We start from the raw sequence: 115,343 nt of genomic DNA, 5'->3' as shown, positions 1-115,343 counted from the left end.
TTCCACGCCGGTACCGTCTCCCCCGACGAGGTGATGCGCACCATCGCGCCGGGCCAGGAACTGGACTACAACTTCACCCTGCGTCGCGCCGGGATCTGGCTCTACCATTGCTCCACCATGCCGATGTCGGCCCACATCGCGGCCGGCATGTTCGGTGCCGTCATCGTCCCCCCGCATGACCTGCCGCGCGCCGATCGCGAGTACTACTTGGTGCAGTCGGAGACCTACCTCAGCGAGCACAACGGGGCCGAGGTCAACATGGCCAAGATCGCCAACGAGACCCCGGACCTGACGATATTCAACGGTCACGCCAACCAGTACGTCTTCGAGCCGCTGAAGGCCAAGGTCGGTGAGCGGGTACGCATCTGGGTGCTGGCAGCCGGCCCGAGTCGCGGCTGCTCCTTCCACGTCGTCGGCACCCAGTTCGACACCGTGTTCAAGGAGGGCGCCTACACCCTCAAGCGTGGCAATCCGGAGGGCGGCGGCTGTCAGGCCCTCGACCTGTCCAGCGCCCAGGGTGGTTTCGTCGAGATGGTCTTCGAGGAACCGGGCCATTACACCTTCGTCAACCACTCCTTCGTGGAAATGGAGCGCGGAGCCCGGGGCATCATTCAGGTGACGGCATGAGAAAACGTGACGGGATGAGTGACACCAGCCTGGTAGACCCGGGATCCGAGAAGCGGATCGACGAGGTCGCCGATGCCCTGCAGAAGCGTGGCGGTTCTGCCACCAGCGCCGACGTGGCAGCTGACCTGGGGATTCACCCCTCGACGGCGCGATTCCACCTCGATCGTCTCGTCGAGCAGGGACGAGTGGAGACCACCCGCCAACACCGGACCACTCGGGGCCGACCCCACACCGTCTTCACCCTCGTCAACGACGAGGGACCGCGTGCCTACCGACTGCTGGCCCAGATGCTCGTCGAGGAGATTGCCACCAGCGACGATCCGGCAGGGACCGCCACGCGTATCGGTCAGCGCTGGGGACGTCATCACCCCGGGAACCTCGTCGCCGTCCTCGACGAGATGGGCTTCTCCCCCGCCCCCGAGGATGAGGGAATCGTGCTTCGACACTGCCCCTTCCTCGACCTGGCCCTCGGTCACCCGCAGGTGGTCTGTGCCCTGCACTGCGGGGTCGTCGAGGGCGTGACGGGGAAGGCGACGACCATTGACGCCAACCCAGGGGGAAAGTGCGTGATCCACACCGCAGCCTGAAGGACGGCAGACAGACGAATGCCCCTGGCCGAGGCCAAGGGCATCACAACTCAATCGCCGAGGCCCGTTCCGACCTCGCGAGCTGCCTCGACCCACGGATGGTTGGAGGGCACGTACTTGACCTTGCCAGCGACCTCCTTGAGCGGAACGGTCATCGTGTCCCCACCCTTGGCAGCCACCATGACGCCGAACTCACCGTCGTCAACGAGCTTGGCGCCCATGGTTCCCAGGCGAGTGGCGAGCAGCCGGTCATGGGCGCACGGGATGCCGCCACGCTGCACGTAGCCGAGGATGGAGACTCGCGATTCCAGCCCGGTGGCCTCCTCGAGCTGGGTCGCCAGCTTGAGGGTGTTGTCGCGCATCGAGTGTTCGAGGTCCTTCTTGGCCTTCTTGGCAGCAGCCTTCGTCTCTGGGGTCTTCGAGGCATCGACGAGGGCCTGGGCCCCAGCCATCGCAGCGGAGTCGGCCTCGTCGCGGGCTCCCTCGGCCACCGCGATCACGGAGAAGTTGAGGCCCTGCTTCCGGCGCCTCTCCACCGCCTCGACGATGGAGTCAACCTTGTAGGGCACCTCGGGCAGCAGGATGACGTCGGCGCCGCCGGCGATGCCAGACCCCAGGGCGAGCCAGCCAGCACGGTGGCCCATGATCTCGGCCAGGATGATGCGGTGGTGGGAGTGGGCGGTGGAGTGCAGCCGATCGATGGCCTCCGTGGCGATCTCGAGTGCCGTCGAGAATCCGAAGGAGTCATCGGTCCCGACGATGTCGTTGTCAATGGTCTTGGGCAGATGTAGGACGTTGAGTCCGGCCTTGGCGAGCTTGTAGGCATTCTTGGCAGTGCCACCGCCCCCCAGGGTGACCAGGGCATCCAGTCCCAGCTTCTCGTAGTTGTCGACGATGGTGGGGACCATATCCTTTTCCTCACCAGCAATGATCATGCGATTGACCTTGTCACGGCTGGTTCCAAGAATGGTTCCGCCGACAGTCAGGATGCCGGACAGAGCGCCCGGACCCAGGGTGACGGTGCGGTTCTCCGCCAGTCCGAGGAAGCCGTCCTGAACACCAATCAGCTCCATGTCGTGCTGTCGGATGGCTGCCTTGCCAAATCCACGGATTGCGGCATTGAGTCCAGGGCAGTCACCACCAGCGGTGAGGATGCCGACCTTCTTCTTCTTGGACATGACGACTCCTGATCTGTGTCGGGTGCGCTCCATCCTCCCACGGATGACGTCACCAACAGACTCGCCGGATGTAAGGGTCCACCTCGTCCCATGATCAATCACTTCAGCTTTTTTCCTTAACGCTGTTATGATTAAGGCAATGACCTCAAGTGCGAATGAGGGGATGTGATCATGCTCGCCTGGGTGATCCTGGCCGATCAGCTCGAAAGCCGCAGTCATGACGACGAGGTCCCCACTCTCCTGGATTCCCTCACCTCCCCGGGACTCCTCGTCAGCCCGACGGATTACCGCGTCGGCACGCCACACTGGACCCTTCCACCAGAACGCACCTCCGGGGACGAGGTCCAGGCCCTCTCGACCGACCCTGCCACCCTCATCCATGCGCTGTGGACAACCGGTTGCGGGCCGTGGCGAATTGGCCTCGCCCATGACGAGGTCGTCACTCCCCTGCCAGATTCCACGAGAGCTGCGCGCGGACCGGCATACGTCAAAGCCCGTCAGGCCATCGAGGAGTGCAGACGCCGTCGCGCTGGTGTCCAGGTGGCCGCTGACGGGACCGACGCCATGCGACGGTTCTCCCAGGTGGCCAGTGTCGTCGTCGACCTGGCACGCGGATTGCGCCCAGCCTCTCGCGACATCGTCGCGTCCTACGATCTGTCCATGACCAACGAGGAGACCGCACGAGCCTTGGGTATCAGCACCTCAGCCGTCAGCCAACGTCTCACCCGTGCCCACTGGGAGTACCTGGTGCAGACTCGCCAACTCGCCGTCGACCTGGCCCGGGATGTGCAATGACCATCGCCATGAGGATCGCGGCCGTCCTCGTCGTCATCGCCGCGGTGTGGGCCGGGAAGTACGTCGTCTCCCTGGTCTTCCACGCTGCCGGGGTCCACACTGACGGTGACAAGGGCCTGCTGCGTGGCGGGCTGTGGATCGGCTATCTGGAGAGACTCGGCATCGTCACCGCCATTCTCACCGGATATCCAGCCGGCATCGCCGTCATCCTCGGCGTCAAGACCCTCGCCCGCTATGCCGAACTGAAATCCCAACCCACTCCGGGTACCGGGGCTCAGGAGGCCAACGAGGAATCCAGCGCGGCCATCGAGCAGTTCATCATCGGGACGATGGCATCGGCCTTGTGGGCCGTCCTGCTGGCCCTGGCCACCAAGGCCCTGTGGCGCTGATCCCTTCTCACCGGCGTATCAAGGATCCCGAGGCACGAGTCTCGACACACGAGGAGATGGAGAAGCCGGGCCACCCGTAGGCAGCCCGGCTACCGCCGTCGTCAGTCAGCCGACGCTCGCTCAGTCGATCGGAGCCGGATCCAGCTTCCACACCTGCTCGGCGTAGTCGCGGATGGTGCGGTCCGAGGAGAACCGGCCGGACTGGGTGATGTTCACCCACGCCTTGCGGGCCCAGCCGCGGGCATCGGCATGGTCGGCAGCCATGGCGTCCTTGACGGTGCGGTAGGACTCGAAGTCACCGAGCACGTAGTAGACGTCGGGGCCTTTCCAGCCGGGCTCCATGAGGCTCTGACGCAGGTCGTGGAACCAGCCGGACCCGTTGTCGTCGAGGGTGCCGTCGGTCAGTGCGTCGACGACTCGCTTGAGACCGGGCACGTTCTCGTACTGCCAGCGCGGGTCGTATCCGCGCTTGAGGGAGGGCAGCTGCTTCTCGGTGGCACCGAAGATGTAGGCGTTCTCGTCACCAACGGCGTCGAGGATCTCGACGTTGGCCCCGTCCAGGGTGCCCAGGGTGAGCGCGCCGTTCATCATGAACTTCATGTTCGAGGTGCCCGAGGCCTCCTTGCCGGCCATCGAGATCTGCTCGGAGACGTCGGCGGCCGGGATGATGTGCTCGGCCGGGGAGACGTTGTAGTTGTGGACGAAGACGACCTTGATGCGGCCGTTGATGTCCTCGTCGTCGTTGACCAGGCGAGCCACCTCGTTGATGAACTTGATGATCGCCTTGGCGAGGATGTAACCGGGAGCGGCCTTGGCTCCGAAGACGAAGACCCGCTTGGGGACGTCGAGGGTCGGGTCGTCCTTGAGACGGAAGTACAGATCCAGCACGTAGAAGGCGTTGAGCAGCTGGCGCTTGTACTCGTGCAGACGCTTGATCTGAACGTCGAAGATGGCATCCGGATCGATCTCGACGCCTTCGCGCTCGGCCACCCAGGCCGCGAAGTCGACCTTGTTGGCGTGCTTGATCTCATTGATGCGGTCGTAGACCGAGTCGTCCACGGAATCGGTGTAGTTGGCGAGCACCGAGAGGTCCTTGACCCAGGCGTCGGACCCGGTGACCTCGGTCAGCAGGGCTGCCAGACGCGGGTTGCACTGGTTGAGCCAGCGACGCGGCGTGACGCCGTTGGTCTTGTTGTTGAACCGCTCCGGCCAGATCGCGTGCCACTCCTTGAGGGTCTCGCGCTTGATGATCTCGGTGTGCAGGGCGGCGACACCGTTGATCGAGTAGGAGGCGTAACAGGCGATCCACGCCATCCGCACCTGGTTGCCCGAGACAGGAGCCATGTACTCGATGGTCTGGCCGTCGAGGCCGCGCTTGCCCATGTCCTCACGGAAGCGACGATCGATCTCGCGGACGATCTCGGAGATGCGCGGGAAGATGCGATCGAAGATCTGCATCTCCCACCTCTCCAGGGCTTCAGCCAGCACGGTGTGGTTGGTGTAAGCGAAGGTGTGGGTGACGATCTCCCAGGCCTCGTCCCAGCCCATGCCGTGCTCATCGAGCAGGATGCGCATGAGCTCGGGGATGGACAGCACAGGATGGGTGTCGTTGAGCTGGATCGAGTTGTACTTGGCGAAGTCGGTGAGGTTCTCGCCGTGGTGCTTGACGTAATTGTCAACGATCTCCTGCAGGGAGGCCGAGCAGAAGAAGTACTGCTGACGGACCCGCAGCACCTTGCCCTCGAAGGTGGTGTCGTTGGGGTACAGCACACGGGAGATGTCGGAGGTGCGCTCCCGCTCGACGATGGCGTCGGTGAAGCGCTGGGAGCTGAAGGCCTGGTAGTCGAACTGCTCCATCGGCTCGGCCTTCCACAACCGCAGGGTTCCGACGTTGCGAGTTCCGTAACCGGTGATCGGCATGTCGTGGGGGATGGCACGCACCCACATGTCGGCGTAGCGGACGATGCGCTGCTGCTCCTCGCGGCGGATGACGAAGGGGTAGCCCTCCTCCATCCACGGGTCCGGGTGCTCGGTCTGGAAACCGTTGTCGAAGAGCTGCTTGAACAGGCCGTAACGGTAGAGGATGCCGTAGCCGGTGACGGGTAGTTCCAGGGTGGCACAGGAGTCGAGGAAGCAGGCGGCCAGACGACCGAGGCCACCGTTGCCGAGGGCTGCGTCCGGCTCCTGCTCGAGCACCTGGGACAGGTCGATGCCGAAGCTGGCCAGGGCCTCCCGGGTCTCGTCGACCAGGCCGAGGTTCGACAGGTTGTTGAGCAGGGCTCGTCCCATGAGGAACTCGGCGGAGAAGTAGTGCTCCTGACGTCCTGCCTTGTAGACGGCGTCAGTGGTCTCCCAGTCGCCGGCAATGCGGCCCACGACGGAGGCTGACAGCCCCTGCCACACCTCCATGGGGGTCGACGCGGTGACGGAACGTCCCGAGGTCGATCGCACCTGGAATGCGATTGCTGAAGCCAGATCCTGAGTCATGTGCCCTTCCTTGGTTGGGAGGATCGCCGCGCGGCGGCTGGTACATCCAGGTCAGACTATCGCGAACCTGATGTATTCCCCGGAGCGCGACCGATCCCTCCGTGGAACCCCGGCCCTCGTTTGCCGATGAGGACGAAACCAGCCCACCCGAGCAGCACCGCGACGACAACGACCGGAACACCCAGTGCCCCGGCACGGGTCAGCTCCAGGGCGAAGGCGGCCGCGAACAGGGGGGCACGCTGGGTCATGGACAGCACACAACCGGCTCCCACAATGGCCATCATCGTGACCTGGGAGGGGGAATCAATTCCCGCCGCTGCCGCGATGAGAGTGCCGATGAGAGCACCGGATGCCAGGGACGGGGTGAGCAGACCGCCGGCAGCGCCGGACCTCAGAGCCACCGTGGTGGCGAGGATCTTCCCGACGAGCAGAATCGCCAACGTGGCCGGGGCGACGGGGTGGGCCAGTACCAGATTGACGATGACCTGACCGTTTCCGACCACCTGGGGAGCCATGAGGGCGATGGCCGTCACTCCGATCGATCCGAGCGGCACCGTCCACCACAGTCGGGAGGTCACCGGGACGCGACGTTTCATCTCCCCGAAGAGCACGCCCATCCCTGCTCCGATGGGGGTGGCTACTGCGACGAGGAGGACGATCCATCCCAGACCGAAAGGGGTGACCTCGGCCACCGGAGAGCGGTAGATGGGCCGATCATGGTTGAAGATCCAGGCCGTCACCGTCGAGAGCACCGAGATGACGACGGCAATCCCAACCTGTCCCCAACCGCGCCGGGTGCGCAGGTCGGGACGCACCGTCAGTTCCAAGGCATAGAGGGCACCGGCGACCGGCACGTTGTAGACCGACGCCAGACCAGCCCCGGCGGCACTGGCCAACAGCACTCGTCTCGTCGAGCCGTCAACGCGGAATCCGTCGGACAGCCCCTGGGCGGCCAGGGCAGCCATCTGACGAGGCGCGGCCTCTCGGCCCAGGGAGCTTCCCGACCCGACGACGACGAGCTGGGCCAGGGCGTCAACGATGGTTTCGATCGGCCGCAAACGTTTCGGGGAGTCGATGTCAACAGCCTGGCGTACCGAGATGATCGAACCTGACGGACGCGGACGCAACCACCACCACGTCAGGCCCGCGATGACAGCGCCCGCGATCGGGGCGACCAACCGTCGCCACATGACGACCCCGCCGACGCCGGTCGTCGAGGAGGAGAAGGGAGCACCGAAGGCACAGGCCTCGATGAGGTGGGACAGCTCGCCGATGAGGCCACCGATGAGTCCGGACACCAGCCCCGTCAGGAGGACGGCGGTGATGAGTCGGAGACGTGAGGTGCCCACCCGGCAGACGCTACCGTCCCACCCTCGAGATCACGTCCTTTGAGTCACGCCGGAAGAGCGACGTAGATCGTCTCCAGGAATTCCTCAATGCCCTGGTAGGAACCTTCTCGGCCCAGACCGGACTCCTTGACACCACCAAATGGGGCAGCCGCGTTGGAGAAGACACCGAGATTGGCACCGATCATGCCGGTCTCCAGCTTCTGACCCATCCGCAGGATCCGCGCGGTGTTGCCGGTGAAGACGTAACCGGCCAGTCCGACGGGGACGGAGTTGGCGATGGCCAAGGCCTCTTCCTCGGTGCTGAAGGTGGTGATCGGGGCGATCGGTCCGAAGATCTCGGTCTGCATGATCTCGGCATCGGCGGACACACCGGAGAGCACCGTCGGCGGGTAGAACCAGCCCTTGCCCGCAGGGATCTCGCCGCCGCAGCGAACAGTCGCACCGGCCTCTACCGCGGAACGAACCAGGTCGTCGACCTTCTCACGATCCTTCTCGGTGATCATGGGGCCGACCTCGGACTTCTCGTCCAGACCATCCCCGACGGTGAGGCCGGACATCATCTCGACCATCCGGTTGGTGAACTCCTCGGCCACCGACTCGTGGACGATGAACCGGTTGGCAGCGATGCAGGCCTCTCCCATGTTGCGCATCTTGGCGCCCTTGGCACCGGCAATGGCCTGGTCGAGGTCGGCGTCGTCGAAGACGATGAAGGGAGCGTTGCCGCCCAACTCCATCGAGGTGCGCAGCACGTGCTTGGCTGCCTTCTCCAACAGGTTGACGCCAACCCCGGTGGATCCGGTGAAGGAGAGCTTGCGCAGCCGCGGATCCTCCAGGACGGCGTCCGTGACGGCGTGGTCACGACCGGTGATGACGTTGACGACCCCGGCGGGAAGACCGGCGTCGACGAGGGTCTTGGCGAAGAGCAGGGTGGTCAGCGGGGTGGCCGAGGCCGGGCGGATGACCACCGTGCAGCCAGCGGCAAGGGCCGGGGCGATCTTACGGGTGGCCATGGCCAGCGGGAAGTTCCACGGGGTGATGAACAGGCACGGGCCGACGGGTCGCTTGGTGACGAGCTGGCGGATCTTGCCCTCCGGGAGCAGGCCGTAGTCACCGCGAATGCGCACTGCCTCCTCGGAGAACCAACGCAGGAACTCCCCGCCGTAGGCGACCTCTCCGTAGGACTCGGCCAGCGGCTTGCCCATCTCGAGGGTCATGAGCTTGGCGAAGTCGTCCTTGCGCTCGGTGACGAGCTCGAAGGCCTTGCGCAGGATCTCACCGCGCTCACGCGGGGAGGTGTCGGCCCAGGACTCCTGGGCACGGACGGCGGCGTCGAGGGCGTCAGTGCCCTGGTTGACGGAAGCATCGGCGATGGCGACGAGTGACTTCTCGGTGGAGGGGTCGAGGACGTCGAAGGTGCGGGACGCCTCGGCGTCCACCCATTCTCCGTCAATGAGCAGCTGAGAGGGCAGATCTGATGGGAGCGAGCGGTCGTTGGTCGTCATGGACACACCATACGACGGGACCTCGACGATCCGAGGGGTTCGAGGACTGTGCGGTCGGGACCGGTGCCGATGGGGATCTGCCGACGCGGCGGGCCATGGCGAGGCCGATCAAGATTTTTGCCTTTAATCTCTTCTAGTCTCTTCATTGCTCCCGGAGGTGTACCTTTTTAATCCAAAGGGACCTTATATATGCCAGGAAGTATATCTGTCGGCTCGCCGATCCATCCGATTCCATTATTTATTACTTGTATTTCACTAGGTTCGCGAATATCTATGGCGAGCATCATCACCATATGATGAATCGCGTTGTTTGCGGGGTCAATATGATCAAGTACTCTTACGATGGAATCTGGATCCATCGTCTCTAGTTTTGGTGGATTCGGGATCTTGTCTCCCCAGTCCTCTACTGGCTCGTAGCAAGCCCTACCGCGCAGGAGGTTACTTTCCTCGATTCTGTACACTACTTGCACTATATCTAATGGGTCACTGACCCAGAATCCCAGTACCATGTTGCGTAGTTCGGATGAGATCTTGAGGTAGTACTTAAAATAATAAATGTAAGCATCGCGTGGAGACATCAATTCCATTGCTACAGCCTATCGCAGGGCGCCGTACAACAACTAGAGGATAGGGATCTATTCAACTCTGGTCACGGCACCAATCTGAGACAGCGAACAACCCTGCGCGCTGATCTTCTTCCTCGACGCTCCCATGATCATCGGAGCCGAGCCCGTGACACCACCGTTCTCCCACTACAGGAGGACCCTCCAATTCGTCCGCCAGCACGATGTGCGACGAGGGGCCCGGGCAGCACGGTGGATGACATGTTGACGCCAACCCGACCCAACCCTCACGCCGTCGCCGAACCTGTCCCCGGCGCTCACCTCCGCACCCTGGGACTGACGAAGACCTACGGGACGACTCGTGCCCTCGACCACGTCGACATCGCCATCCCGGCCGGCCAGTCGGTCGCCGTCATGGGGCCGTCCGGATCGGGAAAGACCACCCTGTTGCACTGCCTGTCCGGGATCCTCTCGGCCGACTCCGGCAGCATCGAGCTGGGTCTGCCCGACCGCGTCGTCAACGTCGAGAGTCTCTCCAGCGAGGGACGGGCCCAACTGCGTCGCCAGTCCCTCGGGTTCGTCTTCCAGCAAGGAATGCTCGTCCCCGAGCTCACCGCCGTCGAGAACACCGCCCTGCCTCTCATGCTCAATGGCGCCTCTCGGTCCCAGGCCGTCGGGTACGCCGTCCAGTGGCTGAGCTCGATGGGACTGGGAGGCATGGAGGAACGACGCATCGGTCAACTCTCCGGCGGCCAAGCGCAGCGAGTGGCCATCGCCCGATCCCAGGTCATCGACCCGGCGATCGTCTTCGCCGACGAGCCCACCGGAGCCCTCGACTCGGCCACTGCCGTCGAGGTGATGTCCATCCTGCTCTCGGCGACGACCGGGAGGGGACGCACCCTCATCGTCGTCACCCATGACGAGGGCGTCGCCCGCCGCTGTCAGCGCATCCTGCGCCTGCAGGACGGCCGGATCGTCTCCGACGAGATGCGCCATTCCGACGGGAGGTGGTGACCATGACCACGAAGTCCACCATTGAACCGGGAACCGCGGATCAGCAGATCCCGTCGATCTCCGTCCCCGAACCACTCGCGACCAAAGCGGGACGCCCGGCGACCTCGTCGATCCTCAGCATGACCCTGCGCACCTCGGCCGCTGATCACTCGACCTGGCGGCTGCCGGTGGTCGCCTTCGCGGTCATCACGACGATCATCCTCGACGTCACCGGCGGTGCCGTCATGATGTGGCACCTGTCCGGTGAGAATGCCTCCTTCTACAAGCTGACCTCGTCAATCGCCGTCATCCTGCTGGTGTTGCCACTGATGACCCTGGCCTCCTCGGCCGCGCGGTTGTCCGCCCGACGTCGCGACGATCGGCTGTCCTCCTTGCGTCTCATCGGGGCGTCATCCCATCTGTTGCGGGTGGTCACACTGGTCGAGGCAGGCCTGCAAGCTCTCGTCGGGTCCCTGCTCGGCATCGTCGGCTACCTCATCTGCGTGCCCCTACTGGGACGACTGTCCTTCAACGGCAGCCAGATCGGTGCGAGCTCGGTCCTGCTCGGACCCGCTCCGGTGGCCGGGGTCATCCTGGCCCTGGTACTCCTCGCCCTCATCAGTTCCGCCATTGGTCTGAGACGGGTCGACGTCTCTCCCCTCGGAGTGCGAATGCGCAGTCAGCCTCGCTCGGTGTCATGGGTTCGGCTGGCCATCGGAGGAGCCATCGTCCTCGTCCTCGTCTCCTCGAAGGCTGTACTCAGCGTCCTCGGACGTCAGACCGGCGTCGTCGGTGTGTACGTCTTCCTCGCCATCCTGCTGGCAGCCGTCGTCGAGCTCGCCAACATCATCGGCCCCAAGCTGTTGTCGATGTACTTCAAGCACCGCCTCAACAAGGCCAGGAATGCCACCGATCTGGTCGCTGCCCGTCAGGTGCTGGAGAACCCGCGGGCTGCCTGGACCCAGGTCGCCTCCCTGGGAGCGGTGTGCGTGGTGGGAATGCTCGCAGGAACCGGGGCCGCCATGATGCAGGCGGCGGGCAACGGCACCAGCGCCGACCCTGCTGCCCAGATCATCGGGCAGGACCTGCAGACCGGCACCATCCTGCTCATTGTCTTCGCCTTCGCCACGGTGGCCTGCTCGGTGGGCGTCAACCAGGCCTCTGCGATTCTCGACCGCCGCTCGGTCGAGGTGGGTCTGGACATCGTCGGGATGGATCTGGCCACCCAGGACAAGGTGCGACGGATCACCGTCATCTCACCAATGAGGTTCGCCATGGTGACAGGCCTGGTCGCCACGGGACTGCTGATCGTCCCGATGGTGGGGGTGGCCCTCGTCCTGAGGCCGGTGACGATCCTCGTGACGGTCGGCACCATTCTCATCGGTGCAGGCATGGTGCGGCTGGGTCTGTGGGCGACCCGTCCGACCCTGAACCGAGTGCTTGCCGACGGGCTGGCTCGGACCGAGTGAGAGAAGACCCGACAAGACCGGACCTGGCGAGGGACGAGGTGGTCTCGACGATCAGCTCCGCTGCTCGTCGTCGGGGCCTTCCTCAATCCCCTCCATGCCGAATCGCCACACCTCGTCGATCCAACCCCTCCGCACCGAGCGGATCCGGCTGGCCACTGCAACGACACTGGCCAGAACGGCAAGACTCGCGAGGAGGGGTTTGTTCATGGTGCCACTCTAGATCGCTGCCGCACGCTCAGGCTGCGCTGGCGGCCAGCAGTTCCCTGGCACTGGTCTGACGCCGTCGCGCCACTGCGAGCAGACTGGCGATGAGGGCCGCCACCGCCCATATGACAACGGCCAGCAGGGATCCGAAGCTGGGATTGTTCCCGGCCACCACAGCCTGCTCCGCCTGCAAAGCAGGTCGCAGCGGGGAGATAGCGTCGACCCAGTGCACCAGGGCGGGGACGGTGCTCGCCAGCCCGGCAGCAACACTCGCCGTCACCAGGACGACGCTGATGAGCCGCCCCAGGCCATGCAACCAAGCGGCCAGGGCGTGGTTGATCAGGCCGAACATCGCCCCGATGAGGAGCAGCAATCCTCCCAATCCGATCGACCGTGGTACCGAGAGACCCAACACCACCCCGCCGATGACCGCCAGGCCAATACTCACCGCGACGGTCACGATGGCGCCGACCGACATCGTCCGGGCCAGCAGGCCCAGGGTCGAGCGCGCGGAGCTCAGCGCCCGCGAGGGAACTGTGCGAGCCACCAGCCAGGTCGCCAGAGCAGCGATCCAGGCACCAAGGATGAGCAGAACCGCCACCGCGGCCACCGAGGTCGCAATGGCAGGCCCATCCCCATTGACGGGAGCGGACACGACGTCAGCCAGCTTGGTGCGGTCATTCTGAGAGTAGGTCGGCACCTTCTTGGCCCCGGCCGCAAGCTCACCGGAGAACTTGCCAGTGCCGTCGGTGAGTCTCTGGGCCCCACCGTTGAGTTTCGTCATCCCGGACGCAAAGGTGCCGACCCCCGCGGAAGCCTTCCTCACCCCGTCAGAGAGGTGATTCACACCGCCGACGTACTGATTGACCCCCTGCTCGAGCTCCGAGGTCGAGGCGGCCGCCTTGGAGGCCCCGCCGGTGTAGGCGTCAACACCATTGGCGAAGGTCACAGCCCCCGCGGAGAGCTTGGCCCCGCTTTCCTTGAGTTGCTGGGACTTGGCGGCCAAGGTCTGGGCGCCAGTGGCGGTCTGATGGATGCCATCTCGCAGCTGGGCAACCTGGCCGACCACCTTGGGCAGTCCGGTACGTATCTCGACCGTGAACTTGTCGACACCCTGGGACAGCTGCGAGGAGCCGTCAGCCAGCTGGTCGATGCCGTCGTCGATGCTCATGCCGGAGTTGGGGTCCTTGACGGACATCGCCTTGACGGCCACCGCCGATCCAGCCCTCACCCCGAGAGCGTACCCGTCGGTCATGGCGTCGCGGACGAGGGGCCGCAGATTCTGGCAATCCTGTGCGGTGTGCCTCTGGGTGCAGCGTGCCATGAAATCCGCCTCACCCTTGGACAAGGACTCCTTCTTGAGTTCGGCGGTCTTCTCCCCGGAGGCGTACTGACGAATCTCGGTGCGATATCCGACCAGGCCATCGGTGAATTGGTCGATGCCGTCCGCTAATTGGCTTGCCCCGTCGGTGAGCTGGTTGAGCTGGGAGGTGTCGATCTTGCCGGTGGCCGCGCTGACCTTCTGGTCCATCGTCGTCAGGCCGGCGGACAGCTGACCGATTCCGTCGACGACCTTGCCGGTGCCATCGGTGTAGGTCGCCACCCCGCTGGCCAGACCGTTCGCACCGTAACTGAGTTGTTTTCCCTTGTCGGACAGGATGTTGAGGCCACCCGAGAGCTGGGAGACGCCGTCGGTGAGCTTGCCGCCACTGGTCTTCAGCTGCTGGGTTCCCCCGCTGAGCTTCGTCATGCCAGCGGCCAGGGTTCCCGCCCCGGCGGCTGACTTCTTCGTGCCGTCGGCAAGTTTCGTCGCCCCGTCATCGAGCTTGGCCGCGGCGTCGGCCATCTTGCCCATCTGCTGGGCGAAGCGGTTGAAGCCGATGTAGACGTTCTCGAGGTACCCCGAGGTCAGGGTGGTGTTGAGGGAATGCCGCGCCACCTGGGCGGTGAGGGCCGCGATGGTGGTGTCGGAGACCGGGGAGGTTTGGGAGGTGGTGACGTCGATGAGGGCTGGCTTGGCCTTGGCCGCGTCATTGGCGGAGTAGGAGGTGGCGTCGGACGAGAAGGACTCCGGGATCGTCACGACCGCCGAGTAGGTGCCGTCTCGCAGCCCCTTGGCGGCCCCGTCGGCGTCGGTCAAGGTCCAGTCGACGGTGTGGCCGTCAGTGGTGTGAGAGCCAGAATCGACCAGTTCCGCGGTGAGCTGGCGTCCGATGGGAACCAGTCGTCCACCGACCTCGACGGCCTTGTCCTCGTTGACAACCGCCGCCTTCACCTGGCCCAGCCGGTCAGTGGTCCGCCAGGTGGTGCCGACCAGGCCGGCCACCACCACCAACGGTACGAGGATCAGGGCGACCACCGCCGGCCACCGCAACCTGATCGTGGAGTGGGAACGTTCGGTCATCATCGGGTACCTCCGAGGGATGGCTCGGGTTGGTGTTCGGTCAGGTCATGAACGGCCTGTGGCTCCAGCCAGTCAATGCGGCCGGCACGCTGGGCTCCCAGGATCACGGCGGCCTCACCGGCCTGATTCACCTCGACAATGAGGGATTCCAGCTGGTCGCGGTGGGACTGCTCGACGATCTGATCAGCGTGGTCAATGAGGAACAGACGCGGTGGGCGTCGCGGCGGATGGGTGAGGGCTGCTGCGGCTGCCTGCAGTTCCTCGGTGAGGTTCTTGTCGGCGGCATCGATGAGCCATGCCACCCGACGCACCACGGAGGCCCGCTCGGGGAGGAGACGGCCGCCCGACCTCATCCGACCGTGGTCGATGGCAAGTCGTCCCCCGGCCGCCAGCAGCACGGCCGTGACCGAGCCCGGTGACCCCACGACGGCCTGCACCTCATGTGGCTCGACGTGCAGGTCGAGGTCAGCGAAGAGACCATCGACCCCGATCCCCTCGGCGTGCAGGGCCTCGGTGTGGTCAGGGGTGGGCCATTCGGCGAGTCTCTCCTCGTGGGCAATCCCCTCCCCCTCGATGTCGAAGCGGGGCAAGCGGCGATCCAGCCATCCGGGCAGCCACCAGGCCTTGTCACCGAGCAGGGCCATGCCGGCCGGGACGAGGGTCATTCGCACCAGGAAGGCGTCGGCGAGAATGCCGATGGCCAGGGCCAGGGCGATCTCCTTGATGGCGTTCATGCCTTCTGGGACGAAGAAGGCGAAGACCGAGAACATGATGACGGCTGCTGCCGTGACGACCTTGCCCGAACCGATGAAGCCCCTGATGACGGAACCACTGGCGTTGCCGGTGTGGACGTACTCCTCGCGCATTCGCGACACCAGGAAGACCTCGTAATCCATGGCCAGACCGAAGAGGATGCCCATGACGACGATCGGCATGAAGGAGATGATCGGGACTGGACGGTCGAGGTTGACCACCGACAGGCCGATGCCTCGGTTGAAGACCAACTGCGCAGCTCCGAAGGCAGCCAGCACTGAGAGCAGATAGCCGACAGTCGCTTTGATGGGGACCGCGATCGATCGGAACACCACCGTCAACAGCACCAGACACAGCCCGACGACGAAGACTCCGAAGGGCAGCAGGGCGGCTCCCAGACGGTCGGAGACGTCGAGTTTGATGGCCGTCAGTCCGGTGACGGCGGTGTCGACCCCGTACTCGTCATGCCATTCGGCCTTGTGGTCGCGCAATTCGCGGACCAGGTTGTTGGTCGCCTCGTCGGTGGGACCCGTGGTCGGCAGCACCTGGACCATGGCGGTGTCGGCGTTCTGGTTCGGTACTGCCAGAGCGACGGTGTCGACGCCGGGGAGCTTCTCGATGTCGGCCTTGAGCCCGTTGACGATCTTCATCGGGTCGGTGGAGGTGACGATGTCGGCGGTGACGATGACCGGGCCATTGAATCCCGGCCCGAACTTCTTCTCCAGGGCGTCGTAGGTCTGCCGGGCCGTGTTGTCTGCGGGCAGTTCTGCGGCGGTGGGCAGGCCGAGGTGGAGGTCCTTCATCGGAACGGCCAGCGCTCCCAGACCCACCACGACGACGAGGATGGTCGCCAGCGGGAAGCGGGTGACGGTGCGTACCCACCACCCGAAGATGCCGCCGGAACGTTCCCCCTTACCAACCGCTTTGGTGCCGGTTGACGGTGTCTCCGTACCGGCTGTGGCATCGTCGTTCCTGCTCGCTCTGGCTGTCACCTGGGCTGGTTTCGACCCCCGTCCGCGACGAGATTTCCGCGGACGCAGTCTCTCCCCCATCAGGCCCATGAAGGCCGGCAACATCGTCAGGGCGATGACGACGGCGAGAGCGACGCCGACGGCGGCGAAGACGCCCATGACGGTGAGGAAGGGGATCTTGGCGATGGCCAACCCGATGAGAGCGATGACGACCGTCGTCCCGGCGAAGACAACGGCCGACCCCGACGTCGCGACGGCTCGAGCAGCCGATTCCTGCACCTCGAAGCCGTCACGCAACTGATCGCGGTGGCGGGAGAGGATGAACAGGGCGTAGTCGATCCCGACGGCCAGCCCCAGCATGACGGCGAGCATCGGGGTGACGGAGTTGACCGTCGTGAACCGGGTGAGGATCGCCATGATCGCGTAGGTGATGCCCACCCCGAGGACGGCTGTGATGATCGGCATCCCGGCTGCCACCAAGGATCCCAGGGTGACGGCGAGGACGACGAGGGCCACCCCGACCCCGATGACCTCGGTGATCGACAGGGAGGGCAGCATCGCCTCGAAGGCCGGGCCACCGACATAGACATGTGATCCCGACGGCAGGTCGGCCTGGATCTCGTGCCCCAGCCGTTGCAGATCATCACGTCCGGAGTCGGGAAAGGTCACCGAGCTGACCTGCCCCAGTTCAACCTGAATGACGGCCGCGGTGTGATCCTTGTTGATCATCCCGGTGACGTGCTTGCTCCAGGGCGAGGTCGCCCCCGTTACGTCCTTGAGGTCCCTGAGCTCCTCGACACCTCTCTCGATCCGGGAACGAATGGGTTTCGACGAGATGTCGGTGCCATCGGGCACGGTGATGACGACGTTGGCGCTCAACGCGGAGGCCTGCGGGAAGGTCACCTGGAGGTTGTCGTAGGCCACCTGGGAGGGGGCGCCCGGGATGGTGAAGGAGTCGTCGTAGTCGCTCTGCAGGGCGACCATCCCCACCCCGAGCAGGACCAACAGGCCCAGCCACAGGGCGACAACGGTCTTGGCCCTGCGGAAGCAACACTCCCCGACATCGTGAAGGAAGGAGGACATCATCACCCCGCAATGAACTCGCCCGAGCACCACTCGATACAATTTTGTATTCGATGCAGTATCGTATCCGATACACTGTCGTATTCAACCCGCGAGGCCTCCAGGAGCGTCATGTCCACCACCACAGTCTCTGCTCGTCGCGCAGTCACCCAGGCGCGACTGGCCGACGCCGCTGTCGCCGTCTTCGCCCGCAAGGGGGTACCGGGGTCGACCGTCGAGGAGATCTGCGAGAAGGCCGGGTTCACCCGCGGAGCGTTCTACTCGAACTTCGATTCCAAGGACGAGCTGTGCATGGCGGTGTTGAGCCGCTACGCCGAGAAGAATCTGGCTGTCCTCAGCTCCTCCTTGGACTTCCCCAATGACGGCCAGGACGTCCTGCGGGATCGAATCCACGACATCATCGCCCTCTTCTCGTCGGCGGTCGGCTCGGACCCGACGACGGTTGTGGCGATCCTGGAGATCACCCTCGAGGCAACACGAAATCCACAACTGCGGGAGGCATACCAACACGTCGAGGCAGCCATTTCTCCCGCCCTGCGCGAGATGGTGGAACAAGCCCTGCGCGACCACGACGTCACGACGACGATCAGCGTCAACGACCTCATCGAGGTCACCCGCGGGGTCTTCGACTCCCGGGTGCTGGCGACCATGGCGTCAGGGCGAAAGGCCGACATCGACCGGATGACCAACCAGCTGACGACGATGGTGCTGGCCTTCATCCGTCCACTCTGACACCGTCACATCGCCCCCCGGAATCACGCAGCCCGGGAAAACACCACCGGCCCCGCACGAGTGCGAGGCCGGTGACGGGTCGAGGGTTCGGGAGATCAGTAGCCCAAGATCTTCTTGCGCTCGGGCAGCCACGCGATGGCGTCACGAATGCCATCGGCCGGGGTCAGCTCCGCACTCCACCCGAGCAGGTCCTTGGCTCGGCTGGAGACCGTGTAGGCGCCGGCGACATCGCCGGGGCGCGGCGGACCGTAGACGACGTCGAGGGGTTTGCCAGTGCCCTCCTCGAAGGCCTTGACGAGCTCCTTGACGGTGACGCCATTCCCGGTGCCGATGTTGAACACCTGATATGGGTCCTCGGTGGTGACCTCGTCGAGGTGTTCCAGGGCGGCGACGTGGGCACGGGCCAGGTCCCAGACGTGGATGAAGTCCCGGATGCCCGAACCGTCACGGGTGGGCCACTCAACACCGGTGACGGTGAAGGTGGAGTCCTCCATCCAAGCGTCGATCATCTTGCCGAGCACGTGGGTCGGGTGCTCGATCTGCTGGCCGGTGCGCAGCTTCGGGTCCGAACCGATCGGGTTGAAGTAGCGCAGACTGAGAGCCTTGAGGTCGGAGGCGTGGGCGGCGTCACGCAGGATGAACTCCACCATGAACTTGGTGGTCGCGTAGGGGGAACCGGGGTCCAGGGCGGACTGCTCGGTCACCTTGAATTCTTCGTCGGTGGCATAGATCGAGGCGGAGGAGGAGAACAGGATGCGGTGCACACCGTTGCGCTCCATGCCCTTGAGCAGGGCGACGGTCTTGCCGACGTTGTTGTCGTAGTAGGTCAGCGGCTCATCAACCGACTCCGGGACGATGATCTTAGCCGCGCAGTGCACGACGGCGTCGATCTGGTTCTCGGTGAAGACGCGGTCGAGCAGGTCCTGGTCGGCGATGTCGCCCTGGTAGAAGGTGCGGTCGCGGACAAACTCGCGGCGTCCCGCGGACAGGTCGTCCAGGACGACGACCTCGTGGCCTGCCTCCTCGCATGCCGAACCGACCGTCGATCCGATGTAACCGGCCCCGCCGGTGATGAGAATCTTCATGGGAACCTTCCGTGTCGCCGTGATCGTCAGTCCCAAGTCTAGGGGGCGGCTCACCGACCAGCCGGCGGGCGAGCTGTGTGTGGCGAAGTGGTCACCGACCGTGCGCGTTGCCATTCCACACACCGTCACCCGACATCAGAAACCAATCCACCATGGTTGGACGGTCTTCCTAGACTGGCGGTCATGGAGGAGACCGGATCGCAGACCTCGACCGCGGACAACCGTTCCAACGGATCCCTCGGATCCGGTGTGCGTGCCCGCCTCAACCGGTTCAACCCGACCCGCAACAACGTCCCGCAGATCTCCATCCCCGGCATGGAGGAGGTGCTGGACCCCAAGCTCGACGACGGTCGTCCGGCAGACACCGAACGGGCCTGGTGGGGAGACGTCACCCTCACCCTCGTGATGGCCGTGGTGACGATCGTCCCCTATCTCGTCAGCCTGATCGAACGACCCCATCCCGAGTACGCCGCGGCCCTCGTCTCCTCCATGATCATGGTGGCCTCGCTGCCGATGCGCCGTGAACATCCCCTGCTCATGATGACCCTGGTGGCCCTCGGCGGGGCCATCCAATTCATCTTCGTGCCCTTCCCGGTGCTGAGCATCTTCATCGTCCCCATCGCCTCCTACTCGGTGGCCAGATGGGTGGACGGCCACGAGTCTCGCTGGGTGTTGTGGGTCGGAGCGCTGGGTTCAGTCATCGGCCCGATGAGATGGCAGCTCACCATCGCCGCTGGATATGACCCCACCTCGGGGACGCCGTGGGTACTGCTGATCCTTGCGATGGCGGTCTGTGCCGGCTTGGTCCTGACCCCCTACGCGGTGGGACGACGACTGCGCGAGTCCGCCCTCATCGACTCCCAACAGCGCATCGCCAAAGCTCAACGCTACCGAGCCATCCTCGCTGAACGTGAGCAGCAGGCCAGGGTCGCCGAGGAACGCACCCGCAACGAGATTGCCCGCGAGCTCCACGACATCGTCGCCCACTCACTGTCGGTCATGATCGTGCAGGCGGAGGGCGGCAAGGCCTTGGCGACGAAGAAGCCGGAGAAGGCCCCCGAGGTCCTCGACACCATCGCCGAGACCGGTCGCGAGGCCCTCGTCGAGATGCGTCGCATCGTCGGGGTGCTGCGACAGGACACCGACGCCGACTACTCCCCCTCCCCCGGGCTGGCGGAGATTCCCGAACTCGTCGAGAAGTCCGGGGTGAAGGTCACCTTCACCGTCACGGGACAGGAGCCGGTCGTCTCCCAGGCCCTCGGTCTGGTTGCCTACCGAGTCGTCCAGGAGGCCCTCACCAACGTCCTCAAACATGCTGGCCCAGGCGCTCACGCCTCAGTGACCTTGGCCTATTCGCCTACCGCAATCCATGTGGAGATTGTCGACGACGGGTATGGGGACGCCGTCCAGGGAGACGGGCGCGGCCACGGGCTGCAGGGCATGCGTGAGAGGGTGACGTCGATGGGCGGACGACTGTCCGCGGGGCCTCGCAAGGAGGGCGGGTTTTGCGTCATAGCGAAGCTGCCGGTCCAGGCTGATTCCCGCCAGAGATGAGCTCGGTTCCGTAACCACTCACCTCAACAGTTCAGCAAGGAACTCGAACCGCTCTGGGTCTCGCGGTACCCAGGCGAGCAGGTCTTCGGGTGTGAGCGGATCCGTGGTCCCGTGCGCTCGCGACGTGACGATGGCTCCCACCAGGGCTGCAACATCGAGCTTTCGGGCCAACGAGACCTGCCATTCCCAGCTCCAGGCCAGGCCAGCCACGGTGGCGTCTCCGGCGCCTGTGGTGTTGACCGGATCAATGGCCACTGCCGGAACATGGACCTCCTCACCAGTGCGGGAATCCACACCGACGATCCCGTCGCCGCCACATGTGACAATGACGACCGGCACGTGCTCGGCGAGGGCTCGCGCCGCACGCACCGGGTCGTCGGTACCGGTCAGTCGCATCGCCTCAGCTGCGTTAGGCGTGTAGCAGGTACATCCTGACACCGCCTCGAGCACCCCGGATTCCTGCCCCTCCTCAAATCCATGGTCTGCAATCACCGGGATTCCGGCATCGGCGGCTTCGTACAGCCAGGCGTCAGCGGGAATTGAGACATGGGTGATTACTGCGTCGACTCCGTCAAGACTAGGAGCGGGGAAAGGGACTGGTAGCGCCGTTTCCACGGTCGTCATAGCCCGCTCGGTGCCACACGCCTGGCTCATCGTCACCGGGAGCGCCCAGCCCGGGTTGATCGGGCTCGGGGCCAGATCGATGCCCCAGTCGATCAATTCACGACGACACACCTGCGAGTTGAGGTCGTCACCTAGACCCGTGAGCAACTGCACCCGTGCTCCCAGGCTTGCTGCAATCCGAGCCGTGTTGGCAATCCCACCCCACGTGGCGACGAAGTCCGTGCCGTAGCGTTCCTCCCCCAACGCAGGCAGCTGCCCGATTCCAGAGATGACGAGGTCGCGGTACGTAATACCTGCGGCGAGCAGCCGAGGATGGCGGTTGACGGGCATGGGCGTAGCTCCTGTGCGCGATTGGTCGTCCCCCAGCATAAGTAACTCCAATCCCAGATAAGCTGTGGAGCACCCCATTGGCAGGCGATGCCACGAGGAGTAGAGATGCCCGTCCCCTCCAACGACACCCTGATTCGGGGCTTGTGTCCCCAGCCCCGCCACGTGCAGTTCACCGAGGGACGATTCCCCCTGCCAACCGTCCTCTCCTGGGCTGGCCCCGACGAGGTCACCGATGCTGTCACCACCCTCGCCGAGCGACTGGCCCCGGCGCTGGACGTCGTGCGCGTCACGTCACACACCGACACCGCTTCTCTCATCGTCACAGTGAATCCCGCCTTGGAGGCAGAGGGATACCGCATCGAGATCGACACCCAGATCCGCATCACCGCCGGCGACCCAAATGGCGCACGATGGGCGGTGCAGACCTTGCTGCAGCTACTCCCCCCGTGGGTCCACGGGCCCGGCCCGCTGGCCCGAGAGCACCTGCGCCTTCCGAAGGGTGTCATCGCTGACGCGCCACATTACAGTTGGCGAGGTGCGCATCTGGATGTCTCGAGGCACTTCATGCCTGCCTCGTTCATCACGCGCTTCCTGGACGCGCTGGCCATGCACAAGCTCAACCGGCTGCACCTCCACCTCACCGACGACCAGGGATGGCGCCTGCCGGTACCGGGGTGGCCACGTCTGACCACGGTAGGGGCCTGGCGTCCGGGAACGGTACGAGGGCACCAACCACCACCCGACGACAACGATTGTGACGACGTCGCCGAGCATGATCACGTACCTCACGGAGGCGCCTACACCGTCGAGCAGCTGAGCGCCATCACCAAACGGGCCGGACTGCTGGGTATCACGGTCGTGCCAGAAATTGACCTGCCGGGCCACACCGAATCGGTAGTGGCCGCCTACCCCGCGCTGGGCTGCGGAATACCACTGGATCACCCACGTACTGCTTTCGGGGTGTCGGAGCATCACATCAACCTGACCGACGATTCCTTGGGTTTCTGCCGCGATGCCTTAGACGCCGTGATGGAGATCTTCCCGGACTCACCAATCCACATCGGTGGTGACGAATGTCCCGGAAAGGAATGGTTCAACCACCAGCAAACCCGAGCCCGGCTTGCCGAACTGGGGATCACGACACCACACCAGGCCCAGGCTTGGTTCGAGCGGCAGATCTGTGATCACGTGGTCGCCGCAGGCCGTCAGATCATTGCCTGGGACGAGGTGTTAGAGGCCGGCGCCCCCGAGGAAGTTACGGTGATGGTGTGGCGAGACGCCGACGACATCTCCCGCGCCGTCGCCGCAGGCCACGACGTCATCGGCGCACCCGCCCGGCACACGTACCTGGATCACGGCATTGAAGCGGGTCCGGAGGCACCGGTGACGATAGCTGCCCCGATGACCATGGACGACGTCGCCGGGCTGCATGATGTACTTGCCGCAGTGGACTCACCACACCTGCTGGGTGGGCAATTCCAACTGTGGACTGAATACCTGCGCACCCCTGCCCAGGTCGAAGACGCCGCCTTCCCGCGCGGCACATCGATCGCTGAACAGTTGTGGACCGGCGATCCGGCTCGGCCGCAATCAGAGTTGGAGGCCCAGTCCCGCCGGCTCACCGCAATGGGGATCAATTGGCACCGGTGATGGCGTCGATACCGGCCACCTTCATCATGAGCAGGCAAGCCATCGAGTTCGACCAACTGAACCACCCGCGCGTGTACCGGGTGGGGTCATGTGGATCGAAACTCTCGTGTGTCCAGCCAGTGCCACCATCGGTGGCGAGGATCGTCCTGAGGCAATCACGCGCCTCGACGTCGTCCCCCGTGAGCCCCTGCACCGCCAAACCGATATGCCAGATGTAGCCCTCGGGGCTGTGCGGGCTGCCAATGCCCCGTGCTGCCGGGCCGCTGAACAGGTAGGGGTTGGCCTCGCTGAGCACCCAGTTCCGGGTGGTCTGGTAGAGCGGATCGTCACGGGCAAGGTCGCTGGTTAGGGGCAGCGACAGCAGCGACGGCATGTTCGCGTCGTCCATCTCCACTACTGATCCGAGCCCGTCAACCTCGTACGCAAGGTGATCTGTCACGACGCCGAATTGCCTCACCCCGGCGTCGATGTCAGCGGCCAACCTCGCGGCGCGTTCAGCAAGGCTCTCGTCGCCCCAGACACGGCAGAATTCGCCAATCTGCCGCAACGCACGTATTGCCATGAACTGTGCCGGGATGTTGTATCCGTAGCGGCAGGCGTCGTCGGAAGGCCGGAACCCGCTCCACGTCATCCCGGTGGGCGCTACCGGCCCTCCCGAGCCGTCAGCGCCAAGGGTGTCGACGGGTTCGCTGGGGCGCACATGACGATAGGTGGAGCGGGTGGCATGGTCCTGCTCCAGGCTCCAGACGTCGACGATGCGTTGACACCCCTCGTGCACCGCACGGTTGAGGTGGTCTGGACGTCCCGTGGCCTGCCACAACCGCCATGCGAGATCGACGGGGAAGGCCAGCGAATCAACCTCGTACTTGCGCTCCCACAACTCATCGAGCAGATCAACATCGTCGGGGTCGAAATGTGCTCCGGTCGGACCAGAGTTAAAGGCGTTGGCGTAGGGGTCGACTCCGATGCAGTGCCATTGCCGAGCGACGACGTCCCCGATCTGACGGGACACCGCAGGCAGGTCGCACAGTGCCAGGAAGGGCCACAGCTGAGCGGAGGAGTCGCGCAACCACATGGCCGGAATGTCGCCAGTGACGACGAAGACCCCGTGGTCGTCGCGGGTCATGGTGCGAGTCCACGTGTCCGTCATCCAGGCCACGAATCGGCCTGCAGCCTGTCGGCCCGATGCCTCATCAATGTGTTCACTGACACTCGAACCGATCTGAGCACCGACCTCGTCCAGGCGCCGCTGCAGGGCGGGCGTCAACTCGCACGCCGTCATCGGTAGGGCTCCCATGAGGTCACGCGCTCATCATCCAGCCCCGGGACCCACATGTCCCCCTGGCCCTTGAGTCGATCGCCGAGCGCGAGAACCCACGCCCCGGCGGCCCGTCCAGCACGCAACCCGAAGACAGAGTCTTCGATGACGACACATCTGGCCGGGTCGACTCCCATCCGCCTCGCTGCTGCGAGGTAGGGGTCGGGGGCTGGTTTGCCGGCAGCGACGTCGTCGAACCCAAGGACGGTGTCGAAGAGGTCCAGCCAGCCTTGCGAGGCCAGTCCGTCACGCACGAGGCGGGTGGGGGAGTTAGAGGCCACCGCGATGGGCACGTTCCCGGCCAGCTTCCTCACCAGACGGTCCGCCCCGGGCATCGGCTCCGTGTTGTCAGCCAGGCAGGCGTCCAGAAGGTCGACGAGACGCTCACTGGTGGCCTGCGGATCTGCCTGTGGGTGGTCCCGCAGATACAGCTCGACGACATCGTCAACGGTGCCCCCGTCAACGTCGGCGCTGACAGCGTCAGCCAGACAGCCGCCCCACAACCGTTCGGAGGCTGCACGCCATGCAGACAGGGTGTCGAGCAGGGTGCCGTCCATGTCGAAGAGAACGCCGTCAACCCTCTCAGGCAAGTGCGTCGTCACCATTCAAAATCCATCTCTCTACTCGGGCCGACTGGCTTCACATCGCGCAAGACGCCGACATCGCTGGCGTCCATGTGACCAGGGTGCACTCCGACTGCCCTGAGCAACAGCGGCGTCAGTTCGTGGCTGCGAATGGGATCGGTACGAAGCAATGGATCGGGCAACGCCCCACCGATGTGGTGAGCTGCCAGGAAGCTACGACGCACCTCGACCTCATCCTCGCCGTGGCCTCCCTCGGGTTTGTGCCCGTGGTCGGTGGTGACGGCGACGAGCCATTGCTCGCCGAGCTGCTCGTGACGCTCTGCGACGGCCTTGACGAGGTGACGGGTGAGCTCATCGGCGTGACGCACGGCTTGGCGATACTGCTCGGAGTCCGCTCCGTAACTGTGCCCAGCGTTGTCGACCCCTTCGAAGTAGACGACGGCAGCGTCCGGGCCCTCGTGCAACAGGTGCCAGGCGGCCCACGACGACACCTGCTCGTCGGCCCTGTCAATACCCTCCGCCAAGTCGGGACTGAACAGCTGGTGCTGGCCGGTGCGTTGCTGGTCCACCCGCTGATGAATGATCGGTCCGGGCCCGTAAGGGCTGACGAAGGCGTCCCAGGTGGCTGCTGCGATGGTGCGCGCCAATGGGTTGGCGAAGAAGATTTGGGACAGGATGTCGGGGTGACGGGCCATGTCATGGCCGACGAACTCGTTCCACCACACGTTGCACTGTTCATGGGTGGCGCCGGTGAGGATCGTCGTCCAGCCGGGAGCGGAATCGGTCGGCGGAGTCATCCACATGGGGATGATCGTGCCCTGGGAACGGTCGTCACCTCGCACCAGGCGAGCGAGGGTGGGGGCCAGCCCGACGGGGGCCTGGTCAACGGGCAGGGTGTGGTCCAGGGCTGGGGCGGGGTGTGCGGGAACCGGCTCCCCCTCACCCACCCCGCGCACGAATCGCGGGTCAGCGGGATGATCGGGGTGGATGAATCCAGGATTGTGCTGCAGTGCCTCGGGTAGTGCCATGTCAAGGCGCATCCCATCGATACACACCAGAAGCAGTTTCATCGTTGACTCACTCTCAACGTCAAGATCTGGAAAGGACGCAGGGCGAGGTCCACCTCGCTCACGGCGACCGTCGGAAGCTGTTGGGTCGGATCACCGATTCGTTCCTCGAGCAGGTCCACCTCGCTGAGGTAGCCGCCCCGGTCTAGCAGCAGGCGCACTCGGCTGCGGGCGCCATCTGCCTCGTGCATACGGATGACAAGATCACCAGAGCCATCGAAGGCCTGCTTGACGGAGTCGATGACGGCGAAGCCTCGTACCGGTTCGATCCGGGCCAGACTGTCCAGGTGCAGCGCACCATCTCGCATCTGGAGCGGCTGGTTGAGCCGTGCCGCCTCGACGTGGGCAGACGCAACCCCGGCATCAGCGAGCAAGCTGTAGACAAGGTGGTGATGACCTCGGTCGGGGTGCGGGTCTGGGCTCTGCGGAGCACGCAGCAGGGTAAGCCGGGCCATCACCCCCTGGGTGGATGTGTGCTCGTCCCCTCCCGCTGGACTCACATCATGACCGTAGGTGGACTGGTTGGCCAATGCGACGGCGTAGCCGGGTTCGCCCAGCAACATCCACTGCTGCCCACAGCTTTCAAAGTGGGCGTCATCCCATGACGTGTTGGCACCGATTGGTCGCTTGATGTGACCGAACTGGATCTCGTCGACACTGGTGTCAGCGGCCACATCGAGGGGGAAGTCGACCTTGAGGACTCGGGCCTGCTCGGTCCAGTCAACGTCAAGGCTAAACTCGACCGCTCGGCTGTCGGCGTCAAGGGTGATGGCCTGAATGAAGCCGGACTCCCCGCGTTCAACTCGCACCGTGCTCCGTAGCGGGCCCTCGAGGACGTCCACCCCGGTGAGGTCATCCACCACAACAGCACTGTGACGGTACTGGTGCTGCAATTCCCATGCGTCGAAACAGTCGGGATAGTCGGGGTGTAGGACGAGTCGGTTGGCGCGCTGCCCAGGAAGCAGGAGCTCGCGGTCGGCCACCAGGTCAACAACCGAGCTCACCAGTCCGTCGTGCGTGTCGATGCACACCTCGACCAGTCCGTTGGACATTCGGATCGAGTCGAGCTCCCGCTCCACCCGTACCGGGTGCTCAGGGTCAACCACCGCATCGGCGAGCGGCTGCGCCGCCATGGCTGGCACCTGTACGAGTGTGGGCCGACCGTCAACGGTGACTACCTCGCGACGGTCACTGTGGGATGGATTGATTAGACTCGCCCCGGTGATCTCGCCTTCAGACGCCTGTGACAGTGCCTGCCAGGCCTCATCCATGAGCTGACCCAACTCAGCACGAATAGCGGTGAACTCGGCGATGGCCTCCCGATTCACCCACGCGATCGACGAGCCGGGCAGGATGTCGTGAAACTGCAGCAACAGCGTACGTCGCCACAGCTGTTCCAACTGCTCATGGGGGTAGGGATGGCCGAGGCGAGCTGCCGCGGCGGCTAACCACTCGGCGGCGGTGAGAGCCTCCTCGGCGCGCCGGTTGCCGTCTTTGAGGGCATGGACAGAGGTGTAGACGCCCCGGTGGAACTCCAAGTACATCTCGCCGCGCCACACCGGCGCCTGGGGGTAGTCGTCGCGAGCCTGGGCGAAGTAGTCGTCAGGTGAGCCCAACCGAACCTGAGGCGCGTCCTCCACATCGGCGAATCGGTGGACGCGTTCCACCTGCTCAGCTGTGGGCCCTCCACCGCCATCGCCATACCCGAATGGCAGGATCGAGCGTCGCGCCACACCTTTCTCTTTGAAGTTCGCCTCAGCCTTCTTGACCTCGTCGGCACTGACGATGGAGTCGTAACAATCCACCGGCGGGAAGTGCGTCCAGATACGAGTCCCATCGATGCCCTCCCACCAGAACGTGTGGTGGGGCAAGGTGTTGGCCGTGTTCCAGCTGAGTTTTTGGGTGAAGAACCAGTTCATGCCAGCCAGTCGGGCGATCTGGGGCAACGCACCGGTGTAGCCGAAGGAATCCGGTAGCCACAGGCAGTCCGGGCGTACCCCAAGCTGTTCACGCATCCAACGCAGACCACTGGTGAATTGACGCACCAACGATTCCCCCGAGGGCAGGTTGGTGTCGGATTCCACCCACATGCCACCCACCGGGTGCCACTGGCCACGTTCAATGGCGTCCCTGACGCGCTCGAAGAGTTCTGGCGAGGAGTCCTGGAGCCAGGCGTAGTGCTGGGCGCTGGTGCAAGCGAAGTGGAAGTCGGGATATTCCTCGGCCAGTGACACGACGTTGGAGAAGGTACGCACTACCTTGCGGCGGGTCTCACGCAACGGCCATAGCCATGCCGAGTCGATGTGCGCGTGTCCGATCGCCGTCATCTGTTGAGCCGATGAGTTCGCCCCCGAGCCAAGGTGCCCGGCAAGGATTTCTCGGGCCTGTCCGGCACCGGCGAGGATGCCATGGAGATCGACCTCGTCGGCAGCCTGCTCCAAACCGTGAAGCAATCGGGCGCGGTGGGTGGAGTCGGACGGCAGCTGGCGCATGAGCCCGTCGAGGACATCAATGTCGAGCCACAGGTCCCACACCTCCTTGCGACGCACCGAGAGTTCCGCTCCCCTGAACTGCCACAGCGGTTCATCGCCTGCAGTGCGACGATCCCCCAGCTCAGTGGGTCCGCCCAGATGCAAGGTCATGTCGGGGTTACCAGCGGCTTCCACCCACAGCTCGATGCCCCCGTCGGTCCCGATGAGCGGCTCACCCTCGTCAGCGAATCGTTGGGTCAGCGTCCCGTGGTTGAGTGCGACCCTATGGTTGCGTGGGTTGAGGGCTTTGAGGGGGCGTCCCGAAGAGGTGTACACCATGGCTTCGGACTGGTTTCCGGCCCAGTCGCCGACGAATCCGAGGTCCATCGAGAGGTCGATCTCGTCGCCGGCGTGGCCTTCGGGCAGAGTGCCGGTGACGTGGAGCCACCAGGTACTCCATGGAGCACCCCACCAGGTTCCGGGCGGGAATGGACGGTAATCGGCGACGACGGCTTCCTCGAAGCTCACCGGTTCTCCGGGAGCTTGCCAGGCCGTCACGTCCAGTGGACAGATCTTCTTGGTGATTTCTCGCTCGAGACGCTCTTTGAGGTGACCAATGCGGTCTTGGGTGAGCTCGGTGTGATCATGCATGGTCATCCACAAGGTAGTCCAGGCCGTCGAAGGCATCGGCGAAGTCATTGAGAAGTTGCTCGGCAACGTACACGGAGTCAACTAATGGGTGGTGGCTCAGGGCTAGCAACGCGGCGGTGCGGCTGTGGTTGACAGCGGCATCGATAGTGCGTTGCTCGACGTATTTGGCGTTGACGACAAGCCCGCGAGCGTGGTCGGGTAGCTCCGGTGCAGGAAGTCGGTGAATCCCGGAACCGTCCACTCGACACGGGATTTCCACGACGGCATCATCAGGTAGGTCGGGGAGAGCCCCGCGATTGGCAACATTGAGGATGAGTTCAGCGGGCACGTCGTTGGCGATGGCGTGCATGATCGCGAGGGCGACCTTGTCGTATCCGCCAGTTTCCAGATCGGCCTCGTCGCGCTCGAACTCCCCCGAGACCTCGCGATTGGTGGCCATGTACGTTTCTTCGCGCTCCAGGCGAGTGGCCTCCCACAGCCCGGCAACGTCGTCAGTGTCCTGGGCCTTGGTGTAGAAGCGACGCTGCTGGGCCTCAAGGAAAGCCCCACGCGGAGCCTCGGCATCCTGGTCGACGGCGAGGTCGTCGCGAGAATAGTAGTAATAGTGCAGGTACTCGTTGGGTACGGCGCCCAAGGCTTGCACCAGATCAGGACCGAAGAGTCGACCTTCCTCAAAACTCCCGATGAGGTCGGGGCGCTCCATCAGACGCGGCAAGACGTCGGTGCCGTCGACCTCCAAACTGGTCAGCCAGCCCAGGTGATTGAGCCCGCTGTAGCCGATGTGGACCCGTCCGTCAGCGTCGAACAGGGAACCCAGATCGGCCGGTGCCAGCCCGGCATCCTGCAGGGTAGACAGAACGCGACGAGCCAAGCCGACCGGGGAGTCACAGATACCGACCACTTGGTCTCCGAGGCGGTGCTGCATGACCTCGGTCATCACCCCGGCAGGATTAGTGAAGTTGATGACCTTGGCATGGGGGGCGTATCGCGTTATCTGCTCGACGAGGTCGAGCACCACCGGGATACCCCGCAAGGCATATGAGATACCGCCAGCCCCGACAGTCTCCTGGCCGATGACACCGCGCGCCAGACACATCGACTCGTCCAAGGCGCGTCCACGCGTTCCGGCGACGCGAATGGCCGAAAAGATGAAGTCGGTTCCCGCTAAGGCAGTGGGCAGGTCAGTGGTCGCCACGACGGACGGCGCGTTAGGCAGGCCGGGAGCCAGCTGGGACAACACTGTTTCGATGACACCTAGTCGGAGGGAGTCGGTGTCGTAAAGCCGCAGCTCGGTGACTCGTTGGGGTGAGACGTCGCGAGCGAGGGCCTTGAATACCAGTGGAACGCGGAATCCCCCGCCACCGAGAATGGTGAGTTTCATACCGTGACGACCTCCATGTCTGTTGATTCGCAGTGTGCGTCGAAGTCCGGCGGCAGTGGCCCAGTCGTAATGACCCCACTGACGTCCTCGACGGTGAACGGGGAGTGCGCCCCGACACCGGGGAATTTCTCGGAGTCGACGAGCAGGTAGCTTCGACTCGCTGCAGCGACAATCGCCTGCTTGATCTCAGCCTGGGAGCGACTCGTGTCACGCACCCGCCCGTTGGCACTCACCCCGGAGCAGCCCAGGAAAGCCAGGTCGGCTTGATGGTGAGTCAGCGCATCGGCGACGAACTGACCGTCAAAGCACTGGTATCGCTCCGACCACACTCCCCCAAGGACGACCACGGTGACGTCCGGGGCGCTCCGGAGAGCCTCGAAGACGGGCAGGGACGCAGTAAGGACGGTGACGGAGCGCTCGGCAAGCAGGCCGGACAGATGGTGGACGGTGGTGCCGATGTCCATGATGATGGTGTCGCCGTCGTGGACAAGCTCGGCGGCCCTGCGGGCGATCGCAGCCTTGGCGCGAGTGTGGTGGTTCATCACGTCACCGAAGTGATCGTCCACGCTCGTGACGAGCTGGATGCCTCCCCAAGAACGCTCGATGATGCCTTTCTCCTCCAGAGCGATGCAGTCACGCCGAGCCGTGGCCACGCTCACGTCGAGATTCTGAGCGATGTCGACGGTTCGCATGGCAGTTCGGCCCCGGAGTAGTTCGACGATCGCGTCATGACGAGCGGCCTTGAGCATATGCCCATGATAGCGATCCAGAGTCACCGATCAGAATATTTCGTCATTTCGATCACTTTGCATCATCCCCTCACTCACCGGACGCTACAGTGATCTCACGAGCTGTCTCCCGGTCAGCTCAGGCATACTCGAATCAAGCATTGACAAGGTTGTTTTCTGGATATCACCTACAGTTAACCTCAGGTACACACAGTCGTGACACCCTGAACCACTGGCGGGTAGAAGAGCCCAAACTCCCCTTGCATGACGTTCACATCATCGAGAGTCAGTTCGGAACCCACCTCCATAATGAACATTATTGAGCGATTTTGTCAGTGACGATTTCCGTTCAACCCCAGGAGGGATCTCATGAATTTGTCGCGTCGTCGTCTGCTCACCGGCAGCTTTGCCGGACTGAGCATGTTGGGAATGTCGGCATTAACCGGATGCTCGACCTCCGCCGATCCCACGTCCGGCAAGGGTGCCGGTGACGCCAAGAAGCTCGTCCTATGGATCTGGCCGGAAGGATTCGACAAGCAGACGCTGGCTGCCGTCTCCAAGGCGCACTCGTCCTACAGCGTGCGTCAGGACATCATCGGCGGCGATTTCAAGCAAAAGCTCACCACGACGTTCACTGCTGGCTCCGGCCTGCCTGACATCACCGGCGTCAAGGGTGAGGACATCGCCTTCTTCCGCGACCACGCCAAGTACTTCGTCGACCTCAACACTCTGGGTGCCAAGGACCTCAAGCCCACCTTCCTGGATTGGAAGTGGGACCAGGCCTCCACCACCGACGGCAAGCAGCTCGGCATTCCTTCCGACATTGGCCCGACGGCCCTGTTCTATCGGGCCGACATCTTCGAGCAGGCCAAACTGCCCGCCGACCCCGACAAGCTCGCCGCCCAGATCACCAGCTGGGACGCCTACATCGAGCTCGGCACCAAGCTCCGGGCGGCCAAGGACAAGACCTACCTCGTGCGTAACTCGGCAGGCTTGTTCGACACGATCTGGCCGCAATCGGGCAAGGGATTCATTGACGAGAAGAAGACCTTCATCGGCGATCAGGACCACGTCCGCAAGGCCTGGGACACCACCGTCAAGGCGTTCAAGGCCGGCATCATCGCCGGAATCCAGTCCGACACGTCCGATTCCACCGCCGCCGTCAACGAGGGACGCCTACCCGCCGACTTCGGTGCCTCCTGGCACCTGGCCGACCTCATGGTTGACGCTCCCGAGACAAAGGGCAAGTGGCGAGTCTGTGCTCACCCCGGACCAGCCATCAACCAGGGCGGCTCGTTCCTGTCCATCCCTGCTGGGGCATCCGATCCCAAGGCCTCGTTCGAAGCGATCCGCGAACTGCTCAGCGTGGAATCCCAGGTGCGCGAGTACGTCCACAACGGCAACTTCCCCGTCTCTCCGAAAGCCTACGATGATCCGAAGGTGTCCGGGCCAGTGGAGTTTCTCGGTGGGCAGCATGCCGCGAAGGTCTTCGGAAAGGCTGCTGAGTCGGTACGTCCGATCTACGAAGACTCGCACTCCGATGCCGTGTCCGCTCCGTTCCGGGCCCAGTTGGAGCAGGTCGAGTCCTCGCACAAGAACCCGGAGACCGCCTGGAACGACGCCGTCTCCGAGGCCAAACGGATCGCCAAACAGCTCCATCTCACCGTCAAGTGAGGCAGCTTTCCGAATGAGTTCTGTGACGAGATGAATTCTGCGAACACCACGATTGAAGCCGTGCCCACAGACGAGCTGCGCCGCTCGTCCGTGGGCCGGCGGATGCGCAAAGCCCTACCGATCTACGCCGCGCTGAGTCCGTATTTCTTCTTCTTCCTCATCTTCGCGGCTGTACCGATGATCTTCACCCTGCTGCTCGCGTTCACCGACTGGTCAGGGTTGGGCAGCGCGAACTTCGTCGGTCTGGAGAATTTCAAGTATCTGGTCAGCGACCACCTGTTCTACAAGTCACTGGGCAACACGCTCATTCTGTGGGCGATGGGCACGATCCCGACGCTCATCATCGCCACGATCGTCGCCCTCATGCTGAACAAGACAATGCGCTTCTCCACGACGTACCGGGTCATCTACCTCGTGCCGAACATTACGTCGATGGTGGCCATGGGCATTCTGTTCAGCTCGATCTTCGCCAGCCAGTTCGGGCTCGCAAACGCTATCCGCAACATGCTCGGCCAGTCGAACATCGCCTGGTTGCAAAGCGAATGGGGCATCAAGATCGCGATCTCGTCGCTGACGATCTGGTCATTCGTCGGGTATAACGCTCTGCTCATCCTCGCCGGACTGCAAGCTATCGACAAGAGTCAGTACGAGGCAGCCGCCATCGACGGGGCGAACGGGTGGCGCACATTCTTCCACGTCACTTTGCCGCAGCTTCGAGCCATCGTCCTGTTCATCACCCTCATGTCGACGATCGGTTCGTTGCAGAGCTTCACCGAAGCCCAGGTGATCACCAGCTCCGGATCCACCGGGGCAGCCTCTGCGGGTGGGGTGAACAACTCTGGTCTCACGATGGTGCTCTATTTCTACTCGGTGGCTTTCCAGGAGAACCGGTACGGCTACGGCGCGACAATCGCCTGGGGAGTGTTTGTCGTCGTGCTGTTCTTCTCGATCATCAACTGGCTCGTCACCCGCGAGCATGATCGCGAGGTGGCGCGATGAGACGGCATGTGGGTACGGCCCTGAGGCACATCTTCCTCGCCTTGGGCGGGCTGGTTTCGCTGTTCCCGTTCTATTGGATGTTCGTGCTGGCCAGCCAGCCTTCCTCGGTGATCTACAAGTACCCGCCAGTGCTCACCCCTGGCGACCGTCTGGGCGAAAACGTCCACACCATCACTGACAAGATCAACATCTGGGCGGCCATGACCAACACAGCCCTGGTGGCGATAACGGTTTCGGTACTCGTGCTGCTCATCTCCTCACTGGCAGCCTTCGCCTTCGCCAAGTTCAATTTTCCCGGTAGGAAAGTGCTCTTCGCTGTAGTCCTGGCGACCTTCCTGTTGCCCATCCAGCTAGCGACGATCCCGCAGTTCGTCCTCATGAGCAAGATCGGGTGGGTCGGCGATCTCAAGGCCGTCATCGTGCCCTCCCTGGCAAGTTCGTTCGGAGTGTTTTGGCTGCGCCAGTACGCCACCAACGCCATCCCGAAGGAACTCATGGAAGCAGCGACCCTCGATGGCTGCGGGTTCTGGCGCCAGTACGCGCACGTGTGCGTGCCCATCATCCGTCCTGCAATGGCGTTCCTGGGGATCTTCACCTTCATCGGCTCGTGGAATGACTTCATGTGGCCCCTCATCGTCCTCAACGATCCCAGCAAGCTGACTCTGCAGGTGGCACTGAGCCAGCTCAAGACAGCACACGGCACCGACTACGGCATGCTCATGGCCTCCTCGCTCATCGCCGTCGTCCCGCTGTTGCTCGTGTTTGCCGTCGGCGCCAAGCAACTCATCGCCGGTATTTCGGAGGGAGCAGTCAAGAGCTGAACCGCATCGAAACACGACCGACTGCGGCCGCAGCTCTGTTGATCGAACCGCGCGATGGCCATAGTGGGGCTCCTCCTTCTTCGCTCGACCGATGAGCGTCTGGAGCGATTCGCCGAGACCTGGTGTGGCGACGATGACAACCCAGCGAATCCGGAGATCGACAAATTCCTGCACGGCACGCAATCGGTAAACTCCGACTGACGAACAACTGGAGGTGCCATGCCTGATCCGATCCGCGTCATCCTTGTCGACGACCAGTCCCTCGTCCGCTCGGGATTCCGCATGCTCATCGAGGCCGAGGACGACATGGAGGTTGTCGCGGAGGCGTCCAGCGGCGTCGAAGCCCTCGACGTGCTGCGGCGAATGCCGGTCGACGTTGCCCTCATGGACATCCGGATGCCACAGATGGACGGTGTCGAGGCCACCCGGCGTATCACTGAATCGCCACTGGACACCAAGGTGCTGATTCTCACCACCTTCGACCTCGACGAGTACGTCTACGCCGCCCTCAAGGCTGGCGCATCCGGATTCCTCCTCAAGGATGCCCGCCCCACTGAGCTGTTGAGCGCGATCCGCAACGTCGCTGCTGGTGACGCGGTCGTCGCCCCATCTGCCACTCGACGCCTGCTCGACCACGTCGTGCCCACCCTGCCCAGTGATCCCAAGGCTGCCGACAAGAGGCTGGCGGTGCTGACGGACCGCGAGCGGGAGGTGTTGGTGGAGATCGCCAAGGGGGCGACGAACGCCGAGATCGCCCAAACTCTCTACATGGCAGAGGGGACCGTGAAAACTCACATTGGTCGGCTACTATCGAAATTGGAGTGCCGGGACCGGGTGGGCCTCGTGTTGTTTGCCCATGAAGTCGGTCTCATCTGACAACTTCAGACCGGACATATATTCGATATTGGATGCTCCCAGCGTCCACATTATTATTCACGTCACCTAAGGCGTGAGGGGCATCGTCCACCTGTCGATGCCCCCCTTCGGGAACCATGAAAGGCATCATGAGCGACCAGAACCGACCTTACGAATCTGACGAGCCCTGGCAGCCGAGCCACGCCGCCCCCGGCGAGCCGGGATCCCTCGAGTCCCCGCAACACGGTGTCCCCTCTGAGCAGGGCGCCCCATCGGCCTGGGCCAAGCCCTCGCCCCAGCGCGGCGGGGAGCAGGACCAGCAGCTGAGTCAGCCGCGGGTACGACCACAATCGCCTGATCCTCAACCGGCTCACGCCACCGGAACCTTCCCGACACGGGCTGAGTCCGCCCAGCCTTCCCGCGCCACCAGCTCAGCCCGTTCTGACGATCTGGCTCCTGGGATGTTGAACACCCCCGTCGAGACGGACGCTGCCGCTGGTATCGACCTGACCAAGGTCTATGGGGACGGGGAGACTCGGGTCACCGCCCTGGATTCCATCAACGTTCGCTTCACCCGCGGCACCTTCACCGCGATCATGGGCCCGTCCGGATCCGGCAAGTCAACCCTCATGCACTGCCTCGCCGGCCTGGACCGAATCACCTCCGGTCGAGTGTTCCTGGCTGGCCAGGAGATCTCGGGCCTTCCAGACCCCAAGTTGACGACCCTGCGCCGCGACAATGTCGGCTTCATCTTCCAGTCGTTCAACCTGCTGCCGATGCTCACCGCTGAGGAGAACATCCTGCTCCCCCTCGACCTGGCCGGGCGTAAGCCTGACAAGGCCCTGTGGGATCAGCTCATCACCGGTCTGGGCATCGCTGATCGCCTCAAGCACCGTCCCTCGGAGCTATCGGGTGGTCAGCAACAACGCGTCGCCTGCGCCCGCGCCATGATCACCAAGCCGCATGTCGTCTTCGCTGACGAGCCCACCGGAGCCCTAGACTCCAAGTCGGGAACGAACCTGCTGAGCTACCTGCGCCACTGTGTCGACGACCTGGGTCAGACGATCATTATGGTCACTCACGACGCCAAGGCTGCCTCCTATGCCGACCGCGTCCTCATGCTGCTGGACGGTCGCATCGTCGACGACATCGCCTCCCCCACCGCCGAGGCGGTCAACGAGGCGATGGCCGGGTTGGAGGGCTGATGTTCACCGAGGCTTTCCGGGAGTTGCGTCAGCGTCCAGGCAGGATGGCCGCAACCCTCATTGCCATCGCGGTCTCCGTCGGGTTCCTCGTCGGCATCTCGATGTTCGTACGGACCCAAGGAACGGCCTTGGGCAAGGAGCAGGCGGTCGCCACCTCGAAGGCTGACGTCGTCGTCTACAGCGCCGACACCGAGACCAATCCCAAGGACATCACTCAGGGGATTCGCGACACTCCCGGCGTCCGGACCGTCGACATCGTCCAGTCCACCACCATGGCCGCTTCTCATGGCCGGGACTCCACGATGATTGATGTCCACAAGACGCCGGCAGAACCGTTCCGTTGGTCCTCGGTGACCTCGGGCAACTGGCCATCAGGACCCGGTCAGATCGCGCTGTCCAAGGCGGCGGCCGAGAACCTGCACGTCAGTGTCGGGGACACCGTCGACATCACCGGTAAGAACATCAAGGTGGTGGGAATCACCGACGACGCGGACGCCCTGCAGACCGCTCCGGCCTACAGCAGCGAGGACGTCAGCCAATTCCCTGACACCTGGATCGTCAAGGCCAAGGACGGGACGACTCCCGAACAGCTCGTCACCAACCTTGAAAAGACGCTGCCCACCGTCAAGGGCACCCCCGAGTTCAACGTCACCAAGGGGCAAGGATCGACGATCGAGACCGCGGCTGACCATCAGAAGAAGACCGTCACTGACCTGGCTCAGGGATTCGATGTCACCAAGTACCTGCTGATGGTCTTCGGGGCCATCGCTCTGCTGGTGGGCGCGATCATCATCACGACGACCTTCCTCATCCTGTTGGCCCAACGACGCCGTCAGATCGGTCTCATGCGGGCTGTCGGAGCGTCGAGCAGCCAGGTGAGGAGACGAGTTCTCGGCGAGGCGATCCTGTTGGGTGTCATCGGCTCGGCCTTGGGTGTCGTGCTCGGAATCCTGCTGACGGTAGCTGGCACTGCCTACACGGGCGCCTTGGCCTTCGGGCTGGAATGGCCCTGGAAGGACATCGTCATTGAGTTCTTCATTGGCATCGTCATCACCGTCCTGGCCGCCTTCCTGCCGGCGCTTCGAGCCACTCGTGTGGCACCTCTGGAGGCGCTGCGCCCGGTTCCGACGGTGGAGCAGAGGCGCCGGGTCGGACTGGCACGGATCATCATCTGTTCCCTGCTTACAGTGATCGGAGTCATCACCTCCGTGGTGGCGATCACCGGGCACGGCAACGGAATCATCGGTTGGGCCGTCCTGTCGGCCGCCTGCCTGTCGCTGGCCTTCCTTATCGCCACACCGTTGTATGTGCCGTGGCTCATCAAGGGGTTCGGGCTCCTGTTGCGTCCACTGGGGTCAACAGCCCGGCTGTCGACCTCCAATGCCACGCGCAACCCGACGCGTACCTCCCTGACGGCGGTGGCCCTCATGCTGGCCATCGGGCTGTCGGTGACCCTGCAGGTCGGCATCTCCACGACGCGGACGACGGTCATGGACCAGATCGACGAGCACTATCCGATCGACATCACCTTCACGAACAGTCCCAGCCATGACCCCAACAGCGACGAGCCCAAGGTGGGAACCCTCGACCCGTCGGCTATCAAGTCAGTGCAGAACCTGCCGAACGTCAAGGACTCCGTCATCCTCAAGGGCGGGTTCGTCGAGACGGATGTCTCTCCTCAGACCCACATCGTTTCCGCCGACAAGGACAAGATTGCCAAGGTCGCGCCCTCGATTGCCAAGGAGATGAGACCTGGGGTCGCGCTGATGACATCGATGGGCAACTCACCGAAGACGATGGACTTCTCGTCCTCCAAGGGAAAGGTGTCTCTCGATGTCAAGGAGGTCAACGGACTCCCCTACAACGACATCCTGGTCACCGAAAGGGACATGAATAAGATCGTTCCCTCCGTGGGCGACCAGGCTGCCTGGGTCCACCTCGAGGACCGGAGCAATCTGGCCTCGGTGCTGACGGTGATGATCTCCCCGTCGACGAGCATCGATTCGCAGCACATGGATGTTGGCGGCGGTGCCCTCATCGGCGGCATCGTCGAGCTGATCCTCAAGGCCCTGCTCATCGTCATGACGGCTCTGCTGGGTGTTGCCGTGCTCATCGCCCTCATCGGTGTGGCCAATACCTTGAGCCTGTCGGTACTGGAACGACGGCGCGAGTCGGCGCTGCTGCGGGCCATGGGCATGCAGCGGCGCGGACTACGGCTGATGCTGCTCTACGAGTCGATCCAGGTCGGTATGGTCGGTGTCATCGTCGGAATGGTGGCAGGGTTCTACTTCGCCTGGCTGGGCATCCGGTCTATATTCCGGGTGGCCTCGGACACGATTCCGGTGCACTTCTCGATCGACTGGCCCTGGACCCTCGGTCTCATCGCAATCTGCTTGGCGGCGGCTTGCCTCGCCTCGGTCCTCCCGGGCCGACGCGCCGCCATGGCTGCCCCCACTGAGGCGTTGACAGACGAGTGAGAGTTTCCACCGCCCGATCTGCGTGACGACGACCGGCCGTGTCCTTCGGGGCACGGCCGGTCCTCTTGGTGGGGAGTCTTGTCGTGACGCCCACCGGACAACACTCACGTGAAGACGGACAACACTGAGCGTCACATGGGCAACACCCTGACCCCGGCAGGCAACACCGTGGGCAACGTCCCGTCGATGGACTTGGGTCATCGCCGATCCCGAGAGGTGCTGCCATGACAATGATGATCCACCGCCGTCTGGACTCCCACTGGGCCGAGATGTGCGCCCACCCCCGCGCCGAATGGCGTGCCAATCTCCTCTGCGCCGGGTGTGAGCCCGAGGACCTGCCCCGGACGCTACGTACCGACGACGCGGCTGCCATCCGAGCCCTCATCGCCGCTCGCAGTGGCGCTGGCCAGACATCGGAATTCGCCGGGATGGCGCTGATCCAGGCGATCCTGCCAGCCCTCGTCGTCATGGCAAGCAGGAATCGGCGGGCATGTCTGGACGATTACGTCGGTCAGGCGTGGCTGGTCATCGTCAATTTCCCACTGACGCGCAACTACAAGGTGTGCACGAATCTGGCCTTGGACTGTCTGCACGTCGTCTCAGCGAGGCTACGCGGGACGAGCAGGGAAACCCCGGTCGAGGTCGTGGACATGAGTGCGCCTGAGATGCCGGACGACCCCGGCCAGGTCGCCTCGGAACTGCTCACCGCCGCCGAGGAATTGGGAATCATCACCTCAGTCAGCGCGCCGGTCCTGCGCAGCGTGTGGGTGGACGCTTTGGATTCCGCGTCCGCAGCACGACGTCACGGGATGAGTCCAGAGGCAGTGCGTGCCCGGTGCTCGCGAGCGAGTCGAGCCATGAGGAAGCGCCGTGACGAGTTGCTCGCCGCGTCATGAATAGGATTCTTATGCCTGCGACGTATGCTGTTCGCCGTGACGAAGTTCAAACGTGTCATGGCCCTGTTGGGGGTCATCTACCTGACCACGGTGGGCTGCCTGTACCTGGTGCTGGCCGAACGCAGTGACGATTTCATTCGCAACAGTCAGGTCATCCAGGGAACCGTCACAGCCGTGTACCTGCACGACCCCGTCAATACCGGAGCCACCAGGTATCTCATGCACACCGAGGGCGGCAACGTCGCCGCCATCAAGTACACCTATCACGGTGTCACCGACACCGTGCCGTCGAATCCGTATCGCAATGTCAGGAAGTACCAGGTCGGGCAGCAGGTCGATCTGGTCGTCCGATCCACCTCAGGAAATCCCGAGGATGCCATTGTCGCCGTGCGTGATCACACCATCCTCGGCCTGCGCCTCGTCCCGTGGGGATTCCTGGCCTGTGCTGTCCTCATGGCGGCCTGGTTCTGGCGTGATTCCCTCAGATCCCAACGCCGGCGTCGCGCTAGGTCACACCGACAGACGACACCAGCCGCCGTCGAAGGGTGACCGTAATTCCGAGGGAGTCGCAGCAGCGACGGCCTCTCGTCCACCAGAACAGCTCAATCGGCCAGCAGCCAGCCCAGAAACTCCTTGAGATCGCCGGTCTCACCGTCACGTCCGCCGCGACCAATGTGCATTGGCGGTGAGGAGGGCTCCAGCTTGACCCCACGCACCCGCTCCATGAAGCCACCCGGGACGACAAGCTGGTAATACTCGCCGTTCTCGCCGATGGCCAGGGAATGCTTGGCGTTGAGATACCAGCCTCGTCTGTCCGTCCGCGCCTCATGGCCATCCATGAGCTGGGCCCGCAACGGCTCGGGTGTCATGCCCCTGGCCCGAGCCGCAGCAAGGAAGTCGTCGATGAGTCGCTGAGCCTGAGCAGCTTCCTGACGCCGCGCCCTCTCCTCGAGTTCGATGCGGAGTCGGGCGTCCTCGGCGCGTTTGCTGGTCACGGATTGAGGGTACGGCACGGCGACCGTCTACAGGTCAGATGGTCGGTACCCCTTGAGCAGGGCTACGCAGGAAAACTACGGATCCCATCTAGTGCCTACTTTTTCACACTTATTCAATCGTTTGATTCAAACGATTGACTCAACTGTTCTGGGGTCTCTACTCTGAATCTCGGACACAGTCGGACACACAGGCGTGCCCGATTACTCACAGGAGAGACACATGGCACGACATGTCGGACTCGTTGACGTAGCTGCCCGAGCAGGGGTCTCGGTGTCGACCGCCTCGTAGGTACTGTCCGACAGTCACCACTCCGAAAGATTCACCCCAGAAACCCAAGAACGGGTACGTAAGGCTGCCCGTGATCTCGGGTACGTGCGAAACCGCGCAGCGAGGTCATTACGGCTGGGCAAGTCCCGCACAGTCGCCTTGTTCCATGACGCTCCGCTGGACCGGTTCGTTGAGCGTTTCCAACTCCGCGCATCGCGCAGGTTGTCCGAGCACGACCACCAGCTCGTCAGCGTCGCGATCGCCGATGGCGATATCAGCCCCATCAACAAGCTCATCCGAGCGGGCGCATGTGATGCCGCGATCGTTGCCTTTTCTCGCCCGGGAATCGCCCAGGTCCTCAAGACCCAACCAGAGGCACTGATACCGACCCTCCTCGTCGGCGGTGAACCCGGCGGCAAAGGATACGACCACGTCGTGATCAATGAGCGCGAAGGCGTGTCGTGCGCTCTGACTACCCTTGCCGAGACTGGTAGAAGTTCCGTGGCTTTTGCTGGGCAGCTCCCGACGCGCGAAGAGTGCGAGCTCGATCCCCGCTGGGAGATGTACCGGGACTTCCAGGCAAGTCATGCACGCACTCCACAGCTCCTCTTCACCTCCAGCCCCTTCCTCGGGGATGTCTTCCGCGCAGCACTTGAGGCACTTCAGACGACGAGTTCTCTTCCTGACGCTGTTTACTGCGCCTCAGATCGCACCGCCATCGGCCTCATGCTGGCGGCCCAATCCCTCCATATCGACGTCCCCAACGACATCGCCGTCGTTGGCACCGGACATTCGGCCGAGTCGCTGGATATGGACCCTTCCCTGAGCTCGCTCGGTCTCGACACCTCAGAAATCGACGATATCATGCGCCATTTCTGGCACCGAATCGACGGGACAGCTGACGCCAGTCAGATTCCTGTTCCCTGGAAACTGTTTTCTCGAGGAAGCACCTCGAACTAAAAATCACCACACCAAGAAAGAGAGATTGCAACGATGCACACCCCTCTGTCCCGACGATCCCTCCTCACCGGAGCAGTTGCGCTTGGATCGACTGCTGTCGTCAGCAACCTCACCGGATGCTCGCCTTCCTCTGGCGTAGGCTCATTCAACGATTCCTCCTCACACTCAGGCGAGCGGACAGGGAAGGAAATCCTGTTCTACCTTTCTGCGGGCCACGACTTCGCACCGTACAAGCGAGTCATTTCCAAGTTTGAGCAGGAACACAAGGTCAAGGTGACCATCCAGACCTTCCAATGGCCTGATCTGCAACAAAAGCTCACTGCTGATTTCCTCTCCGGCACCACCCCGGACATCACAGAGGAGCCGGGCGGATTCTGGGCTACGCGATTCGGCAACGACGGCAACATCATGGCCTTCGACGACTACATCAAGAAGGACAAGGGATTCCTGGACGACTTCGTTCCCGCTGGCCTCGATGTGCGCCAGGCCAGCGGAAAGACCTACGCCGTCCCGATGCACCTGACCATGGGCGGGCTCGTCTTCGCCAACTCGGAAATGCTCGCCAAGGCCAAAGTTCCCATGCCTACTACCTGGGAAGAATTCCTCGAGGCCACCAAGCGCATCCAAGCATCTGGTGTTGAGCACGGATGCGCCCTCAACAACGACAGCTCGTACGGCACGCCTTGGCTCCTGCAGAACGGGGTCAAGTACACAGCCGATAAGTCAACACCGATGCAGCCAGCGGACGCCGCCGTTGAGGCCATGGTTTTCCAGCGCGACCTCGTCTACAAACACAAGGTCTCCCCTACCCCGGTCGCATCCAGCGAGTATTCAGGCCCCCGCAAGCTGCTCACGTCCAAGAGGTGCGGCTTTATCATCACGGGTCCTTGGGACATCTCAGCCGTCCGCACTGAGGACAAGAATTTCCCGCTCATCATCGGGGCTCCCCTCAAGCACAAGGAGCAGAAGACCACCATCACCGGCTCCGGCCTCATGATCCCCACCAAGAGCCAGAACGCCGATCTGTGCTGGGAACTCATCAAGGTTCTCACCGATGCCGACGTTCAGGCGCAGGTGACCAAGGAAGTCGGAATGGCATGTTCCCGCAAGTCGTGGGCCAAATCAGACGTCGTCCAGAACGACCCCAACATGCGCGTCGTCGCAACCGCCCGAGATCTCGCCGTTGCTCCCGACCGGGCATATTGGCCGAACCAGAACATGGCCAAGATCGCCGATGCGGGAAAGGTCATGTACGAGAACGTCATCCTGTCCAACAAAGATCCCCGTTCGGAGGTTGCCATCTACAACAAGACGGTGGGAAAGCTCCTTAGCAGGTGAATGTGATGACAAAGACATCCCCGGAGCCATACGGGCGCAAGTTCTCCTGGCGTCGCTATCGGACAGCGTACCTGTTCATAGCTCCGGCCCTCATATATTTCGCGTTGTTCTTCTTCCTGCCAATCATCGATGAGTTCAGACTTTCTTTCACCACGGGTTTCACCAAGCTCACCCCGGTGGGCGGAAGAAACTACGTTAATATCATTCACGACTCTGAAATGTGGCATTCATTTGGGATCACGATCATCTACGCGGCCTCCTGCCTCATCTTGTCCTCGATCATCGGCCTAATCCTGGCCCTGGTGCTCAACCAGAATTTCAAGGGCCGTACCATCGCAAGGACAGCAATCCTGACGCCGTACATGACCTCGGTCGCCATCATTGGCTTGATGTGGAGGAACATCCTCGACTCAAACACTGGCATCCTCAATGCCGTTCTCGGCGATCTCGGACTACCCCAACAGAACTGGCTGACGACCGCCCCACTGGCTACCCTCGTCGGTATCACGGTGTGGCAGGAATCCGGCTACGTCATGCTGCTCTTCCTGGCCGGTCTTCAATCCATTGATCCTCAGCTTCACGAGGCTGCCAGAATTGACGGCGCCTCAGCATCGAAGCGGTTATGGAAAATCACTCTTCCTATGCTCGCACCGACGACATTGTTCGTTGTCCTCGTCGGAATGATCGGTTCACTCCAACAATTTGGACTACCATACATCGTCACCAATGGTGGCCCCGGGAATGAGACATCCCTGTATGTGTATCAGGTATACTGTGAGACCTTCACTAGTGGAAACCTGGGATATGCGTCTGCGATGTCATTCCTACTGCTCGTTGTGATCGTCGCTCTCTCAATAATTCAGTTGCGGGTGGGACGAATGAAGGAGGCGATCTTGTGAGCACCACATCTGCTCAGGCCAGGCATCGATCCGAGCAGCTCTTTCCCGGAGCGAGGGTTGTCTCACTCGTCCTCGTATGGATTGCAGCGCTTATTGCGATAGCCCCCCTCGTATACATGGTGAGTCTGGCTTTCCAGTCGGACGCGGAGGCAACGGGAGGAAAAGCCGTTCTCATTCCGTCATCATGGCAATGGGTCAACATCACCCGCCTCTTCGAGGCTGCCCCATTCGGAAGGTTCTTCCTCAACTCTGTCCTCGTCGCAGGCCTCATCACGCTGTCACACCTCATCTTCGCGCCGTTGGTCGGGTATGCCTTCGCGAAATTTGAGTTCCCAGGCAAGAACGCTGTCTTCGTCCTCATACTCTCGACGATGATGATCCCGTTCTTCGTTCGAATGATTCCGCTATATGTCAAGTTCAGTCAGATTGGATGGTTGGACACCTACCAAGGGCTCGTCACGCCATTCTTGATGAGCGCATTCTCGATCTTCCTGATGCGTCAGTCGATGGCAGGTATCCCGGACTCCCTCGTTGAAGCCGCACGTGTCGACGGTGCGGGGGAACTCCGCATCTACCGATCGATCGTCCTGCCTCAGAACAAGCCGGCTCTGACGGTATTGGGACTGTTCACATTTGTCTTCCAGATGAATGAGTTCCTCTGGCCGCTCATCGCCACTCAGTCCGAGGCCATGAGAACCCTCACCATTGGGTTGTCGTCGTTCAACCGCGAGAGCTTCACACTGTGGAACCTGACGGCCATGGGATCCCTCATGCTGTTCGTCCCAGTGTGTGCCCTCTTCGTGGCGACCCAGCGCTACATCGTAACGGGCATCACCATGACTGGAATCAAGTGAGAATATGCAAGACGCATCATGAACGACCAACACGAACAACCAGCGATTGACCGTCCCAACATCGTCCTCGTCTGTACTGACCAGTGGAGGGGTGACTGCCTCTCCGGGCTGGGCCATCCTGACGTCGAGACACCGTATCTCGACCAGCTGGCGAGTCAGGGGGCTGTCGTGGAAAGGGCCTACTCGGCCACGCCCACGTGTGTTCCGGCAAGGATGTCCCTCATGACGGGGCTCTCTGCGGGAACCCATCGTCGGGTCGGTTACCAGGACGGAGTCACTTTCGACGTCGAGGACACTCTGCCGTCGACCCTGTCGGACGCCGGTTACCAGACCCGTGCCATCGGAAAGATGCACTACTGGCCCGAGCGCAATCGCATCGGATTCGACGAGATCGAACTTCACGACGGGTACCTGCACTACTCCCGACAACGCCACCGCGATCCGGCTTGCTATGACGACTATCTCGTGTGGTTGCGCGACCAGACTGGGACGGCCAGTGACAAGGATTACATCGATGACGGAATCGAGTGCAATTCCCTAGTTGCTCGGCCCTGGGACAAGGCCGAGCGGCTGCACCCGACGAACTGGGTCGTCAACCAGGCGACCCGGTGGTTCTACCGCCGCGACCCGACTACCCCATTCTTCCTCTACCTGTCCTTCCACCGTCCCCACGCCCCCTACGATCCGCCGCAGTGGGCCTTCGACCGCTATGACGGGGCTCCGCTGCGACCGCCGGCGGTCGGGGACTGGTCGGACACCTTCAGCGACTGGCGCAATGACGCCGATCCGACGAGTCTCGTCGCTCGGTACCGGCCACGCGACATCAGTCGGGCGATGGCTGGTTATTACGGTCACATGACCCATATCGACACCCAAATCAGCCGACTACGTCAGGTCTTGGGCGAATTCGGGGTGGCTGACAACACGTACATCGCCTTCATATCGGATCACGGCGACATGATGGGAGACCATCACCTGTGGCGAAAGGGTTACCCTTACCAGGGATCGACCCACATCCCGTTCCTGCTTGCCGGGCCTGGTATCACCCCTGGTAGCCGAGTAGATGAACTCGTCGAGCTGCGCGACGTCATGCCCACCTTGCTGGACTGTGCGGGAGTGAACACCCCCGATAAGGTCGAGGGCCGCTCGATCCTTCCACTGTTACGCGATGGGGAGTCGCCGTGGCGCACTCACCTGCATGGCGAGCATGTCCTGCTCGGCCAGTCACTGCAGTGGATCTGGTGGGACGACTACCAGTACATCTGGATGTCCGGATCTGGAGAGGAGCAGCTTTTCGACCTTGCGGCGGATCCACACCAACTCCATGACCTGTCGGACGACCGTGCGGACCTACTCGACAAGGGGCGTCGTCTCCTCATCGGCGAACTCACCGGCCGCGAGGAGGGATTCGTCCGCGACGGGTCTCTCGTGACCGAACGCCCGGTGAGTTGTGTGCTGACCCATCCCACTCCCCCGCCCACCGAGGGACGCTGAGTCGTCCCCAGGACAAGGATCACGACAGAAGCGGGGCGAGGAATGATGTCCGCAGCCCCGCGGATCACACTCGATCAGAACAATCCGATGGTCTCCCCGGTGTCATCGATGTCGATGCGCTCGGCCGCCGGGTGACGTCCCAGGCCCGGCATGGTGCGCATGTCACCACAGATCGCGTAGATGTACCCGGCGCCCACAGCGGCCCTCACCTCGCGGACAGGCAGACGCCATCCGGTCGGGGCCCCCTTGAGGGAGGGGTCGTGAGACAGGGACAGGTGGGTCTTGGCGATGACGACCGGGAAGTTCCCGTAGCCGAGATCCTCGAAATGGGCGAGCTCCTTGGCCGCGGCCGGAGCGATGTCGACCCCATCAGCCCCGTAAACCTTGGTGGACACCTTGGTGAGCTTGTCGACCAGGGAGTCCTCGAGATTGTAGGTGTAGCGGAAGTCGGTGTTCTGGTCGCACGCCGCGACGACCGCGCGAGCCAGATCGACGGCGCCGTCGCCACCGTCGACGACATGGGTCGAAGCGGCGAAGTGAGCACCGGCTACCTCTGCCACCTTACGGACGGCGTCGATCTCGTCGGGATGGTCGCTCGGGAAGACGTTGAGGGCCACCACCGGGGAGACGCCGAAGTCTCGGACGATCTCGATGTGCTTGCGCAGGTTGGCAGCACCGGCGAGGACGTCGTCCGGATTGTCCTCGAGCATGGCCGGGGGCAGTGGCTTTCCAGGAACGACCTTGTAGCGACCGGCATGGGTCTTGAGGGCACGCACGGTGACGACGAGGACGGCGGCGTCTGGGCGCATACCACCGACGCGGCACTTGATGTTGAAAAACCGCTCGGCGCCCATGTCGGCGCCGAATCCGGCCTCCGTCAGCAGGTAGTCACCGCAGCCGATGCCGATGCGGTCGGCGATGACCGACGAGTTGCCCGTGGCGATGTTGCCGAAGGGGCCGGCGTGGACGAGCACCGGGCTGTTCTCGGTGGTCTGCAGCAGGTTCGGCTTGATGGCGTCCTTGAGGATGACTGCCATCGACCCGGCGGCATGCAGGTCCTCCGCGGTGACTGGCTCCTTGGAGCGGTTGTAGCCGATGACGATACGTCCCAGCCGGGCGCGCAGGTCTGAGAGTGAGGTGGCCAGGGCCAGGATGACGCCCACCTCGCTGGCCGCAGTGATGTCGAATCCGCTCTGACGGGGGATGCCGTCAATTCGCGATCCGAGGCCGACGATGGTGTTGCGAAGGGCCCGGTCGTTGATGTCGACGACGCGACGCCATGAGATGGAGTGAGGCTCGATGTCGAGCTCATTTCCGTGGTGCAGATGGTTGTCGATCATGGCGGCCAACAGGTTGTGAGCCGCACCAATGGCGTGGAAATCACCGGTCAGGTGCAGGTTGAGCTTCTCCATCGGCAGCACTTGGGAATACCCGGCGCCAGCGGCACCGCCCTTGATGCCGAAGGTCGGGCCCATGGAGGGTTGACGCAGAGCGAGCACGCTGCGCTTACCGATCTTCTCCAAGCCTTGAGCCAGACCGACTGCAGTGGTCGTCTTGCCTTCGCCAAGGGGTGTGGGGGTGATGGCCGTGACGACGACGTATTTGCCGCGCGGACGATCCCTGTTCTGCTTGATGACCTCGAGATCAACCTTGGCGACATCGCGCCCGTAGGGCTCGATGCACCTTTCCTCGATGCCAGCCCGAGCTGCCACCTTTTCGATGGGGTCAAGGTGGGCCTCACGAGCAATGTCCAGATCCGACTTCATCGCCATGGCCCCAATCATGGCGCGTTGTCAGGCCCTTTGCACACCTTTACGGACAGCAACATTGCAATCACGCCGTCTCCCGCCCCATGAGCGCGACGTCATGAGGCAGGAGGGCCCGACGAATCGTCAGCTCCTGGCCGGGGTCTGCTCCACCTCACCCAGGTTTTCCTTGAGGCCATCGGCGTAGGAACCGAGCAAGCTGCCGAGGGCCTCGTCCTCCCCCATGGGCTTGGCCAGCCGCCACAGGATGAAACCGATGACGGCCCAGACGAGCAGGACGAGGTACTCACCAGGCCACACCAGCGAGGTGTTCGTTCCCGGCCAGATCGCCATGACGACCGTGACGAGGGCGCCGACAGCTCCCACCCATGGCAACCATCCGGCATGGTACTTGGAGCGCAGGTGGGGGTACTTCTTCGGAAGGGCGGACAGGGTGATGACGACGATGATCCACACCAGTCCGAGGTAGATGCCACCGGTGTCGAGGAACCACAGCATGGCGCCCGGGCCTAGGGCTCCCAACAGCAAGGTCATGACAGTGGTGAGCAGGATGGCCCTGCGCGGGGCCCCACTCTTCTCGTCCACTGCGGCGAGGCCCTCCGGAAGGAGCCTGGCCCTCGCCATCGCGACGACGATGCGGGAGATTGCCATGAACAGGCCGAGGAAACTCGTCAACAGACCACAAATGGCAATGATCCAGGCTCCCCAGCCGAGGATCGGGAAGCCGGCAGTGGTGTAGGCATCGATGGTGCCCAGGTGCATCTTGGCGACGTCCTGCCAGGGAAGGATCCAGGCCGAGGAGGCCAGCACCAAGCAGTAGAACAAGGTGGCCGTCAGGACGGTGAGAACGGTGATGCGACCGATCTTGCGGGCAGGGATGTCGGCGTCCTCGGCCAGTGCTGCCACCAGCCCGAAGCCTGCCATGTAGGTCATACCGGGCACGACGAAGCGGAGGGTGTCGCCGAGGGCATTGGCGTCGGCTCGGTAGGGCGGGATGAAGTTGCTGGGGCTGCCAGTGACGAGCGCCGTGACGACCAGGGCGAGTCCGATGACGACCATGGCGACGAAGAGAACGGTCTGGATCTGACCGGAAAGGCTCACTCCGAACCAGTTCATTGCCGCAATGATCAGGGTCAGGACGACGCCGATTATCAATACAGTCATATCGACTGATTCCCTGTTGACTGAATACAGGGACACGGATCCCAAATTCGGCCAAATCTTTTCCAAAAGATACCCGAAAGCTGTCACATAAAAAGCAGTGGATGAAAGATAAGCGCCAATGAGGAGCCAACCAGTGGTAAAGGATGCCCTTCTGCCGAGGCCGACGTAGGAGTAGACGACTTCGCCCCCAGCTCGGGGAAACAGCGTTGTCAACTCGCTATAAGCCAGAGCCACACAGGATGCCAGCAAGCCTCCGAGGAGCATGCCGAAAATCATGCCGCCAGCACCGTACTTGTCGAAGAATTTCGAGTTCGTGTAAATCCAACTCGAGCCGATCAACCCGGCCACCCCGAGGGCGAGGAGCTGGAAGAACCCTAGGCCCTTCTTGAGTTCAGCCATGGCACCTCCTTCATTGTGAGCCCAACGCCGCATTGCATTGCAGGGCATTAATTATGCTACATAAAACGATATATTGTTGCGGGCAGAACGATGAGTCATCCGTGGGGCGGCTGTGCATGCGGTGGACACAGCCCCGACGTCGATCCAACGCCGACCGATACGAGTGGTTAGAAGCTAGCCGCTCTACCTTCCCAAGTCCACACCCCCTGTTGTTGAGCTCCTCATGAAATGGCGTTCCAGGGCCTTTTCAGGCTGTCCCCCACCGGCCATGCGCGCGCAACCAGCGACGGATCCGCCCAGGATCTCCTTCACACGACCCTCTAGGATCGAGGCAGGCCGGCCCCGAAGGAGACCATGTGTTCTGGCAGAACCTGCGCCACCTGTGGCGACGCCACGGTTTTCGAAGGATTCTCGGAGTCCGCGTAGCGACACAGGCGGCCGATGGCACCCTGCAGGTGGGAATGGCCTCCTACGTGCTGCTCTCTCCCGAGCAGCAGCCTGACGCATGGTCGATCACGATGGTGCTGGCTATCACCTTGCTGCCGTTCAGCATCATCGGGCCCTTCATCTCTGTCGTTCTCGACCGTTGGTCACGTCAGCGAATCCTCGTCTACACCGACGGCCTGCGCTGCCTCATCGCGATCGGGCTGGGGATCCTGGTCTGGGACGGTGCACGCGACAGACCCTCTCACCTGGCCCTGCTCGTCGGATTGCTCATTGCAATGAGCCTCAACCGCTTCCTTCTCACGGCGTTGGTGGCAGGGCTGGAGTACACCATCGACAAACGCGACTACCTGACGGCTTCCTCGATCATGCCGACGATTGGTCCCCTGGGACTCATGATTGGTGCCGTCGTCGCGGCCGCCGTTCGAATGATTGCTGGACGCTACATGCCAGTGCACCATGCCGACACGATCATCTTCTGCATCTCCGCGGTACTCTTCGCGATTTCTGTGGCACTTGGTCTTCAGTTCTCGCGCCGAGAACTCGGGCCACCATTGCTGGACCGCTCCCAAACGCTGCGTACTGTCGCCGAGGAGGTCGTCGACGGCTTCCGTTACCTGGGAAAGGTGCCCCTGGTGGGCAATTCCCTCACTCTCATCGGCGCCCAGCGGGCACTCTTCGGCGTCTATTCGGTGGCCATGATCCTGGGTTACCGCAACCGTTTTCACGTACAGTCCGACATCAACGGGGCCATGGCTGACATGACGATCTGGGCGGTGGCGATGGGTGCCGGCTTCGTACTGTCGGCCGGATTCATGCCGATGCTGGTACACGGGCTGGGCATGAGGAAGGCCCTCATCAGCCTGCTGGTCGGCACCGCCGTCATTCAGGCCTTCCCAGGGGCCCTCCCGAACCGCTGGGGTCTGCTGGTCGCCGGCTTCCTCATCGGCCTTTTCGCCCAGTCCCTGAAAGCCGGGGTCGACACCATCTGTCAGGCCCATGTTTCTGATGGTTACAAGGGCCGAGTCTTCATCGCCTACGACATGGTCTACAACGCATTGTTCGTGGGAGGCTCCGCCCTGGCGGCCCTCGTGCTTCCGGTGCACGGACTGTCTGGCCCGCACATGATTGGTCTGGCACTCTCTTACCTCGTGGTGGCCGGAATCTTCATCCTGGCCACCCGCGCACATGGTGACGATGTCTTCGACAAGGGCAGCGCCATGGGAGGTCTTCCCACCGGCAGTCCTGAGGAGTGACGCTCACACCACCCGGGCCCGCACGTGGCCTTCCATCACCTCCTGGAGGACCGAAATCGTCTCCTCCGACAAGTCGACGCCAAGACGGCGAGCCTGCCGCGACAGCACGTAGACCAACCGTTCGACCTCGCCACGATCGTCGAGTTCGTCAGCGAGTTTGATGCGCGCCACCAACAGCACTTCGTCCTCAGGGCAGGCGACGGTGGCACGTGCCAAGGCCCGGGATGCCAGCTCAAGGTCGCGGGTCTCCATGGCTCGACGGGCCACCTCGACCCCGATGTCACGGATCATCTGAATCATGTCGATGCGCCATTCCTCGGCCCAGTGCCACTGACCGGGAGCGGCGTCAGCCAACGGGGCACCGCGAACGAGGTCCAGGGCCGAGATGAGATTGGCCAGCGGGGCCGTCGAGACCCCTCCCGCGACAAGCAGTTCAAGCCGTTCCCAGTCACTACTGACGACATCTGCCAGACGCAGGGACCCGTCATACCCCTCGGGCAGGTAGGCCCGACCGTCATCACCGGCACCCAGCCACCGCCGCAGTCGGGAGACGTTGGACCGTCGGGTCGGTTCGGCGACCATGAGGGCGTCAGCCATCTGCACCGATCGCGCGCCAGGATGGCACAGCAACCAGGCGCAGTACTCAAGGCATTGCCGCCGAGCCTTGGTCGGCGGATTCCCGCGAGCTCCCACAAGGTCGACCGGACCAAGGAGGCGCAGGACAGGAGAGGATACTGCGCCGACGGGGACGGGCAACTGAGCGACATCACTCAGTGCAGTTGGCGTGAGCACGTGTTCCTCCTCGACGGTCATATGGGCATCACTGGGCGGCAGTACTGCGCAGGTTTCGGCCACCATCGTCGGAGGGCTGGACGTCTCCTCCCCTCGCCGTGGCTCCCACCAGGGGGCAGGCTCGGTATCAGTTCGAGCAGTGGTTTCGAGCAGCTCGACGACGGCACGGCGCATCGGTGCGGTGACGATCTGGGGTGTGAAAGCCTGACCATCCAGCTCGGCATGATCGGGGCCGGTGACGATGACCCTCCGGCCACATGTGCCTGGCATGACGACGACGACTCCCGCCTCGACCACGGATGACGGGTTCGGAAGCTCGAGGGGTTGAGACGACAACACGATCCTGGTGATCGATGGGTGCTGACTACTGGGACCGTCAGGCAGATCCGCCAGTCCCTCGACGATTTCCTCGGCATCAGCACACTGCACATCGTCACTTCCGGTCCGTGACAACCACGCGAGGTCGTCACCGACGGCGACAATGTCGATTCCGCCGGCCCATGGCGCTGCGACGAGGGACAGACTGATCGATGCCACCACCGCGGAGGCCAACTCAGCAGTGGCGTCAATACCCAGGAGACCGCCAATATCGGCAAGGTCCAGCACGACTGGGGTGTGTGGGTCAGTAGTTCCCAGGACGACGGTCGTGGGCGTCAGGGTGTCGACGCTGACAGGGTCAGTGCTGACGGCGTCGTCACCGCGTGACGTTGCTTCGTCCCCGTGATCGGCCACGGTGTCGAGCATCCTCTTGGCGCGACGCGGCGGTCCCGACACGGTAGGAATTCGTCGGCCCAGCGGGCGGGTGAAGAGCTGCTGCTGCCGTCGAGCAGCGATTGTGCCGGCCACTCCACCGGCCAGGAATAGGCTCAGGCCCGCCAACCCGGTACGGAGGATCTCGGCAGGGTCCTGACCTAGCCCGGCGGCAGCCACCGCTTCCTCGGGGCGAGGAGTCGGGACATCTGTGGGAGGCGCATCTGGCTGCAGTGCGCTCTGAGCGATGTCTGCACCGGATGCCTCGTCGTCGTGGCCGGGGAGAGCCTTCTCCGGCTCGGTCATCGCAGCTTCGTCCATGTCGGGCACTGACGTCGACGTGGCCTGTTCAGGTTCCGGGTTAGGCACGACGAGCTCCCAGCCGGGCTCGATGTGGTCAGGGTCTGTGATGATTCCCTCATTGAGATGCCAGAGGGACGGCCAGGCTGCGGCATCACCGAGCCAGGTGCGTGCGAGCCCGCTGAGGGTGTCCCCTTCCTGAACGGTGACAGTTCGGACGTCATGGTCGTCAACGGACGGGGTGAGCCGATCGAGCTGGTCCGCATCGAGGGGATGGCCAGCACCGGTATTTCCACTGGGGATGGTCATGGTGACCCCGGGAAGAGCGAGTTCCTGACCGGCGGCCAGGTGGTCGACGTCGATCCCGGGATTGGCGGCCGCGATACGTCGCCATGAGGTGCCGTCTCCGTACCAGGTTTCAGCTATCGTCCACAGGTCGTCATGGGGGCCGACGGTGACCGTCATGGCATCCTCGTCCGGGGCCGGCTCAACCTCAGCACTCGCCTGCACCTCGTCTGCAGGCTGCGGCGTCGCGGCAGCCGTCGCCACGATCGGCACCGGGGTGGGAGGAGCGGCCGAGCGTGTCAGAGGGGACAGGACTGTCAGGCTCGCCACGAGTAGTCCGGCCGCGATGCTCTGAACTGTGCCCAGCCCAGGAAGCTTGATGTGGCGACGCTGACTGGTCGCCAGTCCGACGGCCTCCGAGACCACACAGACCGTGAAGACCGCCCATGCCAGCCAGCCGACGACGGTGGCAATCCCGAGAAGGATCGTCCCGTCATCAGGGGTGAGCCAGCCTGACGGACGCAACAGGGTGGTGGCGTCGAGACGTCCCCATGCCACCAGGGCAGCTGGGGAACCGAGGACAAGGATGATGAGGGCCACGAAGGCCGCGAGACCGCGCATTCGGGCGCGGAGAGATGCGTCATTCATACGTGTCGCTCCCGATGACTATCGACGGTGGAATGTGCCGTCGACTCGACGTGGAAGGCGCCCGGCATCCCCGGAACGAGAAGGTCGGAGAGCCGGACAGTGCACCTCACCCGGGCGGAGGTGACTCCCGTGGACCCTACTGGCAGGGCAAGGGCCGATGAGTCGATGATGATCGCAGGATCGCTGCACCTGGTTCCGGCAAGTTCGGTCATGGCGACTCGCTGGCCTACCGCATGGCCTTCACCAACCGTCGAGGCGACCGATCCCGCGCGAGCGGCTACCTCGGCAGCCGACTGGGCATCGGCCCGTACCTCGGACAGCCGCCAACCCCCTGTCGTCATTGCGGCAATCATGAGGAGACTAGGCAGGATGAGCGCAGCCTCGACGGCGACTGCACCACGCTGGTATCCCCGAAATTGACCATGCCGAATCATGTCCCCTCCTCAACGGCAACGGCGTGACCTTCGACGGGGACGACGGCACCAAACAGGGTCGCTGCCTTGCCCTCGAGGTCAACGCGTACCAGGGAGTCAGTGGTCGACACCCGTACCGTGACATCGGCCAGTTTGGAGGTCTGGGCCACGTCCCGAGCGACAGCTTCGGCATCACCAGCATGGGAACCACGTAAGGCTTGTACCCTGACTGCCGCCCGAGCCGCCTCGGTGGCTGTGGCCCGAGCCTGCAGCACGACCGAGGTCTGGACGACCCCGACCACCACGAGCAGGACCACCGGCCACACCAGCGACCACTGGAGAGATTCAGAAACCCCACGCTCCCGGCCTCGTCGATACGCCTGCCTTGACCTCACTTCGGCAGGTTCGACGTCACGTACCCCTTGATCACGGTGACGACCACCGTTGCGATGGACACGGCCCCCACCAGCAGGATGGCGTTCTCGGTTGATTGGCTGAGTCCCCTCTCGTCGCGCTTCTCGCCGACCGGCGGGATGCCCGCCATCATCGGCAGGACAAGGGACGCGACGGTGTTGACATGTTTCATGGCGACCTCCTTGGTCATTCGCACCGGCCTTTCCGGTGACGTCACTGGCCCCGTTGCAGGTTGGGGTGTCGAGGGTGCGAGGCATGGTCATGACACCACCCCAGCCATGATCAGAAGCGGCGGAGTGATGAGCACCAACCCCAGGACGAGAACCGGGATGACCATCCAGATCGTCAAGGATTCGGAGGTCGTCTGAGCCTCGATCTTTTCCCGGTTGAGATGGGCGTCCCTCATTTCGTTGACGCGTGCTCGCAGAGTTCCGGCCAGGGAGGCCCCCTGATCGTCGAGGCGAAGTACCTCGACGAGCTCAGCAAGCTCGGGAAGTCCCAGTTCCTCGGACAGACTCTCCAGGCCAGCCCACGGCGACTGCTGCTCCAATCGGGAACGCTCCAGCGTGGTGCGAATCCGGGCCAGGACAGGGTGATCACTCATCTGTGCGGCCTCGACGAGGGCTCGGGGCGCTGACTGATTTGCCAACCTCGCCAATGTGACGAGGTCGATGTAGACCAGCACCGCTTCGGCAGCATCCTGACGGACTGCCTTGGATCGTGACCTGATCCGGGTGTCAGGAATGAACCATCCAAGAAGGGCAAGCACAACCGCCAGTCCGACAGGAGTCACCGGGAGGGCGCCACCCCATATCGCTGCGACGACCCGGGCGAGGACGGGCATCGCCATTCCGCCCACCGCCATGACAGCCTTCTCGGCGACCAAGTCACCGGGAGTCCGGCCCTGTAGCGCGAGGGTTCGACGAGACTTCTCACTGATGAGACGTGGCCACCGTGTCGCAGCGCGTGCTCCCCATCTCTCCAGCCGTCCGTCCTCGGAGGCTGGATCGACGACGGAGTCCTGCCGGATGGACCCGGACAACCCTGCCAGCGCGTCGATCAGCCTCAGGGGAGCACCGCGCCTTCCAGCGATGACGAAGATGGGTGCGGATGCCAGCAGAGCCCCACAGATGGCGGCGAGGACAAGCGTGGACTCAGTCATGATCGGCCTCCCGCCTCAACAGGATCCGGGCGCGGCGTCGAGGCTTGCTGCGTTGCGACAGAGCGACGAGCCCGACGAGGTACAACCCGGCGTAGCAACACAGCAGCACCTGGCCGACGCCGGTACGGTAGGGGGCCAGGTACTCTCGTCCCAGAGCAAGAGCACCAGCCAACACGACGGCGATGATGATGCTGACCTGGCGGACGACCACTCGCGGTTTGGCACGCTCGGCCCGGATTCCTCGGGCTGCCCGAATCCGCTCCTGGAGGGATGCCGCCAGCGCATCGAGGGTGCTGGTGGCCCCCGTCCCCCCTCGTTCTGAAGCCATCATGATCGCGGCAATGACCTGGTCGGCGTCGGCACTGTCCAGGTCGTCAGCAAGTCCTTGAAGGGCAGCCCGGGTGTCCCATCGTGAATCCAGCCGTGCCACCATGCGAGTAAGCGGTTCCACAAGGAGCGCCGGGGCCTGACGACGCGTCGCCCGGATGGCGTCGATGACGGACTTGCCCGTCGACGCGGAACCGCTGACCAGGCGCACCCACCGTTCCAGGGCGCGCATGACGTCGAGGTCGCGCCGGGGCGGATCGGCCAGCAAGGCGGGGACGACGACAGCCAGGATCGGCACGATGAGAATCAGGACCGCCCAACCGGTCACCAGGTAACCAACGGCACCGACACCCAGACCAGTCAGACCGTGCACGCGACTGCGGCGGGACAACCGGGAGAACCAGTTGTCCACCGTTGTCCACAAACTTGTGGATTGTCCTGTGGACAACTGGTGGATGGGGGCTGACCCGATGACGATCATCGTCAGTCCTCCAATCAGGAGAATCCCCAGCAGTGCCGCGACCGGTGTGCTCATGCCCATCTCGTCACCTCCGGCTCGTAATGGGAGAGTTCGGCGACAAGGGCAGGATCGGGGTGGAAGACACCGGGGCTCGTGGATGTCGGCGCGGCATAGGTGAGATGGGTGATGGGACGGCCGTTTTCCAGTGCCCCGGTCAACTGCCGAATTTCCGTGACATGACGGGTCCGGGTCCCTCCTCGCCAGGTGTCATCGACCAGGGCGACGTGGACGAGGAAGGTGATGTTGTGAGCGATCTGGCGATAGGCCTCGTCGATCGTCATGACACCGCCCATGGCAACTCGTCCAGCCAAACGGTCCATGGTCGAGGTCGCGGAATGGGAGTGGGTGGTGCTCATAGTTCCAGCTCCGGCCTGCATCGCCTCGAACATGGCAGCAGCCTCGACACCACGCACCTCGCCGACGACCAGGCGCGACAGGTTCTGACGCAACGCCTCCGGGATGAGATCGGCAACCGTGAACTCGCCGAGGGATCGACCATCCACCTTCTCCCCCAGCCCGACGGTGGCCTGCAGGGCGACCATGTTGTCGCGATCCGGGTTGAGGTGGGTCAGCAACTCGTAATCGGTTTCGAGGGTTCCGAACCGCTCAGTCGGTGGGATCGCGTCGACGAGGGCCCGCAACAGGGTCGTCTTGCCGGCTCCCTGGTCTCCTGCAATGACGATGGATCGTCGAGCCAAGACGCCCGCGCGCAACAACACACCTACGTGATGGGGCATCATCCCGCTGGCAACGAGGTCGCCGATCGTCACCCTCGTCAGGGTGTGGTGACGGATGACGACCGACGGTCGGTAGGACAGCCCGAACCCAATGGCGTGCAGGCGGTACTCCGAGCCGAGAGCCACCGTTATGGTGGGATGGGCGTCGTCAAAGGGTCGCGGAGGGTTTGCGGACTCCCCCAGGAAGCGGATCGCCTCCACCAGTTCGTCATCGCTGTCAGCAACCGGCGGGCCCGGTTCACGTCGTCCGTCCCCATACTGGATGAAGACCCGATCACAGCCGTTGATCTCAATGTTCTCGGCATCGGGGATCTCGAAGAGCGGCTGCAACCGTCCGTACCCGAAGATCGCATCCACGACGGCGCTGGCGTAGGCCTCTTTGGTGGGCGTGCTCCACAACGCCTGGCCCTCGGCTGTCAGTTTCTCGGCATGGGATTCAACCACCTGACGCACAACCGACCGGCCGAGCATCCTCACGTCATCGCCGCTGAGATCAATTCCATTGCGCTCTCGATGCGATGCACGTTCCGAGGAGATACGCTCCGACGCCTTGCGACGCAGCGCGACGACTGTGCTCCAGTCAACGTCGGTCGTCTCAAGTCGCCTCGGCGTGGGTCCAGGAGCCGCAACTGGAGACGGCGTAACCGACGGGGACATCCGAGACAGCAGACCAGCAAGGTCCTCTCTGCTCTCGATGGTGCCTGCCGGGGTGTCATCGGCGTATCGGCACACTGCCGGAGCGGTCTCGTTGATCGTCATGGCGCTACCCCCACGGCCAATGACGTCGCAGCCCGCGGCCCGTTGATGGTCTCGGTGGAGCGACGGAGCTTGAGTTCCATCGCATTGGCCAGGGTTCGCAGACCCGTGACGTACCGTCCCCGAGCCCATCTCTTTCCCGCTGGGTCACCATCGGACAGAACGGCCGCAGCCTGAACGTCACGAGTCACTTCTCCCAACACTGGCAGGCCAAATTGGCGTCCGATCTCGCGCGAGCCGTACGGATGGCCAGGGCCCACGACGACGAGTCCCACAGTTCCGGTGGTGGTCGAGGAGATGGCCTCGACCTCCTTGGATCGCATGGACAGCCCGGCAAGCTGTCGCAGCCGCGATCCCGTCACGATCCCGATGAGTGACGAGCGCGAAATGAGGCTCTCGGGTAAGGCTTCCGGACCCAACCGCCCACCGTCGACAATGACGTCAACCCCAGCCTGACCGAGATCGATCATGGCGCTGACAAGACCTGACCACGCAGCACCCATGAGAGAAGCCTGCCCAAGATGCCCGTAACCGCTGATGAGCCCGACCAACTTGTTGTCGTCATCGTGGGGAAGTGGGATGATCTCCTCCCACATCGCCTGCACCGGATCAGCACCGTCACGACAGGCTGCGGCCAATCCGATCAGTCCAGCCCGCGGTGGAATGCGACCAGCGAGAAATCCTGATTCGATGGCGCGGCCTGGGCACGGGTCAGCGTCGACGAGGATGACGTCGCGTGGCCAGCTCAATGCCAAACCAAGAGCAGTCGTCGTCAGTCCTGGGGCTCCCCCAGGGCTGGTGAGCAGGAGCATCGCCATCATCGTCCCCTCTCGACTAGGGCAATGCGGTCCAACGAGGCCAGGTCAGCAAGCCGGGCCGCATTGCCGGAATCCACCTCCACGTCGACCAGCCAGCCCCCATGGTCGTTGGTGCCTTTGGGGGCTGCGACAACGACGGCGTCGAAGGTCGAGAGTTGAGATGCGGTCTCCGATGCCTTGTCAGAGCTGGTTTCCACCAAGATCACGCGCGCTCCCGCAGGAAGGGAGACGGTGGGTATCCGTCCGGCAGCCAGCTTCAGCCCAACTCGAGAACGCCCCGGTGCCACCCGAAGCGCGCCGACTGAATGGGATCCGAGCAGCTGACCGGCTGAGAGATCGACGAGGGCATGGCGGCCGACAATCTCGTCGAGCTGAGATGCCGGGATGGTCGTCACCGCCCGGTCGACGGCCACGGATGTCAGACCGACATCGGTATTGCGGACGATCTCGCCCTGCCCCACTGCCCGCGTCATGACGAGAACCTGGTCTGTGTGGGACGCGCTGTGCCAGGCAAATGCTCCGCCAAGGCCGCCCAGACAGGCGCAGAGCACGCCGATGGCGATGAGACGGGGCGAGCGACGTAGCCGGGGTATCGGCGTCGCAATGTGTGCAGAAGTCGTCGCGGACATGGCCGTGAAGTTATGGGCGCGCCTCGGCCCCTCTCAAGGGACACACAGCACATCTGTGGACAACAATTTTAAGGGTGTTCCAGATCACATCACCCGCGAACGTTGTCCACAGTTGTCCACAGCCACTGTGGACAGTCCTGTGCACAACACACCGCCCACCACGAGATGATCGCCCCAATGGCACGCCCACCACGTGGATTCAGCACGAGGCGCCCGGATCAAATGTGTCATTCGTTTTTCGGGCTCCTCGACAATTCGGCCGTCCTCCTCGCTGAGGCTCTGCCACGGATCTTCGACACCCGACAGAACCGTCATACTCAGCACTCCCGGGCGCGTCATCTCACGTCAAATGCACCTGACCGGTGAGGGTCCATCCCAACCCCGGATCCACGGCCCCTGCCGAGTCGCACACCACGATTTTGGCCGTCACATCGAGTTGCTCAGCCGTCTCATAGGGATAATTCGCCCCCACCATGAATGACTCTCCGGGCCCCAACACATACGGCGGCCGGGCATTTCCGGGAGCAAAGGGAGTCGTCACCATCTTGTGCGTGGCATCAGCCTCCGGAGCCGGCACCGATACCAGCGGCTGACGCCAACTCCAGTCCGGGTAACGCGCAGTGATCGTCACCGTCCCCAGACCCAGGTTGATCGGCGCCTTCGAGACATTCGTGACGACGTAACGAACCAGCGCAATCGGCGATCCCTTGCGCACGACCGGCGTGCCGTCATCCGGATCAACCATGACGGAGTCCTTGGGAGCCGTCGCGATGGCGGCCTGCTCGACCTCGATACGGATGCGGTCGTCGCTAAAACTCCCCAGTTTCTTGCCCGATCGTGTCACTGGAACAGCCCAGTCCGGATGAGCGTCAGTCCCGACAGCCGGCCAACTCGCCGAGAGTGTTGGAGTGGGTTGCGGATCCGTCAAAGGCTTGAGAGTGCTGCACCCGGAGACGAGGACACAGGAGAGCAGGGCCCATGCCACCACACCGCGGCGCATCAGCTCACCTCCACCTCTTGCCAGATTCAACCCGTCCAGTCAGCACGCAACAGGGCCATCGTCACCGAATCCCAACGACGTCCTTGCCACGACCGTGCTTGTGGAATCCTGCCACATTCTCGGTATCCCACAGCATTGGCACAGTGAATCATTCTGCCATTGCCACCCCAGGTCGTCAGAGTCACCACCTGAGCATCGGTGGCTGCGAAGGTCTCCTCGGTCCACAACCGCAAGGCTCTGCGTCCCACTCCCCGCCCCCACACGGCTGGTTGGAACAACACGATCCCGACCTCCCACCAACCACCTCCAGCTGGCGGCTCCTCAAACCGGGAGACGAATCCAGCACGCTTTCCATCCACCGTCGCCACAGCCCTGTGGCCAGTCATGAGACCCGAGCGCCATTCCTCGGCGAATTCCTCGAAACCACGGCCATCATCGACCCCGAAATACGGTCCGTCCCAGTGCTTCCATTGCGGATCGACGACCTCAACGTTCCAGTGCCACAGCCATTCCAGGTCCTCCTCGACGAGTGGCCGGACATCAACGTCCCCGGCCCGTTCAGGGTCGCCACCATGGGGAACGTCAGTCGGAAAGGTCACTCCCCCATTCTGCCCGCCAAGATCAACTCGCACCGTGGCAGGCTGGACACATGACCACTCCCATGGAACGCACAGCTCTGATCCTCGAGGGTGGTGGGATGCGCGCCTCGTACACCAGCGCCGTCGTCGTCAAACTCTTGGAGATGGGCTGGAAATTCCCCCACGTCTCCGGCATATCGGCCGGGGCAACCCACACTGCCAACTACCTCTCTCGCGACCCCTGGCGTACCCGGCAGTGCTTCACCAACTTCGCCGCCGACCCCCGATTCGGCAATGTCGGCACCTGGATCACCGGGCGCGGATTCTTCCACGCCGAGTACATCTACCAGCGCACCGGTGAGCCCAACCAAGCACTTCCCTTCGACTTCCAGACCTTCTCGGAATCCACTCAGCAACTACGTATTGGCGCTACCCGCACCGACAACGGCGAGCAGAAATGGTTCACCCGCGACGAGATGTCCACCATGGACGATCTCATGGTGCGAGTACGGGCCTGCTCGACGATGCCGGGGTTCATGCCCCCGGTGACCATTGACGGCGTCGAGTACGTCGACGGTGCCATCGGTGACGCGGGTGGTATCCCGATCGACGCCGCCCAGCTCGATGGCTATGACCGGTTCTTCGTCGTCTGCACCCGAACACGCGACTACGTGAAGAGTGAGATCAAACGTCCCCGAGCGATCAACAGGCTCTTCCGGCGTCGTCCTGCTGTCGCCGAAGCCATCATCGCCCGGCCGGCCAAGTACAACGCCACCCGGGAGATGCTGCGTGACCTTGAAACAGACGGGAAGGCATACGTCTTCTACCCGCGAGTCATGCCCGTCACCAACAGGGAGAAGGACGTCACGAAGCTGCGTCAGGCCTATGCACTCGGAATGGCACAGGTCAACGCCGAGCTACCGAAATGGCGGGACTTCCTGGGGATCTGAAACTCAGCCCCTGACCGCAGCAGCCAGCGCGTCGATCGCTCGATCGTTCTCCTCGGGCAACCCGATCGACAAGCGAATTCCCTCGCCACTCCAGCACCGGGCATAGACGCCCCGGGACACCAGGACCTCGTCAACCCGGTCGGTGTCGTCCCCTGTTGCCAGCCACAGGAAGTTCGCGTGGGAGGGACTGATCCCCCACCCCTGCTCGACCAGCGCATCGAAAACCCGGGTGCGTTCGGCGATGATCTGCTGGATCCTCTCGTCGAGCTGGTCCTCGACGGCCAGCGACGCGACCGCAGCTTGCTGAGCGAGAGAGGTCACCGTGAACGGGGTGGCGACGCGACGCAGGTCGTCGCTGATCTCGGGACTGGAGATGGCGAAACCAATGCGCAGGCCTGCCAGGCCGTACGCCTTGGAGAAGGTCCGCAGGACGACGACGTTCGGGTGGTGGTCGAGAAGGCCGATCCCGTCGACGGCACCTTCATCCTTGTTGAAGTGGCAGTAGGCCTCATCCATGACGACGACAACCTCCTCGGGCACCTTGACCAGGAACTCCTCCACCTCGTCGGTGTGCAGGACCGTCCCGGTCGGGTTGTTGGGGGTGCATAGGAAGATGAGCCGGGTGCGGTCGGTGATCGCGGCGGACATCGCGTCGAGGTCGTGACGCAGATCCTCCGTCAACGGCACCGGGACCGGAGTGGCCCCGGCGACTTGAGTCAGGATCGGGTAGGCCTCGAAGGAACGCCAGGGGAAGATGATCTCGTCACCGGTGCTGGCCAAGGCATGCATGAGTTGGCTAGCGACTTCGGTCGACCCGGCCCCGAGGGCCACCTGGCGCATGTCGACGCCGACGTGCTCGGCGATGACCGAGCGCACCTCCTCAGCACTTATCGACGGGTAACGGTTGAACCCGGCGAGCATCCGAGTGACGGCCTCGACGACGCTCGGCAACGGCCCGAACGGGTTCTCGTTGGACGACAGCTTGACGGCCCCCTCACCGGGAGCGGCCCCCGGCTTGTACAGCGGCAGTCCTCGAACAACATCCCGTCGATCCTGGCTCACATCGTCCTCCTATTGTCGTTTCGAGAACTCTTTCATACCTTGACGCTGTTCCGTCTGGCGTCACCCACCATGGTGGTGGAGAACGGGTTCATGATCGGTCCCCTGCCACCAGGAGTAGCAGCCCCGACGGTCAGCAACCCGATCACCACACACGATCCGGGTATATCTGGCTCGCCGACCTAGCGCAACACCACGGACGTGGCGACGCCTTGGAGCGTCGCCACGTCGGATCTCAGGGTGTCTCACAACACCTTCGACAAGAAGTTCTTCGTCCTCTCGTGCTGGGGGTTGGAGAGCACCTCGACCGGGTCTCCCTCCTCCACGAGGTAGCCATCGGACATGAACATCAGTTTGTCGGCGACCTCTCGGGCGAATCCCATCTCGTGGGTGACGACGGCCATCGTCATACCGCCCTCGGCAAGGTCCTTCATGACGTCGAGCACCTCACCGACCATCTCCGGGTCGAGGGCCGAGGTCGGCTCGTCGAAGAGCATGACATCGGGGTCCATGGCCAGGGCGCGCGCGATCGCGACACGCTGCTTCTGACCACCCGACAGCTGCGAGGGACGGGCGCCGGCCTTGTCGGCCATGTGCACCCGCTCCAGCATCCGATGGGCGCGCTCAGCAGCCTCTTTCTTATTGGTCTTCTTGAGCTGCACCGGGGCCAGCATGATGTTCTCGGCGACGGTCATGTTCGGGAACAGGTTGAAGTGCTGGAAGACCATTCCCACCTTCTGACGCACCTTGTTGATGTCGGTGTCCTTGGCGGTGAGGTCCTGTCCCTCGACCTTGACGGTGCCGCTCGTCACCTCCTCAAGCAGGTTGAGGCAGCGCAGGAAGGTCGACTTTCCGGACCCGGAGGGGCCGATGATGGACAGCACCTCACCCTTGGTGATGGTGGCGGAGATGCCCTTGAGCACCTCCAGCTCCCCGAAGGACTTGCGCAGGTCGATGACCTCGATCATGGGGCCGTCATAGGTAGTTGCGGTGGTCACTTGTTCACCTTTCTGTCGACGAAGTTCGACAGCTTCGTCAGGGCGAAGATGACGATGAAGTAGATGATGCCGACCATCAGCCAGATGTCGAAGGACCGGAAGTTCCGGGCGATGATCTGCTGACCCTGATACGTGAGCTCGGCGAATCCAATGACAGCCAGCAGGGAGGTGTCCTTGAGGCTGATGACGAACTGGTTGATGACAGCCGGGGTGCTGATCTTGACCGCCTGCGGAACGATGACCTTGCGCATCGACTGCATCCAGTTCAGGCCCAGGGACCGGGATGCCTCCATCTGCCCAGGATCAACGGACTGGATGCCGCCGCGAACGATCTCGGTCATGTAGGCACCAGCATTGAGGGACAGGGTCAGGACGCCGGCCGTCAGCACGCCGATCTTGATCCCGGTCACCGTAGGTAGACCGAAGTAGAAGAAGAAGGCTTGGACCAACAACGGTGTCCCTCGGAAGATGTCGACGTAGATGGTCGCGATGGCCTTGAGAATCCCGATGCCGGACACCTTGCAGAACCCGAAGATGACGCCAAGGATCGACGCGAACAGCAAGCTCAGCGCGGTGGCGGCCAGGGTCATTCCCAGACCCTTCATGAGGGCGGGGAAACTGCTCACGAAGAGCTGCCAGAAGGATTGATCGGCCTCGGAGTCGGAGGCCTTGAGGTACTTGTCGACGATCTTGTCGTAGGTGCCATCAGCCTTGACGTCTGCCAACCCCTTGTTGAAGGCATCCTTGAGGGCAGCATTGTTGCCCTTGAGGACCGCGAAACCGTAGGACCCGCCAGCCACCTTGGGCGTGACGGTCTTGAGGCCATTGCCCTGGGCGATGCCGTAGGCCAGTACCGGGTAGTCGTCGAAGACAGCCGCTGCATTACCGGTCTGCACCTCGGAGTACATGGTGTCGGCCTTGTCTAGGGCCTTGACGGTGAATCCGTACTTCTTCGAGATGGACTTGGCGTAGGCCAAGCCCTCGGCGCCGGTCTTGCCGACCACGGTCTTGCCCTTGAGGCCCTCGTATCCGGAAATGTCCGAATCCTTCTTGACGGCCATCTGCACGCCAGACTGGAAGTACGGATCCGAGAAATCGAAGATCTTCTTGCGCTCGTCGGTGATCGTCATTCCCGAGAGCACAGCGTCGGCCTGTTTCGCCTGAACCGCTTGGAGGGCGGCGTCGAAGCCAATCGCCTTGATGTCAACCTTGAATCCCTCACGGGTCGCAATCTCATGGATGAGGTCCATGTCGATACCGACCATCTCACCGGAGGCGTCACGGTACTCAAACGGTGCGAAGGTGGTGTCAGTGGCAATGATGAAGGTCCTGCCCTTGACCGACGAGGAGTCGTCGGCATGTGCCTGGGCCATTCCGGGACCCACGAGGGTCACCAGGCCCACGAAGGCAGCCACGATGACACTCATGAGACGTCTGACCCGCTGTGACACGTGAATCATGCGGTTTCTCCCAACTTGACGCCGCTATGGCGTCATGGCGGGCATGGTAAATGATGTCGGGAGCTTTCCCGCATTCGTCCCACAGGGCGCACCCGCCCGGGAAAACCCGAGCGGGTGTGTCTTCGCCCATTCCGACGGGGCCTTACAGCGCCCTGATCAGGAGACCAGCGCGAACACTCCCCACGTCAGCAGGAAGCTTGTCAGGCTGAAGATCGTCGACAGGACTGTCCAGGTGCGCAGGCCGTCCTTGACGCTGAGCCCAAGGTACTTCGTGACGATCCAGAAGCCAGAGTCGTTGATGTGCGACAGGCCGAGGCCACCGAAGCCAATCGCGAGCGTGACGAGCGCCACCTGGGTGCTGCTGTAGCCGACGTCGGCGATTGGCTGCGCCATCAGACCAGCGGCCGTGAGGATCGCGACGGTGGCCGAGCCCTGCGAGGCGCGCAGCGCAGCAGCGATCAGGAAGCCAGCGAGGATGACCGGCATGTGGAGGCCGATGAGCACTTCGGAGAATGCTTTACCGATACCCGACGTGACCAGCACGTTCGCGAACACTCCGCCCGCGCCGGTGACGAACACAATTACTGCCACGTCCGGTAATGCCGAGTCGAGCACCAACCCTCGCTTCGCCAGCCCCCACCGCTGCTGATGTCCGACGACGAGGTAGGCCACGATCACTGCTGTGAGGAGTGCGAGCGGGGCGGCACCGATGACTGCCGCGAGTTTCTGCGGCATCGAGCCTTTGGCGAGCATCATGTTGCCCACAGTGCCGATCATGATTTGCACGATCGGCAGCAGGATGAGCGCGACGACGGTCCCGGCCCCCAGCGGCTGGCGAGTTCCGCCGTCGACGGGCTCCGCCGGCTTGGTGGCCGGCGACTCCCCGAGCGTGACGCTCTCCAGCTTGAACAGCTTTGCGGCCATGAAACCGATCACCGTGGTCACAGCCGCAATCGGCAGGCCGATGAGCAGTGACATGCCGTTGTCGGCACCCGTGATACCCGCAGCAGCAACCGGGCCCGGATGCGGAGGCAGGGCGACGTGCACCGTCAGCATTGCACCTGCCACGGGGAGGCCGATGCGCAGGGGATTGATCTTGGCTGCGCGAGCGAAGCCGAAGATGATCGGAGCAAGGATGATGAACCCCACATCGAAGAACACGGGAATGCCGAGGACGAATGCGGCCGCAGTCACGGAAGCGACGACGCGCTTCGGCCCCAGCGCGGCCGAGAAGCGCTGCGCGAGTGAGTCGGCACCGCCGGCCGTCTCGATCAGGCGCCCCAACATCGCGCCGAGGCCGACGACGATCATCACGCTGGACAGTGTGTTGCCCATGCCCGTGGTCATCGTCGGGATGATGTCGAGCAATGGAATACCCGCTGCCAACGCGGTACCGAATGACACGAGCAGCATGGCAACGAATGCTGGAATCTTGACTTCGATAACCAGCAACAACAGCAGCACGATGGCACCGAGTGCGATGCCGAGCAGCGCTCCGGCTCCCATGTCAGCCCCGTTTTGGGGTGACGACGTCGATGATCGACGAATCGTCACGCGCAGCCTGACCGTTCGCGTAGCCGAGCAGGTAGAGTTGCTCGGCTGCGGCCGCGACGGGAACGGCCATGCCCACCGACTTGGCGGCGGCCGTCACGATCCCCATGTCCTTCACGAAGATGTCTTCGCGTGACTTCACCTCCGCCTCCTCGCCACGATAGCGTTGAATGGCGCGGGGACCGCGGTCGCCCAGCATGAAAGACGCGGCAGCGCCGGACATGAGCGCTTCAAGGGCCTTCTCTTGGTCCAGGCCAAGTTGGCCCGCGAGCGCCAGCGCCTCGCCCGCGGCGGCGATATGTACGCCGCAGAGGAGCTGGTTGACCGTCTTCATGGCCTGCCCCTTGCCGGGCGTTTCACCGACGAGCACCAGGTTGGAGGCCATGGCCTCGAGCACAGGAAGGGCGTGGGCATACACGTCGGGGTACGCTCCGACGACGACCAGCAGGTCACCCTTGCCCGCGCGGACGGGGCCTCCTGAGACGGGCGCGTCGACGAGGCCGATGCCGTCGTCCGCAAGCCGTTGCGCGACCTGCTCGACAGCAGCAATACCGACGGTGGAGGTGAGGATGATCGCGCTGCCCTTCGGCAACATCTCGACGATGCCCGCGCCGCCGTAGAGGAGCTCTTCGAGCTGGGCCTGATTGCGCACTGCGACAAGGGCGACGTCCGCGTCGGCGCAGGCCTCTCGCGCGCTGGCGCGGCAGGTGACCCCCTGTTCGGCTGCGAGCTGGACGCGCTCGTCGGCGATGTCGAAGCCCGTCACGGTGAATGACTGAGTAAGCCAGGTGGCCATAGGCAGTCCCATGGCACCCAGACCGAGAACGGCGATGTTCATGGTAAATCCTTTCGGTTGGAGGGGGTGGGATCAAGCTTGGGTGAGTTTCACGACGACCTCGGACAGCGAATCGGCCTGCCCAACGTTGCCAGCGAACACGACAAACGGAATGCCGGCTGCGGGGCCGTCCTGGGCGGACCAGAGCGACACGATGCCCGGCAGCATCGGACCGACGACGTTAGCCCGCCGGAAGCCGAGCCCGTGCGTCGCCACGTCGGATGAGGTGATGCCACCCTTGGCGACGACGAACCGCGGCAACGTCTTCGCCAGCACCTGCTGCACCACCTCAACGACGGCCTCCGAGACTCTCCGAGCGATGTCGAGCGACGCCTGCCCGTCGGGGCCCGTGACGAGGGCCCGGGAAGTGCGGACGACCACATTCCCTTCGGCGAGGTGCTTTGCCGCGCGGGCAGCGACATCACGAACATGCTCATCCCGACGGCCCTCATCGACGATCTGCGCCACCTCAATCTCGAGCTCGAACGGCTGTTGCGTCTCGCGGAGAAGGTTGAGCTGGTGAGTGGTGAGATCCACGTGACTCCCAACGACGATTAGTCCGCCCGGCGTAACGTCACGACCGCTGCGGGAGGCGCGGATCTCGTCGACGCTCACAGGCTCCTTGACAGCCTGTCCGATACGGCCGCGGAGAAACGGCGGACCTACGCGATACACGAAGTGCGAGCCAGCGGACTCTGCCGCGATGAGGGCGAGCGCCAGAGCGCGCAGGTCGTTCTCTTCCACGATGTCCACGACGATCGGCTGCCGGTTTGTCGCCGAGCGCAGCAACGCGATGGCGCCCTCATGGTCGGCGCGGAGCGTGGCGAGATCGAGCACCAGCACGTCGGCGGCGGGGACGGCGCCGTCGGTCTTCTCCTCCACCCAGCGAGGCAAGTACGACGAGGAGTAGCCGAACGTCGCGTCGCGCGCGAACTGCGTCTCGCCGACGGGTGAGAACCCCTCGGCCACGGATCCGGCGTAGTGGGTACCGCGTACCGTGATTCGGCCCGCGTCACCGAAGGCAGGGACGATGACCACGCCGTCGACAGGGCGCGCTCCATGCCGAGCTAGCTCGTCGGCGATAGTGTCGGGCTCCAACGGGAAGTGCCCGCGCAGCGTGGAGTCCGAGCGCGAGACAAAAGCGACGGGGTGCCCTTGACTGGCCTCGAGCGCGGCGGCTACGACCTCCCTGTTGACGCGCGCTGCGTCGTCGGGGGCCAGCGACCGCGAGTTGGTCATGACGTAGACGGCGGGTTTCCCGCTCGAGAAGGCCCAGCGGAAGTCCTCGACTTCCCAGTGCGTGAGCACCGGAAGATCGGCGACGGACTGCGTGCCGGTGGGGTCGTCGTCGAGGACGACGTAGGTGGTGGTGTCGTTCGCTCTCGTACGCGCCTCGACGACGTCCGCTGCCGTCAGCTCACGCGCTGGGGGCATCCCGTCCAAGAGTTCGGCCAACAGGGAAGCCATGCTCTCACTCCTTTGTGCTCAGACCTCTGAGGTCTTTGCTTGATGGTAGACACACCGAAGAATGTTGCGCAAGGGATCGTCGGAGATTTGGCCGGCTCAGTGGTCCGAGGCAAACTTCACGATGTCGTCGCGCGTCTGCGTCATGTGTGCCCGCATGGCGTTCTTAGCTGCCTCCGCGTCCCTGACCTTGATCGCCCGGAGGATGTCGCGGTGGTGGCGCGTCGCGCGCTCCCGCACCTCAACCTGCGCCGAGGTGACCCGACGGGAACGCTGAAGGGCATCGGTCAGCGAGTGCATGACGGGGGCGAGGAAGGGATTGCCTGTCGCGCGGAGAATGCACTCGTGGAAGTCGAGGTCGAGGCGGACGACCTCTTCGATGTCTTCTCTGGCGGCAGCCCGATCATAGTCTGCGAGGCATGTTCGCAGGGCGTCGAGGTCCTCGTCTGTACGGTGCTGCGCAGCAAGTCCGCAGGCGCCAACCTCGATCATCCGCCGCACCTCCGTGAGCTGACGGCCGAGTTCCCGGGGTGAGGTGGTGCGGGCGACGACGTTGATGAGCGTGGGCAGGTCGCGCCACTCGCGCTGCTCGGTGACGTAGGTGCCACGGCCGTGCACGACGTTGAGGATGCCACGGTCGGTGAGCGCACGGACCGCTTCCCGCATCGTCGGGCGCGAGACACCAAGGAGATTCGCGAGGTCCTGTTCCGACGGCAACGCCTCGCCGGGCGCAAACGTGCCGTCGACGATCTGGTCCAAGATCGCGTCGATGGCCTCGTCGGCAAGGGGTCGTCGGGCCATACTCTCCTCCGTCCTCCCGGCATGACCAAGTATGGCCAGCCGGTGTGTAGGGACGAGTCTAGTGGTGGAGGCCCTTTCCTCACCTGATCGGAGGGAGGCAGCCGCCCACAGCATTGCTTGGTGCAGGATGCCGCCAAGGTGGCTGTGGCGCGTGAAGGTCACCCCGTCGCAGTCGAGCGTGACCGTCGGCTACCTCGGTGCAGCGATCGCGGGCACGGCCGGTCAGGTTCCTCGTAGTGGTGTAGTGGTGTGTTCTTTCGCTTGGGTGGGGCGGGCGGTAAGTGCAGGATCACACCGCTACACCACTACGAGGAACCTGACCGATGGACGAGGGACGACACTTGTCAGAAGAGGCCAGAACGGCGTACGACAGCCGGTGACAAGACGACCCAAGAGGCGCCTGATCTTCTAGGAATGACAACACTCCCCGACACGTTTCCTTGTCAGAGGCGGTTTTGATGGTGGGCCTAACTGGACTTGAACCAGTGACCTCCGCCTTATCAGGGCGGCGCTCTAACCGACTGAGCTATAGGCCCGAACCTCGACCGGTTTCCCGACCGCGAGTAAAGACTCTAATGGATACTTAATGTTCGGAGCAAGTCGGGATCCAATCGAGGTGTCGTGCTCCACTCAGAACGCCACACCACAATGAACGATGACGTTGGAGTATGGAGTCGTCTCACCGGTTCGCACCACGAAGGAGACACTCGGAAGTGCCTTCTTCAGGTCTTCGTGACTGACGGCTTTGACCTCGTCGATCCGATTCCTCACCCACTCCTCCGGCTCGTGGCCGACAGCCTCGGTGGCGATCATGGCCCCCTCGACGGCGACCTCGTCCAGGATGGCGTCGAAAACCTCCTGGAACCTCGGAGTTCCCAGCACCAGCGCGAGATCAATCACCGGGACGTCCGCGGGAATCGGCAACCCGGCGTCTGCCACGACGAAGGTCTGGGTGTGCCCCAACCTGGCTACCGCCGCACACAACTGGGTGTTGAGCAGTCCGCTCTTCTTCATGCTTGATCTCCTTGGCGAATGTTCTCGATCTCCCCAATGCTCGGGTAGGAGGCCTGTGCTCCTGATTTGGTCACCGTCAGAGTCGCCACCGCAGTGGCGAAACGGCAACCCTCGACAAGGCTGCGTCCGCGAGCCAGCTCAGCAGCCAAGGCACCGACGAAGGCGTCCCCCGCACCGACCGTGTCGACAGCCACCGTTTTCGTTGCCGGCACCGAATCGAACCCTTCCGGTCCGCCGATAATGCAGCCGGCCGATCCCAGGGTGATGACGACACTGCGACATCCCAGATCCAACAACTCGCGCAGGGCGGCGTCAGGATCCTCTTCAAGGCGAGGCGTCGTCGACCCCAGCGCGGCAGCGACGAGAGCCGCTTCGTGCTCGTTGACCACCAGTGGATCGGCCATCCGAATGACCTCCGGGTCAACGTTGATGACCGGAGCCAGATTGAACACGAACCGCTCGGCGCATCGAGCTGCCTCGGCTATCCCGTCACGCGGGATCTCCCCTTGGCAGACCACGACGTCAGCGTCCCCGACCCTCTCGGCCTGCGCATGCACGCTCGCGGCGTCGACCGACCCGTTGGCGGCCGCGATGACGATGATCGAGTTCTCTCCGGAATCGGCCACCATGACGACGGCAGTCCCCGTCAGGATGTCTCGCCGCACCACACCGTCAAGGCCGACGCACTCCGAGAGCAGGGAGAGGGCTGTCTCAGCCGTCGGATCATTCCCGACAGCACCAACCATCTCCACCTGGGCTCCGCAACGTGCCGCCGCAAGAGCCTGGTTGGCTCCCTTGCCGCCGGGGGTCAGGGTGGCCTCTCCCCCGGCCAGGGTCTCCCCCGGCCCGGGGAACCTCTCCACACCGACTCTCATGTCGGCATTGATCGACCCGACGACGGCGACCTTCCCGGATGCTGTCACGCATCGATCACTCATTCGTAGTCCTTCGCGTTGTCCTTGGTCACCAGCACCACCTTGATCGGGGTGGTCTTGGAAACCGTCTTGCCGGCCAGAATGTCGGCGGCCTGGTCCACCGCGGTCTTACCCAGCAGGGCGGGCTGCTGAGCGATCGTCGCTCCCAGGGTTCCAGCCTTGACAGCCTTGATGCCGTCAGCAGTGCCGTCGAAGCCGACAACCTTGACGCTCTTGCCAGCCTTCGATCCCAGAGCGGAGATGGCGCCGATGGCCATCTCGTCATTCTCGGCGAAGATGCCAGCAGCCTTCGGGTGTGCCTGCAGGAGGTTGGTCGTCACGTCGAGGGCCTTGGAGCGATCGAAGTTGGCGGTCTGCTTGGCGACCACCTTGATGCCCGGGTGTTTGGCGATCTCCCCGGTGAATCCCTTGCCACGGTCGCGGGATGCCGAGGCTCCCGGGGTTCCCTGCAGGTGGATGATCTCGCCTTTGTCGCCCATGATCTTGGCGAGCTCCTTGGCAGCCTCGACGCCACCGGCGACGTTGTCAGAGGCGATGAAGGAGGCGACGTCACCGCTGGAGGAGCTGCGGTCGACGGTGATGACCGGAATCTTGGCCTTGTTGAGGGCCTTGACCGAGGGGGCGACGGCGTCGGAGTCGGTCGGGTTGACGATGACGACCTTGGCTACGGTGGACACCGCGTTGGCGAGTTGGTTGGCCTGAGTGGCGGCATCGTCAGAGGCATCCTGGACCTGGAGGTTGACCCCCTTGGCCTTGGCCTCCTTCTTGGCGCCGTCAACCAGCTGGACGAAGAAGGGGTTGGTCTGGGTGGAGACGGCCAGCACGACCGTCCCGGAGGCGGCCGATCCGGATCCGCCGTCGCGGTTGCAGCCCGCCAAACCGGTGGCGGCCATCGTCGCGACGACCGCCGTCGCGAGCATCTTGTGAGCAGTCTTGAACTTCATCATTCTACCTTTCGTCTTTCAACAGGGTTTTTCTGTTGCCAATGTTGTGTTCAGGACTCTTTCTTGGATCTGAAGACGTCGAATCCGACAGCCAGGGCGATGACGCAGCCAATGACGACCTGCTGCCAGAAGGAGGACACGTTGAGAATGTTGAGACCATTACGAATGACGGCCAGAAGGACAGCGCCAATGAACGTACCGCTCGCCTTTCCGGAACCTCCCGACAGGGAGGCGCCACCAATGACGACGGCGGCGATGGCATCCAGCTCATATCCCAGACCCGCCTGCGGCTGAGCCGAGGACAGTCGACCAGCCAGAACCAAGCCGGCCAGACCAGCGAACAGACCGGCGAGGGCGTAGACGGCGACGAGGATGCGACGCACCGGGATACCGGAGAGGCGGGCAGCCTCCTCGTTGCCACCGATGGCGTAAAGGGAGCGGCCGAGCACCGTGCGCGACAGGATGAACCAGCACACCACGCCAGCCAGGGCCAACATGATGACGGGAACGGGGATCGGCCCCAGGTCAGCGCCCAGGTGGTTCACTGCACCCGAGGTGGCAACCGGCGTTCCACCGGAGATGACGAGTGTCAGGCCACGAGCGACGCTCATCATGGCCAGTGTCGCGATGAAGGCCGGCAGCTTTCCGTAGGCGATGGCCAGACCGGAGGCGGCCCCGGCGAGGAGACCGATGAGCAGGCCGATGATGAGGGTGAGCCAGCCCGGCAGACCGACGTTGGAGAACATCCACGCCGAGACCATGGCCGACAGCGCGGCGACGGAACCGACCGACAGATCGATGCCGGAGGTGACGATGACAAAGGTCATGCCGAAGGCCATGATGGCCACGACGGCTGCCTGAATGCCGATATTGATGATGTTCGGCACGGTGAGGAACACCGGGGTGGCAATGAATAGGGCGATACACAGAATGATGAGACCGACAAGGGCACCATGATTGAGGGCCCAGGAACCAATTCTCCTACCGACCGACGGTTTTTGAGTGGTGGCTGTTGTTGCTGTGGTCACGATGATATTTCCTTTCCCGATCATCGCTGATCGAGACAAGACGACATTGTTTCAATACTTTTCGGATTCAGAAATGGTCATTCTGGTTTTTCATCGACGGGATCGACGGAGGCCACTGCCAACTCCATGACGGCATCCTCGGTGGCCGTCATGGCGTCCAGGGTTCCCATCGCCCGTCCATGGGCCATGACGAGGATTCGATCGCTCATCCCGATCACCTCTGGCAACTCGCTGGACACCATGAGGACGGCTCCCCCGGCTTCGGTGACGGAGTTGATGAGCTGGTAGATCTCGACCTTCGCACCGACGTCAACACCTCGGGTCGGTTCGTCGAGCAGCAGGATTGACGAGTCCGCGAGGATCCAGCGACCGATGACGACCTTCTGCTGGTTGCCACCGGACAGGTTGCGCACCGGCTGATCCAGGCCGGCCATCCGCACCCGCAGTTTCTCGGCGACGTCCTGAGCTCGTCGTCGCTGGCCGGATCGATCAACCAGACCGGCGTGGGAGGTCGACTTCATGGTCGCGTAACCGAGGTTCTCGTTGACCGAGGCGTCCAGGACCAGTCCCTGGGACTTGCGCTCCTCGGGCACGTGGCCGATGCCATGGGCAATCGCGCGGGAAACCTTTCCGCCCGGAAGCTCCTTGCCATGAACGCGAACGGTGCCGGAGTCGTACTTGTCAGCCCCGGCAACGGCTCGCAGGACTTCGGTACGTCCGGCTCCCACCAGGCCGGCCAGGCCCAACACCTCGCCGGCATGCAGCTCGAATTCGACGTCCTGGAATGCCCCTTCACGACTGAGTCCCTTGACTGACAGCAGCACCTCTCCGACCTCACAGCGGTGGCGCGGGAACTGGTCGTCAATGTCGCGGCCGACCATCATCTTGACCAGCTCGCGCTCGGTGGTGGAGGCGGGAACCTCACCGACGAGGGTGCCGTCGCGCAGCACGGACATATCGTCACCAACGCGCGGAATCTCGTCGAGGTGGTGGGAGATGAACACCATCGCCACGCCCTTGGCCTTGAGGTCGTCCATCACCTCGAAGAGCTGACCGGACTCCTTGCGAGTCAAGGCGGCGGTGGGCTCGTCGAGGATGAGCACTCTGGCATCCATCGAGAGAGCTCTCGCGATCTCCACAAGCTGCTGGTGCGCAATACTCAGCGACCCGACGAGGCGATCCGGGGAGACGTCCAGGCCAATCCGCTCCAGAGCGGCACGGGCCTGGGCTCGCATCGGGCCCCAACTGACGAGTCCACCACGGCTGGGAGTACGTCCCAGCATGATGTTCTCAGCCACCGACATCTGTGGAACGAGGTTGAGCTCCTGGTGGATCGTCGCGATGCCCTCGGCCTCAGCAGCCTTGACGGTGGGAAGGTCGACAGGGTTGTCATCAATGACGATGGATCCCGAATCTGGGTGGTAGATACCGCTCATCATCTTGATGAGGGTGGACTTTCCGGCTCCGTTCTCGCCGAGGAGGACGCGCACCCTGCCCGGGATGACGTCCACGGAAACGTCCTCAATGACCTTGACGGGCCCAAAAGCCTTACTGACGTGGTCCAGTCGAAGTACTGGCGATGTTGTCACTGGTCCTCCTTGACCATTCGGGTTGATGCCCTAACGATGAGATGGGTGTCCAGTCGAGCGGAGCTGGTCGGTTCACCAGCCATGGCATGGTTCAGCAGATCAACGGCCACCTTTCCCATGGCGTCGATGTCCTGGGCAACGACGGTGAGGGCCGGATTGGTGAGACTGAACACCGGAAGGTCGTCGAAACCGACCAGGTCGATGTCCTCACCGATGCGAACTCCCCTGTCGAGGCAGGTTCGCAGGGCTCCCATCGACATCAGCGAGTCGGAGGCGAAGACGGCGGTAGCACCGCGATCGAGTAGTTGTCCGGCACCGACGCGTCCCGACTCCTCCTGGTAGTCACCTTCCACCACGAGGTCATCGACGACGTCGACATCATGCTCGGCCAACAGCTGGCAGTAGGCTTGGTAACGCTCCAGACCAGTCGACGTCTGCTGGGGGCCGGTGATGAAACCGATCCTGCGGTGCCCACGTTCCAACAGGTGATCGACGGCCTCCCCCATCCCGTTCCACGGATCGGAGGTGACGGAGGGTAGTGATGACCCCGCGACCTCACGGTCCACGCAGACCACCTGGACCCCGTCGTCGACCAGGTCCTTGACGGCATGTTCTCCCAAGCCGGTCGGGGTGACGATCGCACCGTCGACTCGCTGACGACGAAGGGTGTCGACGTATCGGTTGAACTGGTCAGGGGACTCGTCGGCATTGCACAGCAAGGTGGCCCAACCATGGGCCAGGCAGGCGTTCTCCACAACTGATGCCAGCTCGGCAAAGTATGGGTTTCGAATGTCCGGGACGACCAGACCAATGACGCCGGTGTGGGCCGAACGCAGCGACCTGGCATGAGCGTTCGACAGATAACCGAGCTCCTTGGCCGCCTTGCGCACTGCAGTACGCGACGCTTCCGAGGTCGCGGAGCTGCCATTGAGAACGCGAGATGCTGTCCCGAGGGACACACCGGCCAGCTTGGCAACGTCCTTGATCGTCGATTTGCGATCCATCTTTCCCTCCTCTCGTCGTCGAGTCCGAGGTCGCCGGGGCCTGTCCCCGACCTCACCCATGGAAACGTTTCCACAGATGTATGGCATAAATGAAAGCAAACGAGGAACCCGGTGTCAAGGGAATTGGCAACGGTCCTCGTCAAACCCGTGTGGTCGGCATATGACGACGCGGCTGACAACGCAAAACGTCCCCGGATGCTCACACATCCGGGGACGTTCTCCACGCTTTCAGGGCCCTCAGTCCTCCGCGAGGGTCACCTCCAGACCACCCATGATCTCCGCAGCCAAGTTGTACAGGAAGCTGAACAGGGTCGAGATGGCTGTGAACAGCACCGCGTTGATGGCACCGATGAGGGCCGTCAGACCCAACACTCGGCCAGTGTTGACGTAATCGGACAACTGGAACTTCGAGTTCGAGCTCGGGGAGCTGATGAGATCATTGGCCACCTTGTTCATCGAGTCAAAAGCACCCGAAGCACCGATGATGCCCCAGATGATCCACGTCGCGATGAAGAAGATGATGGCACCGGCGACACCGAAGAGCAGGGACGTCTTCATGACCGACCACGGGTCAACACGCGTCAGACGCAACCGGGCTTTACGAGTACGCCTGGCAGCACGGGCGGGCTGATGCGCCTGGGCGGGACGGGAATCCGGCTGATGGGGCGCCTTCTCCCACTTCGTCGCTCTCGCGTCGGCGCGCTTCACCGCAGGGGTCGACGCCGTCGTCCGCTTGCGATCAGACTCTTGACGTGGATCGGGGCGCTGCCGGCCCTTCCCCTGGAAGGTACGACGAGCGTCACCGGCAGTCCAGTGCGTCGCCTCTGGATCATCGGGACCCGGATGCGTCACCTTCTTCTCGTCACTCACCGTTGTCCTCCGGCTTCATGTCGCTTTCCGCCGTATTGACGGTACGGTCGTCGTCCACAGTATCGCCTTGCGGAAGCACATCCCCGGATTCGGTCTGCGTGGCACCACCTTCAGCGGTTTCCACAGCCTTTTCCTCGACGTCCTCCTCGACCGCGTGCTCAGGATTCACCGCGATGATCGAGACGGCGTCGTCACCGTGCACGGAGACGAACTTCACCCCCATCGTCGAACGTCCCTTGGCGGGAACCTCAGAGACGGCCGACCGTGTGATCTGACCCGAGGTCTTGATGGCGATGATCTCGTCAGCCTCGCTGACCACCAGGCCACCGACGAGGGAACCACGCTCCTCGTTCAGGGCCATGGCCTTGATGCCGAGGCCACCACGTCCCTGCTGGCGGTACTCCGAGACGGCAGTGCGTTTGGCATAGCCACCGTCGGTCGCGGTGAAGATGAAGCGGTCGTCCTCAGGCATGTCGGAGTGAATGATCGACATCGACAGCAGCTCGTCGTCATCTCGGAACTTCATGCCGGTCACGCCGGAGGTGGCACGACCCATCGGCCGCAACTGGTCATCACCGGCGGAGAACCGAATCGCCTGACCCTTGCGACTGATGAGCAGGACGTCGTCCTCGGCCGAGCACTGCTCGGCACCGATGAGCTCGTCGTCCTCGGTACGGAAGTTGATGGCGATGACGCCTGCCTGACGGGAGGAGTCGTAGGCCTTGAGGGCAGTCTTCTTGACCAGGCCCTTACGGGTCGCCAACAGCAGGTACTCGGCGTCCTCGTAGGAGCGCAGGGTCATGACCTGGGCGATCTTCTCGTCGGGCAGGAAGCTCAGCAGTCCGGCGACGTGACCACCCTTGGCGTCACGGCCGGCCTCCGGCAGCTGCCACACCTTGGTGCGGTAGACACGGCCCATGTTCGTGAAGAAGAGGATCCACTGGTGGTTGGTGGTCGTGAACAGCTGGGCCACCTCGTCGTCAGCACGCAGGCTCGCACCGCGAACACCCTTGCCACCGCGCTTCTGCACGCGGTAGAGGTCGGTGCGGGTGCGTTTGGCGTAACCACCACGGGTGATGGTGACGACGACATCGTCGTCGGGGATGAAGTCCTCCTCGGAGAAGTCCCCGTCAGCCGCGATGATGCGGGTGCGACGCTCGTCACCGTACTTCTCGACGATCTCGGCGAGCTCGGTCGAGATGATCTCGCGCTGACGATCCTCGCTGGCCAGGATGGCCTTGTAACCGGCGATGAGACGCTCGAGTTCCTCGAGACGGTCGATGATCTTCTGACGCTCCAAGGCGGCCAGACGACGCAGCTGCATGTCGAGGATGGCGCGAGCCTGGATCTCGTCGATGTCGAGCAGCTCCTGCAGGCCGGTGCTGGCGGCCTCGGTGTTCGGGGAGCGACGGATGAGGGCGATGACCTCGTCGAGCATGTCGAGGGCCTTGACGAGGGCCCGCTGGATGTGGGCGTCCTTCTCGGCCTGGGCCAGACGGTACTCGGTACGCCTGCGGATGACCTCCATCTGATGGTCGATCCAGTAACTGATGAACTGGTCCAGACGCAGGGTGCGCGGCACGTTGTCCACCAGGGCCAGCATGTTGCAGCCGAAGGTGTCCTGCAGAGCGGTGTGCTTGTACAGGTTGTTCATGACGACGCGCGGCTGGGCATCCCTCTTGAGGACGATGACCAGACGCTGACCGGTACGGGCCGAGGAGTCGTCACGAATGTCGGCGATGCCGTTGATACGACCGGAGTTCACCAGGTCGGCAATCTTGGTTGCGAGGTTGTCGGGGTTGCACATGTAGGGCAACTCGGTGACGACCAGGCACTGGCGTCCCTTCTTGTCCTCCTCCATGTCGATGACGGCACGCATCGTCACCGAGCCACGGCCGGTCCGGTAGGCGTCCTCGATTCCCTGACGGCCCACGATGAGCGCGCCACCAGGGAAGTCAGGACCCTTGATCCGCTCCATGCACGCCTCAAGCAGCTCCTCCTGGGAGGCCTCGGGGTGGGTCAGGGACCACTGCACGGCCTCGTTGATCTCACACAGGTTGTGGGTCGGGATGTTGGTTGCCATACCGACCGCGATGCCCGAGGACCCGTTGACGAGCAGGTTGGGGAACCGGGCGGGCAGGACGACCGGCTCGGTCTCCTTGTTGTCGTAATTCGGCTGGAAGTCGACGGTGTCCTGGTCGATGTCGCGGACCATCTCCATGGCCAGCGGAGCCATCTTGCACTCGGTGTATCGCATGGCGGCCGCGCCGTCATTGCCCTGGGAACCGAAGTTGCCCTGGCCCTGGACCAGCTTGTGGCGCATGGCCCACGGCTGGGCCAGACGCACCAAGGTGTCATAGATGGCCGAGTCGCCGTGCGGATGATACTTGCCCATGACGTCGCCGACGACACGGGAACACTTGTTCCAGCCGCGGTCGGGACGGTAGCCGCCGTCATACATCGCGTAGATGACGCGACGGTGCACCGGCTTGAGGCCATCGCGCACGTCGGGCAGTGCTCGCCCGACGATGACGCTCATCGCGTAGTCGAGGTAGGCATTCTGGATCTCGTCGCGAATCTCTACCGGCTGGATCCCGACGTGGCGGCCGGTCACCAGTCCTTGACGGTCGGCCTGGTTCTGCTCGTCGGGCTTCTCATCGTCAGCCATGGAGTGTCCTTTGAATGATCAGTGGATGAGGGGAGGGTTCGAGGGGGTGCTCAGATGTCGAGGAAGCGGACGTCCTTGGCATTGCGCTGGATGAAGGACCGGCGCTGCTCGACGTCCTCACCCATGAGGATGGAGAACATCTGGTCGGCCAGGGCGGCGTCCTCGAGGGTCACCTGGAGCAGCAAACGCTTGTCGGGGTCCATGGTGGTGTCCCACAGGTCCTCGGCATCCATCTCGCCCAGACCCTTGTAGCGCTGGATCGGGTTGACCTGAGGCAGCTTCTTGCCATGGGCCAGACCGTCCTGACGCAGCAGGTCACGCTCCTCGTCAGAGTAGGCCAACTCGTGAGGAGAGTTCGTCCACCGTAGCCGGAACAGCGGCGGCTGGGCCAGGTAGACGTGACCGGCGTCGATGACTGGGCGCATGAACCGGAACAGCAGGGTCAGCAGCAGGGTGCGGATGTGCGCGCCGTCGACGTCAGCGTCAGCCATGAGGATGATCTTGTGGTAGCGCAACTTATCCAGATCGAAGTCCTCGTGGACGCCGGTTCCCAGCGCGTTGATGATCGACTCGATGGTCTCCGAGCTCAGCGCGCGGTCGAGACGGGCCTTCTCGACGTTGAGGATCTTGCCTCGCATCGGCAGGATCGCCTGGATCCGCGGGTCACGACCCTGGGAGGCCGAGCCACCGGCGGAGTCACCCTCCACGATGAAGATCTCGCACTCCTCCGGGTTGGTCGAGGAGCAGTCCTTGAGCTTGCCCGGCAGGGAGGTCGAGCCCAGCAGACCCTTGCGGTTACGGGCCAGGTCGCGGGCCTTGCGAGCTGCGACACGCGCCTGGGCGGCCGCCTGGGACTTGCGGACGATGTTCTTGCCCTCGTTGGGGTTCTCCTCGAACCAGTCGGAGAGCTTCTCGTTGAGAGCCTTCTGGACGAAGGACTTGGCCTCGGCGTTACCGAGCTTGGTCTTCGTCTGGCCCTCGAACTGCGGTTCGGTGAGCTTGATGGAGACGACGGCGGTCAGTCCCTCGCGGATGTCGTCACCGGAGACGCGGTCCTCACGCTTCTTGATGAGTCCCCAGGTCTCGCCCCACCGGTTGACGGTGTTGGTGAGAGCGGCACGGAAGCCCTCCTCGTGGGCGCCACCCTCGATGGTGTTGATGGCGTTGGCGAAGGTGTGGACGCTGGTGGTGTACGAGGTGTTCCACTGCATCGCGATCTCCAGACCCATGCCCTCCTCAGGACGATGGGACTCCAGGGAGATGATGGTGGGATTGATGACGTCGCGGGTGCCTGTGAGGAAGCGGACGTAGTCCTTGAGGCCCTCGTTGTAGAGGAAGTCCTCGTGGATGGGATTGCCGTCCTCGTCGACATGACCTTCACGGCGGTCAGTCAGCATGATCCGCAGTCCCTTGTTGAGGAAGGCCATCTCGCGGAAGCGGTTCGACAGGGTCTCGTATTCGAAGACGATGGAGTCGAAGATCTCGTCGGAGGGCTGGAAGCGCACCGTGGTGCCCTCGTGCTCGTCAGGGCCAAGGGCCTCGAGCTGCTCCAACGGGCCGTCCGGCTCGCCCAGGCTGAAGGACTGACGCCAGTGGTAGCCGTCACGCCGCACCTCGACGACGAAGTGGGAGGCCAGGGCGTTGACGACCGAGGAACCGACGCCGTGCAGACCGCCGGAGACCTTGTAGCCCCCGTTGCCGAACTTGCCGCCGGCATGCAGCTTGGTCAGCACCAGGGTGACGGTAGGGATGTGCTCGACGGGGTGCTCCTTGACCGGGATACCACGTCCGTTGTCGGTGACCTGGCACCAGTTGTCGTCGAGCAGCTCGACCTGAATGGTGTCGCAGTAACCGGCCATTGCCTCGTCGACCGAGTTGTCGACGATCTCGTAGACGCAGTGGTGCAGACCGCGCTCACCGGTGGAACCGATGTACATACCGGGACGCTTCCGGACGGCTTCCAGACCTTCCAGGACAGTGATCTGACCGGCGTCATAGGATCCGTCGACGGTCGTCGGGGAAAGATCCGAGTCAAGGACGTCAGGATGATCGGTGGCGTCGATGAGAAGGTCCTCGGGGGTGTCCCCGTCGGTCACGGACTCGGGCATCTCGGGCTGGCTCACGGGCAATGCGCTCCTGTGTCTCTGCAGAGGTCACGGTGACCTCCGGGGTTGGCGTCACCGTCGGATGTCATGCGCCGACGGAGAGCCCAACGCCCCGATGTTACCGCAATCCTGAGCGGTACCGGACACCGGAACCCGCGAGACGGACGTTGAGAGGGTCTGTGAGCGATTCGACCCCCATCCCCGACCACGGGGTCCGGGATGGGGGTCACGGCGTCTGCAGCGGTACGCCGCCTCTCACACCTCTATCAGCTCAGGAGTGGTCAGCGTCAACCCCGGCGCCTGCCAGGAATCCACGCCCCTGGCCAGTCACCGTCACCTCCCCGCCTGCCGGCAGCCATGCCGACTGACCACGATTCAGTTCACAGTCCTCATCGTCGCAGTGAGCAACCAGCTGCCCCTCCGTGACGAGGAGAATCCGGCCCAGGTCGGTAGCCGGAAGTAAGAGGGTGTCGTCGTGTCCTTGCAAGGCCCACAACCGGAATTCCGGGAACTCGGTGCGGTAGAGACCCACTCCTGGGGACACCTGAACCGCGTACTCACCGACGCACGGCTCGGGAGTCATGATGGCATGGTCGAGCAGGGCATCGACGTCGACGTACTTGCTCGTCAGGCCACCACGCAGGACATTGTCGGAGTTGGCCATGATCTCAACACCGGTGCCACCGAGGTAGGCGTGCATGGTGCCGGCTCCCAGGTGAATCTGCTGACCAGGTGCCAGTCGCACCCGGTTCATGAGCAGGGCGACGAGGATGGACGGGTCACCGGGATGGTCCTCGGACAGCTCGACGGCGGTGCGCGCCAGGCCCCGAACAGCCTCGTCAGTGCCCTCCTCAAGATACGTGCGGGAGGCTGCCACGACTCCTTCCACGACGGTCACGACCTTCTCGTCACCCGAGAGCACCGTCGCGACGACCTTGGCCAGTCCGTCGTCCTGGCCCAGCGGCGCGAGCACCTCACCCAGTCCGTCGAGCTTCCCCAGTCCCGACAGCAGAACCAGGGAGGAGGACGGGTCACGGAAACCACACAGAGCGTCGAAATCCGTGAGAGCGACGATCATCTCGGGCTTCGGCCAGTCGTCACGGAAGATGCGATTGGGATCACCCGGGCCCACTCCCGCCTCGTTCTCAGCGGCGAATCCCCTCTCGGCCTGCTCACGCGACGGATGGGCCTGGATACTCAGGGCATGGGAGGCCGACAGGATCTTGAGCAGGAAGGGCAAGCGATCACCAAAGGCGTCGCGGCTGGCCCGCCCGAGTTCCTCGGGGTGGTCAGCCAGCCACTGATCCAAGGTGACGCCGTCGGCCAGAACTGACGGAGCCTTGGGGTGAGCCCCCAGCCAGTACTCAGCCCACGGCTGTCCATTCGGCTGCTCGCCGAGAATCTCGGGGATTGCCTGATCCGATCCCCAGTCGTAGTGCTGAACCTCACCGACCAAACGCTGCATCTGACCTCCTCATGGTCGAGTACAACGTTACGGGTATCACCCTATGTGAGCCATATTCTCGCGGGTTCTTCGCTCAATGCCGACGCCCTCAAGGGTCAGTGATCTCAGCCATAGGTGTCGCGCGGCCCACGACCCGGCACAGACCTGGAACCGTGTTTCCAACTGGGAGCAGTGGGGCCCTCGATGATGACCCTGGTGACGGTCCCCTCACCCAGCCGACGATTGAGTTCGGCAACCAGCTGTGGCGCGATGGTGCGCAAGGAGGTCGCCCACACCGTCGCCTCGGTACGGACGGTCAGGACCGTGCCCTGATACTTGACCGGACGGGAGTGCTCAGCATTGGTCGGACCGACGAGTTCTGGCCAGCGTGAGAGGACCAGGTGCAGGTTGACCTGACGTCCCCATCCCTTGGACTTCACAAGGTTGGTGAAGGCATCCCCCAGGGCCATCGGGTCGCGGGCATCCTTTCCCGGGCCAGACCATGTCGGGGTACTGGGAGGACGACGACGTCTCCTCACCATGGAGCGTCGAGGTGGTGGCAACAACACCTCACCGGCGTCGTCACGACGCGGGGTTCCCGCCGGTTCACCACGGGAAGCTCGAGCGATGGCCAGGGCGACGTCGACCCCTTCGTCGTCATGGTCGGCTGCCAGGCGACGGTCCTCGTCGGAAGGGACGACCGGGTCGCGCGGATCAACTCCGTCAGTCATCGTCACTCCCCTCATGGGGCAGCACCTGGCCGCCACCGACGTCGAACCTCTCCCCACGCAGGATCTCGGGAACATCCGAGGCTACTGCGGTCGTCACCAGGACCTGATCAGCCTCGATGACTGAAGACGCCAGCCGTCCACGTCGAGTGACGTCAAGTTCGGCGAAGACGTCGTCGAGGACGAGAACAGGCTCGATGCCGTCGTCCCGCAGCAACTGGAAGGACCCCAGCCGCAAGGCCAGCGCCAATGACCACGATTCACCATGGGAGGCATACCCCTTGGCCGGCATTTCCCCGATGTGCAGGACGATGTCGTCGCGTTGTGGACCGACGAGGGTGACGCCACGGATGAGCTCGTCGGCTCGCCGTTTCGCCAGGGCGTCGAGGAATCGGTTCGCCAGCTCCTTGCGGTCGATGGGCTCGGGGATCTGGCCCTCCTGGGGAGGTGACCACAGTCCGTCGAGGTCGATGGTCGACTTGTACGAGGCGGTCACCAGGTCATTGACCGGGGCGATCTCACGGTAGGCGGCCGAGGTCAGTGGCATGACAGCCGACAAGGTGTCAAGCCGAGCTGACAGGAGCTCGGCACCGATGGTGGCCAACTCGTCGTCCCAGATCTCCATGGTCGCGCCGATCTCGGCTCCCGCCGACGGTCCCCTTCCAGCCAGGGACTTGAGCAGGGCATTGCGCTGTTTGAGGACGCGCTCATAGTCCGACTTCACCCCGGCCATCCGCGGCCATCGTGTCATCACCAGCCCGTCGAGGAAGGTGCGACGATCTGACGGATCACCACGGACGATGACAAGGTCATTGGGCGAGAACACCACGGTTCGCAACACCCCGAGGATCTCGCGAGGTCGGGTCAGTGGAGCGCGATTGATCCGTGCCCGATTGGCACGCCGCGGATTGATCTCGACCTCGAGGAGCAGACTACGGGAATCCTCGGCCCCGGCACGGACTCGGCCGCGCACCACGGCCTGATGAGCTCCCAACCTCACCAGCGGGGTGTCATTGTTGACGCGGTGTGACGACAGGGTGGACAGGTATTCCACGGCCTCGACGAGATTGGTCTTTCCCTGACCGTTGAAACCGATGAAGGTCGTCACCCCCGCTGTCATGGGGACGTCGGCGCGGACGTAGGAGCGGAAATCGACCAGTTCGAGACGCTCGACGAACATCCGGACCTCCCTCCGACCGCTGTCAGGCCGTCCGAGTCAGGTTACCGGAGCGAGTTGTTCACAGCCATGGCCTGCCGTGCAGGACGACGCAGCCCTCGGGGAGGAGTGGATCATCACCGCTGCGAATGGCATCGACGACGGCTTCCGGTTCAGACAACGGCGCAGGACCGTCTCCTCCCCACTCCAACGCACAGCGTCGGCTGGTGGCCACCAGCCGGAAGGCCGATCGATCCGCGTCCGAGGGGGCGACGATGGAGACGAGACTGCCGTCGACGAGGGCCGTCATGTCGTCGTCGAGAACGGCCAACAGGTCTTGCGACCCGGAGTCACAGGCATCACAGGCACAGTCGGGGACGATGTCGAAGGGGTCGGCGTCGGAGGTGACGGACAGCCCGACGAAGGGAACCTGGTCGAAGGTGACGACGGAGACATGCAGCGGCAGGGTGTTTCCGTGCGGGCTCGACCAACGCTGCTGCAACTGGTCCTCCCCCTTGGCCATGGTGTCGACGCCGACGTCGCACAGAGTGGAAAGGGCCTGCTGCCAGGCTTGCAGACGCAGCACGAGAGCTCGATACCGCTGTGGATCGGTAACCCTGCTGTACTCCTCCTCGGCCGCTATCTGGTTGTCAGCGTGGGGATCGGGCCAGGAAGGCGCGTTGAGGGCATCGAAGACGCGGTCGACCTCGGTCCGGACGTCAGCGATGGTTGTCATGCCAACAGTGTGGCAATCCCACTGACTGGACGATCCAGCACCCCATGCCCCTGGTCCACAAGTCAGAGTGCTATGGAACCTTCACGAGTCGGTCTTGTCGGATCATGCCCGTCGACAAGGCCCATTAGTGTCGTGGGATCGGTCAGGAGGGAAGCCTCATGAGCATGATGACGTGGCGGTAATCCGTCTCCGGCTTACCGTCGAGATCATTGAGTCCGGTCACCAGGCAGGGCTTGCCGGGAGCGGTGAAGGAGAAGTGGACGTAAGGGGTGTCCAAGGCACCGAGGGCGTCGGACAGGTAGTGCGGGTTGAATCCAGCTGCCGTGATGGTGGGTTCTCCGTCAACGTGGTTGGTGACGATGGCCTCGATGGCCTCGGAGGCCTGGGCCTGGTCACCGGTGGCGGCCGACAGTGCGACCGAGTCGTCATTGATGACCATGCGTAGCGGGGTGTTGCGCTCGGCCACCAGGGAGACACGACGCACCGAGTTGATGAGCTCGTCGGTACGAGCGCGCACCGATCGGGTGGCCTTGATGTCCATGAGGTGACGAACCTTGGGGAATTCGCCACTCAGCAGACGGGTGGTCATCCGACGCACACCGTTGGCACCATCACCCTCGAAACCAACCAGACCCTCGCCGCTCTCGCCCGAGGAGAGGTTCACGGTGACGTGCTCACCGGAGGTCATGGAGCGGGCGGTCTCGTTCATGACCTTGGCCGGCACCAGGGCGGTGGCCTCGGCGTCGGTGGCGGCCGGGTTCCAGGTGATCTCCTTGAGGGCCATGCGGTAACGGTCGGTGGCCAGCAGGGAGAGGACCTCGCCGTTGATCTCGACGCGCACGCCGGTGAAGACCGGCAACAACTCGTCGCGTCCAGCGGCCACGACGACCTGGGCGACAGCCCGGGAGAAGACATCGGCCTCAACGGTTCCGGTGGCAGCCGGCATCTGCGGCAGATCGGGGTACTCGTCGACCGGCAGGGCCTGCAGGGTGAAGCGGGCAGATCCACAGACCAGATCCATCTTGGCGGGATCCGTGGTGATCTGGACCGGCTTGTTGGGCAAGCTGCGCGCAATGTCGGCCAGCAGCTTGCCGGAAACCAGGGATTCGCCGGGCTCGTCAACCTGGGCGGGAAGGGTGATTTGGGCGCTGGTCTCGTTGTCGGAGGCAGACATCACGACGGAGTCACCCTCGGCGCGTACGAACAGTCCAGCCAGGATCGGCACTGTCGGCCGGTTCGGCAGGCTGCGGGCAGCCCAGGCGACAGCTTCGGCCATGACATCGCGTTCCAGACGGATTTTCACTGCGTCCCCTTGACTTGGCGTCTTGCACCCCATGGTGCTTGCAGGTCGATCATATCCATGCCACAGGACGAATCGCACCCACGTGATGCCAACGTTGAGGGTGTGGTCGGCGATGTCGGGGAAAATTCCGTCAGTAGATCTCGTCGGGTGAGCAACGGCGAAGGAGGCCTTGTCCCCAAATCCACACCCACAGATTTTTAAGAGATGGAGATGTATGTCCTTTCTTCATCGTCATAACCGCTGTGGATCTTGTGGATAATCCCTGAAACCCGTTGTCACAGAGTTTTTGGTGATGTGGATGACGACGTGGACCGGATGTGTGTGCCGAAGGGGTTCCTGTGGACGGCCGACGTTGTCCCATGGTTGTCCCCCGACTATCCACTGGTTTTCCACACCCGAGTGTGGGGATGGGGACGAACGCGTCCGTGCACGGGTCAAGACGGTGCCTGGGGGGTGGGAATGGGTCCTGCGCTCATGGTTTCAGGCCGGGATCGGGCAGACAGCAGCATGACCGGAGGGACGGCCGATGGCGGTCCTGGAGGCGCCCAGAATTGTGGAGAACCGCTCAGTACTGCTTGATGCGGTTGGTGATCTCGGAGACCTGGTTGAAGATCTGACGCTGCTCCCCCATGAGAGCGCGGATCTTGCGGTCGGCGTGCATCACCGTGGTGTGGTCCTTGCCACCAAACTCAGCACCGATCTTGGGCAGCGAGAGATCAGTGAGTTCACGACACAGATACATGGCGATCTGGCGAGCAGTGACGAGAGTCTGGGCGCGCGAGGTGCCCAGAAGGTCGTCAGTGGAAATGTCGAAGTAGCTGGCCGTCTCGGCGATGATTCGCTCGGGAGTCACCGGGGTCTCTCGTCCCTCCGGAATGAGGTCCTTGAGGACGACCTCGGCCAGGGAGGTGTCCACCGGTTGTTGGTTGAGGCTGGCGAAGGCCGTCACCCGGATGAGGGCGCCTTCGAGCTCACGGATGTTGGTCTGGATGCGGCTGGCGATGAACTCCAGCACATCCGGCTCGACCTCGATCTTCTCGGCCGCAACCTTGCGTCGCAGGATGGCGATTCGGGTCTCCAGATCCGGAGGCTGAATGTCGGTCAACAGACCCCACTCGAATCGGCTGCGCAGGCGGGGCTCGAGGGCCTCCAACAGTTTCGGTGGCCGATCGGAGGTCATGACGATCTGCTTCTGGGCGTTGTGGAGCGTGTTGAAGGTGTGGAAGAACTCCTCCTGGGTCTGGATTTTCGACTCCAGGAACTGGATGTCGTCGACCAGCAGGACGTCGACGTCGCGGTAGGAGCGACGGAACTCCCTGGTGCGGTTGGTGCCGATGGCGTTGATGAAGTCGTTGGTGAGTTCCTCGGTGGAGACGTACTTCACCTTGACGTTGTCGTAGTACGACATCACGTAGCGACCGATGGCGTGCAGCAGGTGGGTCTTGCCCAGTCCGGAGCCGCCATAGACGAGCAGCGGGTTGTACGACTTGCCGGGAGCCTCGGCGACGGCGACGGCAGCCGCGTGGGCGAATCGGTTGGAAGCGCCGATGACGAAGGAGTCGAAGGTGTACTTGGGATTGAGCCGGGTGCTCTCGTCATCATCGACACTGGGGACTGGCTGGGTGGAGGGTTCAGTCGCTCCGACGGTGACCTTGGGAACGAATTGGGCCGGTGGGACGGGAGCCTCTTCCTCCTCGTCGTCATGTTCGGGGGCACCGAGGGCCAACTCCAGATCGGGGTCGATGGTGATGGCGAGATGGATGCCCTTGTGGAACTGGTCGGAGAGGAGTTCCTCGAGCTCATGTCGCATCTTGGACTCGACGCGTTCACGGGCGAACTCGTTGGGGACGGCGATCATGACGGTCGAGCCGTGCATCGTCACCGGTGTGGTGTTGGACAACCACGCCCGGTTGGGTTTGGAGACCTTCTTGAGGATTTCGTCCCAGGCCGCGTTGAGTGCTTCGGTGGGATCACTGTCAACCGGCTGCGAACTCATCGGTGGGGGCAGCACGGCGTCCGGATGGATCGGCGCGGGACGGGGGTGGTCGGCGTCGCCGAACGGGGTGTCGGACATTCCACCACCTGTTCCCTAGAAGTCGTCGAGAGTTGTCCACACAGTTTTCCACAACCCGTGTGTCAAGGCACCGGAGGGGCACCGTACTGTCGAACGCTAGTGAGTCACGGGTCCATCCGCAACCGGTTTGAGTGGCTTGTCAAGCGGGTCAGAGGACTACATGACTGTGGTTTCATGGGTGTTGTTCGATGACTACTCGTTGCGAGGTTGTCAGTTTGCCGATGACGGGGTCGACAACGTACAGTTATCCGGTCGCTGTCTTCAGCGTCCACTTCCCCTGCGCCCATCCGGGCGCCCCGGACACATGGGATCGGCTCGTGTCGATCCCCCGGGTGATCCCCGAGACACAAGGGAGAACATCCCCGTGAAGCGCACTTTCCAGCCCAGCAATCGTCGTCGTGCCCGCAACCACGGTTTCCGTTCCCGCATGAGCACCCGTGCCGGCCGCGGCATCCTCGCCGCTCGTCGTCGCAAGGGTCGCGCCAAGCTGTCGGCCTGAGTCCCCATGCTGCCCGCCCGGTCGCGGATGCACCGTCCCGGTGACTTCCGCGCCGCGGTCCGCGGGGGCGTCAGATCAGGCCGTCCTACTCTCGTCGTCCACGCTGGACGATGTGCACAGGTTCGGCCCGATCCGACCGACATCACCGAGTTGTCCACAGCCGCTGTGGACAACTGTGGTACCGGTGGGCCATCAGCGTCCGACGGACCGATCACTTCCCGATCCGAGCTTGCGCCCCGGGTCGGTTTTGTCGTCTCCAAGGCCGTGGGTAATGCCGTCACCCGCAATCGTGTGAAGCGGCGCCTGCGGCACCTGTGTCGTCCCCTCGTCGACGAACTCGAGGACGGCACCGTCATCGTCGTGCGGGCTCTGCCGGCTGCCGCAACCGAACCGGGTCGAGTCGCGAAGGATCTCGACGGCGCATGGCACCAGGCACTGCGGAAACTTCGATGATGGCTGCAGCGGTACCGGCACGGCGACCGGATCACAGCAGTGGCGTGTGGGGCACGCTGCGGCGGTTTCGTCCCCTCACGTGGCTGGTCATTGGCTTCGTCAAGGGCTGGCGTGCCTTCATCTCGCCGTTTTACGGAGACGTCTGCAAGTACGAGCCGAGCTGTTCCGCCTACGGTCTGCGAGCCCTGAGGGTGCACGGAGTGTTCCGGGCGACGCCGATGATCATCTGGCGGATCCTACGATGCAACCCATGGTCCAACGGCGGGTACGACCCAGTGCCGGGCACCCCCGAGGCAAGACAATGGCGTGAACTCCACCCCGAGCTCGCGCGTTCCACAAAGAAACCGACCGATGACCTGACGGGTGATGACCCGAGGGATCGCGGATCGGTCCCACGAACCATCCCCGGACACACCGATCCGGGGAGTACCCACATGGGTACCCCTTCCCACACCCGAGGTGAGAACTGATGCTCAACCCGCTGGTCATACTCGGCCTGGGCGGCGCCCTCCATGCGATGGGTCACGCCATCATGGTGCCGCTGTACTGGGCGGTGTCCGGCCTGCTTGTCCTCTTCCACTACCTGTGGTCGCCGCTGTTCGGTCGCGACTCTGGCGTGTCGTGGACGTTGGCCATCATCTGTCTGACGATCTTCATCCGCCTGCTGTTGGTGCCGCTGTTCGTCAAGCAGATCAACTCTGCGCGATCGATGCAGCTCATCCAGCCGAAGATGAAGGCCATTCAGGAGAAGTACGGCGACGACCGGGAACGTGCCGGCCAGGAGATGATGAACCTCTACCGCGAGGAAGGGGTCAACCCGGCGGCGTCTTGTCTCCCTGTGTTGCTGCAGATGCCGATCTTCCTGGCTCTGTTCCGCGTGCTCGACGGTGCCTCCCGCGGTATTGCCCGCGGTCACTTCTTCACCGAGAATCCGGGGCTCATGGAATCCCTGCAGCACGCCAAGTTCTTCGGCGCTGAGCTGGCCGGTCGCTTCCTGCCGATGAACGACGGCTTCGGCGGCACCCAGGTCGTCGCCCTGGTTCTCATCATCATCATGGTGGCGACGCTGTTCTACACCCAGCTTCAGCTGATGCGGAAGAACATGCCGCCGGAGTCCCTGACCGGCCCGATGGCACAGCAGCAGAAGATGATGATTTACCTCTTCCCGCTGATGTACCTGTTCTCCGGTGTGAGCTTCCCGATCGGCGTCATGCTCTACTGGTGCACCTCGAACCTGTGGACTCTCGGTCAGCAGGAGATCCTCATTCGTAACAATCCGACGCCGAACACCCCGGCCTACATCGACTGGCGTGAGCGCATGATCGCCAAGGGCAAGGATCCCGACGAGATCGAGCGTGCCCGTCGTGAGAAGCGTCGCCGCAAGGTCGTCGCCCCCACTCCGGTGGCAACTGCTGAGGATGGCGAGATGCCGATGGTTGCCCGTCAGGGTGTCACCCGTCAGACGGTACGCAAGGACGCCAGTGGTGGTCGTCAGGTCGTCCGTCGCCAGCAGCCTGCCAAGCAGACGCGAGCCCAACGCAAGAAGTGAGGCCGGGCCCCGGACCCGTCATGAACCATTCCACTGACCAGTATGACTGGTTGATTTTGAGAGGTAACGAACAACGATGAGCGAGAGCAGCGAGCGCATCGAGGAGCTCGACGTCGATCAGGTTGAGAACCGCGGCGATATCGATGTCGAGGAGATTGAGGACGACGACGTCGACCTCGAGTCAGGGGATGACGTCGAGGACGAGGACGATGAGGAGAGTGACAACAAGGAGCCTGGTGACCCTCTGGATGAGGAGGGTGACATCGCCGCTGACTACCTCGAGGAGCTGCTCGACATCGCCGACCTGGATGGTGACATCGACACCTATGTGGAGAGCGGGCGGGCCCACGTCTCCATCGTCACGGATTCCCAGACCCTCGTCGGCAAGGACGGTAAGGTCCTGGAGGCCCTGCAGGAGCTGTCCCGCCTGGCCGTCATGACCGAGGTCGGGCATCGCTCCCGCCTCATGCTCGACATCGCCGGGTACCGGGAGTCGCGTCGCAAGGAGCTGGTGGCCCTGGCAACTGAGGCGATTCAGTCGGTCAAGGAGACCGGTGAGCCGGCTCACCTGGCTCCCATGAACCCCTTCGAGCGCAAGATCGTGCATGACGCGGTTGCGGCCGCGGGACTCGTCAGCGAGTCCGAGGGTGTCGAGCCCAAGCGTCACGTGGTCATCACGCAGGAGCAGTGACGCATACGCAGTGAGTCATGGACGTGGAGCCCGGTGGGTGTGATACTCGCCGGGCTCTTCTTTGTAGCGGGCCCGTCTTGACCACGGGGGTCCGTCCTCGCTGACGCGAAAGCGGTGCCGGAGTTGGGTCGATCAAGCCGGCAGACACGGCTGGCGCCTTTGATGAGGGGATTATTTCGACGTTATAGTCGGATGTGTGACGATTTCCGTTCGCCCTATTTCCGTCCCTACGATGCTCGAGTTTATTGCGGCCCGAGGGTCAGCCTCTTTTTTGCAGACCCCGGCTTGGGCGCGGGTGAAGTCGGAGTGGCGAGGTGAACGGATCGGGTTCTACGACGGTGACGAGCTCACCGGTGTCGGATTGATCCTCTACCGCAAGCTCCCCAAGCTGCCTCGTTACCTGGCCTATCTGCCGGAAGGACCGGTCCTCGACTGGTCCCGCGACGACATCGCCGGGCACTTTGACGCCCTGGTTGCCCACGTCAAGAAACGCCAGGCCTTCGCCGTGCGCATCGGTCCGGCCGTCGTACACCGCATCTGGGGTACCAAGACGATCAAGGACGCCATCGCCGACGACAACGTCACCTCACTGACTGAGGTGGAACCGGACGTCACGACCCCTGAGGGTGAGCGCGTCTTGTCGGTGCTCAAGCAGGGCGGATGGGTGACTGACGAGAGTGGCCACGGATTCGCCGCCGGGCAGCCGCAGTTCAACTTCCAGCTTCCGTTGCGCCACGAGGATGGCACTCAGAAGACCGAGAACGAACTCCTCAAGGGCATGAACCAGCTATGGCGTCGCAACATCAAGAAGGCCAACAAGCTTGGCGTCGAGGTCAAGCTCGGAACCCGTGAAGACTTGCCGCGATTCCACAAGGTCTACTTGGAGACCGCCGAGCGTGATGGGTTCACGGGACGTCCGCTGGAGTACTTCGAGCAAATGTGGGACGTCCTGAATGCTGAGGAAGACGGCCGGATGAAGGTCTTCCTCGCTGAGCACGAAGGCGATCTCGTCGCCTCGACGACCTTCGTCACCGTTGGTGAGCACGCCTGGTACTCCTATGGCGCATCGACCACGGCCAAGCGTGAAGTGCGTGGATCCAATGCCATTCAGTGGGCCATGATTCGCACCGCCAATGAAGCGGGATGCGCTGTGTACGACATGCGTGGCATCGTCGCCGGTGTGGGTGCTGATGATCCGGAGATCGGCCTCATCCAGTTCAAGGTCGGTAGTGGTGGCCAGGCGGTGGCCTTCCCCGGAGAGTGGGACAAGCCGATCAACCCCATCCTTTACAAGGCATTTGACCTCTACATGAAGAGACGCTGACATGCTCAAACTCACCGTTGATGCGCAACGCTGGCACAACTACCTGACGGCATTCGTTGATTCCTGCCCGGGAATCGTGCCTGTGACCAAGGGAAATGGGTACGGATTCGGACACGCATTGACGGTGCAGGAGTCCCAGCGCCTGGGTGTCGACGTCATTGCTGTTGGCGTGGCCCAAGAGGTGGCGTCGGTCCGTGAGCATGGTTGGGACAAGGACGTCGTCGTCCTCAACCCGTGGCGACCCGGTGACCAGGTGGCCACTGAGCTGTTGAGTGATCCGAAGGTCATCACGACGATCTCGCGGGTTGAAGACGTCGCCGCTGTGCGTGAGCTTGCCCCGGACGCGCCGATCCTCGTCGAGGTGGAGACTTCCATGCACCGCCACGGCGTGCGCGCAGACGAGGTCGCGGCCCTGGACCTTGACGGGTTGAACGTGCGTGGATGGACGATTCACCTTCCGTCAGGCGCGACTCTGGATGAGGGGCGCGAGATGGCCCGAACCGTCATGCGTCATCCGATGGCGTCCCGCGGTATCTGGTTCTCCCATCTCAGCTGTGACGACTACGTCACATTGTCGAAGGAACTCGACGTCCCGGTGCGGATGCGTGTCGGGACCCGGCTGTGGCTGGGTGACGTCGACGCTTACCGGGTGACGGGAACGGTTCTGGACATCCACTGGCTGCCCAAGGGAACGCCGGTTGGTTATCACCGAATAAAGACCCGTGCTGACGGATACATTGTCGTGGTGTCGGGAGGAACGGCTCATGGCGTTGCCTTGTCGGCGCCGATCTCTGCCGGGTCCTTGCGGCAATGGCTCATCCCGGGGGCTGAGGCTCTGCAGCAGATGGTGGGACGGGTGACGAGTCCCTTCACCGTCGCGGGACGACGAGCGGTCTTCGCAGAGCCTCCTCACATGCATTCCTCGCTTGTTTTTGTTGGGGGCCCCGGAGAACCTGCCCAGGTTGGCGACGAGGTGCCGGTGAACGTCCGTATGACGACGGCGACCTTCGATGAGATTCGCGTGAAGTGACGTTCGGGGCCATGTGGCCCTGGTCAGCGCCATGTGGCCTTGGTGAGCGCTGGCGCCTGTCGCCTGTGTGGCACCGCCGGGGTGTTAACGCCCGGTGTGTTGGGGTGACGAGCCGTGTGGCACCGCCGTCGGTTGAGTGCTCTGTATGCGCTGTGATGCCGAGCTGTGTGTCAGGTGCGCTGGGCAGCCGCGTGGTGACGTGGTGAGGCCGTATGTTTTGTCGCGCTTGCGTGGATTTTGAGGCGTGACGGTGCTGTGAGATGCATGGGTCTTTGACACGCATGTGGTGCCCGTCCTGGAAGCGTTTCGCCGTGCTTCTGTGACGGCGCGTCTTGCGACGGGGCCACTACCCTGCTGTCATCCCTTGGCTTGCAGGTGAGTTTGATGAGCTGTGCGTTCGTTGGTGGTGACGAGGTGAGGTCTTGGTTGCCGTTTCGTCGTTGACGCGTTGAGGCATTTGCGTGAGGGGCTGGCGTTTGGCGACGTGGTGGGTGGTCGCTGCGTGACGGGGACGACAGACGCTATAGGTATTAAGACATATATCGATAAAAAGATAAATAGGCCCGGGGTGTGTTTCACGTGGAACAGATGACCCCATGGATGGGGGTGTTTCGGGCGGGCGCGATCGGTTGCTGGGATCCGTTTAGGTGCCTGGAGCTTGGGCGTTGCGGCGCGGCGCTTCGGGGACATGCTGAGTGTCCTCAAAAGGACCCATGTGAGCGAGCGACCCCGGCGCCGATGCGGACAAAACAAGATATACGAGCTCGATCTGGTCGATCCTAAGCCTGGCCGCCGTGGGCTGGTGAGCTCGACCGATACGTCAAGGAGTGAGCATCGTGTGAGCAGGCAAATCGATCAGTCACTGGAAATGGCAGCCGGGATTGTCGTTGCGTAGAGGTCGGCGGACCGAGACGAGGGTGGAAGAGATTGTGTGGGATCCGTGCAGCTCATCCACAATCAGAGAATAAGCTGAGTCTAGATGACTCAATGATGTCGTCACCTAAACCTCGTTCTGGACGGCAGCGCCGGAAGTACGCGAGATCGAGAGGTGAACTATATCGCTGGTTTTCCACCCTGCACAAGTTGTTGAATACCGGCGGTATCTCTTTCTTTGGGGTGGGGAGGGTTGACGAGAGAACAAAAACGACGGCTTGAGCCTTATGGGCTCCGCATGCTGTGTGACTCACCGAGCGCGCTCACGTCCGGTGAATTAGTGGCTACGCGCCAGGGTTGTGAGGCGACGGATTGAGCACGATCATCGGAGTCGCCGGGTAATGGCGGCCCTGGGAGGATCTCAGCTCTCCCCCGCCGCGGTCGGTGGGGTTGACGCTTGAGCCGCAGAAGCATGTGCCCCCGGAGGATGCCAACTCTCCCCCCTGCGGGTCGGCCCCCATTGTGGTGTGGTGACGGCATACAGAGTGGCGAAGAAGAGTTACGACGGATCGACGGCTGTACTGCGGAGGTCTCGTGAAATCCATTTCGGGGTATTTGTCATCATGGTGTGGCGTGCCTGTCAGTGCTGTGATCATGGACGTGGCCAGGCCCGATGGCGGTTGACGGCGGTCACTGGTCGACCGGATCGAGGGGGCAAGCGGGGGCTTTTCAGCTGCAGCACGTCGGGAGGTGAACAAGGTCGAGGTGAGGCGATCAAGGATCGTCGCACACGTCCGGGACGATTGAGACAGGGGGTGAAGCAGTCAGCATGCCCCCACCTAAGCTCGGCATGATTCGACAGGTCGCGACGGCGCGGGAATTGGTGATTCAGGCACCCAAGAGATGGTGGATGGGAGAGCCAGCCGGATTACCGAACGTTGACATGGCAGGATGTCTGACATGACCCAGGTGACTGACGACGCGATAGCCGAGCGACTGTACGGCGGCAGCTATAAGACGATTAAACGCTATGTCGATATATTGGCTAGTTGCGGGGTCGAGTGGGGACTGATTGGTCCTCGCGAGGTCGACAGATTGTGGGAGCGTCACATCCTCAACAGTGCGGCCCTGGCAAGCCTGATTCCCCAAGGATCGCGCGTCGCTGACGTTGGTAGTGGTGCAGGTTTGCCTGGAATCCCGCTCTCGATTTTGCGGCCGGACCTCGAGATCACACTGATCGAGCCGATGTTGAGACGCTCCAACTTCTTGACCGAGGCTGTCGATGAGTTAGACCTAGCAGGCCGCGTGTCGATTGTGCGCGATCGCGCCGAAGACGCCGGAATCTCCGCTGACGTTGTCGTCTCCCGAGCAGTTGCGAAGCTGGGCACGCTTGTTGGATGGACGGCCGGGCTGTTCGGGCAAAATGGATGTCTCCTCGCCCTGAAGGGGCAGTCAGCCGAAGAGGAGGTCGTGAAAGCGAAGAAGGAGCTTTCTAAGCGTCATCTTTCTGCCGAAGTACTCCTCGTTCGTGCTGACCCATCGTCGGAGGTCACGCGCGCAGTGCGCGTCTGCCGATCTGAGAATGCATGAGGTGCCGTCCGGCCCACCACCGAGACCCTGGATCAGGTCGCTGAGGGGACACCCAGTCGCGACTGACTCGTAGAAGTCACAATTCAGAGGCGGTCGAATGTATCCGCGGCCGCTGTTCCTGGTGGTTTGGCGGCCACCGGCCGACGTGGTGATCATGGGCGGGTATTGCGAGTGTGCTTCTTGTGACGGCTCGAAAGGCGTAGAACTGGCTGCCATCTTCGTATGGAGCGATGGTTTGCCTAGGAGGACGAGGCCGTAACGGGACCTAAGTGCACGGGTCTGCTCTCCTACGGAAAACGATGCCGGAACGACGTAAGAGAGCACGACGAACTCGGCGATGAGAGGTGCTTTGGAGTCGTCCCTGGCGGTGACGATGAAGTGCGCCGCCGTGCTCGACGTCACAAGCGGCTGGAAGTTTCGCCTCACGTCGATCGGGCATGGGGGGAGGTGTTTCACGTGAAACATCGGTCTCGGTGTGGATCCTTGGTCCGACCAGGGGGACTCCATCAGTCTGGGTATCGAAGATTTAGACCGGGCGGCTGCGATGGCAGCACAGGGCAGTACCGCTGACTCCATCGGAAGCGTTCATCGGCGCATCTGGTACTGGCCTGGAGACGGCGTCGGTGCCGCTCCGAAGGGAAAGCCAGTCGCATCAGAAGGGCACCTGCACCCTTCCGACCTTTCGGCTGGTCGCATTTCACATTAGCCGCGCTCCACATCGGCGCCGCGCCTCACATCGGCACTGGTTCCGCGGCGTCTGGACTACGTGGGGTCCGCTTCCCGGTGGGTGTGTCTTGCCCTAGCCTCGTTTCATGCCAGGGCTGCCTTCCGCTGATCGCGTTGCGCACTGGCACGTCTCGCGTTTGGGTCCGTTTCACGCTGGCTACGCTTCACGCCGGGGTGGGCTACGCAAGCGCCGCGTCCCCGCTGGCCGCGCTTAACCCCGGCTCCGCTTCCCCGTTGAGTCCCCATTGAGTCTGTGTGGCCCTGGTCCGGTTCGGCACCGCGTCATCTCCCGCCACCTTTCGTGTCCCGGCTTTCACCTCCGGTCTGATTCCGGCCAGACGTGACTTCCGGCCGGACGCGAATTCCTGCCTAGTGTGGGCTTTCGCCGGACGTGTGTCCGCTGGGCTGAGGTCGGAGAAAGGTGCCCATGTCGATCACAGAATGCGATGCCAGCGATTGATCCGGCAGTCGGGTACGCACGCGTCGCGGGCTGTCAAGGCCTAGGTGATGTCCGACTGAACATGGGTATTTGGCACGGCCATGACCACCTCGGATCGATCTGATCATGGTTCGTCGTCATCAAACTATAGGCTCTCGGGATCCCACATGGTGTTCCTCGGAGGCTATTGAACCCGCACCTAGGGGCTGGCTGTGCGCACAAGTAACAGATACGTGGGGACGCGTGCTTTGATGAGAGCTTCTACGTGAACTGCACCATGATCAGATGGGTAGCCAGGTTCGGCGATCCTTCATGTCGGTGGGCCGTCCTACCAGACAAAAGCTAGCCCGAGACGAGCGCGGATCATGAGGCTATACGGCACGGGGTCCGCGCGCGTGGGTGCCAAAGGCTGAGTTCCTCGTTGTGCTCTCTGTTATCCACCACATGGAGTTGGTTATCCACAGGCGTGCACGTCCCGTCTCCGTAGTTATCCACAGAAAGGAAAATGTCTCTGGATCTGGGAGGCGTGCCCGGTAGAGTGTCCAACCGACGGTGTTTCACGTGAAACATCATTCCCGCTCGCAAGTGAAAGGATGCGTATGACCGACGAGGTCCCCATCTATGACGGAGCACCTAAGCGGGCGGCCTTTGATGGTCCCGAGGTGCCTGACGCAGCGGATCCAGCCGCCGACCGCGTTGATGACGCTACGGCCTCTGCCATGCCATTGACTCTCCCCCGTCCCGCTAAACCCACCACGATCGTTGTCGCCAACCAAAAGGGCGGGGTGGGGAAGACTACGACAGCAATCAACTTTGCGGTGGCATTGGCTATGAGCGGGCTCAAGGTGCTTCTCATCGACACCGACCCCCAGGGCAACGCCTCGACGGCTCTTGGGATCGATCACGAGGCAGGGACGCCCGGCACCTACGAAGTCCTCATTGACGAGGAGGACATCGCACTCGTCGCCAAGGAGAGCCCGGAGGCACCCGGTCTCGAAGTTGTACCGGCGACGATTGATCTGTCCGGAGCAGAACTACAACTAGTTGATGTCAAGGGGCGAGAGCGTCGTCTACGGAAGGCCCTTCGCAAATATCTCAAGACCCACGCCGTTGACTACGTCATTCTCGATTGCCCCCCGTCTCTGGGCCTCTTGACCCTCAATGCACTTGTCGCGGCGGATGAAGTCTTGCTGCCGATCCAATGTGAGTATTACGCCCTGGAGGGCGTGACGCAGCTCATGCGCACCATTGACGCTGTGCGACACGCAATGAACAAGGATTTGAGCCTTGCCTCGATCCTCATGACGATGTTTGACGGCAGGACCAGGTTGTCCACGCAGGTGGATGAGGAGGTTCGCACTCACTTTGCACGGGAAACTATGACGACACGGATCCCAAGGTCCGTTCGTGTGTCCGAAGCACCGAGTTACAGCCGTAGCGTCTTGACGTACGATCCGAAGTCAGCCGGTGCTGTGGCATATCGTGAGGCGGCTGCAGAGTTCGCCAAGCGGCATGCTCCGGCCCCGAACGCGGCTGCCTCCGGAAGAGAAACGCCAGTTGATACCTCCGAGAGCAAGGAGTCATGACGATGGCAGCAAAGCACAGCGGGTTGGGACGCGGATTTGGGGAGTTCTTCCAGAGGACCGATCTCGACGAGGAGGATGACGAGATCCTGGAGGAGGATTCTGCTGGCTCCCTCTCGGACGATGAGGTTGAAGGGTCACGGTTCGCGCTCATCGGTGTCGACAAGGTGCGACCCAATAGCCATCAGCCACGACAGATCTTTGATGACGATGAGCTGACCGAGCTGTCTGACTCCATCAAAGCTGTTGGGGTCCTGCAGCCTGTGGTCGTCACTCCCGTGGACGACGGATATGAGCTCGTCATGGGCGAGCGACGGTGGCGTGCGACCCGGAAAGCTGGGCTGACGACGATTCCCGCCATCGTACGTACCACGGCCAGCGAGGACATGCTGCGAGATGCTCTCCTTGAGAACCTCCACCGCGTCCAGCTCAATCCGCTGGAGGAAGCCGCTGCATACGAGCAGATGCTCAATGACTTCGGCTGCACTCAGGACGAATTGTCGGAGCGGGTTCAGCGGTCTCGATCGCAGATCGCGAATACGATCCGCCTGATGAAGCTGAGTGCTGGTGTTCAGAAGCGACTGCTCGAGGGTGATATTACCGCTGGACACGCTCGTCCTCTTCTCTCGCTCGAAGATGCTGACCTCCAGGGCAACATTGCCGATCGCATCGTGGATGAAGGTCTCTCGGTGCGTGCAACGGAGGAACTCGTCCGGCAGACGCTCGACGACACGACCGAGGTCAAGCCGCATCAGCGCAAGAAGCCTCGACGGGATGCCGAAGCGGCGAAGTGGGGGGATGAGTTGTCCCAGCGGTTCCGTACCGCGGTGAAGGTGAAGCGTCGTAACGGTCGAGGGACGATCACCCTGGAGTTCAGTGACAATGAGGAGTTAGAGCGACTTATCGACATATTGTCAAAGTGATAAGTGATGAAAGAATGCCCCTGGTTGACGCTGTAGCGCCAGTCAGGGGCATTGCCATAGGTCAGCAGCCATCGTGCGACCGACTCTCGCACAGTGGGCGGGACGGCATTCCGTATTAAAGACGTCCGCAGGGACGAGGTCGACGAGAAGTCCGTGGTCTGACGCAAACGGGGAACCAAGTCTGCCGTCGGAGTCGGGCTCACGCGGTCTCGTCCTGAGTTACGGGCTCATTCGGCGGGCGGTTGGTGGCCAGCCCAATAGGCGTTCGCGGAGTCAATACGGCGCTCGACGTCCTTGCGCGCAAAGTATTCGGCAACAAAGGACAGGAACGGCACGGTTCCTGCCAAGGCAATGATCAGCAGCCTCGTGAGCGGCCATCCTGCCTTGCGGCCCAACACGTACGCGGTGATGAGGAGGACGGGATAGAGCCACCCATGAGAGATGCCGACGACGTTGACCATGGTCGGCTTCCCGGCGGCGTACTTCAGTGGCATTGCTACACACACCAGGACGACCAAGAGGGTGCCCACGACGTACGCCATGACTCGATAGGCAATCAAGGCCTTGCGTACCCCAGGAATCTCGTCGGGTTCAATCCACGGCTCCTGTTCGGCCTCAGCCGCATCCACAGGCGAACTTGGGTTCGACCCATGGTGATGGGCACTGGTATGCGCTCCATCTCCCGCTGTTGGCGCGCTTGCCGAGGGGACAGCGTAGAACTCATCGCTGGTCACGTCGTCGGTATGTTGCACGTGAAACAGAGTACTGACGCCGGCCAACCGCCGCGGGACCTGATGAGGATCAGTCCTTATGTTTCCCCGCGGCTCTGGCAAAAGCGATGGACATGGCGATGGTGAAGATAGCGAACACCCACCACTGAAGGGCATAGCCGCGATTACGTTCACCGCCGTCTCCCTTGGGAAGGACCGGTTCAGCAGGGGCCAAACCTTGGGCACGTGCACCGTCCTCGTCAAGGGTCAGTGTCGCCGGCACCAACGGCTGCGGCCATGTTTGGGTCAACACCTCAAGACGCAGCGAGGGCAGCACAGCTGCTGGCATCTGGGGGTTGCGGTGCTCATCGTCGGATTCTGAGGCCGCCAGGACACCCGTCAGCGTCACGGTGCCCTTGGGGGCCGGGGGAGTGTTTTGGCCCTCGGAGACCATTCCCCGGACGACAGCGATCGTCTCGCCCGACCTGAGACGTACTCCTTGGACGGCCCTGACTGGCCATGACGTCCCCACCATCGTAGCGGTTGAAGGTTCGAAGGTGCCGGTAATCCTCACCCGGCGCCCGTACTGGGCCATGACGTCAGCTCGCTTGGGAGTTTTGTCCCACGTGATGACAGGCTGATCTATACGGGCTTGGGTGGAATTGTTCTGCTGGGATTCGAAGACATTCATCTGCCACAGGCCGAGGATGACCATAACCCCGGCCAGCACTGTGCCAATCAGCATGATCAGCGCCTGCTTGACGCGAACGGCAGAGCTGGTTCCTGACGTCTTGTCGCCCTCAGTCATGGTTACGGGCGACGTCAGCGACAAGGTGCGAGCACACTTGGCCGAGATCCAGGCCAGCGGCTTCCATCGCGACGGGCACGAGGGACGTGGCCGTCATGCCGGGAGCAGCACCAGCCTCCAAGAACACCGGACGTCCAGACCCGTCGACGATGGCGTCCACACGGGAGATGCCAGAGAAATCCAACTCCCGCTGGACGATCTGGGCCATCTGAGTTGCGGCTTCGGCAGTCTCATCACTAATGTCGGCGGGAGCCGTCAGACGGGTCTCGCCCCCGGTGTACATCGCCGAGTAGTCATAAACCCCACCGACGGGGCGGATCTCAACGGCAGGGAGCACTCGCGTTCCCTCAGAGCTTGTGATCATGCCAATCGCAAGTTCGGTTCCGGTGACGAACTCCTCGACGACCGCCATGTCGTCATAGGCGTAGGCATTGGCAATGGCCTGGGGGAGGTCAACGGCGTCTTCGACCTTCATCACCCCCAAGCTCGAGCCGCCGCGAGCTGGCTTCACAATGACTGGAAGTCCGAACCGTTCCGTGATGGACCGGATCACGGTTTGAGCTCCGAGTTCTCGGAAGACGTCGTGGGGGAGAGCCGCCTGCTGAGGGATGGCGACACCCGCGGCAGCGACGGTTCGTGACGCAATGGACTTGTCGAAGGAAATGCGGCAGGTCGCCGGCCCCGATCCCACATAGGGGATGTCCATGAGCTGGAGGACTTCAAGAAGAGCCCCGTTTTCTCCTAGACCACCATGCAGCATGGGGAAGACGACGGCTCCGTCGTTGGCGCGCAGGGTCTCGATGAGGGAGGAGTCAATATCGGCCTCCACGACCTCATGTCCGACTCGTCGCAACGCCTGGGCAACGGTGCGACCCGACTTCAAAGAGATGTCGCGCTGATGGCTGAGCCCTCCGGCGAGGACGACGACTGGTTGCAACATGGCCCCATTCAACCAGCGTCGTGACAGTGACGGGGACACCGACTCTCCCAAGACAGCCAGACAGGACCCACAGGCTCAATCAGAAGCAGCCATCTCTCATCGATTCACAGATAAATCGACAAATCGCCGAATTCATACTCAGCGACCAGTTGAATCCCGCAGTCTCACGAATCACGCCCGGCCATCCCGACATGGCGCCGGGCTCACGTCGCAGGGTCCTCACAGACCGCGTCGCCGCCGAGGAATTCAGGCGAGATCCGGTCCAGGCCCCAGATCGCGAACATGGCGTCGCCCGTCGCCCAGCTGGAAGGTCTCTGCGATGTCGAGTTCGTCGCGCATCACTCCGGCCAGCCTCTCGACGCCGACCTTGATCCGCTCAGGCGTCGGATAACAGAACGACAGCCGAATATTGCGCTGTCCTCGTCCGTCACTGTAGAAGGCTGTTCCAGGGGTGTAAGCAACGAGCTTGGTGACCGCCCGAGGAAGCATGGCGGCCGAATCGACCGCTCCCGGCATCGTCAACCAGACGAAGAATCCGCCGGACGGACGGGTCCACGTCGTCCCCTCGGGCATGTGTTCGGCCAACGAGGCCAGCATGGTGTCGCGACGAACGCGGTACATGTCGATGAAGCTGCGGACCTGCCCGCGCCAGTCCCAATGAGTCAGGTAACTGGAGATGGCGAACTGGGAGAAGACCGGCGGGCACAAGGTCGCGGATTCCTGCGCGAGGACCAGCTTGCTGCGGACGAAGGACGGGGCGAGCATCCAGCCGACGCGAAACCCCGGAGCGAAGGTCTTGGAAAACGAGCCCAGATATATGACGTTCTCGGGATCCATCGACTTCAAGGTCGGCAAGGGATCCCCGTCGAGATTGAGCAGACCGTACGGGTTGTCCTCGACAACGAGCAGGTCGAGCTCATCCGTCACGGCCAGGATCTCGCGTCGCCTTTGGGTCGACTGGGAGATTCCCGACGGGTTCGAGTGGTTGGGAATGGTGTAGAGGAACTTGACCGACTTGCCGTCGCGACGCGCAGCCGTCACCTTCTCGCGCAGCGACTCCGGCACCAAGCCCTCGTCGTCCATGTCGACGTGGATGACCTCAGCTTGGTACGAGGTGAAGGTGTTGAGAGCCCCGACGTAGGACGGTGACTCCGCCATGATGACGTCGCCTGGGTTGCAGAAGATTCGGGTGACGAGGTCGAGCCCCTGCTGGGAGCCGCAGGTGACCGTGACATTGTCGGGGTCGGCGATGAGACCCTCGGCGGCCATGACCTCGCAGATGTGCTCACGGATCTCTGGCTCGCCCTGGCCGGATCCGTACTGCATGACGACGGCGCCGCGGGTGTCGATGAGTTCCTTCAACGACTCGCCGACGACGTCGAGGGGAAGGTCGGCAATGTTCGGCATGCCACCGGCCAGCGAGACGACCTCGGGACGGTTCGCCACCGAGAAGAGGGCTCGAACCGGGGATGTCTTCAGGCCAAGGGTCCGGACGGAGTAACGATCATGGAACTTGTCGAAGGTGGTGTCGACGCGACGGTTCGTGGTGGCCTCAGCGGCCTTCGGAGCAGCGGCGGCGTCGATGCGCACGTCATCGGTCGAAGGGACAGGCTGCCTGGTGCTGTGGTCTGTGCTGCTCACCCTCCCACTGTGCCCCACCTATGCGTCGGAAACCTAGAATGACACTCATACGAGTGTGGTCTATTTCACGCACAGACCTCGCAGGAAGCCCTGTCAGTAGTGTTCATCGCTGCGGGCCGCACTCGGGCACATCTGAGGAGGCATCATGCGAGTCAGGCACCTGACAACTCTGACGAGGAAAGATGCCGCACCCCTTGGCGTTTCCGGAAAACTCCGATCCTGGGGAATCGACGCCGGTTCACCGCTCCCGGAATGGGCCGACGCTGCATGCCAGGCCTGGGGGTTCTTCGGGGTCGCAAGTCGTCATGGTGACGAGTTCGACGGGATCATCCTGGTTGCGCCCGAGTCCTGCCTTCCTGACGAGCACCCGATGTCGAAAATCCCCCGCACACCCGGGGGCGCAGTCCTGGTGGGCTTCCTGCCCCATCGAAGCGACGTTTCTTGGGGGCGAGTGCGCACTTCGTTCTTGGCTGCACGCCTACACAGTTCGGTTCCGGTGATTGAGGCCGGCGGCGTCGTCGGACCATGCGTTGATCGACGGCTTGCGCCGGTGACCTGGTTGGAGTCGTGGGGATTCCAGGAGGTCGATTCCATGTGCGCGGGTCCCGTGCGGCGGATGAGGCTGGATCTTCGCAGATCGATCAAGAGCGACGAGAGCTGGGTGGAACGCTGGTTCGGGTGGTTGCGGGGCGACGGCCTCGCCCCGGCCGACGTTGGACGGTTGCGATGGCCGACGGGCTCAGCGCGCCATGATCACGAATCGACGGCGAGCGCCACTCAGACCAGGACGCAGTCCCCGCAGCAGGCGATCCGCGAACCGCTCACCTGATAGTAGAGACAACAGCTGCGTCGATGGAACCCTGGACCGGCGGTGATCCCAGGGCGAGGGTCAACCATGATCAACATCTCGGTTGCAGCGTCGATGGCGGCCTGGCGTAGATCGGGACGGCAGCGGGAAATCATGATGACCGAGGTGCTCACGGCGGAGGCCACGTTGTCGAGAGCGACGATTTTGCTCAGCCCGGCGGCGATGAAGGCATCGGTGATTCTCTCCACGGCCGAGTCGGTGATTTTCGCTGGTCCAGGTTTCCAGGCCACTGACACTGGAACGGGTGCCTGAAGCACGTCCCGGAACCAGAGATCCTCCAGGCGAGGAAAATCGACATCGTGGCCCAGGGTCCGCGCCGCGACCACAGGTACGACGAGCCTGGCGACAATTCCCAACTGGGTGGCGGACACGGCGACGCGACGGGCAACCGTACCTGGGGCAGCCGCGACATCGTGTCCGTGACCGGCCTTTCCCTCGTGGCGTTGGGCCAAAAGGGCCTCGTGGGTGTGGTTGATGCGACGATCCATGACCTCTGGAGTCATCAAGTGGGTAGCGGGGAGCCAGGAATTAGCGGGAGTCTCGTTGGGCTGATGGTTTTCGACACTGACCCACTCGTCGAAACCCGCCGCCGTCAGATCGATGAAGTCCACGCCCCCATCGTGCTTCGTAACAGTAGCCAGAGGGGCTGGTTTGGGTTTTTTGGGCAGCGGCGCGTCAAGACAGGGCTGGTCCCGAGACATGGCCGGTTCTTGGCGGCAGGCGGGCTCGTTGTGACTTCCTCGAGCCAGGGTTCCGTCAGTCGTGTGCACGTCTCAGGTGCGAAAAACCCCGCCTCGCACCTGGTTGAAGCATTTGGGTGCTCCGACCCTTCGCGAGGCGGGAGTTTTTGTCACAGGGTAGGGGAGCAGCCAACTGGCGTCAGTGACGCAGACCCAGCGAGGAGGCTTCCGCCGACAACCACGGGGGCAAAACAGAGACGTCGCTGCACAAAACCCGCTGCAGGCAGAGATCGGCCCCGGGTGGTGTCACCCGGGGCCGTCTATCTCAGCGGAAGTTAACCTGTCGGCCGAGGGTTCCCACCAGCTGCTGGCGGTACTCCTCGGTCACGGCCCGATCATGGAACCGGCGGACGTGATCCAGGCGAGCCTGGACGTCAATCTCCTCGCAGGCGGCGGCGTTGCGCGGGTCAGCCATGAACTCCTCGAGTTGCGCAATACCCATCTCGGAGCGTCGCGCATCCTCGGCCTGCTTGGCGTCGAGGCGTTCGGCGTACCAGTCGGAGGCCAGCACGGACTCGCGAGTGAACATCTCACGCAGCTCAGGATCGTCAAGGGTCCAACCCTCTTCGCAGGTGCCGGTCGCCATGATCTCGAGCAGGGCCCGAATCGGCGGCACGGCAAGCGAGATCGTCCCATCAGCGAAGTAAGCCTTCGCCACCCGGGCGTGAGTCATCGAGATCGTCCGCACCGAATCGGCGAAGATCTCGGCGTCCTGTAGCTCCGGACGCAGCATCTCCGGGGTGAAGACCGTGTCGGGATGCAGGAAGATTCGACCGAAGTAGGCGCGCATGAACTTCTCGGTCATGCGGTAGCCCAGACGGGACGCGAGGATGAGCTCGCCGTCCTTCTCGAAGTCCTCCATCTTTTCCAGGTATCCGCCCTCGATGAGGGTCTTGGCATCCCTCTCCTCCGGCGACATCCGGCAGAAGATCTCCGGTACGAGCAGGGAGATGTCGTGGGCCACCTCGACGTTGGGGCCGATGAACCCCGCGGAGGACAGCCAACCGTCGTAACCGGACAGCACGAAGGACAGGAAGGAGGAGTTGAGGTCGAAGACTGCCGGGAGGGCGTTGAACGGGGCCTTCGTCAGTGCACCCTCCGAACCGGCGCCCGTCGTCGAGGGGCTCTTGCCGGTCATGGAAGAGATGAACTCCATGAACAACTCCGGCAGCTCCATGTAGTGCAGCGGGTTGTAGGCGCACAGGGCAGGGATCTTGTCCTCGGGCGGGTTGTTGCGCCGACCGGCAGCGACGACGTCGACCGGGAGAGGCAGCGGTTCGTTGACCCGCCGGCCGTGGTACAGGTGGCTGGCCAGGTTCGCGATCGCCGTTTCGCGCGGCTTCGCGATGTCGGGGCGAACCTGCAGGTAGCGCGGGTTACGCGAGCGCACCCCGTCAATGAGACGCGGATCGGCACTGGAGACAACGTACTTCGGTTCCTCGGAAGGATCGGAGTCGGCGAAATTCGACAGGGCCTCGCGCATCGGCTTGGTGAACTTCGAGAAGGCCACCACGTCGTCTCGCATTGCTCTGACGTCATCGCGGGTCAGAGGCTGATAGTTCGAGATGAACAGGTCGCGCTCGCTCATGTCGCGCTCGGTCTGGGTATCGTAGCCGCGGTGAATAGCGTCGTCAGGACGCTGGAAGAGGAGCGCCTCGCAGTTGGCGACGACCTTGCGCGACAGGCCCTCTGGACCGGTGACCATGCCAGGAGAGGTGACGATGGAAGCCGTCATGTCGTCCTCGGTCTGGACCTTGATGGCCGGGGCGTAGTCGTGGCGCAGGGTGAACAGACGCCAGGAACCGTCGGGCTGGAAACCGACGCGAGCCATGCTCACCAGGATCTTCTGACCGTCGAGGCGCACCATGTTGCCGTGGCGGCCGTTCGTCGGCGCAACCGTGAAGTGGGAGCGCCAGTCGTCACCCCATTCGGGCTTGTAATAGCGCTTGATGGTGAAGATGAGTTCCTTGCGGAACGACGGGATGGAGTTGATCCAGTCGTTGTACCAGTCGGTGAAATCTGACGACGGGGTGAGCAGCTTGATGACCGACCCGACGGAACGCTCCGCCGACAGGATCGGACGGTGGTCCTTTCCGTTGAGCTCGGGGTCAGCGAATCGGGACGAGAAATCCCGGTGCAGGATGTCCTCGACGGCGTCCATGTCGGCCTCGAAGTCCGGGGCGTAGGCGTTGCCCTGCAGGAAGGTGTCCGAGATTGCCTTGGAGATCTCCGACTTGCCGCCGCCGGACACTGTGCAGCACTTGTGCAAGGTCGTCGATTCGCCGTACGTACCCTCGAGGTACCACTGGTTGTCGGCCTCGTTGTGGATCATCTTCATGCGGTAGCCGTCGGGCGAGACGTACTCGGTGTCGGCGCGCATCGGGATCGACTGTGCGCCGTCATCCCAGGAGACGGTGCCGTCGCGCAGGCTGAACTTGGTTCCGCCGGGTACCAGCAGGACGTTGTCGATGCCGAGGACCTTCGCGTGACCCTTGTCGAGCATCTCGAAATCGTCTGGGTCTTCGGCAACGACGTCGGCAACCGTCCGCTCGCAGGTCGGGGTGGCGTACTCCTGGCCCTGGTTGTGGGAACGGTAGGCGCGGGCACCACCGGAGTGCTCCTCCTCGGCCAGTCCGAAGAGGTTCGCGGAGTAGGAGATCTGGGTCTTGACCTCCTTCTTGCAGTAGCCGAAGTAGTTGTCGGCGACAATGGTGAGGATGACTCCGGACTCGTCACGGGCGCACAGCTTGAACGGCTTGCCCTCGTTGTAGAGCTCCGACTCGTCGGACCAGCACATGCCGTCGCGACGCTGGCGGTCGGTGGCCTGGTCGATGTGAGGCAGACCGAGGTCGACCTTGCGGACGAGATTGAGGTGCGGGGCCAGGATGACGCAGCCGCTGTGGCCGGTCCATCCCGAGGGCTCCAGAGCGGAGTCGTTGGCGGGCAGCAGCGGGTCCCCGGCATTGCCGAAAATACCTTCGACGAAGTCGAGGTTGGAGACCAGACCGCCGGGAGCGAAGAAGCGGGTCTCCATGCGACGTTCGGAGACGAAGCCCGGGATCCACGGCACCACGAGGGGACGCAGCAGCAGGGACACCCAGGTGTGGGCCTGACGCTCAACCGGCTGGGTGGACGTGTAAGGAAGCAGGGTGTGCTCCGGCGGGGCCTGGAAGGCGAGGTCAAGGAGACGGGCGAAGACGTCGATCGGGACGGCCTTCTTGTCGTCGGGGATAGCCAGACCGCCCTCCGCGACATGGAAGACGCCGGCGGTGGTGCGACGATCGTTGCGCGGGTTGTGGAGCACGCCGTTGGCGACCCGGTAACTCGCGACCAGGTCGGAGGTGAACTCGTCACCGTCGACGGGGAGGGAAAGGGCTCGGGCCAGGCCGGGCTCATCGAGAGTCAGGGTGGTTTCGGGCAGGTGGGGATGGACGGGGGAGTCCTCGCCGAGGTAACGGTCGATGAATGCTTGGATGCGTCGGTCAGCCGGGCAGAGGAGCTCAGGGATCTCCCGTCTGAGTTCCCGTTGACGAGCAAGTACCGGGGCGACGACGTCGATGTCGGAGGCGCGCGCGGCTGTCGGCAGTGGCAGGCCGTTGAGCGCCAATCTGAGGTTCACGGAGTCGGTGTGAGCTTGGGTGGCCATGAATCCATTGTCCCCTGAAATTGTGAAGTTTCCATGAGCGTGGTCAGACGGGCATCCAAGAGGGGTGGAGTTGGGCGTCAGGGCACTCGGCCTGCGTAGGTGTGGATGGTTCTCGACGTTCGGTGGGTCGAGACGTGGGCTCCCTCCACGTCAGTTGCACTTGTGTGGGTGTGGGCGAGATGCTGCCGAAGGCCCACGCAGCGTGGTCCTTGCACCGCAACTTGTCGTCAGGGAGTCCACCATGCGCGTTTAATTTTAGTCCCTCACCATGGGGAGGCCGCCGATCACTGCTCCGTACCGCGCCACCTCCTGCGAAGGTGGAAGGCGGCCATCTTGGGCTGGCGATCCCGGGTGAAGATGCCCTTCCGGTTGCCACCGACGCGCATGATGCCGCTGGTGGTCGCGAAGTCCGCGAAGTTCCAGATTTGCTCGCCGATAACGGCGTCGAAGGAGTCGAAGACCCGCTCGTTCATCTTGAGGACCTCGACCTGGTACTCCTCGCTCCACGGTTGAGCGGGGGTCTGGTGCAGGCCAGGCATGGTGTCGGCGCCGTACTCGGTAATGATGATCGGCTTGTTCTCGCTAGCCCAGCCCTCCATCTCCTCGCGCCAGTGACGCTCGGCCGCGGCGAGGTCACCGGTGTCGACGTACCAGCCGTAGTAGCGGTTGAGGAGAAGGACGTCGGAGTACTGCGAAACCCGGCACGCCCCACACGGGGCGAGCATGACGTTGACAAAGCTCACCGGACGAGTGGGATCGGCGTCACGGGCGACGTCGAAGAGGGGGCGGAAGTAGTTTTCTGCCGCCTCGGTCTCGGACTCGGGCTCGTTGGCGATGGACCAGATGATGACGCTGGGGTGGTTCTTGTCCCGGGCGATGAGGTCGCGGATGACCTGGGTGTGAACCTTCTGGGTCTCGCCGTTGATGGTCTCCTCGGAGAAGGTGGTGTAGCCCTGGGCACCAAAAATGCCGCCTCCCAAGCCCATGTTCATGCCCACTGCGGGAGTCTCGTCGATGACGAGCAATCCGTGACGATCAGCGTAGTCAAGGACGTGTTCGGAGTAAGGGTAGTGGGAGGTGCGCAGGGAGTTTGCGCCAATCTATTCAAGGCATGCGGCGTCGCGCAGCATGAGGGCGTCGTTGTGGGCTTTTCCGATGGTCTGGTGATCCTCGTGCATGCCGAATCCGGTCAGGTGGACCGGTTCTCCGTTGACGAGGAGGCGATTTCCGTCGACGCGGACCGTGCGCACACCAATAGCCTGACGGTAGGAATCGACGACACGCTCCCCGTTGAGCAGGGAGATTTCGGCCTCGTAGAGGTAGCCCTGACCCGGCTGCCAGAGGTGGACCGAGGGGATGCTGGTTGTCGCGGAGGCGCCGATCCCATTGGCAACCTCATTGCCCTCGGCGTCGAAAATCGTCACCTGGGTCGTCAGGGAGTCAGAATTCCGCGAGAGGACCGTCCAGCTGACGATTCCGTCATCCCCGTTGAGATCGGTGGTGATGGTGACGTCCTCGACATGTGAGGTCGGACGGCTGCACAGCCAGACATCGCGGTGAATGCCGGCGTAGTTGAAGAAGTCGTGCCAGTACTTCTGCTTCGGGCCCTCGGGCGAGTCGACGACGATGCCCGGCGGAATGGTCTGGAAGGACAGTCGGTTGTCGACGCGCACCGTCAGTTGACATTTTTCGCCGGCGCGGACGTGGTCGGTGATGTCGGCCTCGAAAGGAAGGTAGCCCCCGACATGGTTGGCCACCTCGACATCGTCGACCCAGACGGTGGCGGTGTGAGTGGCGGACTCGAAGTGGATGACGACGCGATCCTCGGCCCAGCCGCGCGGGATGCGGACTTCACGCTGATACCAGACCGGGCCGACGTGATCACGGACTGCGGGGTCGGTGGAGAGGTCCTGGTAGGAGGCCGGAACTGCCATCTCGGCGCACTCCGGCAGCAGCTGGGTGAACCATCCCTCAGCCTGGTCGCGGTCCTCGGCGTCGAAGGCGAAGTGCCAGATTCCCGACAGACACTTTGTTTCTCGGGTAGGGGTGTCCTGTGGTCGAAGCATCATGGCCTCCCAGTGTTTTCTACTGTGGGATGCTGATTTGAGGCTGAGGGGGTGAGCTCGGAGATGACCTTGATCGTGCGGTCGTCGCTGGGTCGCAGGGCGAAGTCCATGGCTCCCCATGGTGGCTGGTAGTCGCCTTCGACGTGGGTGTGGACGGTGACGGTGGTGGCGTCGTGGTCGGCGGTCCAGGTCAACCAGTATCCGTGCCCATCGCGGTAACCATCGGTGTGGCCGTCGTCGTCGAAGAAAAACCCCTCCGAATGGCCCTCGCCATCAGGAAGGTAGAGAACGATCCGGTGCGGGGAGTTTTCGACAGTCTGCGTCGTGATGATCTCGTCGGTGGGCTCGGGAAGGGTGCACTGTGGGATCCCCGCTCCAGCGCGAACGAGTAAGGGAAGACGGTCGAGCGGGGCATCAAGGGTGACCGTGCCGGGGTCGTGGTGGATGCCGGTGTCGAATTCGAACCAGCCGCCTGGGACGTCGGGAAGGGTGACGGTACGGGTGGCCTGACCTTCCTCCACCACGGAAGCGACCAGGAGATCACGTCCGAGGAGGAAGTCGTCGGACTCCTCGAGGAGGGAATCATCGAGGCTGAACACCGGATTGACGATGGGTTCGCGTCTCTCTGCCGCCAGGTAGGACAAGGTGTAGAGGAACGGAATGAGCCGGTAACGCAGCCGGATCATGTTTCGGACGATGTCGGTGATCCCCGGATACATCCACGGTTCGTTGACCGATCCGTCGTCATGCCAGGAGTGGATGGTGAATCGCGGGTGCATGACGCCGTTGGCCACCCAGCGGGCGAAGAGCTCGGGGCTGGGGCGAGCGGTGCCGGCGAAACCGCCGACATCGTGGCCGAAATTCACCAGGCCGGACATGCTCATCCCCACGCCCATCCGGGTGTTGTACCTCAGGGTGCGCCAGGAGGTGGAATTGTCACCACTCCAGGTCTGGACGTAGCGCTGCAGCCCGAGCGGTCCGGACCGGGAGATGAGGAAGGGGCGCTCGCTGGGAGCGGCCTCGCGCTGGGCCTCGTAGGAGGCGCGATTCATGAGCAGGGCCTGCACCGGACGGATCCGGTCGAGTTCCACCGGGTGACCAAAACC

At 63.2% G+C, this 115,343-nt stretch carries 95 protein-coding genes, 1 tRNA gene and 1 pseudogene (1 of these 97 cut by a window edge); 36 read left to right on the top strand and 61 right to left on the bottom strand.

The window, feature by feature from the left end; all coding sequences use genetic code 11:
- A protein-coding gene (locus tag HMPREF9153_RS05435; protein ID WP_004810212.1) for a multicopper oxidase domain-containing protein crosses the window boundary here: on the top strand, window positions 1–627 show its final stretch. Its footprint begins 2,163 nt before the window's first position; the window shows 627 of its 2,790 coding nt (coding positions 2,164–2,790); its start codon lies beyond the left edge, outside the window; it ends in the stop codon at window positions 625–627.
- On the top strand, window positions 624–1,214 hold the full coding sequence (locus HMPREF9153_RS05430) for a helix-turn-helix transcriptional regulator (RefSeq protein ID WP_004810210.1): 591 nt from the start codon (window positions 624–626) through the stop codon (window positions 1,212–1,214). The genes HMPREF9153_RS05435 and HMPREF9153_RS05430 overlap by 4 nt, the downstream gene beginning before the upstream one ends.
- A gap of 50 nt (window positions 1,215–1,264) precedes the next feature.
- Here the strand turns inward: HMPREF9153_RS05430 and HMPREF9153_RS05425 are convergent, their stop codons facing one another.
- Entirely contained in the window at window positions 1,265–2,392 is a 1,128-nt protein-coding gene (locus HMPREF9153_RS05425; RefSeq protein WP_023032215.1) for a 6-phosphofructokinase, read from the bottom strand.
- Window positions 2,393–2,563: 171 nt separating this feature from the next.
- Here HMPREF9153_RS05425 and HMPREF9153_RS12200 point away from each other — a divergent pair, with 171 nt between their 5' ends.
- Together HMPREF9153_RS12200 and HMPREF9153_RS05415 are read left to right on the top strand one after the other, a co-directional pair.
- A complete protein-coding gene (locus HMPREF9153_RS12200; RefSeq protein WP_036980051.1) occupies window positions 2,564–3,187 on the top strand; it encodes a sigma-70 RNA polymerase sigma factor region 4 domain-containing protein in 624 nt (207 codons plus the stop codon).
- Window positions 3,184–3,576, top strand: coding sequence for a hypothetical protein (locus HMPREF9153_RS05415; protein ID WP_004810206.1), 393 nt, complete (start codon window positions 3,184–3,186; stop codon window positions 3,574–3,576). The genes HMPREF9153_RS12200 and HMPREF9153_RS05415 overlap by 4 nt, the downstream gene beginning before the upstream one ends.
- 120 nt (window positions 3,577–3,696) lie before the next feature.
- On the opposite strand, the gene HMPREF9153_RS05410 is transcribed toward HMPREF9153_RS05415, so the two are convergent.
- From HMPREF9153_RS05410 to HMPREF9153_RS05395, 4 genes are all read right to left on the bottom strand, one after another.
- A complete protein-coding gene (locus tag HMPREF9153_RS05410) occupies window positions 3,697–6,063 on the bottom strand; it encodes a glycogen/starch/alpha-glucan phosphorylase (RefSeq protein WP_004810205.1) in 2,367 nt (788 codons plus the stop codon).
- Between the two features lie 56 nt (window positions 6,064–6,119).
- Window positions 6,120–7,412 carry a chloride channel protein gene (locus HMPREF9153_RS05405; protein WP_004810204.1) on the bottom strand — a complete coding sequence of 431 codons (1,293 nt, stop codon included), beginning with the start codon at window positions 7,410–7,412 and terminating at the stop codon, window positions 6,120–6,122.
- A 44-nt stretch (window positions 7,413–7,456) separates the two neighbouring features.
- Window positions 7,457–8,914, bottom strand: a complete 1,458-nt coding sequence (locus HMPREF9153_RS05400) for an NAD-dependent succinate-semialdehyde dehydrogenase (protein WP_036980048.1) — start codon at window positions 8,912–8,914, stop codon at window positions 7,457–7,459.
- A gap of 167 nt (window positions 8,915–9,081) precedes the next feature.
- Window positions 9,082–9,501, bottom strand: a complete 420-nt coding sequence (locus HMPREF9153_RS05395; protein ID WP_004810199.1) for a hypothetical protein — start codon at window positions 9,499–9,501, stop codon at window positions 9,082–9,084.
- A 237-nt stretch (window positions 9,502–9,738) separates the two neighbouring features.
- On the opposite strand from HMPREF9153_RS05395, the gene HMPREF9153_RS05390 reads away from it, so the two are divergent.
- Complete coding sequence (locus HMPREF9153_RS05390; protein WP_004810197.1) at window positions 9,739–10,491, top strand: ABC transporter ATP-binding protein; 753 nt, start codon at window positions 9,739–9,741, stop codon at window positions 10,489–10,491.
- A 2-nt stretch (window positions 10,492–10,493) separates the two neighbouring features.
- Window positions 10,494–11,939: an FtsX-like permease family protein gene (locus tag HMPREF9153_RS05385; RefSeq protein ID WP_023032209.1), complete on the top strand. Its 1,446-nt coding sequence runs from the start codon at window positions 10,494–10,496 to the stop codon at window positions 11,937–11,939.
- 51 nt (window positions 11,940–11,990) lie between these two features.
- Here HMPREF9153_RS05385 and HMPREF9153_RS12330 read toward each other — a convergent pair whose 3' ends face one another.
- The 3 genes from HMPREF9153_RS12330 to HMPREF9153_RS05375 are packed head-to-tail and all read right to left on the bottom strand — an operon-like array spanning window position 11,991 to window position 17,357.
- A complete protein-coding gene (locus HMPREF9153_RS12330; RefSeq protein WP_004810193.1) occupies window positions 11,991–12,146 on the bottom strand; it encodes a hypothetical protein in 156 nt (51 codons plus the stop codon).
- A gap of 28 nt (window positions 12,147–12,174) precedes the next feature.
- Window positions 12,175–14,550, bottom strand: a complete 2,376-nt coding sequence (locus HMPREF9153_RS05380) for a YhgE/Pip domain-containing protein (RefSeq protein ID WP_004810192.1) — start codon at window positions 14,548–14,550, stop codon at window positions 12,175–12,177.
- Window positions 14,547–17,357: an MMPL family transporter gene (locus tag HMPREF9153_RS05375; RefSeq protein ID WP_023032208.1), complete on the bottom strand. Its 2,811-nt coding sequence runs from the start codon at window positions 17,355–17,357 to the stop codon at window positions 14,547–14,549. The genes HMPREF9153_RS05380 and HMPREF9153_RS05375 overlap by 4 nt, the downstream gene beginning before the upstream one ends.
- Before the next feature lie 108 nt (window positions 17,358–17,465).
- Here HMPREF9153_RS05375 and HMPREF9153_RS05370 point away from each other — a divergent pair, with 108 nt between their 5' ends.
- Window positions 17,466–18,086 carry a TetR/AcrR family transcriptional regulator gene (locus tag HMPREF9153_RS05370; RefSeq protein ID WP_004810188.1) on the top strand — a complete coding sequence of 207 codons (621 nt, stop codon included), beginning with the start codon at window positions 17,466–17,468 and terminating at the stop codon, window positions 18,084–18,086.
- A gap of 95 nt (window positions 18,087–18,181) precedes the next feature.
- Here the strand turns inward: HMPREF9153_RS05370 and galE are convergent, their stop codons facing one another.
- Entirely contained in the window at window positions 18,182–19,171 is a 990-nt protein-coding gene (gene galE / locus HMPREF9153_RS05365; protein ID WP_036901580.1) for a UDP-glucose 4-epimerase GalE, read from the bottom strand.
- Window positions 19,172–19,354: 183 nt separating this feature from the next.
- On the opposite strand from galE, the gene HMPREF9153_RS05360 reads away from it, so the two are divergent.
- Entirely contained in the window at window positions 19,355–20,725 is a 1,371-nt protein-coding gene (locus HMPREF9153_RS05360) for a sensor histidine kinase (RefSeq protein WP_004810185.1), read from the top strand.
- A gap of 18 nt (window positions 20,726–20,743) precedes the next feature.
- On the opposite strand, the gene HMPREF9153_RS05355 is transcribed toward HMPREF9153_RS05360, so the two are convergent.
- Window positions 20,744–21,718 (bottom strand): carbohydrate kinase family protein, encoded by a 975-nt coding sequence (locus HMPREF9153_RS05355; protein ID WP_174266633.1) that lies wholly within the window; start codon window positions 21,716–21,718, stop codon window positions 20,744–20,746.
- A 66-nt stretch (window positions 21,719–21,784) separates the two neighbouring features.
- Here HMPREF9153_RS05355 and HMPREF9153_RS05350 point away from each other — a divergent pair, with 66 nt between their 5' ends.
- The gene (locus tag HMPREF9153_RS05350; protein ID WP_004810181.1) at window positions 21,785–23,329 is read left to right on the top strand and encodes a beta-N-acetylhexosaminidase; all 1,545 of its coding nucleotides are present in this window, start codon (window positions 21,785–21,787) and stop codon (window positions 23,327–23,329) included.
- Here the strand turns inward: HMPREF9153_RS05350 and HMPREF9153_RS05345 are convergent.
- Genes HMPREF9153_RS05345 through HMPREF9153_RS05320 form a run of 6 tightly spaced genes read right to left on the bottom strand, consistent with a single transcriptional unit; the run spans window position 23,313 to window position 31,550 of the window.
- The gene (locus HMPREF9153_RS05345) at window positions 23,313–24,611 is read right to left on the bottom strand and encodes a glycoside hydrolase family 125 protein (RefSeq protein WP_016666655.1); all 1,299 of its coding nucleotides are present in this window, start codon (window positions 24,609–24,611) and stop codon (window positions 23,313–23,315) included. The two genes, HMPREF9153_RS05350 and HMPREF9153_RS05345, sit on opposite strands and share 17 nt — an antisense overlap.
- The gene (locus tag HMPREF9153_RS05340) at window positions 24,608–25,252 is read right to left on the bottom strand and encodes an HAD family hydrolase (RefSeq protein WP_004810178.1); all 645 of its coding nucleotides are present in this window, start codon (window positions 25,250–25,252) and stop codon (window positions 24,608–24,610) included. The genes HMPREF9153_RS05345 and HMPREF9153_RS05340 overlap by 4 nt, the downstream gene beginning before the upstream one ends.
- Window positions 25,246–26,301, bottom strand: a complete 1,056-nt coding sequence (locus HMPREF9153_RS05335) for an alkaline phosphatase family protein (RefSeq protein WP_004810175.1) — start codon at window positions 26,299–26,301, stop codon at window positions 25,246–25,248. Before HMPREF9153_RS05335 ends, HMPREF9153_RS05340 begins: the two co-directional genes overlap by 7 nt.
- The gene (locus HMPREF9153_RS05330; protein ID WP_036980045.1) at window positions 26,298–29,420 is read right to left on the bottom strand and encodes an alpha-mannosidase; all 3,123 of its coding nucleotides are present in this window, start codon (window positions 29,418–29,420) and stop codon (window positions 26,298–26,300) included. Before HMPREF9153_RS05330 ends, HMPREF9153_RS05335 begins: the two co-directional genes overlap by 4 nt.
- Window positions 29,413–30,801 carry a 6-phospho-beta-glucosidase gene (locus HMPREF9153_RS05325; RefSeq protein ID WP_004810173.1) on the bottom strand — a complete coding sequence of 463 codons (1,389 nt, stop codon included), beginning with the start codon at window positions 30,799–30,801 and terminating at the stop codon, window positions 29,413–29,415. Before HMPREF9153_RS05325 ends, HMPREF9153_RS05330 begins: the two co-directional genes overlap by 8 nt.
- Window positions 30,798–31,550, bottom strand: coding sequence for a DeoR/GlpR family DNA-binding transcription regulator (locus HMPREF9153_RS05320; protein WP_004810172.1), 753 nt, complete (start codon window positions 31,548–31,550; stop codon window positions 30,798–30,800). The genes HMPREF9153_RS05325 and HMPREF9153_RS05320 overlap by 4 nt, the downstream gene beginning before the upstream one ends.
- 348 nt (window positions 31,551–31,898) lie before the next feature.
- Here HMPREF9153_RS05320 and HMPREF9153_RS05315 point away from each other — a divergent pair, with 348 nt between their 5' ends.
- The 9 genes from HMPREF9153_RS05315 to HMPREF9153_RS05280 all read left to right on the top strand — a co-directional run bounded on the left by HMPREF9153_RS05315 (window position 31,899) and on the right by HMPREF9153_RS05280 (window position 41,005).
- The gene (locus HMPREF9153_RS05315) at window positions 31,899–33,203 is read left to right on the top strand and encodes an ABC transporter substrate-binding protein (protein ID WP_004810170.1); all 1,305 of its coding nucleotides are present in this window, start codon (window positions 31,899–31,901) and stop codon (window positions 33,201–33,203) included.
- A 102-nt stretch (window positions 33,204–33,305) separates the two neighbouring features.
- Complete coding sequence (locus HMPREF9153_RS05310; protein WP_036980043.1) at window positions 33,306–34,202, top strand: carbohydrate ABC transporter permease; 897 nt, start codon at window positions 33,306–33,308, stop codon at window positions 34,200–34,202.
- Entirely contained in the window at window positions 34,199–35,023 is an 825-nt protein-coding gene (locus HMPREF9153_RS05305; protein WP_004810166.1) for a carbohydrate ABC transporter permease, read from the top strand. The genes HMPREF9153_RS05310 and HMPREF9153_RS05305 overlap by 4 nt, the downstream gene beginning before the upstream one ends.
- A gap of 54 nt (window positions 35,024–35,077) precedes the next feature.
- Entirely contained in the window at window positions 35,078–35,224 is a 147-nt protein-coding gene (locus HMPREF9153_RS12460; RefSeq protein WP_004810164.1) for a hypothetical protein, read from the top strand.
- A gap of 18 nt (window positions 35,225–35,242) precedes the next feature.
- Entirely contained in the window at window positions 35,243–35,899 is a 657-nt protein-coding gene (locus tag HMPREF9153_RS05300; RefSeq protein ID WP_004810162.1) for a response regulator, read from the top strand.
- A 128-nt stretch (window positions 35,900–36,027) separates the two neighbouring features.
- Window positions 36,028–37,083, top strand: a complete 1,056-nt coding sequence (locus tag HMPREF9153_RS05295; RefSeq protein WP_370882827.1) for an ABC transporter ATP-binding protein — start codon at window positions 36,028–36,030, stop codon at window positions 37,081–37,083.
- Window positions 37,083–39,560 (top strand): ABC transporter permease, encoded by a 2,478-nt coding sequence (locus HMPREF9153_RS05290; RefSeq protein WP_004810158.1) that lies wholly within the window; start codon window positions 37,083–37,085, stop codon window positions 39,558–39,560. Before HMPREF9153_RS05295 ends, HMPREF9153_RS05290 begins: the two co-directional genes overlap by 1 nt.
- 224 nt (window positions 39,561–39,784) lie before the next feature.
- Window positions 39,785–40,456, top strand: coding sequence for an RNA polymerase sigma factor (locus HMPREF9153_RS05285; RefSeq protein ID WP_004810154.1), 672 nt, complete (start codon window positions 39,785–39,787; stop codon window positions 40,454–40,456).
- Between the two features lie 24 nt (window positions 40,457–40,480).
- Window positions 40,481–41,005, top strand: coding sequence for a hypothetical protein (locus tag HMPREF9153_RS05280; RefSeq protein ID WP_004810152.1), 525 nt, complete (start codon window positions 40,481–40,483; stop codon window positions 41,003–41,005).
- A gap of 53 nt (window positions 41,006–41,058) precedes the next feature.
- Here the strand turns inward: HMPREF9153_RS05280 and HMPREF9153_RS05275 are convergent, their stop codons facing one another.
- Complete coding sequence (locus HMPREF9153_RS05275) at window positions 41,059–41,469, bottom strand: hypothetical protein (protein WP_036979625.1); 411 nt, start codon at window positions 41,467–41,469, stop codon at window positions 41,059–41,061.
- 355 nt (window positions 41,470–41,824) lie between these two features.
- On the opposite strand from HMPREF9153_RS05275, the gene HMPREF9153_RS05270 reads away from it, so the two are divergent.
- The 5 genes from HMPREF9153_RS05270 to HMPREF9153_RS05250 are packed head-to-tail and all read left to right on the top strand — an operon-like array spanning window position 41,825 to window position 47,264.
- Window positions 41,825–42,679 carry a substrate-binding domain-containing protein gene (locus HMPREF9153_RS05270; protein ID WP_169311830.1) on the top strand — a complete coding sequence of 285 codons (855 nt, stop codon included), beginning with the start codon at window positions 41,825–41,827 and terminating at the stop codon, window positions 42,677–42,679.
- A gap of 33 nt (window positions 42,680–42,712) precedes the next feature.
- Window positions 42,713–44,017 carry an ABC transporter substrate-binding protein gene (locus HMPREF9153_RS05265; RefSeq protein WP_004810147.1) on the top strand — a complete coding sequence of 435 codons (1,305 nt, stop codon included), beginning with the start codon at window positions 42,713–42,715 and terminating at the stop codon, window positions 44,015–44,017.
- A gap of 5 nt (window positions 44,018–44,022) precedes the next feature.
- Window positions 44,023–44,916, top strand: a complete 894-nt coding sequence (locus HMPREF9153_RS05260) for a carbohydrate ABC transporter permease (protein WP_004810145.1) — start codon at window positions 44,023–44,025, stop codon at window positions 44,914–44,916.
- Window positions 44,913–45,770 carry a carbohydrate ABC transporter permease gene (locus HMPREF9153_RS05255; RefSeq protein ID WP_004810142.1) on the top strand — a complete coding sequence of 286 codons (858 nt, stop codon included), beginning with the start codon at window positions 44,913–44,915 and terminating at the stop codon, window positions 45,768–45,770. Before HMPREF9153_RS05260 ends, HMPREF9153_RS05255 begins: the two co-directional genes overlap by 4 nt.
- An 18-nt stretch (window positions 45,771–45,788) precedes the next feature.
- On the top strand, window positions 45,789–47,264 hold the full coding sequence (locus HMPREF9153_RS05250) for an arylsulfatase (RefSeq protein ID WP_004810140.1): 1,476 nt from the start codon (window positions 45,789–45,791) through the stop codon (window positions 47,262–47,264).
- Between the two features lie 74 nt (window positions 47,265–47,338).
- On the opposite strand, the gene HMPREF9153_RS05245 is transcribed toward HMPREF9153_RS05250, so the two are convergent.
- Window positions 47,339–49,048 (bottom strand): formate--tetrahydrofolate ligase, encoded by a 1,710-nt coding sequence (locus HMPREF9153_RS05245; RefSeq protein WP_004810137.1) that lies wholly within the window; start codon window positions 49,046–49,048, stop codon window positions 47,339–47,341.
- A 108-nt stretch (window positions 49,049–49,156) separates the two neighbouring features.
- Window positions 49,157–50,593 carry an APC family permease gene (locus HMPREF9153_RS05240; protein ID WP_004810135.1) on the bottom strand — a complete coding sequence of 479 codons (1,437 nt, stop codon included), beginning with the start codon at window positions 50,591–50,593 and terminating at the stop codon, window positions 49,157–49,159.
- Window positions 50,594–50,949: 356 nt separating this feature from the next.
- On the opposite strand from HMPREF9153_RS05240, the gene HMPREF9153_RS05235 reads away from it, so the two are divergent.
- A complete protein-coding gene (locus HMPREF9153_RS05235) occupies window positions 50,950–52,293 on the top strand; it encodes an MFS transporter (RefSeq protein WP_004810133.1) in 1,344 nt (447 codons plus the stop codon).
- A gap of 3 nt (window positions 52,294–52,296) precedes the next feature.
- Here the strand turns inward: HMPREF9153_RS05235 and HMPREF9153_RS05230 are convergent, their stop codons facing one another.
- The 11 genes from HMPREF9153_RS05230 to HMPREF9153_RS05180 form a co-directional block, all read right to left on the bottom strand.
- The gene (locus tag HMPREF9153_RS05230) at window positions 52,297–55,068 is read right to left on the bottom strand and encodes an AfsR/SARP family transcriptional regulator (RefSeq protein WP_036979623.1); all 2,772 of its coding nucleotides are present in this window, start codon (window positions 55,066–55,068) and stop codon (window positions 52,297–52,299) included.
- Window positions 55,065–55,502, bottom strand: coding sequence for a TadE/TadG family type IV pilus assembly protein (locus HMPREF9153_RS05225; RefSeq protein ID WP_004810129.1), 438 nt, complete (start codon window positions 55,500–55,502; stop codon window positions 55,065–55,067). The genes HMPREF9153_RS05230 and HMPREF9153_RS05225 overlap by 4 nt, the downstream gene beginning before the upstream one ends.
- Window positions 55,499–55,807 (bottom strand): TadE/TadG family type IV pilus assembly protein, encoded by a 309-nt coding sequence (locus HMPREF9153_RS05220; RefSeq protein ID WP_004810127.1) that lies wholly within the window; start codon window positions 55,805–55,807, stop codon window positions 55,499–55,501. The genes HMPREF9153_RS05225 and HMPREF9153_RS05220 overlap by 4 nt, the downstream gene beginning before the upstream one ends.
- A gap of 65 nt (window positions 55,808–55,872) precedes the next feature.
- Window positions 55,873–56,085, bottom strand: a complete 213-nt coding sequence (locus tag HMPREF9153_RS05215; RefSeq protein WP_004810125.1) for a hypothetical protein — start codon at window positions 56,083–56,085, stop codon at window positions 55,873–55,875.
- Window positions 56,086–56,154: 69 nt separating this feature from the next.
- A complete protein-coding gene (locus HMPREF9153_RS05210) occupies window positions 56,155–57,057 on the bottom strand; it encodes a type II secretion system F family protein (protein ID WP_004810123.1) in 903 nt (300 codons plus the stop codon).
- Window positions 57,050–57,925 carry a type II secretion system F family protein gene (locus tag HMPREF9153_RS05205; RefSeq protein ID WP_004810121.1) on the bottom strand — a complete coding sequence of 292 codons (876 nt, stop codon included), beginning with the start codon at window positions 57,923–57,925 and terminating at the stop codon, window positions 57,050–57,052. Before HMPREF9153_RS05205 ends, HMPREF9153_RS05210 begins: the two co-directional genes overlap by 8 nt.
- Window positions 57,916–59,112 carry a TadA family conjugal transfer-associated ATPase gene (locus tag HMPREF9153_RS05200; protein ID WP_171023441.1) on the bottom strand — a complete coding sequence of 399 codons (1,197 nt, stop codon included), beginning with the start codon at window positions 59,110–59,112 and terminating at the stop codon, window positions 57,916–57,918. The genes HMPREF9153_RS05205 and HMPREF9153_RS05200 overlap by 10 nt, the downstream gene beginning before the upstream one ends.
- 284 nt (window positions 59,113–59,396) lie before the next feature.
- Window positions 59,397–60,215, bottom strand: coding sequence for a hypothetical protein (locus HMPREF9153_RS05195; RefSeq protein ID WP_015583525.1), 819 nt, complete (start codon window positions 60,213–60,215; stop codon window positions 59,397–59,399).
- On the bottom strand, window positions 60,215–60,688 hold the full coding sequence (locus HMPREF9153_RS05190) for an SAF domain-containing protein (protein WP_023032181.1): 474 nt from the start codon (window positions 60,686–60,688) through the stop codon (window positions 60,215–60,217). Before HMPREF9153_RS05190 ends, HMPREF9153_RS05195 begins: the two co-directional genes overlap by 1 nt.
- Before the next feature lie 496 nt (window positions 60,689–61,184).
- Window positions 61,185–61,844, bottom strand: a complete 660-nt coding sequence (locus HMPREF9153_RS05185; protein WP_004810111.1) for a hypothetical protein — start codon at window positions 61,842–61,844, stop codon at window positions 61,185–61,187.
- A gap of 26 nt (window positions 61,845–61,870) precedes the next feature.
- On the bottom strand, window positions 61,871–62,443 hold the full coding sequence (locus tag HMPREF9153_RS05180) for a GNAT family N-acetyltransferase (protein WP_004810109.1): 573 nt from the start codon (window positions 62,441–62,443) through the stop codon (window positions 61,871–61,873).
- Between the two features lie 50 nt (window positions 62,444–62,493).
- On the opposite strand from HMPREF9153_RS05180, the gene HMPREF9153_RS05175 reads away from it, so the two are divergent.
- Window positions 62,494–63,372 carry a patatin-like phospholipase family protein gene (locus HMPREF9153_RS05175; protein WP_004810107.1) on the top strand — a complete coding sequence of 293 codons (879 nt, stop codon included), beginning with the start codon at window positions 62,494–62,496 and terminating at the stop codon, window positions 63,370–63,372.
- Between the two features lie 3 nt (window positions 63,373–63,375).
- Here HMPREF9153_RS05175 and hisC read toward each other — a convergent pair whose 3' ends face one another.
- The 23 genes from hisC to dnaA form a co-directional block, all read right to left on the bottom strand.
- Window positions 63,376–64,434 carry a histidinol-phosphate transaminase gene (gene hisC, locus HMPREF9153_RS05170; RefSeq protein ID WP_004810105.1) on the bottom strand — a complete coding sequence of 353 codons (1,059 nt, stop codon included), beginning with the start codon at window positions 64,432–64,434 and terminating at the stop codon, window positions 63,376–63,378.
- A 242-nt stretch (window positions 64,435–64,676) separates the two neighbouring features.
- Window positions 64,677–65,429: an amino acid ABC transporter ATP-binding protein gene (locus tag HMPREF9153_RS05165; RefSeq protein ID WP_004810103.1), complete on the bottom strand. Its 753-nt coding sequence runs from the start codon at window positions 65,427–65,429 to the stop codon at window positions 64,677–64,679.
- The gene (locus tag HMPREF9153_RS05160) at window positions 65,426–66,889 is read right to left on the bottom strand and encodes an amino acid ABC transporter substrate-binding protein/permease (RefSeq protein WP_004810101.1); all 1,464 of its coding nucleotides are present in this window, start codon (window positions 66,887–66,889) and stop codon (window positions 65,426–65,428) included. Before HMPREF9153_RS05160 ends, HMPREF9153_RS05165 begins: the two co-directional genes overlap by 4 nt.
- A gap of 156 nt (window positions 66,890–67,045) precedes the next feature.
- Complete coding sequence (locus HMPREF9153_RS05155) at window positions 67,046–68,395, bottom strand: GntP family transporter (protein WP_004810099.1); 1,350 nt, start codon at window positions 68,393–68,395, stop codon at window positions 67,046–67,048.
- A gap of 1 nt (window position 68,396) precedes the next feature.
- Entirely contained in the window at window positions 68,397–69,278 is an 882-nt protein-coding gene (locus tag HMPREF9153_RS05150) for an NAD(P)-dependent oxidoreductase (RefSeq protein WP_004810097.1), read from the bottom strand.
- 30 nt (window positions 69,279–69,308) lie between these two features.
- Window positions 69,309–70,742 carry a four-carbon acid sugar kinase family protein gene (locus HMPREF9153_RS05145; protein ID WP_004810095.1) on the bottom strand — a complete coding sequence of 478 codons (1,434 nt, stop codon included), beginning with the start codon at window positions 70,740–70,742 and terminating at the stop codon, window positions 69,309–69,311.
- A 96-nt stretch (window positions 70,743–70,838) separates the two neighbouring features.
- On the bottom strand, window positions 70,839–71,540 hold the full coding sequence (locus HMPREF9153_RS05140) for a FadR/GntR family transcriptional regulator (RefSeq protein WP_036979617.1): 702 nt from the start codon (window positions 71,538–71,540) through the stop codon (window positions 70,839–70,841).
- Between the two features lie 459 nt (window positions 71,541–71,999).
- Window positions 72,000–72,076 (bottom strand) — tRNA-Ile (locus tag HMPREF9153_RS05135).
- A 94-nt stretch (window positions 72,077–72,170) separates the two neighbouring features.
- Window positions 72,171–72,554 (bottom strand): D-ribose pyranase, encoded by a 384-nt coding sequence (gene rbsD, locus HMPREF9153_RS05130; RefSeq protein ID WP_004810092.1) that lies wholly within the window; start codon window positions 72,552–72,554, stop codon window positions 72,171–72,173.
- On the bottom strand, window positions 72,551–73,492 hold the full coding sequence (locus HMPREF9153_RS05125; protein ID WP_004810090.1) for a ribokinase: 942 nt from the start codon (window positions 73,490–73,492) through the stop codon (window positions 72,551–72,553). The genes rbsD and HMPREF9153_RS05125 overlap by 4 nt, the downstream gene beginning before the upstream one ends.
- Window positions 73,489–74,433 carry a D-ribose ABC transporter substrate-binding protein gene (locus HMPREF9153_RS05120; protein ID WP_023032164.1) on the bottom strand — a complete coding sequence of 315 codons (945 nt, stop codon included), beginning with the start codon at window positions 74,431–74,433 and terminating at the stop codon, window positions 73,489–73,491. Before HMPREF9153_RS05120 ends, HMPREF9153_RS05125 begins: the two co-directional genes overlap by 4 nt.
- Before the next feature lie 50 nt (window positions 74,434–74,483).
- A complete protein-coding gene (locus HMPREF9153_RS05115) occupies window positions 74,484–75,485 on the bottom strand; it encodes an ABC transporter permease (RefSeq protein WP_004810086.1) in 1,002 nt (333 codons plus the stop codon).
- Between the two features lie 53 nt (window positions 75,486–75,538).
- Window positions 75,539–77,050: a sugar ABC transporter ATP-binding protein gene (locus HMPREF9153_RS05110; protein WP_004810083.1), complete on the bottom strand. Its 1,512-nt coding sequence runs from the start codon at window positions 77,048–77,050 to the stop codon at window positions 75,539–75,541.
- The gene (locus tag HMPREF9153_RS05105) at window positions 77,047–78,054 is read right to left on the bottom strand and encodes a LacI family DNA-binding transcriptional regulator (protein ID WP_004810081.1); all 1,008 of its coding nucleotides are present in this window, start codon (window positions 78,052–78,054) and stop codon (window positions 77,047–77,049) included. The genes HMPREF9153_RS05110 and HMPREF9153_RS05105 overlap by 4 nt, the downstream gene beginning before the upstream one ends.
- 237 nt (window positions 78,055–78,291) lie before the next feature.
- A complete protein-coding gene (locus HMPREF9153_RS05100) occupies window positions 78,292–78,924 on the bottom strand; it encodes a DUF3566 domain-containing protein (RefSeq protein WP_004810079.1) in 633 nt (210 codons plus the stop codon).
- The gene (gene gyrA / locus HMPREF9153_RS05095; RefSeq protein WP_004810076.1) at window positions 78,917–81,592 is read right to left on the bottom strand and encodes a DNA gyrase subunit A; all 2,676 of its coding nucleotides are present in this window, start codon (window positions 81,590–81,592) and stop codon (window positions 78,917–78,919) included. The genes HMPREF9153_RS05100 and gyrA overlap by 8 nt, the downstream gene beginning before the upstream one ends.
- Before the next feature lie 50 nt (window positions 81,593–81,642).
- Window positions 81,643–83,700: a DNA topoisomerase (ATP-hydrolyzing) subunit B gene (gene gyrB, locus HMPREF9153_RS05090; protein ID WP_174266661.1), complete on the bottom strand. Its 2,058-nt coding sequence runs from the start codon at window positions 83,698–83,700 to the stop codon at window positions 81,643–81,645.
- 268 nt (window positions 83,701–83,968) lie between these two features.
- Entirely contained in the window at window positions 83,969–85,162 is a 1,194-nt protein-coding gene (gene manA / locus HMPREF9153_RS05085) for a mannose-6-phosphate isomerase, class I (protein WP_004810071.1), read from the bottom strand.
- A 104-nt stretch (window positions 85,163–85,266) separates the two neighbouring features.
- Window positions 85,267–85,872 carry a DciA family protein gene (locus tag HMPREF9153_RS05080; RefSeq protein WP_004810070.1) on the bottom strand — a complete coding sequence of 202 codons (606 nt, stop codon included), beginning with the start codon at window positions 85,870–85,872 and terminating at the stop codon, window positions 85,267–85,269.
- The gene (gene recF, locus HMPREF9153_RS05075) at window positions 85,865–87,049 is read right to left on the bottom strand and encodes a DNA replication/repair protein RecF (RefSeq protein WP_004810068.1); all 1,185 of its coding nucleotides are present in this window, start codon (window positions 87,047–87,049) and stop codon (window positions 85,865–85,867) included. The genes HMPREF9153_RS05080 and recF overlap by 8 nt, the downstream gene beginning before the upstream one ends.
- A gap of 58 nt (window positions 87,050–87,107) precedes the next feature.
- On the bottom strand, window positions 87,108–87,761 hold the full coding sequence (locus HMPREF9153_RS05070; RefSeq protein ID WP_004810066.1) for a DUF6226 family protein: 654 nt from the start codon (window positions 87,759–87,761) through the stop codon (window positions 87,108–87,110).
- A gap of 142 nt (window positions 87,762–87,903) precedes the next feature.
- Complete coding sequence (dnaN, locus tag HMPREF9153_RS05065; RefSeq protein ID WP_015583545.1) at window positions 87,904–89,064, bottom strand: DNA polymerase III subunit beta; 1,161 nt, start codon at window positions 89,062–89,064, stop codon at window positions 87,904–87,906.
- Window positions 89,065–89,629: 565 nt separating this feature from the next.
- Window positions 89,630–91,138, bottom strand: coding sequence for a chromosomal replication initiator protein DnaA (dnaA, locus tag HMPREF9153_RS05060; RefSeq protein ID WP_004810063.1), 1,509 nt, complete (start codon window positions 91,136–91,138; stop codon window positions 89,630–89,632).
- Window positions 91,139–91,502: 364 nt separating this feature from the next.
- Here dnaA and rpmH point away from each other — a divergent pair, with 364 nt between their 5' ends.
- The 10 genes from rpmH (at window position 91,503) to HMPREF9153_RS05005 (ending at window position 102,818) form a co-directional block, all read left to right on the top strand.
- Complete coding sequence (rpmH, locus tag HMPREF9153_RS05055) at window positions 91,503–91,637, top strand: 50S ribosomal protein L34 (RefSeq protein WP_004810058.1); 135 nt, start codon at window positions 91,503–91,505, stop codon at window positions 91,635–91,637.
- Between the two features lie 6 nt (window positions 91,638–91,643).
- Window positions 91,644–92,090: a ribonuclease P protein component gene (rnpA, locus tag HMPREF9153_RS05050; protein ID WP_023032155.1), complete on the top strand. Its 447-nt coding sequence runs from the start codon at window positions 91,644–91,646 to the stop codon at window positions 92,088–92,090.
- Window positions 92,087–92,560 (top strand): membrane protein insertion efficiency factor YidD, encoded by a 474-nt coding sequence (gene yidD, locus HMPREF9153_RS11855; RefSeq protein ID WP_080564861.1) that lies wholly within the window; start codon window positions 92,087–92,089, stop codon window positions 92,558–92,560. Before rnpA ends, yidD begins: the two co-directional genes overlap by 4 nt.
- Window positions 92,560–93,639 (top strand): membrane protein insertase YidC, encoded by a 1,080-nt coding sequence (gene yidC, locus HMPREF9153_RS05035; protein WP_004810054.1) that lies wholly within the window; start codon window positions 92,560–92,562, stop codon window positions 93,637–93,639. Before yidD ends, yidC begins: the two co-directional genes overlap by 1 nt.
- Before the next feature lie 76 nt (window positions 93,640–93,715).
- Window positions 93,716–94,330, top strand: coding sequence for a Jag family protein (locus tag HMPREF9153_RS05030; protein ID WP_004810051.1), 615 nt, complete (start codon window positions 93,716–93,718; stop codon window positions 94,328–94,330).
- A 196-nt stretch (window positions 94,331–94,526) separates the two neighbouring features.
- Window positions 94,527–95,654, top strand: a complete 1,128-nt coding sequence (locus HMPREF9153_RS05025) for a lipid II:glycine glycyltransferase FemX (RefSeq protein WP_306425478.1) — start codon at window positions 94,527–94,529, stop codon at window positions 95,652–95,654.
- A gap of 1 nt (window position 95,655) precedes the next feature.
- Window positions 95,656–96,684 (top strand): alanine racemase, encoded by a 1,029-nt coding sequence (locus HMPREF9153_RS05020; protein WP_004810047.1) that lies wholly within the window; start codon window positions 95,656–95,658, stop codon window positions 96,682–96,684.
- A 1,824-nt stretch (window positions 96,685–98,508) separates the two neighbouring features.
- Window positions 98,509–99,147 carry a 16S rRNA (guanine(527)-N(7))-methyltransferase RsmG gene (gene rsmG / locus HMPREF9153_RS05015; protein ID WP_004810043.1) on the top strand — a complete coding sequence of 213 codons (639 nt, stop codon included), beginning with the start codon at window positions 98,509–98,511 and terminating at the stop codon, window positions 99,145–99,147.
- A gap of 1,758 nt (window positions 99,148–100,905) precedes the next feature.
- Window positions 100,906–101,898, top strand: a complete 993-nt coding sequence (locus HMPREF9153_RS05010) for a ParA family protein (RefSeq protein ID WP_004810039.1) — start codon at window positions 100,906–100,908, stop codon at window positions 101,896–101,898.
- Window positions 101,895–102,818: a ParB/RepB/Spo0J family partition protein gene (locus tag HMPREF9153_RS05005; RefSeq protein WP_004810037.1), complete on the top strand. Its 924-nt coding sequence runs from the start codon at window positions 101,895–101,897 to the stop codon at window positions 102,816–102,818. Before HMPREF9153_RS05010 ends, HMPREF9153_RS05005 begins: the two co-directional genes overlap by 4 nt.
- A gap of 227 nt (window positions 102,819–103,045) precedes the next feature.
- Here the strand turns inward: HMPREF9153_RS05005 and HMPREF9153_RS05000 are convergent, their stop codons facing one another.
- The 4 genes from HMPREF9153_RS05000 to HMPREF9153_RS04985 form a co-directional block, all read right to left on the bottom strand.
- Window positions 103,046–103,597: a DUF3817 domain-containing protein gene (locus tag HMPREF9153_RS05000; RefSeq protein WP_171023436.1), complete on the bottom strand. Its 552-nt coding sequence runs from the start codon at window positions 103,595–103,597 to the stop codon at window positions 103,046–103,048.
- A gap of 22 nt (window positions 103,598–103,619) precedes the next feature.
- A complete protein-coding gene (locus HMPREF9153_RS04995; protein ID WP_004810033.1) occupies window positions 103,620–104,336 on the bottom strand; it encodes an SURF1 family protein in 717 nt (238 codons plus the stop codon).
- On the bottom strand, window positions 104,329–105,276 hold the full coding sequence (locus HMPREF9153_RS04990; protein WP_050796891.1) for a D-alanine--D-alanine ligase family protein: 948 nt from the start codon (window positions 105,274–105,276) through the stop codon (window positions 104,329–104,331). The genes HMPREF9153_RS04995 and HMPREF9153_RS04990 overlap by 8 nt, the downstream gene beginning before the upstream one ends.
- Before the next feature lie 246 nt (window positions 105,277–105,522).
- Complete coding sequence (locus tag HMPREF9153_RS04985; RefSeq protein WP_171023444.1) at window positions 105,523–106,866, bottom strand: aminotransferase-like domain-containing protein; 1,344 nt, start codon at window positions 106,864–106,866, stop codon at window positions 105,523–105,525.
- A gap of 196 nt (window positions 106,867–107,062) precedes the next feature.
- Between HMPREF9153_RS04985 and HMPREF9153_RS11850 the strand changes: the two genes are divergently transcribed.
- Entirely contained in the window at window positions 107,063–107,746 is a 684-nt protein-coding gene (locus HMPREF9153_RS11850) for a hypothetical protein (RefSeq protein WP_004810028.1), read from the top strand.
- Here HMPREF9153_RS11850 and HMPREF9153_RS04980 read toward each other — a convergent pair.
- The 4 genes and pseudogenes from HMPREF9153_RS04980 to HMPREF9153_RS04965 form a co-directional block, all read right to left on the bottom strand.
- Complete coding sequence (locus HMPREF9153_RS04980) at window positions 107,695–108,396, bottom strand: (2Fe-2S)-binding protein (protein WP_036901549.1); 702 nt, start codon at window positions 108,394–108,396, stop codon at window positions 107,695–107,697. The two genes, HMPREF9153_RS11850 and HMPREF9153_RS04980, sit on opposite strands and share 52 nt — an antisense overlap.
- 394 nt (window positions 108,397–108,790) lie before the next feature.
- Complete coding sequence (locus HMPREF9153_RS04975; protein WP_004810023.1) at window positions 108,791–112,171, bottom strand: PPi-type phosphoenolpyruvate carboxykinase family protein; 3,381 nt, start codon at window positions 112,169–112,171, stop codon at window positions 108,791–108,793.
- A gap of 284 nt (window positions 112,172–112,455) precedes the next feature.
- Window positions 112,456–114,240, bottom strand: a pseudogene (gene uidA, locus HMPREF9153_RS04970) (beta-glucuronidase).
- On the bottom strand, window positions 114,237–115,343 hold a 1,107-nt coding region (locus HMPREF9153_RS04965; RefSeq protein ID WP_004810017.1), incomplete at its 5' end, for a TIM-barrel domain-containing protein. The gene HMPREF9153_RS04965 and the pseudogene uidA, both read right to left, overlap by 4 nt.

This window comes from Cutibacterium avidum ATCC 25577 (assembly GCF_000227295.1).
GTDB lineage: Bacteria > Actinomycetota > Actinomycetes > Propionibacteriales > Propionibacteriaceae > Cutibacterium > Cutibacterium avidum.
This window is presented reverse-complemented; position numbering and strand designations above follow the sequence as displayed.

Excerpts from the sequence above, each read along its gene's own strand:
- HMPREF9153_RS05345 (WP_016666655.1), bottom strand. The coding sequence starts at position 24,611 with ATGACGGCGTGCGAGTTGACGCCCGCCCTGCAGCGGCGCCTGGACGAG.
- HMPREF9153_RS05020 (WP_004810047.1), top strand. The coding sequence starts at position 95,656 with ATGCTCAAACTCACCGTTGATGCGCAACGCTGGCACAACTACCTGACG.
- HMPREF9153_RS05225 (WP_004810129.1), bottom strand. The coding sequence starts at position 55,502 with ATGATTCGGCATGGTCAATTTCGGGGATACCAGCGTGGTGCAGTCGCC.
- HMPREF9153_RS05400 (WP_036980048.1), bottom strand. The coding sequence starts at position 8,914 with ATGACGACCAACGACCGCTCGCTCCCATCAGATCTGCCCTCTCAGCTG.
- HMPREF9153_RS05230 (WP_036979623.1), bottom strand. The coding sequence starts at position 55,068 with ATGAATGACGCATCTCTCCGCGCCCGAATGCGCGGTCTCGCGGCCTTC.
- HMPREF9153_RS05355 (WP_174266633.1), bottom strand. The coding sequence starts at position 21,718 with ATGCTGGGGGACGACCAATCGCGCACAGGAGCTACGCCCATGCCCGTC.
- HMPREF9153_RS05175 (WP_004810107.1), top strand. The coding sequence starts at position 62,494 with ATGACCACTCCCATGGAACGCACAGCTCTGATCCTCGAGGGTGGTGGG.
- HMPREF9153_RS05145 (WP_004810095.1), bottom strand. The coding sequence starts at position 70,742 with ATGGCTTCCCTGTTGGCCGAACTCTTGGACGGGATGCCCCCAGCGCGT.
- HMPREF9153_RS05360 (WP_004810185.1), top strand. The coding sequence starts at position 19,355 with ATGGAGGAGACCGGATCGCAGACCTCGACCGCGGACAACCGTTCCAAC.
- HMPREF9153_RS05185 (WP_004810111.1), bottom strand. The coding sequence starts at position 61,844 with ATGCGCCGCGGTGTGGTGGCATGGGCCCTGCTCTCCTGTGTCCTCGTC.
- yidC (WP_004810054.1), top strand. The coding sequence starts at position 92,560 with ATGCTCAACCCGCTGGTCATACTCGGCCTGGGCGGCGCCCTCCATGCG.
- HMPREF9153_RS05285 (WP_004810154.1), top strand. The coding sequence starts at position 39,785 with ATGACAATGATGATCCACCGCCGTCTGGACTCCCACTGGGCCGAGATG.
- rnpA (WP_023032155.1), top strand. The coding sequence starts at position 91,644 with ATGCTGCCCGCCCGGTCGCGGATGCACCGTCCCGGTGACTTCCGCGCC.
- HMPREF9153_RS05205 (WP_004810121.1), bottom strand. The coding sequence starts at position 57,925 with ATGGGCATGAGCACACCGGTCGCGGCACTGCTGGGGATTCTCCTGATT.
- HMPREF9153_RS05380 (WP_004810192.1), bottom strand. The coding sequence starts at position 14,550 with ATGATGACCGAACGTTCCCACTCCACGATCAGGTTGCGGTGGCCGGCG.
- HMPREF9153_RS05290 (WP_004810158.1), top strand. The coding sequence starts at position 37,083 with ATGTTCACCGAGGCTTTCCGGGAGTTGCGTCAGCGTCCAGGCAGGATG.
- manA (WP_004810071.1), bottom strand. The coding sequence starts at position 85,162 with ATGCAGCGTTTGGTCGGTGAGGTTCAGCACTACGACTGGGGATCGGAT.
- galE (WP_036901580.1), bottom strand. The coding sequence starts at position 19,171 with ATGAAGATTCTCATCACCGGCGGGGCCGGTTACATCGGATCGACGGTC.
- HMPREF9153_RS05140 (WP_036979617.1), bottom strand. The coding sequence starts at position 71,540 with ATGGCCCGACGACCCCTTGCCGACGAGGCCATCGACGCGATCTTGGAC.
- HMPREF9153_RS05080 (WP_004810070.1), bottom strand. The coding sequence starts at position 85,872 with ATGACTGACGGAGTTGATCCGCGCGACCCGGTCGTCCCTTCCGACGAG.
- HMPREF9153_RS05410 (WP_004810205.1), bottom strand. The coding sequence starts at position 6,063 with ATGACTCAGGATCTGGCTTCAGCAATCGCATTCCAGGTGCGATCGACC.
- HMPREF9153_RS05160 (WP_004810101.1), bottom strand. The coding sequence starts at position 66,889 with ATGATTCACGTGTCACAGCGGGTCAGACGTCTCATGAGTGTCATCGTG.
- HMPREF9153_RS05315 (WP_004810170.1), top strand. The coding sequence starts at position 31,899 with ATGAATTTGTCGCGTCGTCGTCTGCTCACCGGCAGCTTTGCCGGACTG.
- HMPREF9153_RS05150 (WP_004810097.1), bottom strand. The coding sequence starts at position 69,278 with ATGAACATCGCCGTTCTCGGTCTGGGTGCCATGGGACTGCCTATGGCC.
- HMPREF9153_RS05305 (WP_004810166.1), top strand. The coding sequence starts at position 34,199 with ATGAGACGGCATGTGGGTACGGCCCTGAGGCACATCTTCCTCGCCTTG.
- HMPREF9153_RS05200 (WP_171023441.1), bottom strand. The coding sequence starts at position 59,112 with ATGCTCGGCCGGTCGGTTGTGCGTCAGGTGGTTGAATCCCATGCCGAG.
- HMPREF9153_RS11850 (WP_004810028.1), top strand. The coding sequence starts at position 107,063 with ATGCGAGTCAGGCACCTGACAACTCTGACGAGGAAAGATGCCGCACCC.
- HMPREF9153_RS05125 (WP_004810090.1), bottom strand. The coding sequence starts at position 73,492 with ATGAGTGATCGATGCGTGACAGCATCCGGGAAGGTCGCCGTCGTCGGG.
- HMPREF9153_RS05325 (WP_004810173.1), bottom strand. The coding sequence starts at position 30,801 with ATGAAACTCACCATTCTCGGTGGCGGGGGATTCCGCGTTCCACTGGTA.
- HMPREF9153_RS05330 (WP_036980045.1), bottom strand. The coding sequence starts at position 29,420 with ATGCATGATCACACCGAGCTCACCCAAGACCGCATTGGTCACCTCAAA.
- HMPREF9153_RS05335 (WP_004810175.1), bottom strand. The coding sequence starts at position 26,301 with ATGAAACTGCTTCTGGTGTGTATCGATGGGATGCGCCTTGACATGGCA.
- HMPREF9153_RS05375 (WP_023032208.1), bottom strand. The coding sequence starts at position 17,357 with ATGATGTCCTCCTTCCTTCACGATGTCGGGGAGTGTTGCTTCCGCAGG.
- HMPREF9153_RS05105 (WP_004810081.1), bottom strand. The coding sequence starts at position 78,054 with ATGGATCGCAAATCGACGATCAAGGACGTTGCCAAGCTGGCCGGTGTG.
- HMPREF9153_RS05210 (WP_004810123.1), bottom strand. The coding sequence starts at position 57,057 with ATGACTGAGTCCACGCTTGTCCTCGCCGCCATCTGTGGGGCTCTGCTG.
- HMPREF9153_RS05320 (WP_004810172.1), bottom strand. The coding sequence starts at position 31,550 with ATGCTCAAGGCCGCTCGTCATGACGCGATCGTCGAACTACTCCGGGGC.
- HMPREF9153_RS05245 (WP_004810137.1), bottom strand. The coding sequence starts at position 49,048 with ATGATTGGGGCCATGGCGATGAAGTCGGATCTGGACATTGCTCGTGAG.
- HMPREF9153_RS04995 (WP_004810033.1), bottom strand. The coding sequence starts at position 104,336 with ATGACTGAGGGCGACAAGACGTCAGGAACCAGCTCTGCCGTTCGCGTC.
- HMPREF9153_RS04975 (WP_004810023.1), bottom strand. The coding sequence starts at position 112,171 with ATGGCCACCCAAGCTCACACCGACTCCGTGAACCTCAGATTGGCGCTC.
- rbsD (WP_004810092.1), bottom strand. The coding sequence starts at position 72,554 with ATGAAGAAGAGCGGACTGCTCAACACCCAGTTGTGTGCGGCGGTAGCC.
- HMPREF9153_RS05415 (WP_004810206.1), top strand. The coding sequence starts at position 3,184 with ATGACCATCGCCATGAGGATCGCGGCCGTCCTCGTCGTCATCGCCGCG.
- HMPREF9153_RS12330 (WP_004810193.1), bottom strand. The coding sequence starts at position 12,146 with ATGAACAAACCCCTCCTCGCGAGTCTTGCCGTTCTGGCCAGTGTCGTT.
- HMPREF9153_RS05240 (WP_004810135.1), bottom strand. The coding sequence starts at position 50,593 with ATGGCTGAACTCAAGAAGGGCCTAGGGTTCTTCCAGCTCCTCGCCCTC.
- HMPREF9153_RS05280 (WP_004810152.1), top strand. The coding sequence starts at position 40,481 with ATGCTGTTCGCCGTGACGAAGTTCAAACGTGTCATGGCCCTGTTGGGG.
- HMPREF9153_RS05010 (WP_004810039.1), top strand. The coding sequence starts at position 100,906 with ATGCGTATGACCGACGAGGTCCCCATCTATGACGGAGCACCTAAGCGG.
- HMPREF9153_RS05120 (WP_023032164.1), bottom strand. The coding sequence starts at position 74,433 with ATGAAGTTCAAGACTGCTCACAAGATGCTCGCGACGGCGGTCGTCGCG.
- HMPREF9153_RS05030 (WP_004810051.1), top strand. The coding sequence starts at position 93,716 with ATGAGCGAGAGCAGCGAGCGCATCGAGGAGCTCGACGTCGATCAGGTT.
- HMPREF9153_RS05265 (WP_004810147.1), top strand. The coding sequence starts at position 42,713 with ATGCACACCCCTCTGTCCCGACGATCCCTCCTCACCGGAGCAGTTGCG.
- HMPREF9153_RS05215 (WP_004810125.1), bottom strand. The coding sequence starts at position 56,085 with ATGACCAAGGAGGTCGCCATGAAACATGTCAACACCGTCGCGTCCCTT.
- HMPREF9153_RS05370 (WP_004810188.1), top strand. The coding sequence starts at position 17,466 with ATGTCCACCACCACAGTCTCTGCTCGTCGCGCAGTCACCCAGGCGCGA.
- HMPREF9153_RS05310 (WP_036980043.1), top strand. The coding sequence starts at position 33,306 with ATGCGCAAAGCCCTACCGATCTACGCCGCGCTGAGTCCGTATTTCTTC.
- rsmG (WP_004810043.1), top strand. The coding sequence starts at position 98,509 with ATGTCTGACATGACCCAGGTGACTGACGACGCGATAGCCGAGCGACTG.
- HMPREF9153_RS05115 (WP_004810086.1), bottom strand. The coding sequence starts at position 75,485 with ATGATCGGGAAAGGAAATATCATCGTGACCACAGCAACAACAGCCACC.
- HMPREF9153_RS05005 (WP_004810037.1), top strand. The coding sequence starts at position 101,895 with ATGACGATGGCAGCAAAGCACAGCGGGTTGGGACGCGGATTTGGGGAG.
- HMPREF9153_RS05260 (WP_004810145.1), top strand. The coding sequence starts at position 44,023 with ATGACAAAGACATCCCCGGAGCCATACGGGCGCAAGTTCTCCTGGCGT.
- HMPREF9153_RS05350 (WP_004810181.1), top strand. The coding sequence starts at position 21,785 with ATGCCCGTCCCCTCCAACGACACCCTGATTCGGGGCTTGTGTCCCCAG.
- HMPREF9153_RS04990 (WP_050796891.1), bottom strand. The coding sequence starts at position 105,276 with ATGTTGCAACCAGTCGTCGTCCTCGCCGGAGGGCTCAGCCATCAGCGC.
- HMPREF9153_RS05155 (WP_004810099.1), bottom strand. The coding sequence starts at position 68,395 with ATGGGAGCCGGAGCGCTGCTCGGCATCGCACTCGGTGCCATCGTGCTG.
- dnaA (WP_004810063.1), bottom strand. The coding sequence starts at position 91,138 with ATGTCCGACACCCCGTTCGGCGACGCCGACCACCCCCGTCCCGCGCCG.
- recF (WP_004810068.1), bottom strand. The coding sequence starts at position 87,049 with ATGTTCGTCGAGCGTCTCGAACTGGTCGATTTCCGCTCCTACGTCCGC.
- HMPREF9153_RS12200 (WP_036980051.1), top strand. The coding sequence starts at position 2,564 with ATGCTCGCCTGGGTGATCCTGGCCGATCAGCTCGAAAGCCGCAGTCAT.
- HMPREF9153_RS05190 (WP_023032181.1), bottom strand. The coding sequence starts at position 60,688 with ATGACGCGGGCAGTGGGGCAGGGCGAGATCGTCCGCAATACCGATGTC.
- HMPREF9153_RS05390 (WP_004810197.1), top strand. The coding sequence starts at position 9,739 with ATGTTGACGCCAACCCGACCCAACCCTCACGCCGTCGCCGAACCTGTC.
- HMPREF9153_RS05340 (WP_004810178.1), bottom strand. The coding sequence starts at position 25,252 with ATGGTGACGACGCACTTGCCTGAGAGGGTTGACGGCGTTCTCTTCGAC.
- HMPREF9153_RS05295 (WP_370882827.1), top strand. The coding sequence starts at position 36,028 with ATGAGCGACCAGAACCGACCTTACGAATCTGACGAGCCCTGGCAGCCG.
- HMPREF9153_RS05430 (WP_004810210.1), top strand. The coding sequence starts at position 624 with ATGAGAAAACGTGACGGGATGAGTGACACCAGCCTGGTAGACCCGGGA.
- HMPREF9153_RS05250 (WP_004810140.1), top strand. The coding sequence starts at position 45,789 with ATGAACGACCAACACGAACAACCAGCGATTGACCGTCCCAACATCGTC.
- gyrA (WP_004810076.1), bottom strand. The coding sequence starts at position 81,592 with ATGGCTGACGATGAGAAGCCCGACGAGCAGAACCAGGCCGACCGTCAA.
- HMPREF9153_RS05195 (WP_015583525.1), bottom strand. The coding sequence starts at position 60,215 with ATGGCGATGCTCCTGCTCACCAGCCCTGGGGGAGCCCCAGGACTGACG.
- gyrB (WP_174266661.1), bottom strand. The coding sequence starts at position 83,700 with ATGCCCGAGTCCGTGACCGACGGGGACACCCCCGAGGACCTTCTCATC.
- HMPREF9153_RS12460 (WP_004810164.1), top strand. The coding sequence starts at position 35,078 with ATGGCCATAGTGGGGCTCCTCCTTCTTCGCTCGACCGATGAGCGTCTG.
- HMPREF9153_RS05385 (WP_023032209.1), top strand. The coding sequence starts at position 10,494 with ATGACCACGAAGTCCACCATTGAACCGGGAACCGCGGATCAGCAGATC.
- HMPREF9153_RS05300 (WP_004810162.1), top strand. The coding sequence starts at position 35,243 with ATGCCTGATCCGATCCGCGTCATCCTTGTCGACGACCAGTCCCTCGTC.
- HMPREF9153_RS05070 (WP_004810066.1), bottom strand. The coding sequence starts at position 87,761 with ATGACAACCATCGCTGACGTCCGGACCGAGGTCGACCGCGTCTTCGAT.
- HMPREF9153_RS05395 (WP_004810199.1), bottom strand. The coding sequence starts at position 9,501 with ATGGAATTGATGTCTCCACGCGATGCTTACATTTATTATTTTAAGTAC.
- HMPREF9153_RS05425 (WP_023032215.1), bottom strand. The coding sequence starts at position 2,392 with ATGTCCAAGAAGAAGAAGGTCGGCATCCTCACCGCTGGTGGTGACTGC.
- yidD (WP_080564861.1), top strand. The coding sequence starts at position 92,087 with ATGATGGCTGCAGCGGTACCGGCACGGCGACCGGATCACAGCAGTGGC.